The 87,913-nt window shown below is 68.2% G+C and carries 81 protein-coding genes, 1 other RNA gene, 2 pseudogenes and 1 riboswitch (1 of these 85 cut by a window edge); of the genes and pseudogenes, 41 read left to right on the top strand and 43 right to left on the bottom strand.

Annotated features, from left to right (window positions below):
• Positions 1-73 carry the start of a CysB family HTH-type transcriptional regulator gene (locus tag OEJ37_RS23715; protein WP_096471548.1) on the bottom strand. The gene continues 869 nt to the left of window position 1, outside the view, so 73 of the gene's 942 nt are visible here — the first part of the coding sequence; its start codon is at positions 71-73; its stop codon lies off the left edge, out of view.
• Positions 74-292: 219 nt separating this feature from the next.
• On the opposite strand from OEJ37_RS23715, the gene OEJ37_RS23720 reads away from it, so the two are divergent.
• The 6 genes from OEJ37_RS23720 (at position 293) to cobA (ending at position 6,489) form a co-directional block, all read left to right on the top strand.
• A complete protein-coding gene (locus OEJ37_RS23720) occupies positions 293-1,972 on the top strand; it encodes a nitrite/sulfite reductase (RefSeq protein WP_263346095.1) in 1,680 nt (559 codons plus the stop codon).
• A 25-nt stretch (positions 1,973-1,997) separates the two neighbouring features.
• Positions 1,998-2,540 carry a DUF934 domain-containing protein gene (locus OEJ37_RS23725; protein WP_175919228.1) on the top strand — a complete coding sequence of 181 codons (543 nt, stop codon included), beginning with the start codon at positions 1,998-2,000 and terminating at the stop codon, positions 2,538-2,540.
• Positions 2,537-3,286: a phosphoadenylyl-sulfate reductase gene (locus OEJ37_RS23730; RefSeq protein WP_174420015.1), complete on the top strand. Its 750-nt coding sequence runs from the start codon at positions 2,537-2,539 to the stop codon at positions 3,284-3,286. Before OEJ37_RS23725 ends, OEJ37_RS23730 begins: the two co-directional genes overlap by 4 nt.
• A gap of 76 nt (positions 3,287-3,362) precedes the next feature.
• Entirely contained in the window at positions 3,363-4,325 is a 963-nt protein-coding gene (gene cysD / locus OEJ37_RS23735; RefSeq protein WP_263346102.1) for a sulfate adenylyltransferase subunit CysD, read from the top strand.
• Between the two features lie 22 nt (positions 4,326-4,347).
• Positions 4,348-5,664, top strand: a complete 1,317-nt coding sequence (locus OEJ37_RS23740; protein WP_174420017.1) for a sulfate adenylyltransferase subunit 1 — start codon at positions 4,348-4,350, stop codon at positions 5,662-5,664.
• A 75-nt stretch (positions 5,665-5,739) separates the two neighbouring features.
• A complete protein-coding gene (gene cobA, locus OEJ37_RS23745; protein WP_174420018.1) occupies positions 5,740-6,489 on the top strand; it encodes a uroporphyrinogen-III C-methyltransferase in 750 nt (249 codons plus the stop codon).
• Positions 6,490-6,567: 78 nt separating this feature from the next.
• Here the strand turns inward: cobA and OEJ37_RS23750 are convergent, their stop codons facing one another.
• The 3 genes from OEJ37_RS23750 to lptF are packed head-to-tail and all read right to left on the bottom strand — an operon-like array spanning position 6,568 to position 9,225.
• A complete protein-coding gene (locus tag OEJ37_RS23750) occupies positions 6,568-6,951 on the bottom strand; it encodes a sirohydrochlorin chelatase (RefSeq protein WP_175944787.1) in 384 nt (127 codons plus the stop codon).
• 27 nt (positions 6,952-6,978) lie between these two features.
• Positions 6,979-8,127, bottom strand: coding sequence for an LPS export ABC transporter permease LptG (gene lptG, locus OEJ37_RS23755; protein WP_175919231.1), 1,149 nt, complete (start codon positions 8,125-8,127; stop codon positions 6,979-6,981).
• Between the two features lie 3 nt (positions 8,128-8,130).
• On the bottom strand, positions 8,131-9,225 hold the full coding sequence (gene lptF, locus OEJ37_RS23760; protein ID WP_072443565.1) for an LPS export ABC transporter permease LptF: 1,095 nt from the start codon (positions 9,223-9,225) through the stop codon (positions 8,131-8,133).
• A 122-nt stretch (positions 9,226-9,347) separates the two neighbouring features.
• Between lptF and OEJ37_RS23765 the strand changes: the two genes are divergently transcribed.
• From OEJ37_RS23765 to OEJ37_RS23775, 3 genes are read left to right on the top strand one after another with little or no spacing between them, the layout of a single operon-like run.
• Positions 9,348-10,859: a leucyl aminopeptidase gene (locus tag OEJ37_RS23765; protein WP_174420021.1), complete on the top strand. Its 1,512-nt coding sequence runs from the start codon at positions 9,348-9,350 to the stop codon at positions 10,857-10,859.
• 34 nt (positions 10,860-10,893) lie between these two features.
• The gene (locus OEJ37_RS23770) at positions 10,894-11,310 is read left to right on the top strand and encodes a DNA polymerase III subunit chi (RefSeq protein ID WP_034178777.1); all 417 of its coding nucleotides are present in this window, start codon (positions 10,894-10,896) and stop codon (positions 11,308-11,310) included.
• Between the two features lie 25 nt (positions 11,311-11,335).
• Positions 11,336-12,076 carry a DUF2486 family protein gene (locus OEJ37_RS23775; protein ID WP_174420022.1) on the top strand — a complete coding sequence of 247 codons (741 nt, stop codon included), beginning with the start codon at positions 11,336-11,338 and terminating at the stop codon, positions 12,074-12,076.
• Positions 12,077-12,206: 130 nt separating this feature from the next.
• Here the strand turns inward: OEJ37_RS23775 and OEJ37_RS23780 are convergent, their stop codons facing one another.
• Positions 12,207-12,533, bottom strand: a complete 327-nt coding sequence (locus OEJ37_RS23780) for a c-type cytochrome (RefSeq protein ID WP_175919233.1) — start codon at positions 12,531-12,533, stop codon at positions 12,207-12,209.
• Positions 12,534-12,659: 126 nt separating this feature from the next.
• Entirely contained in the window at positions 12,660-14,333 is a 1,674-nt protein-coding gene (ilvD, locus tag OEJ37_RS23785) for a dihydroxy-acid dehydratase (RefSeq protein ID WP_174420024.1), read from the bottom strand.
• Positions 14,334-14,468: 135 nt separating this feature from the next.
• Here ilvD and OEJ37_RS23790 point away from each other — a divergent pair, with 135 nt between their 5' ends.
• Positions 14,469-15,383, top strand: coding sequence for a LysR substrate-binding domain-containing protein (locus OEJ37_RS23790; RefSeq protein ID WP_263346115.1), 915 nt, complete (start codon positions 14,469-14,471; stop codon positions 15,381-15,383).
• Between the two features lie 89 nt (positions 15,384-15,472).
• Positions 15,473-16,369 carry a prolipoprotein diacylglyceryl transferase gene (gene lgt / locus OEJ37_RS23795; protein ID WP_263346118.1) on the top strand — a complete coding sequence of 299 codons (897 nt, stop codon included), beginning with the start codon at positions 15,473-15,475 and terminating at the stop codon, positions 16,367-16,369.
• Positions 16,370-16,489: 120 nt separating this feature from the next.
• Here lgt and OEJ37_RS23800 read toward each other — a convergent pair whose 3' ends face one another.
• From OEJ37_RS23800 to OEJ37_RS23820, 5 genes are all read right to left on the bottom strand, one after another.
• Positions 16,490-17,230 (bottom strand): SIMPL domain-containing protein, encoded by a 741-nt coding sequence (locus OEJ37_RS23800; RefSeq protein ID WP_072443552.1) that lies wholly within the window; start codon positions 17,228-17,230, stop codon positions 16,490-16,492.
• 194 nt (positions 17,231-17,424) lie between these two features.
• On the bottom strand, positions 17,425-17,886 hold the full coding sequence (locus tag OEJ37_RS23805) for an EVE domain-containing protein (RefSeq protein WP_174420027.1): 462 nt from the start codon (positions 17,884-17,886) through the stop codon (positions 17,425-17,427).
• A gap of 111 nt (positions 17,887-17,997) precedes the next feature.
• Positions 17,998-18,179, bottom strand: a non-coding RNA gene (gene ssrS, locus OEJ37_RS23810) — 6S RNA.
• An 81-nt stretch (positions 18,180-18,260) separates the two neighbouring features.
• On the bottom strand, positions 18,261-18,575 hold the full coding sequence (locus OEJ37_RS23815; protein WP_006478091.1) for a cell division protein ZapA: 315 nt from the start codon (positions 18,573-18,575) through the stop codon (positions 18,261-18,263).
• On the bottom strand, positions 18,572-18,922 hold the full coding sequence (locus OEJ37_RS23820; RefSeq protein WP_006478092.1) for an ATPase: 351 nt from the start codon (positions 18,920-18,922) through the stop codon (positions 18,572-18,574). Before OEJ37_RS23820 ends, OEJ37_RS23815 begins: the two co-directional genes overlap by 4 nt.
• Positions 18,923-19,076: 154 nt before the next feature.
• A riboswitch (cobalamin riboswitch) is annotated at positions 19,077-19,331 on the top strand.
• Between the two features lie 63 nt (positions 19,332-19,394).
• Here OEJ37_RS23820 and OEJ37_RS23825 point away from each other — a divergent pair.
• The 6 genes from OEJ37_RS23825 to cobC all read left to right on the top strand — a co-directional run bounded on the left by OEJ37_RS23825 (position 19,395) and on the right by cobC (position 25,645).
• Entirely contained in the window at positions 19,395-21,311 is a 1,917-nt protein-coding gene (locus OEJ37_RS23825; RefSeq protein WP_263346162.1) for a TonB-dependent receptor domain-containing protein, read from the top strand.
• 39 nt (positions 21,312-21,350) lie between these two features.
• Positions 21,351-22,349 carry a FecCD family ABC transporter permease gene (locus OEJ37_RS23830; RefSeq protein ID WP_175919237.1) on the top strand — a complete coding sequence of 333 codons (999 nt, stop codon included), beginning with the start codon at positions 21,351-21,353 and terminating at the stop codon, positions 22,347-22,349.
• The gene (locus tag OEJ37_RS23835; RefSeq protein ID WP_263346165.1) at positions 22,346-23,167 is read left to right on the top strand and encodes an ABC transporter ATP-binding protein; all 822 of its coding nucleotides are present in this window, start codon (positions 22,346-22,348) and stop codon (positions 23,165-23,167) included. Before OEJ37_RS23830 ends, OEJ37_RS23835 begins: the two co-directional genes overlap by 4 nt.
• An 87-nt stretch (positions 23,168-23,254) precedes the next feature.
• Positions 23,255-24,310, top strand: coding sequence for a nicotinate-nucleotide--dimethylbenzimidazole phosphoribosyltransferase (gene cobT, locus OEJ37_RS23840; protein WP_263346171.1), 1,056 nt, complete (start codon positions 23,255-23,257; stop codon positions 24,308-24,310).
• On the top strand, positions 24,300-25,076 hold the full coding sequence (locus tag OEJ37_RS23845; RefSeq protein WP_263346174.1) for an adenosylcobinamide-GDP ribazoletransferase: 777 nt from the start codon (positions 24,300-24,302) through the stop codon (positions 25,074-25,076). Before cobT ends, OEJ37_RS23845 begins: the two co-directional genes overlap by 11 nt.
• Positions 25,061-25,645, top strand: coding sequence for an alpha-ribazole phosphatase (cobC, locus tag OEJ37_RS23850; RefSeq protein WP_263346176.1), 585 nt, complete (start codon positions 25,061-25,063; stop codon positions 25,643-25,645). The genes OEJ37_RS23845 and cobC overlap by 16 nt, the downstream gene beginning before the upstream one ends.
• A 104-nt stretch (positions 25,646-25,749) precedes the next feature.
• Here cobC and OEJ37_RS23855 read toward each other — a convergent pair whose 3' ends face one another.
• From OEJ37_RS23855 to cobU, 4 genes are read right to left on the bottom strand one after another with little or no spacing between them, the layout of a single operon-like run.
• Positions 25,750-26,667 carry a cobalamin-binding protein gene (locus OEJ37_RS23855; protein ID WP_263346180.1) on the bottom strand — a complete coding sequence of 306 codons (918 nt, stop codon included), beginning with the start codon at positions 26,665-26,667 and terminating at the stop codon, positions 25,750-25,752.
• Complete coding sequence (cobD, locus tag OEJ37_RS23860; protein ID WP_263346183.1) at positions 26,664-27,683, bottom strand: threonine-phosphate decarboxylase CobD; 1,020 nt, start codon at positions 27,681-27,683, stop codon at positions 26,664-26,666. The genes OEJ37_RS23855 and cobD overlap by 4 nt, the downstream gene beginning before the upstream one ends.
• Entirely contained in the window at positions 27,676-28,620 is a 945-nt protein-coding gene (gene cbiB / locus OEJ37_RS23865; protein ID WP_263346185.1) for an adenosylcobinamide-phosphate synthase CbiB, read from the bottom strand. Before cbiB ends, cobD begins: the two co-directional genes overlap by 8 nt.
• Positions 28,614-29,168, bottom strand: coding sequence for a bifunctional adenosylcobinamide kinase/adenosylcobinamide-phosphate guanylyltransferase (gene cobU / locus OEJ37_RS23870; RefSeq protein WP_263346187.1), 555 nt, complete (start codon positions 29,166-29,168; stop codon positions 28,614-28,616). Before cobU ends, cbiB begins: the two co-directional genes overlap by 7 nt.
• Positions 29,169-29,242: 74 nt before the next feature.
• On the opposite strand from cobU, the gene OEJ37_RS23875 reads away from it, so the two are divergent.
• The 4 genes from OEJ37_RS23875 to OEJ37_RS23890 all read left to right on the top strand — a co-directional run bounded on the left by OEJ37_RS23875 (position 29,243) and on the right by OEJ37_RS23890 (position 32,325).
• Positions 29,243-30,745: a cobyric acid synthase gene (locus tag OEJ37_RS23875; RefSeq protein WP_263346189.1), complete on the top strand. Its 1,503-nt coding sequence runs from the start codon at positions 29,243-29,245 to the stop codon at positions 30,743-30,745.
• 80 nt (positions 30,746-30,825) lie between these two features.
• On the top strand, positions 30,826-30,966 hold the full coding sequence (locus OEJ37_RS23880) for a hypothetical protein (RefSeq protein ID WP_174419978.1): 141 nt from the start codon (positions 30,826-30,828) through the stop codon (positions 30,964-30,966).
• Between the two features lie 148 nt (positions 30,967-31,114).
• Positions 31,115-31,528, top strand: a complete 414-nt coding sequence (locus OEJ37_RS23885; RefSeq protein WP_175919245.1) for a DoxX family protein — start codon at positions 31,115-31,117, stop codon at positions 31,526-31,528.
• A 137-nt stretch (positions 31,529-31,665) separates the two neighbouring features.
• On the top strand, positions 31,666-32,325 hold the full coding sequence (locus tag OEJ37_RS23890; RefSeq protein WP_174420039.1) for a ParA family protein: 660 nt from the start codon (positions 31,666-31,668) through the stop codon (positions 32,323-32,325).
• 128 nt (positions 32,326-32,453) lie between these two features.
• Here the strand turns inward: OEJ37_RS23890 and panD are convergent, their stop codons facing one another.
• From panD to OEJ37_RS23910, 4 genes are all read right to left on the bottom strand, one after another.
• Positions 32,454-32,840 (bottom strand): aspartate 1-decarboxylase, encoded by a 387-nt coding sequence (gene panD, locus OEJ37_RS23895; RefSeq protein ID WP_031398432.1) that lies wholly within the window; start codon positions 32,838-32,840, stop codon positions 32,454-32,456.
• Between the two features lie 44 nt (positions 32,841-32,884).
• Positions 32,885-33,724, bottom strand: a complete 840-nt coding sequence (panC, locus tag OEJ37_RS23900) for a pantoate--beta-alanine ligase (protein WP_263346193.1) — start codon at positions 33,722-33,724, stop codon at positions 32,885-32,887.
• Between the two features lie 283 nt (positions 33,725-34,007).
• Positions 34,008-34,880: a segregation and condensation protein A gene (locus OEJ37_RS23905; RefSeq protein WP_034178758.1), complete on the bottom strand. Its 873-nt coding sequence runs from the start codon at positions 34,878-34,880 to the stop codon at positions 34,008-34,010.
• Positions 34,881-34,884: 4 nt separating this feature from the next.
• Positions 34,885-35,073, bottom strand: coding sequence for a DUF3460 family protein (locus OEJ37_RS23910; protein ID WP_174422064.1), 189 nt, complete (start codon positions 35,071-35,073; stop codon positions 34,885-34,887).
• Positions 35,074-35,315: 242 nt separating this feature from the next.
• On the opposite strand from OEJ37_RS23910, the gene OEJ37_RS23915 reads away from it, so the two are divergent.
• Both OEJ37_RS23915 and OEJ37_RS23920 read left to right on the top strand, forming a co-directional pair.
• Positions 35,316-37,130: an autotransporter assembly complex protein TamA gene (locus tag OEJ37_RS23915; RefSeq protein WP_174422065.1), complete on the top strand. Its 1,815-nt coding sequence runs from the start codon at positions 35,316-35,318 to the stop codon at positions 37,128-37,130.
• 28 nt (positions 37,131-37,158) lie between these two features.
• A complete protein-coding gene (locus OEJ37_RS23920) occupies positions 37,159-41,190 on the top strand; it encodes a translocation/assembly module TamB domain-containing protein (protein ID WP_263346198.1) in 4,032 nt (1,343 codons plus the stop codon).
• A gap of 97 nt (positions 41,191-41,287) precedes the next feature.
• Here the strand turns inward: OEJ37_RS23920 and metG are convergent, their stop codons facing one another.
• A complete protein-coding gene (gene metG, locus OEJ37_RS23925) occupies positions 41,288-43,441 on the bottom strand; it encodes a methionine--tRNA ligase (RefSeq protein WP_263346201.1) in 2,154 nt (717 codons plus the stop codon).
• Between the two features lie 376 nt (positions 43,442-43,817).
• A complete protein-coding gene (locus tag OEJ37_RS23930; protein WP_072440929.1) occupies positions 43,818-44,462 on the bottom strand; it encodes an OmpA family protein in 645 nt (214 codons plus the stop codon).
• 354 nt (positions 44,463-44,816) lie between these two features.
• Here OEJ37_RS23930 and apbC point away from each other — a divergent pair, with 354 nt between their 5' ends.
• The 5 genes from apbC (at position 44,817) to OEJ37_RS23955 (ending at position 50,537) form a co-directional block, all read left to right on the top strand.
• Entirely contained in the window at positions 44,817-45,908 is a 1,092-nt protein-coding gene (gene apbC / locus OEJ37_RS23935; RefSeq protein ID WP_152865678.1) for an iron-sulfur cluster carrier protein ApbC, read from the top strand.
• A gap of 133 nt (positions 45,909-46,041) precedes the next feature.
• On the top strand, positions 46,042-46,578 hold the full coding sequence (gene sodC / locus OEJ37_RS23940) for a superoxide dismutase [Cu-Zn] (RefSeq protein ID WP_152865680.1): 537 nt from the start codon (positions 46,042-46,044) through the stop codon (positions 46,576-46,578).
• A gap of 195 nt (positions 46,579-46,773) precedes the next feature.
• Positions 46,774-47,343 carry a dCTP deaminase gene (gene dcd, locus OEJ37_RS23945; RefSeq protein WP_096471512.1) on the top strand — a complete coding sequence of 190 codons (570 nt, stop codon included), beginning with the start codon at positions 46,774-46,776 and terminating at the stop codon, positions 47,341-47,343.
• 81 nt (positions 47,344-47,424) lie between these two features.
• Positions 47,425-49,704: an arginine/lysine/ornithine decarboxylase gene (locus OEJ37_RS23950; protein WP_152865682.1), complete on the top strand. Its 2,280-nt coding sequence runs from the start codon at positions 47,425-47,427 to the stop codon at positions 49,702-49,704.
• Positions 49,704-50,537, top strand: coding sequence for a lysozyme inhibitor LprI family protein (locus tag OEJ37_RS23955; protein WP_175919248.1), 834 nt, complete (start codon positions 49,704-49,706; stop codon positions 50,535-50,537). Before OEJ37_RS23950 ends, OEJ37_RS23955 begins: the two co-directional genes overlap by 1 nt.
• A gap of 105 nt (positions 50,538-50,642) precedes the next feature.
• Here the strand turns inward: OEJ37_RS23955 and OEJ37_RS23960 are convergent, their stop codons facing one another.
• From OEJ37_RS23960 to OEJ37_RS23980, 5 genes are all read right to left on the bottom strand, one after another.
• Complete coding sequence (locus OEJ37_RS23960) at positions 50,643-51,326, bottom strand: HAD family hydrolase (protein WP_175944823.1); 684 nt, start codon at positions 51,324-51,326, stop codon at positions 50,643-50,645.
• Positions 51,327-51,420: 94 nt separating this feature from the next.
• Positions 51,421-52,830 (bottom strand): argininosuccinate lyase, encoded by a 1,410-nt coding sequence (argH, locus tag OEJ37_RS23965; protein WP_263346209.1) that lies wholly within the window; start codon positions 52,828-52,830, stop codon positions 51,421-51,423.
• A gap of 88 nt (positions 52,831-52,918) precedes the next feature.
• The gene (locus OEJ37_RS23970) at positions 52,919-55,264 is read right to left on the bottom strand and encodes a fimbria/pilus outer membrane usher protein (protein WP_263346212.1); all 2,346 of its coding nucleotides are present in this window, start codon (positions 55,262-55,264) and stop codon (positions 52,919-52,921) included.
• Between the two features lie 33 nt (positions 55,265-55,297).
• Positions 55,298-56,008 carry a molecular chaperone gene (locus OEJ37_RS23975; protein WP_175919251.1) on the bottom strand — a complete coding sequence of 237 codons (711 nt, stop codon included), beginning with the start codon at positions 56,006-56,008 and terminating at the stop codon, positions 55,298-55,300.
• A gap of 6 nt (positions 56,009-56,014) precedes the next feature.
• The gene (locus OEJ37_RS23980; RefSeq protein WP_174421527.1) at positions 56,015-56,548 is read right to left on the bottom strand and encodes a spore coat U domain-containing protein; all 534 of its coding nucleotides are present in this window, start codon (positions 56,546-56,548) and stop codon (positions 56,015-56,017) included.
• A 248-nt stretch (positions 56,549-56,796) separates the two neighbouring features.
• On the opposite strand from OEJ37_RS23980, the gene OEJ37_RS23985 reads away from it, so the two are divergent.
• Positions 56,797-57,795, top strand: coding sequence for a spore coat protein U domain-containing protein (locus tag OEJ37_RS23985; RefSeq protein WP_411859284.1), 999 nt, complete (start codon positions 56,797-56,799; stop codon positions 57,793-57,795).
• A 6-nt stretch (positions 57,796-57,801) separates the two neighbouring features.
• On the opposite strand, the gene OEJ37_RS23990 is transcribed toward OEJ37_RS23985, so the two are convergent.
• On the bottom strand, positions 57,802-58,611 hold the full coding sequence (locus OEJ37_RS23990; RefSeq protein WP_263346216.1) for a helix-turn-helix transcriptional regulator: 810 nt from the start codon (positions 58,609-58,611) through the stop codon (positions 57,802-57,804).
• Positions 58,612-58,872: 261 nt separating this feature from the next.
• On the opposite strand from OEJ37_RS23990, the gene OEJ37_RS23995 reads away from it, so the two are divergent.
• On the top strand, positions 58,873-59,625 hold the full coding sequence (locus OEJ37_RS23995) for a class I SAM-dependent methyltransferase (protein WP_263346218.1): 753 nt from the start codon (positions 58,873-58,875) through the stop codon (positions 59,623-59,625).
• Positions 59,626-59,762: 137 nt separating this feature from the next.
• Here OEJ37_RS23995 and ppc read toward each other — a convergent pair whose 3' ends face one another.
• Complete coding sequence (gene ppc / locus OEJ37_RS24000; protein WP_263346220.1) at positions 59,763-62,777, bottom strand: phosphoenolpyruvate carboxylase; 3,015 nt, start codon at positions 62,775-62,777, stop codon at positions 59,763-59,765.
• Between the two features lie 207 nt (positions 62,778-62,984).
• On the opposite strand from ppc, the gene hemC reads away from it, so the two are divergent.
• Genes hemC through OEJ37_RS24015 form a run of 3 tightly spaced genes read left to right on the top strand, consistent with a single transcriptional unit; the run spans position 62,985 to position 67,146 of the window.
• On the top strand, positions 62,985-63,986 hold the full coding sequence (gene hemC, locus OEJ37_RS24005) for a hydroxymethylbilane synthase (protein ID WP_175919254.1): 1,002 nt from the start codon (positions 62,985-62,987) through the stop codon (positions 63,984-63,986).
• Positions 63,986-65,956, top strand: a complete 1,971-nt coding sequence (gene hemDX, locus OEJ37_RS24010; RefSeq protein ID WP_263346223.1) for a fused uroporphyrinogen-III synthase HemD/membrane protein HemX — start codon at positions 63,986-63,988, stop codon at positions 65,954-65,956. The genes hemC and hemDX overlap by 1 nt, the downstream gene beginning before the upstream one ends.
• A gap of 2 nt (positions 65,957-65,958) precedes the next feature.
• Entirely contained in the window at positions 65,959-67,146 is a 1,188-nt protein-coding gene (locus OEJ37_RS24015) for a heme biosynthesis protein HemY (RefSeq protein ID WP_175919256.1), read from the top strand.
• Positions 67,147-67,265: 119 nt separating this feature from the next.
• Here the strand turns inward: OEJ37_RS24015 and OEJ37_RS24020 are convergent, their stop codons facing one another.
• From OEJ37_RS24020 to OEJ37_RS24035, 4 genes are all read right to left on the bottom strand, one after another.
• Positions 67,266-67,631 carry a DUF4180 domain-containing protein gene (locus tag OEJ37_RS24020; RefSeq protein ID WP_263346225.1) on the bottom strand — a complete coding sequence of 122 codons (366 nt, stop codon included), beginning with the start codon at positions 67,629-67,631 and terminating at the stop codon, positions 67,266-67,268.
• A 40-nt stretch (positions 67,632-67,671) separates the two neighbouring features.
• Positions 67,672-68,976 carry an MFS transporter gene (locus tag OEJ37_RS24025; protein WP_263346227.1) on the bottom strand — a complete coding sequence of 435 codons (1,305 nt, stop codon included), beginning with the start codon at positions 68,974-68,976 and terminating at the stop codon, positions 67,672-67,674.
• Between the two features lie 226 nt (positions 68,977-69,202).
• A complete protein-coding gene (locus OEJ37_RS24030) occupies positions 69,203-69,961 on the bottom strand; it encodes an SDR family oxidoreductase (protein ID WP_174421536.1) in 759 nt (252 codons plus the stop codon).
• An 85-nt stretch (positions 69,962-70,046) separates the two neighbouring features.
• Positions 70,047-71,486 carry an aldehyde dehydrogenase family protein gene (locus OEJ37_RS24035; RefSeq protein ID WP_263346229.1) on the bottom strand — a complete coding sequence of 480 codons (1,440 nt, stop codon included), beginning with the start codon at positions 71,484-71,486 and terminating at the stop codon, positions 70,047-70,049.
• Between the two features lie 274 nt (positions 71,487-71,760).
• Between OEJ37_RS24035 and ppa the strand changes: the two genes are divergently transcribed.
• Positions 71,761-72,288 (top strand): inorganic diphosphatase, encoded by a 528-nt coding sequence (ppa, locus tag OEJ37_RS24040; RefSeq protein ID WP_034178734.1) that lies wholly within the window; start codon positions 71,761-71,763, stop codon positions 72,286-72,288.
• 54 nt (positions 72,289-72,342) lie between these two features.
• Here ppa and OEJ37_RS24045 read toward each other — a convergent pair whose 3' ends face one another.
• From OEJ37_RS24045 to OEJ37_RS24055, 3 genes and pseudogenes are all read right to left on the bottom strand, one after another.
• A complete protein-coding gene (locus OEJ37_RS24045; protein WP_263346233.1) occupies positions 72,343-73,212 on the bottom strand; it encodes a GIY-YIG nuclease family protein in 870 nt (289 codons plus the stop codon).
• A gap of 49 nt (positions 73,213-73,261) precedes the next feature.
• A pseudogene (locus tag OEJ37_RS24050) lies at positions 73,262-73,525 on the bottom strand (helix-turn-helix transcriptional regulator); the annotation flags it as partial.
• A gap of 97 nt (positions 73,526-73,622) precedes the next feature.
• The gene (locus OEJ37_RS24055) at positions 73,623-74,801 is read right to left on the bottom strand and encodes a GNAT family N-acetyltransferase (protein ID WP_263346236.1); all 1,179 of its coding nucleotides are present in this window, start codon (positions 74,799-74,801) and stop codon (positions 73,623-73,625) included.
• A 109-nt stretch (positions 74,802-74,910) separates the two neighbouring features.
• Here OEJ37_RS24055 and OEJ37_RS24060 point away from each other — a divergent pair, with 109 nt between their 5' ends.
• Entirely contained in the window at positions 74,911-76,632 is a 1,722-nt protein-coding gene (locus OEJ37_RS24060) for an NAD+ synthase (RefSeq protein ID WP_263346238.1), read from the top strand.
• A 77-nt stretch (positions 76,633-76,709) separates the two neighbouring features.
• On the top strand, positions 76,710-77,048 hold the full coding sequence (locus OEJ37_RS24065) for a P-II family nitrogen regulator (protein WP_006398637.1): 339 nt from the start codon (positions 76,710-76,712) through the stop codon (positions 77,046-77,048).
• Positions 77,049-77,188: 140 nt separating this feature from the next.
• On the opposite strand, the gene OEJ37_RS24070 is transcribed toward OEJ37_RS24065, so the two are convergent.
• Together OEJ37_RS24070 and OEJ37_RS24075 are read right to left on the bottom strand one after the other, a co-directional pair.
• Positions 77,189-78,274: a porin gene (locus OEJ37_RS24070; RefSeq protein WP_096473058.1), complete on the bottom strand. Its 1,086-nt coding sequence runs from the start codon at positions 78,272-78,274 to the stop codon at positions 77,189-77,191.
• 559 nt (positions 78,275-78,833) lie between these two features.
• A complete protein-coding gene (locus OEJ37_RS24075) occupies positions 78,834-79,760 on the bottom strand; it encodes a LysR family transcriptional regulator (RefSeq protein ID WP_263346244.1) in 927 nt (308 codons plus the stop codon).
• 133 nt (positions 79,761-79,893) lie between these two features.
• Here OEJ37_RS24075 and OEJ37_RS24080 point away from each other — a divergent pair, with 133 nt between their 5' ends.
• Positions 79,894-80,391 carry a GNAT family N-acetyltransferase gene (locus tag OEJ37_RS24080; protein ID WP_263346246.1) on the top strand — a complete coding sequence of 166 codons (498 nt, stop codon included), beginning with the start codon at positions 79,894-79,896 and terminating at the stop codon, positions 80,389-80,391.
• Between the two features lie 63 nt (positions 80,392-80,454).
• Here the strand turns inward: OEJ37_RS24080 and OEJ37_RS24085 are convergent, their stop codons facing one another.
• The 4 genes from OEJ37_RS24085 to OEJ37_RS24100 all read right to left on the bottom strand — a co-directional run bounded on the left by OEJ37_RS24085 (position 80,455) and on the right by OEJ37_RS24100 (position 83,652).
• On the bottom strand, positions 80,455-81,234 hold the full coding sequence (locus OEJ37_RS24085; protein ID WP_263346248.1) for an ABC transporter ATP-binding protein: 780 nt from the start codon (positions 81,232-81,234) through the stop codon (positions 80,455-80,457).
• A gap of 18 nt (positions 81,235-81,252) precedes the next feature.
• Positions 81,253-81,966: an ABC transporter permease gene (locus OEJ37_RS24090; protein WP_111016361.1), complete on the bottom strand. Its 714-nt coding sequence runs from the start codon at positions 81,964-81,966 to the stop codon at positions 81,253-81,255.
• Positions 81,963-82,652 (bottom strand): ABC transporter permease, encoded by a 690-nt coding sequence (locus OEJ37_RS24095; RefSeq protein ID WP_174421545.1) that lies wholly within the window; start codon positions 82,650-82,652, stop codon positions 81,963-81,965. Before OEJ37_RS24095 ends, OEJ37_RS24090 begins: the two co-directional genes overlap by 4 nt.
• A gap of 217 nt (positions 82,653-82,869) precedes the next feature.
• On the bottom strand, positions 82,870-83,652 hold the full coding sequence (locus OEJ37_RS24100; RefSeq protein ID WP_174421546.1) for an ABC transporter substrate-binding protein: 783 nt from the start codon (positions 83,650-83,652) through the stop codon (positions 82,870-82,872).
• 104 nt (positions 83,653-83,756) lie between these two features.
• Here OEJ37_RS24100 and OEJ37_RS24105 point away from each other — a divergent pair, with 104 nt between their 5' ends.
• Entirely contained in the window at positions 83,757-84,020 is a 264-nt protein-coding gene (locus OEJ37_RS24105) for a hypothetical protein (RefSeq protein WP_263346252.1), read from the top strand.
• Positions 84,021-84,089: 69 nt separating this feature from the next.
• Here the strand turns inward: OEJ37_RS24105 and OEJ37_RS24110 are convergent, their stop codons facing one another.
• Positions 84,090-84,638 (bottom strand): Spy/CpxP family protein refolding chaperone, encoded by a 549-nt coding sequence (locus OEJ37_RS24110; protein WP_152864336.1) that lies wholly within the window; start codon positions 84,636-84,638, stop codon positions 84,090-84,092.
• Between the two features lie 224 nt (positions 84,639-84,862).
• Between OEJ37_RS24110 and OEJ37_RS24115 the strand changes: the two genes are divergently transcribed.
• Both OEJ37_RS24115 and OEJ37_RS24120 read left to right on the top strand, forming a co-directional pair.
• Entirely contained in the window at positions 84,863-85,588 is a 726-nt protein-coding gene (locus tag OEJ37_RS24115; protein WP_009693256.1) for a response regulator, read from the top strand.
• The gene (locus tag OEJ37_RS24120; RefSeq protein WP_174421549.1) at positions 85,572-86,888 is read left to right on the top strand and encodes an ATP-binding protein; all 1,317 of its coding nucleotides are present in this window, start codon (positions 85,572-85,574) and stop codon (positions 86,886-86,888) included. Before OEJ37_RS24115 ends, OEJ37_RS24120 begins: the two co-directional genes overlap by 17 nt.
• A 42-nt stretch (positions 86,889-86,930) precedes the next feature.
• Here the strand turns inward: OEJ37_RS24120 and OEJ37_RS24125 are convergent, their stop codons facing one another.
• Positions 86,931-87,197, bottom strand: coding sequence for a hypothetical protein (locus tag OEJ37_RS24125; RefSeq protein ID WP_011545926.1), 267 nt, complete (start codon positions 87,195-87,197; stop codon positions 86,931-86,933).
• Positions 87,198-87,720: 523 nt separating this feature from the next.
• Between OEJ37_RS24125 and OEJ37_RS24130 the strand changes: the two are divergent.
• Positions 87,721-87,913 (top strand): annotated as a pseudogene (locus OEJ37_RS24130) (sulfonate ABC transporter permease); the annotation flags it as partial.

The following is an 87,913-nucleotide window of genomic DNA, read 5'->3' on the forward strand; positions in this document are numbered from 1 at the left end:
CCTTGGCGGCCTCGGTGAGGTTGAAATTCTGCCGGACGGCCTCGCGCACGAAGCGAAATTGGTGCAGGTTCATTTATAACCCTTCCGCATATCAACAGAATTTTTTAGTCGTTTGAAATATAAGGCGAGTTTATTACGATTCACCGGAGTTTTTCAAATATGGATATCTGTTTTCGTCATTAGCAATCCACCCGGCAGCGGATGGCCGGCGGCAGTGACGGTGGAACGGAGATTCGGGCGCGACGTGGCTAGGACGTCGCGCGGTCACCACGAAAACCCCTGGGGTCCCCGAATGTATCAGTACGACCAATACGACCAGACGATCGTCGACGAGCGTGTCGCGCAGTACCGCGATCAGGTGCGCCGCCGCCTGTCGGGCGAGTTGAGCGAAGAAGAATTTCGCCCGCTGCGTCTGCAGAACGGCCTGTACATGCAGCGCCACGCGTACATGCACCGCATCGCGATTCCGTACGGCAACCTGCGCAGCGACCAGCTCCGGATGCTGGCGCGCATCGCCCGCGAACACGACCGCGGCTACGGCCACTTCTCGACCCGCTCGAACATCCAGTTCAACTGGATCCAGCTCGAGGACACGCCCGAGATTCTCGCGAAGCTCGCGTCGGTGCAGATGCACGGCATCCAGACCTCGGGCAACTGCATCCGCAACATCACGGCAGACCAGTTCGCGGGCGTCGCCCAGGACGAGGAGATCGATCCGCGTCCGTGGTCGGAAATCCTGCGTCAGTGGTCGACGTTCCATCCCGAATTCGCGTGGCTGCCGCGCAAGTTCAAGATCGCGGTGTCGGGCTCGAAGCACGACCGCGCGGCCGTGCAGATCCACGACCTCGGCGTGTACCTGAAGAAGAACGCGCAGGGCGAGGTGGTCGCGAGCATCCTCGCGGGCGGCGGCCTCGGCCGTACGCCGATCATCGGCGCGGTGATCAAGGAAGACCTGCCGTGGCAGCACCTGCTCACCTACTGCGAGGCCGTGCTGCGTGTGTACAACCGCTTCGGCCGTCGCGACAACCTGTACAAGGCGCGCATCAAGATCCTCGTGAAGGCGCTGTCGCCCGCGAAGTTCGCGCAGCAGGTCGAGGAAGAGTGGCAGCACCTGAAGGACGGCCCGTCGACGCTCACGCAGGCGGAACTCGGCCGCGTGTCGCAGTACTTCAAGCCGCCCGTCTACGAAAAGCTGGCCGACACCGACGCATCGTTCGAACAGCACCTGCTCGAGAACAAGGCGTTCGCGCGCTGGGTCGAGCGCAACGTCGCGCCGCACAAGGTGTCCGGCTACGCGGCCGTCACGCTGTCGCTGAAGGATCATCGCGTGGCGCCGGGCGACGCGACCGACCGGCAGATGGAGTTGGTCGCCGACTGGGCCGACGCTTACTCGTTCGGCGAACTGCGCGTGTCGCACGAGCAGAACCTGATTCTCGCGAACGTGAAGAAGCGCGACCTGTTCGCGGTGTGGGAAAAGGCGAAGGCGGCCGGTTTCGCGACGCCGAACATCGGCCTGCTGACCGACATCATCGCGTGCCCCGGCGGCGATTTCTGCTCGCTCGCGAACGCGAAGTCGATCCCGATCGCGCTGGCGATCCAGCAGCGCTTCGACGATCTCGACTACGTGTACGACCTCGGCGACCTGTCGCTGAACATTTCCGGTTGCATGAACTCGTGCGGCCATCACCACGTCGGCAACATCGGCATCCTCGGTGTCGACAAGGACGGCGCCGAGTGGTACCAGGTGTCGCTCGGCGGCGAGCAGGGCACGGGCCAGAACGGCGCGCGCCTCGGCCGCGTGATCGGGCCGTCGTTCTCGGCGGAAGAAGTGCCGGGCGTGATCGCGAAGCTGATCGACACGTTCGTCGAAGCACGCATCGACGGCGAGCGCTTCGTCGACACGTACGACCGCATCGGCATCGCGCCGTTCAAGGAGCGCGTGTATGCGGCGCGCCAGGCAGTGAACGCGTAACCAACCGGGTAGAAGGAATTTGCAGATGGCTTCGATTATCAAGAACCGCGCAGTGATCGACGATGCATGGCAGGTCGTGCGCGCGGCGGAAGACGGTGCGCTGCCCGCGGTCGACGCGTTGCCGGCCGGCAAGGTGCTGGTGCCGTTCGCGTTGTGGCAGGCCGAGCGCGCGGCGCTCGTCGCCGCGAAGACGAAGGACGAGCTCGGCGTGTGGCTCGCGCCGGACAGCGAGCCGGCCGATCTCGTGGCCGATTTCGGCGCGATTTCGCTGATTGCTGTCGATTTCCCGCGCTTCGCGGACGGCCGCGGCTACAGCATCGCGCGCCTGCTGCGCGAGCGTTACGGCTGGACGGGCGAGTTGCGCGCGATCGGCGACGTGCTGCGCGACCAGTTGCTGTACATGTCGCGTTGCGGTTTCGACGCATTCGCGGTGCGCGCCGACAAGGACATCCGCGACGCGCTGAATGCGTTCACGGAATTCACGCAGCGTTACCAGGGCGCGTTCGACGAGCCGGCGCCGCTGTTCCGCCGCCGCGCCGCCGCGGCCGACGCCAAGGTGGGCGCATGAGCACCGCGACCGCTACCGCGCTGACGCCGGAACTCGCCGCGAAGGTCGAGCGCCTCGACGCGCTGCTCGCGCAGATCGGCGCACGTCACGAGAAGGTGAAGTTCGCGAGCAGCCTCGCCGCGGAAGACATGCTGCTCACGCACGCGATCCTGTCGAAGGGCGTGTCGATCGGCATCTTCTCGCTGAATACGGGCCGCCTGCATGCGGAAACGCTCGGCATGATCGATCGCGTGCGCGAGCGCTACGGCTACGAGATCGAGCAGTTCCATCCGCAGCAGGACGCGGTCGACCAGTACGTCGCCGAGCACGGCTTGAACGCGTTCTACGAGAGCGTCGAGCTGCGCAAGTCGTGCTGCCACATTCGCAAGGTCGAGCCGCTGAACCGTGCGCTGGCCGATGTCGGCGCGTGGGTCACGGGCCAGCGCCGCGAGCAGTCGGTCACGCGTGCGGAGCTGCACGAGGAAGAACAGGACGAAGCGCGCGGGATCGCGAAGTACAACCCGCTCGCCGACTGGACGGAAGCCGATGTGTGGGCGTACCTTGGCGCGTTCGACGTGCCGGTGAACCCGCTGCATGCGCGCGGCTACCCGAGCATCGGCTGCGAGCCCTGCACGCGCGCGATCCGCCCCGGCGAGGACAGCCGAGCGGGCCGCTGGTGGTGGGAATCGCGCGATACGAAGGAGTGCGGGCTGCACATCACGATCACGCCGATTCCCGCGAGTGCCGAAGCCGGCGCCGCGCACTGAAAGCGTCACAAGAAACTGAATATTGCGCCGCCTGCGACAGCGGGCGGCACGAACCCAGAAAAGAAGGACTGAAATCATGAGCACGACGCTCGAGCAATCCGCCTTTGCCCCGGCCACCGGCGCCGACAGCCGCATGGGCCACCTCGACTGGCTCGAAGCCGAGTCGATCCACATCCTGCGCGAACTGGTCGCCGAATGCAGCAAGCCGGCGCTGTTGTTCTCGGGCGGCAAGGATTCGGTCGTCGTGCTGCATCTGGCACTGAAGGCGTTCGGCCTCGGCGTGAACCGCAAGACGACGCTGCCGTTCCCGCTCGTGCACATCGACACGGGCCACAACTACGACGAAGTGATCGATTTCCGCGACCGCCGCGCGCAGGAGCTCGGCGCCGAGCTGGTGGTCGGCCACGTCGAGGATTCGATCAAGCGCGGCACGGTCGTGCTGCGCCGCGAAACCGATTCGCGCAACGCCGCGCAGGCCGTCACGCTGCTCGAGACGATCGAGCAGCACGGCTACACCGCGCTGATCGGCGGCGCGCGCCGCGACGAAGAGAAGGCGCGGGCGAAGGAGCGCATCTTCTCGTTCCGCGACGAATTCGGCCAGTGGGATCCGAAGGCGCAGCGCCCGGAGCTGTGGAGCCTCTTCAACGCACGGCTGCATAAAGGCGAGCACCTGCGCGTGTTCCCGATCTCGAACTGGACCGAACTCGACGTGTGGCAGTACATCGCGCGCGAGAACCTCGAGCTGCCGTCGATCTACTACGCGCACCAGCGCGAGATCGTGCGCCGCAACGGCCTGCTCGTGCCCGTCACGCCGCTCACGCCGATGCGCGACGGCGAGACGAGCGAAGTCGCCCAGGTGCGCTTCCGCACGGTCGGCGACATCAGCTGCACGTGCCCGGTCGAGAGCGACGCGGACGACGTCGAGAAGATCATCGCCGAGACGGCGGTGACCGAGATCACCGAGCGCGGCGCGACGCGGATGGACGACCAGACCTCCGAAGCCGCGATGGAACAGCGCAAGAAGCAAGGTTATTTCTGAAGCACACGAGGACATTCACATCATGAGCATCATCGAAAATCACGAAGACCTCGGCGTGCTGCGCTTCATCACCGCAGGCAGCGTCGACGACGGCAAGAGCACGCTGATCGGCCGCCTGCTGTACGACAGCAAGGCCGTGCTGTCCGACCAGCTGTCCGCGCTGTCGCGTGCGAAGAACAAGCGCACGGTGGGCGACGAGCTCGACCTCGCGCTGCTGACCGACGGTCTGGAAGCCGAGCGCGAGCAGGGCATCACGATCGACGTCGCATACCGCTACTTCGCGACCGCGAAGCGCAAGTTCATCATCGCCGATACGCCGGGTCACGAGCAGTACACGCGCAACATGGTGACGGGCGCGTCGACCGCGCACGCGGCGATCATCCTGATCGACGCGACGCGCGTGACGGTCGAGAACGGCGTTGCCGAACTGCTGCCGCAAACGAAACGCCACAGCGCGATCGTCAAGCTGCTCGCGCTGCAGCACGTGATCGTCGCGATCAACAAGATGGACCTCGTCGACTACAGCGAGGCGCGCTTCAACGAGATCCGCGACGCGTACGTCGCGCTCGCGAAGCAGCTCGGCCTCGACGGCGTGCGCTTCGTGCCGGTGTCGGCGCTGAAGGGCGACAACATCGTCGGCGCGAGCGAGCGCATGCCGTGGTATGCGGGCGAGCCGCTCCTCGATGTGCTCGAGGCGCTGCCGGTGGAGACGCAGGCGCATGACGCGCTGCGCTTCCCGGTGCAGTGGGTCGCGCGCCAGGACGGCAGCTCGGCCGACGATTTCCGCGGCTACATGGGCCGCATCGAGTCGGGCGAGGTGAAGGTCGGCGACGAGATCGTCGTGCTGCCGTCGAACCGCACCGCGACGGTCGCCGAGATCGTCGCGCCGGTGCCGGGCGGCACCGCGTCCGTCGCGCAAGCGTTCGCGGGCCAGACGGTGACGATTCGTCTTGAACAGGATGTCGACGTGTCGCGCGGTGACATGTTCGTCACGACCGTCGAGCCGGTCGAACCGGCCAAGAAGCTCGAGGCCGACCTGTGCTGGTTCGACGAAGCGCCGCTGTCGCAGCAGCGCAAGTACCTGCTGAAGCAGACCACGAGCACGGTGTTCGCGAAGATCGGCGCGGTCAAGCAGGTGCTCGACGTGCATACGCTGTCGCACGCGATCGACCGTCACGAACTGAAGATGAACGACATCGGCCGCGTCGCGCTGACGCTGCAGAAGCCGATCGTTTGCGACACGTACGACGCGCATCCGGGCACGGGCGCGTTCGTGCTGATCGACGAGGCGACGCACCACACGGTCGCCGCAGGCATGATCCGGGCGTTCTCGGCGTAACAACCGGCGAACCGCGCCGCCATGCGGCGGCGCGGGCCGGACGCCGCCGTCCGCAGGACAAGCGAAGCGACAAACATGGGCAAGGTATATCTGATCGGAGCAGGGCCGGGCGCGGCGGACCTCATCACGGTGCGCGGCGCGCGGCTGCTGGCGCGGGCCGACGTCGTGCTGCACGACGCGCTCGTCGAGCCCGCGATGCTCGACTACGCGCCGAACGCGCGCAGGATCGCGGTCGGCAAGCGCTGCGGTCAGCGCTCGACCGCGCAGCACTTCATCAACAAGCAGATCGTCGATGCGGCGCGCGAGCATGCGTGCGTTGTGCGTCTGAAGGGCGGCGACCCGATGCTGTTCGGTCGCGCCGAAGAGGAAATGCGCGCGCTCGACGAGGCCGGCATCGACTACGAGGTCGTGCCGGGCATCACCGCGGCGCTGGCCGGCGCGGCGACGCTGAAGCGTTCGCTGACGTTGCGCGGCGTGTCGCGCAGCGTCGCGTTCGCGACGCACAGCCGTGCGCCGGGCAGCGACGAGATCCGCGAAGCCGCGCGCGCCGATTCGATCGTCTACTACATGGGCCGCGACAGCGCACCCGGCATCGCACAGGAGCTGATCGATGCCGGCCGTGCGCCGGCGACGCCGGTGGCGATCGTCGAGGCGTGCAGCACCGCGCGCGAGCGCTCGCTGACGCTGACGCTCGCGCAGATGGCGGCGGGCGACGCGCAGGCGTGGCTCGATCCCGCGGAACCGAGCCTGCTGATGATCGGCGACGCGTTCGCCGAGCGCGCACGGCACGCGAAAGCGGGCGATCCGCTGCGGGATGCGGCCTGAGCGGAATCCGGCCGTAGTCCGAAACGAAAAAAGCGCTGGCGGAAGCCAGCGCTTTTTTATTTCGAGCCGCCGTTGCGCTTAAGCGTCGTCGCCGATCCGGTCGATGCAATAGCGTGCGATCGCGTCGAGCACGCCGTCGTCTTCGCCGACAGCCGTCGCGCAGCGAATCTCGACGCCCGGATGCGCGGCGCGGCATGCATCGACGAGCAGCGGCAGGTCGCGGCGGATATGGCCGCCCTGGCCGAAGAACACGGGTACCACGGTGATGCGCGTGCAGCCGGCGGCGACTTGCGCGGCCACGGCCTCACCGAGCGACGGCGTCATCAGTTCCAGGAACGCGAGCGATACGTGCGACGCCGGGGAGCCGGCGCCGCGCAGCCGCGCGGCGAGCCGCTCGAACGGCTCGGCCCAGCGCGGATCGCGGGCCCCGTGGCCGAACAGGACGATGCCGTGCGAGCTCATGTCGAAGTCTCCGTCGTGATGCGGCGCTCAGTGCCGGTCGACCCACTTTAGCGCGAACAGGCCGAGCGCGAGATAGATCAGGCCCGGCGTCGCGGCGGTGAGCGGTGCGGGCCACGTGTTCAGCGTGCCGATGTGCGAGAACAGCGTATTGAGCAGCTGGAAGCTCATGCCGAGCATGATGCCGCCGAACACCTTCACGCCGACCACGCCGGCGCGCGTGTGCAAATACGCGAACGGCAGCGACAGCACGAGCATCACGAACACCGCGCACGGATACAGCAGCTTGCGCCACAGCGCGATGTCGTAGCGCTGCGTGTCCTGCTGGTTTTCGCGCAAGTGCTGGATGTAGCGGAACAGGTTGATGATCGACATGCGCTCCGGCGACACGAGCAGCACCGACAGGATCTGCGGCGTCAGGTCCGAACGCAGCCGGTATTCGGGCAGCGACACCTGCTGCGACCGGTAGACGGGGTTCAGCGCGTCGGCCGGCTGGCCGCTGATCGGCTTGATCGGCGTGAGCTCGGTTTCGGTGACGCCCGTCAGCAGCCAGTGGCCGGGCGGCTCGTAGCGGCCGGTCTGCGCGATCCGCACGTTCTGCAACTGGAATTTCGAGTCGAACTCGTAGATGCGCACGTTGCTGATCGTCGAGTCGGGCGACAGGCTGCCGACGTTGACGAAGCGCGTGACCTGTTCGCCGTTTTCGCGGGCCGCGAGCGTGTCCTTCACCCACACGCCCGACTGGAAGTTCGACGACACCGACGCGCCGAGCGCCTGCAGCCGCACGCGTTCGGACAACTGGTCGGCGTACGGGCCGACGAATTCGCCGATCAGGTAGGTGATGATCACGAGCGGCACGCCGATCTTCAGCAGCGAGCGCAGCGCCTGGTTGGTCGCGAGGCCCGACACGCGGAAGATCGTGAATTCCGAATTCGCGGCCATTTGCGCGAACACGTAGATCGCGCTGATCAGCGCGGCGACCGGGATGATCTCGTAGAAGCGCGACGGCGTCTGCAGCGCGACGCGCATCACCGCGTAGCCGAACTTGTAGTTGCCGTGCCCGACCGAGTTCAGTTCGCTGATCAGGTCGAAGAAGAAGAACAGGCCCGAGAACGCGAACAGGATGAAGACGAACGTGACGTAGATCTGTCGCGCGAAGTACTTTTCATAGAGCCGCATCGATCATGCTCCCGAGCGGCCGAACAGCGCGCGTGTAAATAGCGGACGATTGCGCACGCGCAACCAGAAGATGACGGCGACGATCGCCGCGACGAGCGCGTGCAGGCCGACGAGGCCGACGCCGAACGACATCTTGCCCTGCTCGATCTGCGCCTGCACGACATTCAGCAGGTTCGAGTAGGTGAGGTAGATCAGCACGGCCATCACGAGGTTGATCGTGCGGCTGCGGCGCGGGTTCTGGTACGCGAGCGGGATGCCGAGCACCATCAGGTTGAGCGCGATCAGCGGCAGCCCCGCGCGCCACGCGAATTCCGCGAGATTGTCGCGCGTCGGGTTGCGCAGCAGCTCGGGCGTCGGCGTGCTGTTGGTGGTCTGCACGTTCACGACCGGCTTGCTCGTGATCTTCACGCCGTAGCGCTCGAACTCCATGATCTTGAAGTTCGGCTGGCCGGGCGTGCCGTCATAGCGGCGGCCGTCTTCCAGGACGACGAAACGGTCGCCGTCCTTCGAGGTTTCCGTATGGCCCGTCTGCGACACGACGACGTTGACCTTGCCGTTCTCGGTCGACGTCACGAACACGTTCTGCACCTTGCTCTGGTCGGGCGTCATCTTCTCGATGAAGAACACGCGATGGTTCGAGGCCGATTCGCGGAACTGGCCCGGCGCGAGCAGCGAGATCTCGTCGCGCTGCTGGAAGCGTGCCTTGATCATCTTGCTCTGCTGGTTCGACCATGGCCAGCCGACGAACGCGAAGAACGCGATCAGCAGGATGATCGGCGTGGCGAACACGCCGATCGGCTTGATGAGGCGCGTGAGGCTCACGCCGGACGCGAGCCACACCACCATTTCGGAGTCCCGGTACCACCGGGTCAGCACGAACAGGATCGACACGAACAGCGTGACGACGAGCATCACGGCGAGATAGCCGATCACGGTCAGGCCGATCAGCACGAGCACGTCCCGCGGGTCGATTTCACCGGACGCGGCGTAACCGACGATGCGGATCATCATCGTCGTGAGCATGATCGTGAGCAGCACCATGAACACGGCGCCAGCCGTATACGCAAGCTCGCGCTGGAGGGAGCGTTCGAAGATCATTCTTGATGAGAAGAGGGCGGGAGGCTGCGCACGCGTGGTGGAGCGCTCGCGCCGCCACGGGAAAAATAGCGGATAATTGCGGCTTTCATCCTTAGCCCAGATTTTATCCGAGGACAAGCGCGATGGACTTTAGCATAAAAGGCTGTGATTGGAGCAAAGGCGAGGCCAAGGGGTTCCTGACCGGGAAGTCCGACTGCATCGTGCTCGGCATCTTCGAGGCGCAGACGCTTTCGGGCGCGGCGCTCGACATCGACACGGCCACCAAGGGACTGATTTCGCGCGTGGTGAAGGCCGGCGACATGGACGGCAAGCGCGGCAAGACGCTGTTCCTGCACGAAGTGTCGGGCATCGGCGCGTCGCGCGTGCTGCTCGTCGGCCTCGGCAAGCAGGATGCTTTCAATCAGAAAGCCTATAACGACGCGGCCACGGCCGCCTGGCGCGCGCTGCTGGCGACCAAGGTCGTCCAGGTCACGTTCACGCTCGCGCAACTGCCGGTCGACGAGCGCAGCTCCGACTGGGGCGTGCGCGCGGCGATTCTCGCGCTGCGCAACGAGACCTACCGCTTCACGCAGATGAAGAGCAAGCCGGAACCGGCGTCGCACACGCTCAAGCGTGTCGTGTTCAGCGTCGATCCGTCGGATGAAAAGGCCGCGAAGGTCGCCGTCAAGCAGGCCGTCGCGCTCGCGAACGGGATGGATCTCACCCGCGACCTCGGCAACCTGCCCGGCAACGTCTGCACGCCGACCTATCTCGGCAACACCGCGAAGAAGCTCGCGAAGGATTGGGGCCTGAAGGCCGAAGTGCTCGGGCTCAAGCAGATCCAGGCGCTGAAGATGGGCTCGTTCCTGTCGGTCGCGCGCGCGTCGGTCGAGCCGCCGCAGTTCATCGTGCTGCACTACCAGGGCGCCGCCGCGAAGGCCGCGCCGGTCGTGCTGGTCGGCAAGGGCATCACGTTCGACACGGGCGGCATCTCGCTGAAGCCGGGCGAGGGCATGGACGAGATGAAGTACGACATGTGCGGCGCCGGTTCCGTGCTCGGCACGATCCGTGCGGTTGCCGAGATGGGCCTGAAGATCAACGTCGTCGCGATCGTGCCGACCTGCGAGAACATGCCGGGCGGCAACGCGACGAAGCCGGGCGACATCGTCACGAGCATGAAGGGCCTGACGATCGAGGTGCTGAACACCGACGCCGAAGGCCGCCTGATCCTGTGCGACGCGCTCACGTATGCGGAGCGCTTCAAGCCGGCTGCGGTGATCGACGTCGCGACGCTGACGGGCGCGTGCATCATTGCGCTCGGCCATCACAACAGCGGCCTGTTCTCGAAGGATGACGCGCTCGCGGGCGAACTGCTCGACGCGTCGCGCGAGGCGGGCGACCCGGCATGGCGCCTGCCGCTCGACGACGAGTACCAGGATCAGTTGAAGTCGAACTTCGCGGATCTCGCGAACATCGGCGGACGTCCGGCCGGCAGCGTGACGGCCGCGTGCTTCCTGTCGCGCTTCACCGAGAACTATCCGTGGGCCCACCTCGACATCGCGGGCACCGCGTGGAAGAGTGGCGCCGCGAAGGGCGCGACGGGCCGTCCGGTGCCGTTGCTCGCGCAGTTCCTGATCGACCGCGCCGGCCAGTGATGGCGGTGCTGACGACGATGCGGGTGCGCGGGCAATGACGCGGATCGATTTCCACTCGAACGTCGGCGATTCGCTCGCGTACGCGTGCCGGCTGCTGCGCAAGGCCTACCAGGCCGGGCAGCCGGTCGTCGTGCTCGCCGAGCCCGCGCGCCTGCGCGCGCTCGACGAGCGGCTCTGGACGTTCTCGCCGCTCGATTTCATTCCGCATTGCGGCGTCGACAGCGAGCACGCGGCCGGCACGCCGATCGTGCTGGCCGCCGATCTCGACAAGGCGCCGCATCATCACGTGCTGCTGAACCTTGGCGCGACCGTGCCCGCGCAGTTCGCCCGCTTCGAGCGCCTGCTCGAAGTGGTCGGCAATGCGCCGGACGAGCTGGCCGCGGGCCGCGACCGCTATCGCTTCTACCGCGATCGCGGATACGCGCTGAACAACTACAAGCAGGGCAGCTAGCCGCAACCGTCGACGGAGTGTTCCCGTGACACAAGCCGATTCATCCTCGATCCCGACGCTGACCGACGTGCTGGTGCCGGGCAAGCCGGCGCCGGCGCGTTCGCCTGCGCCCGACGCGCCGCAGCCGCACGCCGGCGCGGCGATTCCCGTGCTGACCGACGTGATTGCGCCGGCCGATTCCACGAAAACCGAGGGCGACCCCGAATTCGTCGTGATCGAACCCGTGCCGACGCCGCACGTGCCGGCGGTCGAGCTGCCGGGCGACGTGGCGACGGCTGCCGCGGCGGCGATGGGCGAGACCGATGCGCCGGCCGAACCGGGCGCCGCGGAGCATGTGGTCGCCGAGCACGCAGCGGCCATGAATGCGCCGCTCCAGTCGTCACTGGCCGACGACGATGCGTCGCAGCATGCGTTCGCCGCGGTGGCGCGTGATGCGGTTGGCCATGCATCTGAAGCGGTCATGCCGGAGGCGCTCGTACCGGCCGCGGCGCCGCAGCCGGATGTGCAGGCAGCCGTCGGGCTGACGCCGGAAGATGCGCAGCATATCGCCGAGCGCCTGCGCAATCGGCTGACGAGCTATCTGACCGGAGCAGGGCGCGAGGCCATCGAGGCCCGCTGTCGCGACGCGCTGCATGAACATTCGGCCTGGCTGGTCGGCCAGGTCACGCGCGAGGTGGCGCTGACGCTGGAAACCGAGGTCATGGACTGGGTCCGCGACGCGGTCGACGAAGAAATTGCACGTCGCCGCGCCGGTCATTCGGGCTGAACGCCCGGCCGTTCCGGCTACGGAAAAGAGGGTGCGGTTCTAGTAAACGCCGCCGAAGCTGCCGGCGAGGGGCAAACCCGCCTGTCGGCGGGTGCCCGGCACAACGGTCATGCCCTCAGGGGCAGCCGGTTCAATGCAGCGACAGCACCCATTGCGCGAGTGCGTGGGCTTCGCCGCTCGTCAGTTGCGTATTGGCGGGCATCGGCACGCCGCTCCACACGCCGACGCTGCCTTTCACGATCGATTGGGCAAGGTAATCGACGGCGTCGCCGCGCGCCGCATACTTGCCGGCGATGTCGCGGAACGACGGGCCCATCAGCGGCTTGCCGACCGCGTGGCAGGCCATGCAGTTCTTGCGCTGCGCAAGCGCGAGCCCGTCGGCCTGTTCGGCGTGCGCCACCGTTGCGCTGCCGGTCAGCAGCGTCACGAGCAGCGCGCGCAATATCGTCTGTTTCATGCGGTTCTCCACCGGCGGGACGGCCGGCTTCATGGTCCGCGCATTATAAAAGCAAAGGGAACGCACGTTTTGCGCGTTCCCCCGGCGGCCGTTTCCATTGGGGTCGCATGCTGCGGAGATATCGCGTCAACCCGTGACGGCGCCCTGGTTCGCCGGCCGGGCGAGGGCCGCGAATTTCGCGAGCACGCCGCGCGTGTAGCGCGGCGCCGGCTGTTTCCACGCGGCGCGACGGCGCGCGAGTTCGGTTTCGTCGACGTTCAGCTCCAGCAGCAGCCGGTGCGCGTCGATCGTGATCGAGTCGCCTTCCTGCACGAGCGCGATCGTGCCGCCGACGAACGCCTCGGGCGCGACGTGGCCGACCACCATGCCCCACGTGCCGCCCGAGAAGCGGCCGTCCGTGATGAAGCCGACCGATTCGCCGAGCCCCTTGCCGATGATCGCGGACGTCGGCGCGAGCATTTCCGGCATGCCGGGGCCGCCCTGCGGGCCAAGGTAGCGCAGCACGAGTATGTCGCCGGCGCGGATCCGGTCGCCGAGGATCGCATCCATCGCGCTCTGCTCGTCGTCGAACACGCGGGCGGGGCCCGTGATCACCGGGTTCTTCAGGCCGGTGATCTTCGCGACCGCGCCGTCTTCCGCGAGATTGCCCTTCAGGATCGCCAAGTGGCCTTCCTTGTACAGCGCGCGGTCGATCGGGAAGATCACGTCCTGGTCCGCGCGCGGCACGCTCGGCACGTCCTTCAGTTCGTCGGCGATCGTGCGACCGGTGATCGTCATGCAGTCGCCGTGCAGCAGCCCCGCATCGAGCAGGATCTTCAGCACCTGCGGAATCCCGCCGGCCTGGTGCAGGTCGGTCGCGACGTATCGGCCCGACGGCTTCAGGTCGCAGATCACGGGCACGCGCTTGCGGATGCGCTCGAAGTCGTCGATCGTCCAGTCGATCTCGGCCGCGTGCGCGATCGCGAGATAGTGCAGCACCGCGTTGGTCGAGCCGCCCGTCGCCATGATCACCGACACCGCGTTCTCGATCGACGCCTTCGTGATGATGTCGCGCGGCTTCAGGTCGCGCTTCACCGCTTCGACGAGCACGCGCGCCGATTCGGCGGCCGAATCGACCTTCTCCTGGTCGGGGTTCGCCATCGTCGACGAGTACAGCAGCGACATCCCGAGCGCCTCGAACGACGAGCTCATCGTGTTCGCGGTGTACATGCCGCCGCACGAACCCGACGTCGGGCACGCGTTCTGCTCGACGCCTTCGAAATCCTCCTGCGACATCCGGCCCGCGGTGAATTCGCCGACGGCCTCGAACGACGACACGATCGTCAGGTCGCGGCCCTTCCAGTGGCCGGGGCGGATCGTGCCGCCGTACACGTAGATGCCCGGCACGTTCAGGCGCGCGAGTGCGATCATGCCGCCCGGCATGTTCTTGTCGCAGCCGCCGACGACGACCACGCCGTCCATCCACTGCCCCTGCACGCAGGTCTCGATGCAGTCGGCGATCACCTCGCGCGACACGAGCGAGTACTTCATGCCCTCGGTGCCCATCGACATGCCGTCTGAAATCGTCGGCGTACCGAAGATCTGCGGGTTCGCGCCGGACGCCTTCACGGCCTCGACGGCCGCATCGGACAGGCGTTGCAGGCCGGAGTTGCACGGCGTGATCGTCGAATGGCCGTTCGCGATGCCGACCATCGGCTTGTCGAAATCGTCCTTCTGGTAGCCGAGTGCGTAATACATCGAACGATTCGGCGAACGGGCCACGCCTTGCGTGATGTGCTTCGAGCGACGGTTGTACGACATGGGGGACTCCATCGTTGTCTGGGCGGCGCCCGTGAGCGGCACGCCGGTTCGGATGAAACAAGAATGGAGTGTCCGGATTGGGATGTCCAATATATTATTTGTCGCTTATTAAGTCGTTTTGCGAATGAGTAACGCATGGCCGATCCGACACCCGACCTGCGCCAGTGGCGCTATTTCATCACCGTTGCCGACGAGCGCCATTTCGGCCGCGCGGCCGAACGCCTGTCGATGACGCAGCCGCCGCTGTCGCAGGCGATCCGGGCGCTCGAGGATGCGCTCGGCGTCGCGCTGTTCGTGCGGACCAAGCGTTCGGTGGCGCTGACCGCGGTCGGCGCGGCGCTGTTGCCCGACGTGCGCCGGCTGCTGGCGTCGGCCGATGCGCTGCCGCCGCTCGCGCGGCGGCTCGCGCGCGGCGAGGCCGGCTCGCTGTCGCTTGCGTTCGTGTCGACCGCCGACTACGGGCTGCTGCCGTCGCTGCTGCGCGCGTTCGGCGCGCGCTATCCGCAGGTGCGCCTGCAGCTCGCGGAGGCGACGAGCGACGTGCAGATCGATGAGCTCGTCGCCGGCCGCATCGATGCGGGGCTCGTCATTCCGCCGGTGCCGCCGCGTCACGCGGCCGGGCTGTCGTACCTGCCCGTCGTGCGCGAGCCGCTGGTGGTCGCGATGCCGACCGCAGCGTCCGACGCACCCGAGGACGAACCCGTGCATCTCGCCGATGTCGCCGCATTGCCGCTCGTGATCTTTCCGCGTCGTTTGGCGCCCGGCTTTTATGACATCATTACGGGCTGCTACGGCGCGGCGGGGGAAACTCCGCGCATCGGCCAGGAGGCGATCCAGATGCAGACGATCGTCAGCCTCGTGTCGGCCGGCATGGGCGTCGCACTGGTGCCGCAATCGATGCGTAACCTGCGGCGCACCGGCGTGGTCTACCGGCCGCTCGCAGGTCACGCGCCGGTCGTCGAGACAGGCCTCGTGTGGCGCACGGGCGACGTGAGTCCCGTGCTCGCCGGCTTCATCGACGTCGTGCGCGCGCAGGGCCTGGCCGCGTGACGTGAACGATGGAGCGCCGGGGCCGTCCAATGCGCGGTGCTGCGCGTTCGCGATGGCCGTACCGCATTCGAAAACTTCTTCGCTAACCCATGATCATTCACCCGAATTTCGACCCCGTTGCGATCCATCTCGGGCCGCTGGCCGTGCGCTGGTACGGCCTCATGTATCTCGTCGGCTTCATCGCGGCGATCGTCGTCGGCCGGATCCGCCTGAAGCTGCCGCACGTCGCGGCGCAGGGCTGGACCGCGAAGGACATCGACGACATGATGTTCTACGGCGTGCTCGGCACCGTGCTCGGCGGCCGGCTCGGCTACGTGCTGTTCTACAAGGCCGATTTCTACTTCTCGCATCCGCTCGACGTGTTCAAGGTGTGGGAAGGCGGCATGTCGTTTCACGGCGGCTTCCTCGGCGTGACGCTCACGATGATGCTGTTCGCGTGGCAGCGCAAGCGCCACTGGCTGCAGGTCACCGATTTCGTCGCGCCGATGGTGCCGACTGGGCTCGCGGCCGGGCGGCTCGGCAACTTCATCAACGGCGAGCTGTGGGGCCGCGTGACCGACCCGACGGCGCCGTGGGCGATGCTGTTCCCGGGCGCGATGCGCGACGATGCGGCATGGCTGCCGAAACATCCGGAGCTCGTCGAGAAGTGGCATCTCGCCGATGTGTTCATGCAGTATCAGATGCTGCCGCGCCATCCTTCGCAGCTCTATGAAATCGTGCTCGAAGGCATCGTGCTGTTCTTCGCGCTGTTCTTCTTCTCGCGCAAGTCGCGGCCGATGGGCGCCGCGTCCGCGCTGTTCCTGATCGGCTACGGCCTCGCGCGCTTCACGGTCGAGTTCGCACGCGAGCCCGACGATTTCCTCGGCCTGCTGGCGCTTGGCCTGTCGATGGGGCAGTGGCTGTCGCTGCCGATGATCCTCGGGGGCATCGCGCTGATGGTCTGGGCGTATCGCCGTCGCGCGACGAATGCGAATGCGGCTGCGTGATGCGACACCGATGCGCGCGTGATCGGCGCGTGCATAGGCGCATGCATCGGCAGCACGCATGAAAAAAACGCCGGCCCTCGGGCCGGCGTTTTTTCGTTTCTGACAGCTGCGCGTTGCGCGTTACTTCATTTGCACCGAGCCGTTGACGGTGACCGATACGGTGGCCTTGCCGCCTTCGACCGCGATCGGCGCGCTCATCTTCGCGCTGTCCATCGGCGCCGCGGCCATCGCCATCATGCGCGGGTACGGCTGCACGTTGCGGCCGCTGCCGACGTTGACATCGCGGATCGTGTAGCTGCTGTAGCCGAACGCCTTCGCGGCTTCGTCCGCGCGGGCGCGGAACGACTTGATCGCTTCGGTCGTGAGCTTCTGCTCGGCCGTGCGCTGCGCTTCAGGCGACAGCGAGAACTCGACGTTCGCGACCTGCATCAGGTTCGACAGCTGGCCTGCAAGCTTCGACGCCGCGGCGAAATCGCGCGATTCGAGCGCGACCTCGGTACGGCCGCGCCATGCGGAGATCTTGCCGTCGCGATCGGTGCTCGGATACACGGAGAATGCGCCCGTGTGCGCGGTGACGCCCGATACGCCCTTCGCTTGCGACAGCGCGGCATCGGCACGCTGGTTCAGTGCGGACGTGAGGCTGCCCGGATCCTTTGCCTGCTGCTCGTAGAACAGCGTGATGTGGATGATGTCCTGCGGCACGTCGGCGCTGGCCTGCGACGAAAGCGACAGCACGCCCGCCGGTTCCGGGAAGTGCGGGTTCGCGGTCTGCGCGTGCGCGGCGGGCGACGCGAGCGTCAGCGCGACGGGAACGGCGGCGGCGAGTGCGAGCGACAGCGCGAGTGCGGATTTCTTGGTCATTGTTGGATTCCTTGTGCGAGGGCGCGCACGCGGATCACGCGTGCGCGACGCGGGCGTGCCGCGCGACAAAAAATAACAGCCGGCCCGATTGGCCGACAGCGGTTGCTTAGGCTGCGCGAAAGACCCGCGAGTTCCGCGGCGGCAGCGCGTGCTGACCAGATTTGACGTTTGGCGCGTGCGTCTACTGCGTGCGCCTACTTCATCAGCCTTTCGGTGATGAACCGCCATTCGGCGCGCGTGACGGGCGTGATCGACAGCCGGTTGCCACGTGCGAGCACGCGCATGTCGGCGAGCTCGTCGTGTTCGCGCAGTGCCGCGAGCGGCACGAGCGGCGACTTTTTCACATAGCGCACGTCGACGAGCAGCCAGCGCGGCGCTTCCTGCGTCGACTTCGGATCGTAATAGGTGCTTTTCGGATCGAACTGAGTGGGATCGGGGTAGGGCGTCGACGACACTTCGGCGAGCCCCGCGATGCCCGGCTCGGGGCAACTCGAGTGATAGAACAGCACGCCGTCGCCGACCTTCATCGTGTCGCGCATGAAATTGCGCGCCTGATAGTTGCGCACGCCGGTCCACGGCAGCGAGCGCTGCGGTGCGTTGGCGAGATCGTCGATGCTTGCTTCGTCCGGTTCGGACTTCATCAGCCAGTATTGCATGGATCGTGATCGACGCAGTAGGAGGCATGATGGTCTGTTTGCATGCGTGTTCCGCGTGCAAGCAGACCCTGAAAAAGAAAACGGCACCGGGACTTGCCCGATGCCGTTGGATAGGCCCCCGCCTTGGCCGCTAGGCCGGCATCCTGAACCTGAGGTTCAGAATTGGTCGCAGTTAGCAGCACTTCGGGTACATCAGACAGAGTGACGCGCGCGCCCGTGCTACAAATTTCCGCAACCGTGCACATGGCATTGGTTCAAGGAATATATGACCTTGGCGAACCAGGCAGGGAAGCTGACTGAACTGTGTTTCGATGCGCCAATTTGACCACCGTTGATCGCCGAGATCAAGGAGAATCGACGCATCGATTGAAACGTTACTGCGTCTCGTGCTGTGCGAGCACCGCGCCGAGCTGTTCGTTCATCTGGTGCATTGTACGACGGATTTCCTCCGCCGGAAATGCTTCACCGTGTCGCACGCTCGTTTGCAGCCGCAGCAATTCCGATGCGAGCGACAGTGCCGCCATCACCGCGATGCGATCGGTGCCGCGTACCGAGCTGTTCGAGCGGATTTTCGACATTTCGGCGTCGACGCGCGCGACTGCCTCGAGCAGTGCCGCTTCGGTCTCGGCCGAACAGGCGAGCCGATAGGGCTGACCGAGAATCGAGACTTCGATCTGCTTGGTGCTCATGCATGTTCTCCGTGGCTGGCCGCGTCATCGCCATCCGTACGCGCCTGCGCATCCAGCAGGTCGAGCTGGTTGTCGGCTTGCTCCGCGCTTTTCGAGCGCGGCAGCTTTTCGAGAATCGCGTTCAGTTTCACCTGCGCGTCGTCGATTTTCGCCGACAGCGTGTCGCGCTCGGCTGCGAGCGCATTGCGTTCATCGCGCAGTTGCGCGAGTTCCGCGCGGACCGTGTCCGCTTCCGCGCGCAATTGCGCGACCTGCTCCTCGAGCGCGAGCCGTTCCGAGTGATAGCGCTTGTTCAGCGAAATCAGACGGCCAATATTTTGAGATAAGGTTTCGAGTTCGTTGAGCATTTGCTGCGTCCTCTAAAGACCCAGCATTTTAGCGCGGAATAACGCGCAATCCGACATCTGTATCGTTTCCAGTCGTAACACCCCCGCTTCTTGCCGTGAATAAGCGCGTCCCGCGCGTGTCCGAACGCTTCCTTGACGCTTGCGCGACCGGCTCCTAAACTGGCGCCGCCTCGGTGCTCGCGCGTGGAACGCGCGGTTAAACGGGAAGCAGGGCGCGGGCTCCGCCAGGAGGCCGCCAACCTGCGCTGCCCCCGCAACGGTAAGCGGCCGCGTCCAGTGACGCAGGCCGGCTCGGGCGCGTTCCGCGTGCAGGTTTCGCACGCGGGCGCGGGCCACTGCGCGTCATCGCGCGGGAAGGCGAGCCGGTACGCCGCCAGCCCGGATACCGGCCGAGACGGGGAGCCCGCATGGGCTTCGTGACGCGCGGCCTGCGGGGAAGCGGGGCGCGCAGTGCTTCACGGGATTTATCTTCATGCTGACCCCAATCGTCCGCACGGCGCTCGTCGCGCTCTGCGGACTGCCGCTGGCCGCCGCCGCGCAGACCGCGGCGAACGCCGATTCCGCGGCGGCCGCCGTCCCGGCGGCAACATCGGCCGCACCCGCGGCCCAGCCTGCCGCCGCGGCCATGCTCGAACCGGTCGTCGTCACCGCGCAGCGCGCGCCGCAGTCGCTGGCCGACACGATTCCGCAAACCACCGTATTCGACGCGCAGGATATTGCCGCGCACCCGGGCGCCGACCTGCCGACGCTGCTCGCGTTAGCACCCGGCGCGCAGATCGTGCGCAACGGCGGCCCCGGCGCGAGCGCGACGATGTTCCTGCGCGGCGCGGAGTCGACGCAGTCGCTCGTGCTGATCGACGGCGTGCGGGTCGATTCCGCGAGTCTCGGCGCCGCGCAATTGAGCCAGTTGCCGCTCGACCAGATCGAGCGCGTCGAGATCGTGAACGGCAACGTGTCGTCGCTGTATGGCTCGGGCGCGATCGGCGGCGTCGTGCAGGTGTTCACGAAGGACGGCGGCAATCATCCGCCGCGCTTCAACTTCGCGGTCGGCGTCGGCAGCTACGGCACGCAGACGCAGCAGGCCGGCGTAGCGGGCCGGCTCGACAGCGACGGGAAAACGACATTCAGCGTGTCGATCGCGCGCGACAAGGACAATGGTTTTTCCGCGCTCGACCCGGCGAAGAAGCCGAACGCGAACCCGAATGCGAACGGCTACCTGAACGAGAGCATCACCGCGGCGCTGCGCCATCGCTTCAACGACCGCTGGGATGCGGGCATCAGCTATTTCCAGTCGAACGGCAACAACAGCTACGACAACGCGTGGGGCGTGCCGACCGATCTGAACAACCTCTATTCGCGCGTGCAGCAGGTGCGTGCGTTCGCGAACGGCAAGCTGACCGACTGGTGGACTGCTCGCCTGAGCGTGTCGACCGGCAACGATCGCAGTCAGTCGACGCTGAACGGCGTCTATACCGATCACTTCAATACCGACAACCGCCAGTACACGTGGCAGAACGATTTCCGGATCGCGCCCGAGCACCTGATCCAGGCCGGCTACGAGCGGCTCGACCAGCAGTTCATGTCGAATGCGTATGCCGCGCCGCAGCGTCATGTGAATTCCGGCTGGATCGGTTATTCGGGGCGCTTCGGCCGCCAGCAGTTCCAGGCGAACCTGCGTCGCGATCAGTACTCGGACTTCGGCGGCGCCAATTCCTACTATCTCGGCTACGGCCTCGAACTGACCGATCGCTGGAAGGTGACCGCGAGTTATTCGGACGCGTTCCGCGCGCCGAGCTTCAACGACCTCTATTACCCGATGGCCGGCAACCCGTCGATCCAGCCGGAGCGCAGCCATTCGATCGAAGCTGCGCTGCAGTATGCGTCCGATGCAGTGGGCGTGATGCGGCTCACCGCGTTCCAGACGCGCTACGCGAACCTGATCAACTATCGGCCCGACGGGAGCGGTTTCTACTATATTGCGCAGAACGTCGGCCGCGCGAAGGTGCAGGGGCTCGAAGGGTCGTGGCAGGGGCATGTCGGCGCGACCGACGTACGGGTTGCCGCCACGTTGCAGAACCCGGTCGACGAAACGCAGAATCAGGATCTCGACCGCCGCGCGCGGCGTTTCGCGTCGATGGCCGTGAACCGCGCGTTCGGCGCGTGGCGCGTCGGCGGCGAATGGCTCGTGAGCGGCGCGCGCAACGATTCGGGCGGCGGGCGGCTCGGCGGCTACGGGATCGTCAACCTGTCCGCGCGCTACAACATCACGAAGTCGTGGTACGTCAGCGCGCGCATCGATAACCTGCTCGACAAGGACTACGAGCTTGCATATGCCTACAACACGCCGAAGCGCGGCGCCTATGTCACGCTCGGCTGGCAGCAGCAGTAAGCGGATGCGCTGCGCGCCGTGCGCGCAGCGGTGCGCGGCATGAGCGCCGCGCGCGCCGCCGCGATCTGGGCCGCGCTGGCCGCCGCAGTCGCGTTGCTGTTCGTCGCGTCGCTGTCGATCGGCAGCGTGCCGATGTCGCCGTGGCAGGCGCTCGCGTCGCTCGTGCCGCATGGCGGCGACGCGCTGTTCGCCGACATCGTCCGCACGCTGCGCCTGCCGCGCGCGCTTGCGGGCTTCGCGTGCGGTGCGCTGCTCGCGCTTGCCGGTGCACTGCTGCAGGTGCTGTTGCGCAACCCGCTCGCGGAACCGTACGTGCTCGGCGTGTCCGGTGGCGCGGCCGGGTTCGCGCTCGTCGCGATGATCGCGGGCGGTGCGTGGTGGCTCGTCGATGCGTCGGCGTTCGCCGGCGCGCTCGTGTCGGTTGCGCTCGTACTCGGTCTCGCGCGCCGCGAGCTGTGGCGCGGCGATTCGCGCGACGCGTCGCCGCGGCTGCTGCTCACCGGTGTCGTGATCGCGGCAGGGTGGGGCGCGCTCGTCACGCTGCTGCTGTCGCTCGCGCCCGATGCGCGTTTGCGCGGGATCATCTTCTGGCTGACGGGCGACCTGAACGGCGTGACCGCGCCGTGGTTCGCGTGGGGTGCGCTGCTATTGGCCGCCTGTGTCGCGCTGCCGGCCGCGCCGCAATTGAACGTGCTGCTGCGCGGCGACGCGACCGCGCTCGCGCTCGGTGTACCCGTCGCACGCCTGCGCGTGCGAATCTATCTCGTCGCGTCGCTGGCCGCGGCAGCCGCGGTAACGACGGCCGGCACGATCGGCTTCGTCGGCCTCGTCGTGCCGCATGCGCTACGGCTCGCGTTCGGCAACGACCAGCGCATGCTGCTGCCGGCCGCGATGCTCGCGGGCGGCGGCGGCGTGATGGCGGCCGACCTGCTCGCGCGCACCGCGATCGCGCCCGCGCAACTGCCGGTCGGTGTGATGACCGCGTTGATCGGCGTGCCGGTGTTCCTGTGGATGTTGCTGAGGAGACCGATGCGATGACAGGCACTGCACAGCACGCTGCCGCCTCCGGCAACGACATAGCCTGCGCGACCGTCGACCTGACGCTCAAGGCCGGCGCGCGCACGCTGCTCGACGGCTTCACGCAGGCCTTCCGCCCCGGCGAAATCTGGTGCGTCGCAGGGCCGAACGGCGCGGGCAAGACGACGCTGCTCGCGACGCTCGCGGGGCTGCACGCGCCGGCCGGCGGCCGGGTCGAGATCGACGGCCGGCCGCTCGCCGCGTGGCCGCCCGCGCGGCTTGCGCAGCGCCGCGCACTGATGCCGCAGCAACTGCACGATGCATTCAGCGCGACCGTGTTCGACACGGTGCTGCTCAACCGTTTTCCGTATCTCGGCGGCTGGGGCTGGGAGCGCGACGGCGACCGCGCGGCCGCGCGCGACGCGCTCGCGACGTTCGACCTGACCGCGCTCGCGTCGCGCGACGTGCTGTCGCTGTCGGGCGGCGAGCGGCAGCGCGTCGCGCTGGCCGCGACGCTGTGCCAGGATGCGCCGCTGATGCTGCTCGACGAGCCGCTCGCGCATCTCGACCTGCATCACCAGATCGACTGCCTGAGCGCGCTTGCCGCATGGCTCGACGCGGGCCCGCGCACGGTGCTGTTCTCGTGCCACGACCTGAATCTCGCGCGGCGTTTCGCGACGCATGCGCTGTTGCTCGACGGCCGCGGCCATGCGTGGGCCGGCCCCGTGCACGACGTGCTGACGCCCGAGCGCGCGAGCGACGCGTTCGGCTATCCGCTCGTGCTGATCCGCGAGAACGGCCGCGACGCACTGCTGCCTGCGTGGCCCGAGCGACAATGATCTTTTCTTTTCCTTTCCTTTCCTTTCCTTTCCTTTCCTCTCCTTTCCGATGCGCGGCGCAGGCCGCGCCAACGACACGGCTTCCCGATGACGACTCCGACCCACTTCCCGCCCGCGATCGCGCCGCTCGACGAGGTGCTGCGCAAGCGCCTGCAGCATGTGATCGACCACAAGACCAAGCCGCCCGGCAGCCTCGGCCAGCTCGAGGCGCTCGCGCTGCAGATCGGCCTGATCCAACACACCGAGCGGCCGATCGTGCAGCGCCCGGTGACGATCGTGTTCGCCGGCGACCACGGGATCGCGGCCGAGGGCGTGAGTCCTTATCCGCAAGCGGTGACCGCGCAGATGGTCGCGAACTTCCTGGCCGGCGGCGCGGCGATCAACGCGTTCTCGGGCGTCGCGCAGAGCACGCTCGAGATCGTCGATGCGGGCGTTGCGTCGCCGCTGCCGCTGTCCGACCGGCTGGTGTCGCTGCCGGTCGCGCGCGGCACGCGCAACTTCGCGGCGGAGCCGGCGATGACGCACGACGAGGCGATGACGGCGCTCGCGGCCGGTGCGGCGCGCGTGCGCCTGCACGCGTCGCTCGGCACGAACGTGATCGGCTTCGGCGAGATGGGGATCGCGAACACGTCGTCGGCCGCGTGCCTGATGAGCCGCCTGCTCGACGTGCCGATCGATGCGTGCGTCGGGCGCGGCACGGGCCTCGACGACCAGGGCCTCGCGCACAAGCGCGCGGTGCTCGGCCGCGCGCTCGTCAAGCACTCGCACGCGATCGCGCCGCTCGACGTGCTCGCGACGTTCGGCGGCTTCGAGATCGCGATGATGACGGGCGCGTATCTCGCGGCCGCGAGCGAGCGGATGACGATCCTCGTCGACGGCTTCATCGCGACGGCCGCGCTGCTCGTCGCCGAGCGCATCGCGCCCGGCGTGCGCGACTACTGCGTGTTCTCGCATACGTCGCACGAGGCCGGGCACCGGCGCATGCTCGAGCATTTCGGCGCGAAGCCGCTGCTCGCGCTAGACCTGCGGCTCGGCGAAGGCACGGGCGCGGCGCTCGCGCTGCCGCTCGTGCGCGCGGCGGCTGCGTTCCTGAGCGAGATGGCGAGCTTCGAGTCCGCCGGCGTCGACAATCGTGACGCCTGATCGCGCGAGCGGCGTGCGTGCCGAACTGCGCTACTTCTTCGTCGCGCTTGGTTATTTCACGCGCGTGCCCGTGCCGCGCGCGATCGGCTATGCGGCCGGCGATCTCGACCAGGCCGCGCGCTATTTCCCGCTCGTCGGCGCATGCGTCGGCGCGTGGGGTGCGCTTGTCTATCTCGCCGCGCTGCGCGTGCTGCCCGCGTCGATCGCGGTCGGGCTGTCGATGGCCGCGACGCTGCTCGCGACCGGCGCTTTCCACGAGGACGGCCTCGCCGACAGTTGCGATGCGTTCGGCGGCGGCTATACGCGCGACGACGTGCTGCGCATCATGCACGACTCGCGGATCGGCACGTTCGGCGCGGTCGCGCTCGTGATCGCGCTCGGCCTGAAATGGCAGGCGCTCGCGGCCATGCCGCCGCTGCGCGCCGCGTGGACGATGATCGCTGCGCATGCGGCGAGCCGCGCGGCGGCCGTCAGCCTGCTGATGTCGCTCGACTATGTGCGGCCCGAAGGCAAGGCGAAGCCGGTCGCGCAACGGATGGGCGCACGCGCGGCGTGCGTCGCGGCGGTATTCGGGTTGCCGTGGCTGTTCTGGCCGGACTGGCGCATGGGCGTCGCCGCGGGCGCCGCGCTCGTGCTCGTGCGCGCGTGGGCGGCCCGCTATTTCGTGAAACGGATCGGCGGTTATACGGGCGACTGCCTCGGCTTCATGCAGCAATTGAGCGAACTGGCGATCTATCTCGTGGTGCTCGGATGGACGTCGTCCTGATCCGTCATCCGGCCGTCGGCGTCGAGCCGGGCATGTGTTACGGACACAGCGACGTGCCGCTCGCCGCGCCGGCCGACGCCGGTGCACATGCCGTGCACGCGCATCTGTCGGCTCTCGGCGCGCCGCTGCCCGAACAGATCTGGACGAGCCCGCTGACGCGATGCGCGTCGATCGCCGAACGGCTCGCGCAGGCATTCGATGTGCCGCTGCTGCGCGATCCCGGCTGGCAGGAGATGGATTTCGGCGCGTGGGAAATGCAGCGCTGGGACGATATCGACCGTGCGGCGCTCGATGCGTGGGCGGCCGACCTGATGCATGCGTGCGCGCATGGAGGCGAAAGCGTCGCGCGGTTCGCCGCGCGGGTGGCACGGCGGGCCGATGCGGTGATGCAGGCCGATCGGCCGCAATGGGCGGTCACGCATGCGGGCGTGATCCGTGCGTTTGCATCGCATGTGTTGCGTGTGCCGCTCGATACGCTGCTGTCGCGGCCGGTGCCGACAGGTGGTGTCGTCTGGCTGCGTGCGGATGACGCGGCGCGAACATGGGAAGTCGCGCACTGGGATGAATAGGCTTGCTCGCGTCTGCATGTGAACGACACGACGCGCGGTCAAACCATCTCAAGCACCGGACGCATCAGAGGCAGGTGCGCGGCCAACGCGCAAGTCAGCGGAAATCAGCGCGCCGGCCGCCGCGCACGCGCGGCATCGAGATCCTCGCACAGCGCGGCCGCGCCTTGCGCGATCCGCGGCGACGGCCGCGTCAGCAGATCGCCGTCGATCGCGAACAGGTTGTTGCGCGCCACGGCCGTCAGCGCGGGCCACGCGCGCCAGCGTGCAAGGCTCGGCAGCGGAGCGTCCGAGCGCGTTGCGCCGGCGCTCGTCGTCACGATCGCCTCCGGATTCGCGGCGAGCACGGCCTCGTCGGTGACGCTTGGCGCGAGCGGCTTGAGCGACGCGAACACGTTGCGGCCGCCGCACAGCGCGATCACGTCGTTGATCAGGTGCGCGCCGTTGAGCGTCGTCAGCGGGCGGTCCCAGACCTGGAAGAACATCGTGACGGGTGCGCGCGCGGCGTAACGTGCACGCAGCGTCACGATATCGTGCGCAAAGGACGCCGCGGCCGCATCGGCTGCCGGCTGCGTGCCGAGCAGCGTGCCGAGCCGGCGCAGCGACGACGACACATCGTCGAGATGTTTCGGTTCACTGAAGAACAGCGGGATATGCAGCGCGCGCAGCGCGTCGGTCTGCCGTTCGGCGTTGCCGTGACGCCAGACGACGATCAGATCCGGCTTCAACGCGGCGATTCGCTCGAGGTCGAGCGCCTTGTTGTCGCCGATGCGCGGCACCGCTTGCGCGGCGGGTGGATAGTCGCTGTACGTGACGGTGCCGACGAGCTTCGCGCCGCCGCCAGCCGCGTAGACCAGCTCGGTCGCGTGCGGCGCGAGGCTGATCACGCGCTGCGCGGGCGCAGGCAGCGTAACCGTATTGCCGGCGTCGTCGCGCGCCGTGACATCGGCATGGACGAGCGGTGCATGAGCGAGCGCGGCCAGCGTCGCGGCCGGCGCCAGCCGGCGGAACATGCGCGGGTTCATGCGGATTCCTGTTGCAGCGTCGGAACGCAGTGAGCGAGCGCAACACCGAGGCGCTGCCACTCGGCTTCGTTGCCCGGCAGGCCGATGCGCACGCTCGACGGCTTCGCGAAGTACCGCGTCCAGATCCCGCGTGCCGAGAGCGCCGCATGCAGCGCAGCGGCGCGCGGGTCGTCGGTCCAGCTGAAAAGCGGTGTCGCGCGAACCGCGAAGCCGTGCGCGCGCAGCAGTGCGGCCAGCCGCTCGCCGTCGGCCGCGAGCCGTTCGCGGGCGGCGGCTTGCCATGCCCGATCCGCGAACGCCGCGGCGACTGCGTGACGCGCGGGGCCGCCGACCGTCCATGCGCCGAGCATGTCGCGCAGCGCGACGATCCGTTCGGGGCATGCGAGCACGAAGCCCGCGCGGATGCCGGCGAGGCCGAAGAACTTGCCGACCGAGCGCAGCACGACGAGCCCCGGGCGATCGACCTGCGGCGCGAGCGATTGCGTCGCGCCCGTATCGGCGAACGCCTCGTCGACGATCAGCGTGCCGCCGCGGGCCGACAACTGCGCATGCCAGCGGAGCAGGCGCTCGGCCGGCACGAATTCGGCGGTCGGGTTGTTCGGATTCCCGACGATGACGTGGCGCAGCGTCGCCGGCAGCGTATCCGTGCCGATGTCGAGCGGAATGATGCGATGGCCGTGACGCGCGAACGCGGGCGCGTATTCGCCGTACGCGAGCGACGCGACGCCGGCGTTGCCGGTTGGCAGTAACGCAGGCAATGCGCGGATCGCGGCCTGGCTGCCGGCGACTGGCAGCACGTGCGCGGGATCGGGCGCGTGGTAGTACTGTGCGGCGTGGGCCGCGAGGCCGTCGCCGTCGTCGGGCAGCCGGCGCCACGCGTCGGCCGGGACGGGCGGCACCGGATAGCCGACCGGATTGATGCCGGTCGACAGGTCGAGCCACGCGTCGTACGGAATGCCGTGGCGGCGTGCGGCTTCATGCAGGTTGCCGCCGTGCGCGATGCGTGTGTCAGACATGATGAGTGGCCATGACGAGTGCGCCGCTCGCGACCAATAGCGCGAGCCACAGTGCGAGCGTGCGGGTGACGAGCGACAGCGCGGCGACGACGTGGACGGCGGTCGCCGTTGCGCCGGTGCCGAGCGCCGGACGATCCTCGATCTCGCCGTGATAGACGGCCGGGCCGCCGAGCTGCACGTTCAGGCTGCCCGCGCCCGCGGCCATCACCGGGCCCGCGTTCGGGCTGTCCCAGTGGCGTGCCTGCGTGCGCCAGCAGCGCCATGCGGCCGCCGTGTCGCCGAGCAGCGCGTAGCTCGCGGCCGTGAGGCGAGCGGGAATCCAGTTCAGCGCGTCGTCGAGGCGCGCGGCGGCCCAGCCGAAGGTCAGGAAGCGCGGCGTGCGGTAGCCCCACATCGCGTCGAGCGTGTTCGCGAGCCGGAACAGCAGCGCGCCGGGGCCGCCCGCGACGACGAACCAGAACAGTGCGCCGAAGATCGCGTCGTTGCCGTTCTCGAGCGCCGATTCGACGGCCGCGCGCGACAACGCGCCTTCGTCGGCGTCGCTCGTGTCGCGCGACACGATGCGCGCGGTCAGCTTGCGCGCGGCGTCGAGGTCGCGCCGCAGCAGCGCCGCGGCGATCGGCGCGACATGGTCGGCGAGGCTCTTCGCGCCGAGTGCGAACCACAGCAGCGCGACGTGCAGCGCGGCCGCGAGCGGCCACGGCAGTACGGCCACGAGCCATGCGGCGACGGCCACCGGCGGCACGACGGCTGCGGCCCACGCGGCGACCCCAGCCGCACGGCCGCGCCGGCCCGTGTTCAATGCGCCTTCGATGCGCGCGGCGAGCCTGCCGAACGCGACGAGCGGATGCCAGCCGGCAGGCTCGCCGATCGCGCGGTCGACGATCGCGGCCGCGACCGCGAGCATCGCGACGACGGGCAGCGACAGCATCAGCATGACGGCGCTCCCGTCTTGAGGTCGAGCGGCAGGCCGGCGACGAGCAGCGTCACACGCGTCGCGAGCGCGGCGACGCGCTGGTTCAGGCGCCCGAGTTCATCGACGTAGCGGCGCGTGACCGACCCGAGCGGCACGACGCCGAGCCCGATCTCGTTGCTGACGACGATCACCTTCGCACGCGCGCCGCGCAATGCGTGCTCGAGCCGCTCGACCTGCGCCGCGTACTGTGCATCGTCGAGCGGTTCGCCGTCGGCCGGGCACAGCAGGTTCGTGAGCCACAGCGTCAGGCAGTCGACCAGCAGGCATGCGTGCGGATCGTCGAGCCGAGCGAGCGTGCCGGCGAGGTCGACGGGCGCATTGGCGAACCCCCATTCGGCCGGCCGGCGCGCGCGATGATGCGCGATGCGCTGCGCGAATTCGGCATCGGCGGCGGTCGCGGTCGCGATGTAGGTGACGGGGCGGCCGCTGTCGGCCGCGAGCCGCTCGGCATGCGCGCTCTTGCCCGAGCGTGCGCCACCGAGGACGAAGGTGAGGTCGTGCGGAATCATCGCGTGATTGTAACGGCGCGGGCGTACCGGCGCGGGCGATAATGCGGCCTTTGCTTCGCGACGACCTTTACACGATGAATGCACCCGAGCCGCGGCCGCACGGCACGCTGATGATCCAGGGTACGACCTCCGACGCGGGCAAGAGCACGCTCGTCGCGGGCCTGTGCCGCCTGGCGCGCCGTGCCGGCGCGCGCGTTGCGCCGTTCAAGCCGCAGAACATGGCGCTCAACAGCGCGGTGACGGCCGACGGCGGCGAGATCGGCCGCGCGCAGGCGCTGCAGGCGCTGGCCGCGGGCGTCGCGCCGCATACGGATTTCAACCCCGTGCTGCTGAAGCCGACGAGCGACCGCGGCGCGCAGGTGATCATTCATGGCAAGGCGCGGTTGAACCTCGACGCGCGCGCGTATCACGACTACAAGCCGGTCGCGTTCGACGCGGTGCTCGAGTCGTATGCGCGCCTGCGCGCCGGTTACGACACGGTGATCGTCGAGGGCGCCGGCAGCCCGGCCGAGATCAACCTGCGCGACGGCGACATCGCGAACATGGGCTTTGCCGAGCGCGTCGACTGCCCGGTCGTGCTCGTCGCCGACATCGACCGCGGCGGCGTGTTCGCGCACCTGGTCGGCACGCTCGCGTGCCTGTCGGACAGCGAGCGCGCGCGCGTGCGCGGCTTCGTGATAAACCGCTTCCGCGGCGACGTCAAACTGCTCGAACCGGGGCTCGACTGGCTGTGTGCGCAGACCGGCAAGCCGGTGTTCGGCGTGCTGCCGTACCTGCACGGGCTGCTGCTCGATGCGGAGGACATGCTGCCCCCGCAGGCGCGCAGCGCGGCCGCACGCGGCGACGCCGGCGTGCTGCGCGTCGTCGTGCCCGCGCTGCCGCGCATCAGCAACCATACCGATTTCGATCCGCTGCGCGCGCATCCGCAGGTCGAGTTCACATACTGGAAGAGCGGCCCGGTGCCGGATGCCGACCTGCTGATCCTGCCCGGTTCGAAAAGCGTGCAGCGCGATCTCGAATGGCTGCGCGACGCGGGCTGGGACGCGATGATCCGTCGTCACCTGCGCTATGGCGGCAAGGTGATCGGCATCTGCGGCGGGATGCAGATGCTCGGCCGCACGCTGGACGACCCGCTCGGTCTCGAAGGCGCGCCCGGCAGCGTGCCGGGGCTCGGGCTGCTCGATTTCGACACGACGTTGCAGCCCGACAAGACGCTGAAGAACGTGACCGGGAATCTGGCGCTGCCGTGCGCGGCCGCCGTGCGCGGCTACGAGATCCACATGGGCGACACGCGCGGGCCCGCGCTCGCCGCGCCCGCGCTGTCGCTGGCAGCCGACGCCGCGCAGGGCGGCACGCGCCCGGACGGCGCGGTTTCCGCCGACGGCCAGATCCTCGCAACCTACGTGCACGGGCTGTTCGACGCGCCCGACGCGTGCGCGGCGCTGCTCGCGTGGGCCGGGCTCGACGGCGCGGAACGCATCGACTATCCGGCGCTGCGCGAGGCATCGCTGGAGCGGCTGGCCGATACGTTCGCCGAACATCTCGACCTCGACGCGCTGTACGCCGAGTTTCGTTGAAGCGGAGCCGTGCCGCCCTCGCTTTTTCCGCCGGATCGCGTACAACACAAGGAGGGCGGAGGTCCGCCTGGAGGAGTCCGATGATGAAGGCTCGATGGTGGTGGAGCGTGCTGCTTGCGGCACTGCTGGGCGCATCGGCGGTTGCGCACGCGTGCGATTCATATGCACCGGGCGGCAGCCAGTCCGGTTCCGGCGCCACGCAAGGCAAAAGCGGTTACTGACGCAGGTATCGGGGCATGATCGGTCATGCCCCTTTTTTGGTCTCATTCGTTCCTTTTAGGAATCAGTTAAAGCGGATTGGCGTGTTTATCGGTCGAATCGGTTCGAATAGAGTGGGGCCATTCTCATCCACTCACGAAGGAATCCGCCATGAACCCCGATCGCCTGAACGATTTCGCCGCGACGCTGCTGCGCGTCGCGCTCGGCGTGCTGTACCTCGCGCACGTCGCGCAGAAGGTGTTCGTCTTCACGCTGCCCGGCACCGCGCAGTTCTTCGCGTCGATCGGCCTGCCGGGCTGGCTCGCGTACCTGACGACGTTCGTCGAACTGGCGGGCGGCCTGGCGCTGCTCGCGGGTTTCCGCGTGCGCGTCGCCGCGCTCGCGCTGCTGCCGTTCATGCTCGGCGCGACCGCCGCGCATCTGCCGAATGGCTGGAGCTTCTCGTCGCCGCACGGCGGCTGGGAATATCCGGCGTTCTGGGCCGTCACGCTCGCCGTGCAGGCGCTGCTGGGCGGCGGCGCGTTCGCGATCGGCGCACGGGAGGCCGCGGTTCAGCGCGCGTGACGGGCGCGTGAGCAACGCATGGTTCGGTGCAACCCGTTCCGGTGATCCCCCGTTTGCCGATATCATCGCTCCCTGTATCCGCAATCGAGCGGCGCCAGCCATGCGGCCGGCGCCGCGTGGCTTTTTCGGGGGAATTCATGACGGTGATCGTGGTGGCGAATCCGAAGGGCGGCGTGGGGAAGAGCACGTTGTCCACCAATCTTGCCGGCTATTTCGCGGCGCAGGGCGCGTGGGTCGCGCTCGCCGACCTGGACCGGCAGCAGTCCGCGCATGCGTGGCTCGACCTGCGGCCGGCCGGCTTGCCGGCGATCGAATCGTGGGATCTCGATCCGGACGCGCCGTCGAAGCCGCCGCGCGGCCTCGAATACGCGGTGATCGATACGCCGGCCGGCCTGCACGGCAACCGGCTCAGCGTCGCGCTGCAACTGGCCGACAAGGTGATCGTGCCGCTGCAACCGTCGATGTTCGATATTCTCGCGACCCAGCAGTTTCTGGAGCGCCTCGCCGGCGAGAAGGCCGTGCGCAAGGGCAGCGTCGAGGTCGGGATCGTCGGGATGCGGGTCGATGCGCGCACGCGCTCGTCCGACCAGCTGCACCGCTTCGTCGAAGGGCTCGGCCTGCCGGTGCTCGGCTACGTGCGCGACACGCAGAACTACGTGCAGATCGCCGCGCACGGCCTCACGCTGTGGGACGTCGCGAAGAGCCGCGTCGAGAAGGATCTCGAACAGTGGGGGCCGATCGTCGAATGGGCCGAACGTGGTGCGCCGAAGGCGGAGAAGGCCGCCAAGGCGTCCTGATCCGATCGCGCGGCGGGCGCGCGCCGAAATGAGAAAGGGCCGGATCCCGTGTCGCACGGGATCCGGCCCTTCGACCGCAGGCGGCGCAGCCGCGCCCGCGCGCCACGGCACGCGGGCGGCTGCTCAGGTTAGGTCCAGTTCTGCGTCGGCACGTGATCGCGGTGGCCCTTGATCTTGTTGCCGTCGTCGATGAACACGAGCTTCGGCTTCCAGCCGGCCTGCAGCTCGGCTTCGTCGACCATCGCGAATGCCGCGATGATCACGAGGTCGCCGAGCTGCGCACGGCGCGCGGCCGAGCCGTTCAGCGAGATCATCCCGCTGCCGCGCTCGCCCTTGATCGCGTACGTCGAGAAGCGCTCGCCGTTGTTGATGTTCCAGATGTCGATCCGTTCGTTTTCGACGATGTTCGACGCTTCGAGCAGGTCTTCGTCGATCGCGCACGAGCCTTCGTAGTGCAGCTCGCAGTGCGTGACTGCCGCGCGGTGGATCTTCGATTTGAGCATGTGGCGCTGCATGGTGTCTCCGTGATGCGTCGTGAGAGGCGCGGGCGGGCGGCCCGTCAGATTTCCAGGTTGTCGATGAGGCGCGTCGCGCCGAGCTTCGCGGCCGCGAGCACGACGAGCGGCTCGCCGGCTTCGAGTTCGGCGGCGCTCGGCGCGATCAGGTTCGCACGGCGGCGGATCGACAGGTAGTCGGGCGTCCAGCCGCGCTCGGCCAGGTGCGTGCGCGCCTGTTGCTCGAGCTTGCCGAGGTCGCGCTCACCGCCGAGCAGGCTTTCGCGCATGCGCTGCAGCGTCTTCGCGAGTTCGGGCGCTTCCCGGCGCTCGTCGGCCGACAGGTAGCGGTTGCGCGACGACAGCGCGAGGCCGTCCTCGTCGCGCACGGTTTCGGCCGCGATGATGTCGACCGGCAGCGCGAGCTGCTGGCACATGCGGCGCACGATCATCAACTGCTGATAGTCCTTCTTGCCGAACACGGCGACGCGCGGCTGCACGCAGGCCATCAGCTTCGACACGACCGTGCACACGCCGGTAAAGAAGCCGGGGCGGAATTCCCCTTCGAGGATCCCGCCGAGATCGTCCGGCGGCAGCACGCGGTATTCCTGCGGTTCCGGGTACATGTCGCGCTCGGTCGGCGCGAACAGCACGTAGACGTTTTCCTTCTGCAGCTTCTCGATATCGTCCTGCAGCGTGCGCGGATACTTGTCGAAATCCTCGTTCGGACCGAACTGCAGGCGGTTGACGAAGATGCTCGCCACGACCGGGTCGCCGTGCTGGCGCGCGAGGCGCATCAACGACAGGTGCCCTTCGTGCAGGTTGCCCATCGTCGGCACGAACGCCGTGCGGTTCTGTCCGCGCAACTGGTCGCGCAGTTCATGGATCGAGCTGATGACTTTCATGATCGGGTAGCGGGTTCCTCGCGCATGCGCGCGTTGGCGCCGCAGCGGCGGCGTCGGGGTCGAAGCGGAGAACGCCGGCGCGCGGGCGGCGCATCGGGCGTCGGCGGATTGTAGAGGATTTGGCCGCCAAACGCATCGAAAAGAGAACGATCGTTCACTTTTTAATCGGGCGTGCGGGAAACGAGCCACGACTTCGGGCCGCGGCCACCCGCCGCGGCGAAGCGGCGAGCGTCGGGGTGAATCGGGAGAACGGGGGAACGGGGGAACGGGACGGGCGCGGGCCTTACGCGGGCAGGTACGCGAGGCGCACGTAGATCGGCGCGAATGGCTCGGGCTGCGTGATCTCGACGAGCGATTCGCGCGCGAGTTCGAGCATCGCGATGAAGTTCACGACGACGACCGGCACGCCGCGCGACGTGTCGAACAGGTCGGCGAATTCCATGAATCGCGCGTTCTGCAGCCGGCGCAGGATCAGGCTCATGTGTTCGCGCACCGACAGCTCCTCGCGGGAGATCTTGTGGTGCTGGACGAGCTTCGCGCGCTTGAGCACGTCGGCCCACGCGGCGCGCAGGTCGTCGGAGTTCACGTCGGGGAAGCGCGGCGTGATGCTTTGCTCGATGTAGACCTCGGCGCGCAGGAAGTCGCGGCCGAGTTGCGGCAACTGGTCTAGCCGCTGCGCGGCGAGCTTCATCTGCTCGTATTCGAGCAGGCGGCGCACGAGTTCGGCACGCGGATCTTCCGCTTCGTCGCCGGTGTCGGCCTTCTTGACCGGCAGCAGCATCCGCGACTTGATCTCGATCAGCATCGCGGCCATCAGCAGGTATTCGGCGGCCAGCTCGAGGTTCGACGTGCGGATCTGGTCGACATAGCCCAGATATTGTGCGGTGACCTGCGCCATCGGGATGTCGAGCACGTTGAAGTTCTGCTTGCGGATCAGGTACAGCAGCAGGTCGAGCGGGCCTTCGAACGTCTCGAGGAAGATCTCGAGCGCATCGGGCGGGATGTAGAGATCCTGCGGCAGCTTGAAGAGCGGCTCGCCGTACAGGCGAGCGAACGCCGCGACACCGTCGACCGTGTCGGGCGTCGAATCGGCGCCCGCGGGCGCTGCGATCGCGTCGTCCTGCCGGGCGGCGCTGGCCTCGTCGGCGGCGCTCACGTCGTCAGAAGTTCTGGTAGTAGACGTACGACGTTTGGTTCACGCGCGATTCCTGCTGCTCGGCGCGCTCTTCGAGGTCGATCGGCTGCTTGTCCCACAGCAGCGAACGGCCCTTGCGCTGCTCTTCCTCGAGCGTCGGCTTCTGCTGCTTGAGCTGGTTCAGGAACTGCGTGACGTCGGACTGGTACGGCATGGCTGGATTTTCCGTTTCGGGCGGCGCACGATGCGCCGGATTCGCGATGGCGGGATTTTACCGCATTGGGGGAACGGCCGGCGCCAATCGCGCGTCGAACCCGCGGGCCGGCGCGGACAGGCGTCGCGTCGCGGTCACGCTGGTTCGCGACGCCTTTCAGAAACGTTTAGCTTTGACGCCAGCACCCTGTGGTCAAATACAGGGTTTCCACGAAACCGTGACAACCGAGGGCGAGGTCATATTTGGCGGGGCAGTCGAACCAGCAAGCACACACGGCGCATCACGCGGGCCCGCGCGCGGCACGCAATCTCGCCGGCACCGCAGCCCGCGCCGCACGGGCGGCCCTCGCGGGTTGCGTCGCCGCGTTGTTCGCGCTGCCGGCCCACGCGAAGTATGACGTCGACATCGACGCGCCGCGCTCGGTCCGCAAGCTGCTCAAGTCGCATCTCGATATTGCGCGCTTCGCGAAGCGCGACGACATCAGCGAAGACCAGTTCGACTTCCTCGTGACCGCCACCCCGCAGCAGGTGCGCGACCTGACCGCGACTGCCGGTTATTTCTCGCCGGTCGTGCGCACCGACGTGCGCACGCGCGACGGCAAGCGCGACGTGCGCATCGCGGTCGATCCGGGGCCGCAGACCGTCGTGTCGACGGTCGACCTGACGTTCAAGGGCCCCGTCGACACCGAAGATCCGAAGCAGGAGGCCGCGACCCGCTTCGCGTTCTCGCTGAAGCCGGGCGACCCGTTCACGCAGTCCGACTGGGACGGCGCGAAGGGCGCGGCGCTCAAGCAACTGCAGTCGCGCCGCTATCTCGGTGCGAAGATCGCGTCGTCCGAGGCGCGCATCGACCCGCGCACGCAGCGCGCGACGCTCGCGGTCACGTTCGACAGCGGCCCGACCTTCACGATCGGCAAGGTCGATGTCGACGGCGTGCGCCGCTATCCGGAGAAGATCGTCGCGAACGTCAATCCGCTGTCGGAAGGCGAGATCTACGACGTGCAGCGGATCACCGAATTGCAGCGGCAGTTGCAGAACACGCCGTACTACGCGAGCGTCGCGATCGACGTCGGCGACGATACGGCGAAGCCCGAACGCACGCCCGTGCACGTGAAGGTCAGCGAGTTCCCGTACAACAGCATCCGCGGCGGCGTCGGCTATGCAACCGACACGGGCCCGCATGTGCAGGGCTCCTATACGTATCTCGACACGTTCGGCGCCGCATGGCCGCTGACCGTGTCGGGCCGGCTCGACCAGATCCAGCAGTACGGGCAGGTCCAGCTGTCGATGCCGCCGGGCGAGAGGGGGTGGACCAACAGCGTGCTCGCGTCGTATACGAACACCAACGTGTCGGACACGCGCATCTACAGCGCGCGGGTCGGCGTGCAGCGCACGCGCACGGGCCAGTTCATCGACTATGCGTATTCGCTGATGTTCTACCAGGACCGGCTCGACCAGAACGGCGCGGGGCCGACCACGAGCCGCGCGCTCGTGCCGCAATGGGCCTGGACGCGCCGCAACGTCGACGATCCGCTGTTTCCGCGTTCGGGCAACCTGATCCACGCGGAGGCCGGCTTCGCGATCAAGGGCGTGGCGACCGACCAGACCTTCATCCGCGGCTACGCGCGCGGCCAGCAGTACCTGCCGGTCGGCAAGCGCGACCTGTTCGTGTTCCGCGCGGAGCTCGGCGGCGTGTTCACGAGCGGCAGCTCGACCGGCGTGCCGGCGTCGCTGCTGTTCCGCGCGGGCGGCTCGAACTCGGTGCGCGGTTATGGTTACCAGAGCATCGGCAACAGCGTCGACGGCTCCGTTTTGCCGACCAAGTACCTGATGACTGGCACCGCCGAATATCAGCACTGGTTCAACCGCGACTGGGGCGCCGCGACGTTCTTCGACATCGGCACCGCGACCGATGCGTGGGGCGAGAAGGTGTTCTACCCGGGCGTCGGCATCGGTGCGCGCTGGCGCAGCCCCGTCGGCCCGATCAACGTCGACGTCGCGTACGGGTTGCGCAACCACAGCGTGCGCCCGTACCTGACGCTCGGCATCGCTTTCTGAACGTACTGCTTCATCCACGACGAACCGCATGACGAAGGACCCGAACGACACGCCGCCGCCTCACGATCCGGACTCGCCCGACGGCGCGCCTGACGCGCCGCCGCGCCGCAGGCGTGCGGTGCGCGTCGTCGCGTGGACGCTTGCGACGGCCGTGCTGCTCGTCGTGCTGGCGGTGGGGCTGATACTGGCCTCGGCGACGACCGAGCGCGGCACGCGGCTCGCATGGCAGGCGGCCGTGCGCGTGCTCGGCGGGCAGCTCGCGGGCACGCTCGAGGGCGGAACGCTTGCGACCGGCGTGCGGCTGCACGACTTCGCGTGGACGAGCCCCGGCGGTGCGGGCACGGAGGTGCGCATCGACCGGATCGCGGGCCGCTGGGCGCTGACCCGTGCGCCGTGGCGGCTGTCCATCGCCTATCTTCGCGCGGGCACGATCGACGTGCGAATCGTGCCGGGGCCGTCGACGCCGAGCACGACGCCGCAGGACCTGAGCCTGCCGCTGCAACTGCGCATCGACGACCTGCGCGTCGATCACCTCGCGATTCACGAAGGCGGTTCGACGACGCAGCTCGACCATATCTCGCTGAATGGCCGCAGCGACGGCCGTCACCATGAACTCGCGCTCGACGGCATCGATACGCCGTACGGCGCGCTGACCGCGCGCGCGAAGCTTGACGGCGTGAAGCCGTTCGCGCTGACGGGCGAAGCCACCTACGCGGGCAAGCTGTCCGACGAGCCGGTCAACGCGCGGGCCCGCGTGTCCGGCTCGCTCGAGGCGCTCGTCGCCGACGTCGACGCGAGCGGGATGAAGCTGAGCGGGCGCGCGCACGTCGAGGCCGCGCCGTTCGGTGCGGTGCCGCTCACGCGCGCGTCGCTCGCGTTCGATCACGTGAACCCGCAGGCGCTCGCACCCGGCGCGCCGGCCGCCGATCTCGCGGTGCGCGCGGAACTCGCGCCCGTGACCGCGCCGGCCGGTGCCACACCGGCGAAGGGTTTCGCGGTGACGGGCCCCGTGTCGATCGTCAACGCGAAGCCCGGTACGCTCGGCGACCACCTGCTGCCGGTGATCGACGCGCACGCGAACGTGCATCTCGACGCGCACGCGCAGCGGCTCGACGGTCTCGCGCTGAAACTGATCCGCGACGGCAGCGTGACGGGCAACGGCACGCTGACGGGCGGCAAGGGCCGCTTCGACCTGAAGGTCGCGAACCTCGACCTGAACGCATTCGTCGCCGAGCTGCGGCCGATGCGCCTGGGCGGCCCGGTCGGCGTGACGCTCGCGGGCGACGTGACGACCGTCGACTTCAACCTGAACGACCCGAAGCTTGCGCTCGGCGCGCGCGCGAAGGTCGCGTTGACGTCGCAGCAGACGGTGCTGACCGACGCGCGCGTGACGGCGGCCAAGGGCCGTATCGACCTGACGGGCGTGTTCCGCCACGACGCGCATTCGAGCTACGACGCGAAGGCGACGCTGACGGCGTTCGATCCGCTGCTGCTCGCTGCGATGAGGGCGCCGAAGGCCGGCGGCGGCAAGGCGGCCGCCAACGCAAAGGCGCCGGCCAGGCGCGGCGAGACGCGCGTGTCGGGCACGCTGACCGCGTCGGGCGCGTTTGCGCCGCAGGTGTCGACGAAGGCGACCTTCAAGCTCGGCGACAGCCTGTACGACGGCGTGCCGCTGACCGGTGCCGGCGTCGTGCAGCTCGTCGGCTCGCGGATCCTGCCGAGCAACGCGAACCTGTCGATCGCGGGCAACCACGTCGATTTGCGCGGCAGCTTCGGCGCGCCCGGCGACCGGCTGCGCTTCGTCGTCGATGCGCCGCAGCTCGACCGGCTCGGCTTCGGCGTAGAGGGGCTCGTGCAGGCGCAGGGCGACCTGACCGGCAGCTTCGCGCATCCGAACGTGACGGCCACCTACAAGGCCGAGCGCGTCGTCGTCGGATCGAACCGGATCGGCGCCGCGCAGGGCCGCGCGGACATCCGCGACGGCGCGCACGGCGCACTCGTGTTCACGGCCGACGCGACCGACATCGCGCTCGGCTCGCTGAAGCTGAAATCGCTGCGCGCGAATCTGAACGGCACGCGCGCGAAGCACACGCTCGACGCATCGGCGGTCGGGACGGCCGGCGGCCGCGTGATCGACGTGACGCTCGCGGCGAACGGCGGCGTGGTCGAGAACCGCGACGGGATGCGCTGGGACGGCACCGTCACGCGCCTCGCGAACCGCGGCACGCCGGCCGTCGCGCTGCAGACGCCACTCACCGTGTCGGCCGGCGCCGGACGCGTGACGCTCGGCGCGACACGGCTCACGCTCGAAGGCGCGGCGATCGACCTGAAGTCGTTCGTGTTCGATCATGGCCAGATGCGCTCGGCGGGCTCGGTGAGCGGCGTATCGGTCGCACGCTTCCTCGAGGTCCGCCAGGAGCTGACGGGCCAGCGGCCGCCGCTGCGCACCGACGTCGTGCTCGATGCCGACTGGGATTTCTCGCTCGGCGCGAACGCGACGGGTTACGTGCAGGTGAAGCGCCGCGGCGGCGACGTGACGATCGAGAGCGGGCGCGGCATCGCGTCGCTGGGGCTGACCGACCTGTCCGCGCGCGCGAGCTTCGCGCCCGGCAACCGGCTCAACGTGACGGCGCTCGCGAAGGCGAACCGGATCGGCACGCTCGACGCGAATGTCACGGTGCCGTTCGCGCTGCGCGACGGCATGTTCGGGGTCGCCGACGACGGCCCGCTGTCGGGCCGCATCGACGCCGACATCCCGTCGCTGAAAGCGACCGGCAACCTGTTCGGGCCGAGCTACCTGCTCGGTGGGCGCGCGGCGCTGAAGCTGACGGTTGCCGGCACGCCGTTGAAGCCGAACCTGTCGGGGATGCTGACGGGCGACGACCTGTCCGCGACGCTCGTCGACCAGGGCGTGCAACTGAAGGACGGCATCGTGCGCGTGAAGCTCACGGAAAACCTCGTCGAATTCCAGCAGGTCGAGTTCCACGGCGGCGACGGCACGCTGCGCGCGCTCGGCCGCGTGCGCCTCGACGGCGAGGCGCCCGACCTGACCGCGAGCATCGTCGCGGACAAGCTCGAACTGTTCGCGGCGCCGGATCGCAAGCTGTCGCTGTCGGGCAAGGCGACGGTCGCGAACGACGGGCCGCGCGGCGCGCTGTCGGTCGACGGCAAGTTCGTCGTCGACCACGCGCTGTTCGACCTGCCCGAGGAATCGGCGCCGCACCTGTCCGACGATGTCGTGATCGTGCAGCCGGACGGCACGGTGCGCGGAGAGACACCGACGGGCACCGCGGTGGCGAAGCCGCAGCCGGCCACGGACAAGCCGGCGCCGTCGCTCGCGCCGCGCGCGAACATCGACATCGGCCTCGGCAACAACTTCCGCTTCAAGGGCCACGGCGCGGATCTCGGGCTGCGCGGCACGATCACCGTGATGAGCGCGCCGGGCGTGCCGCTGCGCGCGGTCGGCAACGTGCGCGTGACCGAAGGATCGACGTACACGTCGTTCGGCCGCAAGCTCGCGATCGAGAACGGCTTCTTCACGTTCAACGGCCCCGTGTCGAACCCGGGCGTCAACATCCTCGCGATGCGGCGCAATCAGGAGGTCGAGGCCGGCGTACAGGTGACGGGCACGATCCAGTCGCTGACGGTCAAGCTCGTGTCGGAGCCGAACGTCACCGACAACGAAAAGCTGTCGTGGCTGCTGTTCGGGCACGGCACCGACCAGGGCAACAACGTCGGCCAGCAGGGCACGATGACGGCGGCGCTCGGGCTGCTCGGCAGCGTGACCGGCAAGCGCGTCGCGCAGACCTTCGGCCTCGACGAGTTCTCGATCGGCCGCAGCGACGTCGGCCTGACCGACCCGCAGGTCGTGCAGGTGTCGAAGGCGATCAACGAGCGCTTCGTGCTCGGCTTCGAGCAGGGCCTGCAGTCGGCGAGCAACGCGTTCAAGGCGACGATCAACCTGACGCGCTTCTGGTCGGTGTCCGCGTACGGCGGCACGTTCCAGGGTGTCGACCTGAACTACACGCGGCGCTTCGACCGCTGGTTCGGGCAACGGTGACGGCGGGCGTCGCGCCGCGCCGCGCACGTGTAAAAAAAGGCCCCGCACGCATCGTGCGGGGCCTTTTTCGTGCAAGCGGCGGTGCGCTCGGCTCGGCTTACTTCACGCGCATGCCGGGCTTCGCGCCGCTGTGCGGCTCGAGGATGTAGAGGCCCGGTTCCGCTTTCTCGTCGGTCGCCGACGCCGCGAGCACCATCCCTTCGGACAGGCCGAACTTCATCTTGCGCGGCGCAAGGTTCGCGACCATCACCGTCAGCTTGCCGACGAGCTGCTCGGGCTGGTACGCGGACTTGATGCCCGAGAACACGTTGCGGGTCTTTTCCTCGCCGACGTCGAGCGTGAGCTGCAGCAGCTTGTCCGAGCCTTCGACGGCCTGGCACGCGACGATCTTCGCGATGCGCAGGTCGATCTTCGCGAAATCGTCGATCGAGATGGGGGCGTCGTCGGCGCCGTTCACGACGGCCGGCTTCGCATTCGTCTTGGCGTTCTTCGCATCCTTCGAGCCTTTCGCGGCGTTCGCGCTCGGAGCAGCCGCGTCGGCCTGCAGCGAATCGCGGTTCGCGGCGAGCAGCGCGTCGATCTGCTTCGCATCGACGCGCGTCATCAGGTGCTGGTAGGCCGTGATCGGCTGTTCCGACGACAGCGGCTTTGCGGCATCGGCCCACGTGAGCGGCGCGATCCCGAAGAACGCCTCGACGGATTCGGCGACGCGCGGCATCACCGGCTTCAGCGCGAGCGACAGCAGGCGGAAGGCCTCGAGGCTCACGCTGCAGGTTTCGTGCAGCGCGACCGCGTTGGCCGGATCCTTCGCGAGCTCCCACGGCTTCGCGCCGTCGACGTACGCGTTCACGTCATCGGCGAGCTCCATCGTGTGGCGCAGCGCGCGGCTGTATTCGCGTGCCTCGTAGTTCGCGGCGATCGCGGGAATCGCATCGCGCAGCTTCGCGACGAGCGGATGGTTCATCGCGCTGTCCTGCACGCGGCCGTCGAAGCGCTTGAGCAGGAAGCCGGCCGCGCGGCTCGCGATGTTCACGTACTTGCCGACGAGGTCGCTGTTCACGCGCGCCTGGAAATCGTCGAGGTTCAGGTCGATGTCTTCCATCGTCGCATTCAGCTTCGCGGCGAAGTAGTAGCGCAGCCACTCGGGGTTCAGGCCCGTGTCGATGTAGCTCTGCGCGGTGATGAACGTACCGCGCGACTTCGACATCTTCGCGCCGTCGACCGTCAGGAAGCCGTGCGCGAACACGTTGGTCGGCGTGCGGTGGCCCGAGAACTCGAGCATCGCGGGCCAGAACAGCGTGTGGAAGTACAGGATGTCCTTGCCGATGAAGTGGTACTGCTCGGCCTTCGAGCCCGCGCGGATCCACGCGTCGAAGTCGATGCCGTTGCGGTCGCACAGGTTCTTGAAGCTCGCGTAGTAGCCGACCGGCGCGTCGAGCCACACGTAGAAATACTTGCCGGGCGCGCCCGGGATCTCGAAGCCGAAGTACGGCGCGTCACGCGAGATGTCCCAGTCGGCGAGCTTGGCCTCGCCGGCGTCGCCGAGCCATTCGCGCATCTTGTTGGTCGCTTCGGGCTGCGCGAGGCCGCTCACCCATTCGCGCAGGAACGTCTCGCAGCGCGGGTCGGACAGGCGGAAGAAGTAGTGCTTCGACGTCTTGCGCACCGGCGTCGCGCCCGACACGACCGAATACGGGTTCAGCAGCTCGGTCGGCAGGTAGGTCGAGCCGCACACCTCGCAGTTGTCGCCGTACTGGTCCTTCGCGTGGCACTTCGGGCACTCGCCCTTGATGAAGCGGTCCGGCAGGAACATTTCCTTGACGGGGTCGTACGCCTGCTCGATCTCGCGCTCGGCGATCAGGCCGGCTTCCCGCAGCGCGAGGTAGATCTGCTCGCTCAGCACGCGGTTCTCGTCCGAATCGGTCGTGTAGAAGTTGTCGAACGACACGCCGAAGCTGTCGAAGTCGCGCTTGTGCTCGGTCCAGACGCGGTCGATCAGCTGCTTCGGGCTCAGGCCTTCTTTCTCCGCGCGCAGCATGATCGGCGTGCCGTGCGTGTCGTCGGCGCCGATGTAGTAGACCTCATGGCCGTGCATTCGCAGCGTCCGCACCCAGATGTCGGTCTGGATGTACTCGACCAGGTGGCCGATGTGGATCTGCCCGTTGGCATAGGGCAGTGCGGACGTAACGAGGATCTGGCGGGCGCCTTGCGGCACCGCAGCCTGCACGGAAGTGAGGTCGGTTGCGGACATAGGGTCTGTAGAGGAACGGCGGAAATACGACGGGAAACTGCGATTCTAGCAGGGGCGCGGGCCGGGGAGGCGGGCTGGCGCCGCGTAGCGGGCGCCGGAGCCGGCGGGGCCGCGCAAGCGGCGTGCCCGGCAGCGATATGTTGCGTCGCAACACGAATTCTGCGGGCAAAAAAAACCGGGGCGGATACGGCCCCGGAGCAACAACGACAAGAGGAGAATGGTGACGCGCCGGCAAGGCCAGCCGCGTACCGTAAATACTGACCACGGCCCGCGACGGAAGTTCGAAAATTTTTTCGATTTGTTACCGGCCCCGACGGAAGCGTTGTCCGACGGGGCTGCGCGGGCGGCGTGCCCGCGCCTTCTCCTCGTCGTGCGCTTACTGCGCCTGCGCTGCGCGCAGGTAGATTTCGACGCGGCGGTTCTGTGCGCGGCCGGCTTCGGTCGCGTTGTCCGCGATCGGGTTCGATGCGCCCATGCCTTGTGCCGACAGGCGGCCGCCGTTGACGCCGCGCTGCGCGAGCGCGTTCACGACGCTTTGCGCGCGGTTCTGCGACAACGTCTGGTTCAGCTGCGCCGAGCCCGTGCTGTCCGTGTAGCCGACGACCGATGCCGTCACTTGCGGGTTCTGGTTCAGCGTCGTCGCCAGGTCGTTCAGCAGCGGCGTGAATGCCGGCGTGATCGCGTACTGGTTCGTCGCGAACGTCACCGAGCTCGGCACGTTCAGCTTCAGCGAGCCGTCCGGCTGCTCGGTCACCTGCGTGCCCGTCTGCGCTGCCGACGGGGCGAGCTTGTTCCTGATCGCCTGCCAGTTGTAACCCGTCACGCCGCCGACCAGTGCGCCGACGCCCGCGCCGATCGCCGCGCCCTTGCCGCCGCCCGCCAGTGCGCCGATGCCCGCGCCCAGCGCCGCACCCGTGCCGGTACCGACGGCCGTGTTGGTGCCTTGCGGCGATGCGCAGCCGGCCAGCACTGCACCGGCCAGGGCGAAGACGGACAGGCGAGTCGCGATTTTCATGTTCATCTTGGATTCCTCTCTTGGTTGAACGAGTCGACAACGACGACAACAACAGTTTTACGGCTCCCAGCGCAGGCCGGCCGAAACAAGAAAGGCCGGCCGGTGCTCGCGGCAGCCGCCGAGGCGGCTGCATGCCCAGTCCGTCAGCGTGGCTGTTCGGACAGTGCGACGCGTCAGCCTCTACAATATAGGCGGTTAGTGGCCGATTTGGCCCCATAGCATGCCGCACGCGAAGAGTGCGCCGGGTCGCGCGTTCGCGCAATGGCATGCAACAGATTCTTTCACTTTTCCCGATTTTCGCAGCGTAATTTGATATTTTTTGACCTTTGCGCGCGAGAAAAACGTTTTCACGGAGTTTCGATGAGCATTGACCGGGCACAAGTCGACACCGCGCTGGCGGCTGTCGTCGACCCCAATACCGGCCGTCCGTATGCGGCGAACAAGGGCGTGCGCAACGTCGCGATCGACGGCGATGTCGTGACGCTCGACGTGGTGCTCGGTTATCCCGCGCGCAGCCAGCACGACGACGTGCGCGCACGCGTCGCGGCGGCGCTCCAGGCCGTGCCGGGCGTGCGCGACGCGCGCGTCGCCGTGTCGCAGGAGATCGTCGCGCACACGGTGCAGCGCGGCGTGAAGCTGCTGCCGAACGTGAAGAACATCGTCGCGGTCGCATCGGGCAAGGGCGGCGTCGGCAAGAGCACGACGGCCGTGAACCTCGCGCTCGCGCTCGCCGCGGAAGGCGCATCGGTCGGCATTCTCGACGCCGACATCTACGGCCCGTCGCTGCCGACGATGCTCGGCATCCACGGCCAGCGTCCCGAGTCGCCCGACAACCAGTCGATGAACCCGCTCGTCGGCCACGGGCTGCAGGCGAACTCGATCGGTTTCCTGATCGAGGAAGACAACCCGATGGTGTGGCGCGGCCCGATGGCGACCTCCGCGCTCGAGCAGTTGCTGCGCCAGACCAACTGGCGCGAGCTCGACTACCTGATCGTCGACATGCCGCCCGGCACCGGCGACATCCAGCTGACGCTTGCGCAGCGCGTGCCCGTCACGGGCGCGGTGATCGTCACGACGCCGCAGGACATCGCGCTGCTCGACGCGAAGAAGGGCTTGAAGATGTTCGAGAAGGTCGGGATTCCGATCCTCGGCATCGTCGAGAACATGAGCATCCACATCTGCTCGAACTGCGGCCACGAGGAGCATATCTTCGGCGCCGGCGGAGCCGAGCGGATGGCGAAGGACTACGATGTGAACGTGCTCGGCAGCCTGCCGCTCGACATCGCGATCCGCGAGCGGGCCGACAGCGGCACGCCGACGGTCGCGGCCGATCCGGACGGTGCGCTGGCGCGTCGCTACCGCGACATCGCGCGCGGGGTCGCGCTGGCGATTGCCGAGCGTGCGCGCGACATGACGTCGAAGTTCCCGACGATCGTTGTTCAAAATACGTAAAACCCTTGCGGGGCGGGGCCTCACGCTGTTTACGGCGCCGCGAGGCGCGGTATCATGGCGACTTTTCCCGGGTCCCTTTACCCACCCGGCACGGCCGTCGCGTCAAACGGCCGTCAGCCGGCATGAGGATCGAATGAAACAACGACATCACGGCGTGCGCGCCGGCCGCGCGCGGCGCGCGCTGCTGGCCGCCGCCGCGCTGGGCCTGCTGGCCGGCTGCAGTTCCTTTTCCTCGTCGCACGAAAAACGGGCCGACGCACAACTGCAGCCGACGGTCGGCTCGCAGGCGCGCGGCGCGGTGACGTTCGTCGAGCGTCCGGACGGCGTCCAGGTCACCTACAACCTGGTCGGCCTGCCGCCGAACAGCGATCACGCGCTGCAGGTGCACGAGCGCGGCGACTGCAACGCGGGCGACGGCTCGAGCGCCGGCCCGGTGTTCGCGCCGGCCGCCGACCGCCTGCGCGCGGGCGCCCGCGTCGCCGGCGATCTCGGCAACATCCATGCGGATGCGAACGGCGTCGCGGCCGGCTTCATCGTCGCTGCCGATCTGGCCCTCGATGGCGTGCGCTCGGCGATGAGCCGCGCGGCGCTGGTGCACCGCGACGCGAGCGATCCCGCGTTCCCGCAGCATGGCGCGGGGCCTGCGCTTGCCTGCGGCGTGATCCGTTGACGGTCGCCGCGTGCGCGGGCCGATGATCGCGTAAAATGTGCGCCTTTCCCGGCCGCCGCCTCGCGCGAGCGGCCGTTCCTGATTGTCACGCAGCGTTTCCTGGCGCCCCGATATGAATCGACCCCCACGCTCACTTTGTTCGCTGCCCCCCGGGGGGGCGGTCAGCCTCCTTGGGACGGCCCGGCGGAGGCTGACATGAGCATCAAGTCCGACAAATGGATTCGGCGCATGGCCGAAGAGCACAAGATGATCGAGCCGTTCGTGCCCGATCAGGTTCGCGCGTCCGCGGACGGCCGCCGGATCGTCAGCTACGGCACGTCGAGCTACGGCTACGACATCCGCTGCGCGGACGAATTCAAGATCTTCACGAACATCAACTCGACGATCGTCGATCCGAAGAACTTCGACGAGGGTTCGTTTGTCGATTTCAAGGGCGACGTGTGCATCATCCCGCCGAATTCGTTCGCGCTGGCCCGCACCGTCGAATATTTCCGCATCCCGCGCACCGTGCTGACGGTCTGCCTCGGCAAGTCGACCTATGCGCGCTGCGGGATCATCGTCAACGTGACGCCGTTCGAGCCCGAGTGGGAAGGCTACGTCACGCTGGAATTCTCGAACACCACGCCGCTGCCCGCGAAGATCTACGCGAACGAAGGCGTCGCGCAGGTGCTCTTCTTCGAGAGCGACGAAGTGTGCGACGTGTCGTACGCCGATCGCGGCGGCAAGTATCAGGGGCAGCGCGGTGTCACGCTGCCGAAAACCTGATCTGGTTGCATAACGTCTCACCAGTTTTCGGGTGACCGCTGCGCGTGACGCGCCGCGGTCGTTCTTTTTGGAGAATCGCCCATGAAGTTTCGTTTCCCCGTCGTCATCATCGACGAAGATTTCCGCTCCGAGAACATCTCGGGCTCCGGCATCCGGGCGCTGGCCGAAGCGATCGAGAAGGAGGGCGTCGAAGTCCTCGGTCTCACGAGCTACGGTGATCTGACGTCGTTCGCGCAGCAGTCGAGCCGCGCGTCGTGCTTCATCCTGTCGATCGACGACGACGAACTCATGCTCGGCGAAACGGGCCAGGACGGCGAACTGCCCGAGCTCGCGACCGCGATCATCGAGCTGCGCGCGTTCGTCACCGAAGTGCGCCGCCGCAACGCGGACATCCCGATTTTCCTGTACGGCGAGACGCGCACGTCGCGGCATCTGCCGAACGACATCCTGCGCGAGCTGCACGGCTTCATCCACATGTTCGAGGACACGCCGGAGTTCGTCGCGCGCCACATCATCCGCGAGGCGAAGGTCTATCTCGACTCGCTCGCGCCGCCGTTCTTCAAGGAACTCGTCAAGTACGCGGACGAAGGCTCGTACTCGTGGCACTGCCCGGGCCACTCGGGCGGCGTCGCGTTCCTGAAGAACCCGCTCGGCCAGATGTTCCACCAGTTCTTCGGCGAGAACATGCTGCGCGCGGACGTCTGCAACGCGGTGGACGAACTCGGCCAGCTGCTCGACCACACGGGCCCGGTCGCGGCGTCCGAGCGCAATGCGGCGCGCATCTTCAGCGCCGATCACCTGTTCTTCGTGACCAACGGCACGTCGACGTCGAACAAGATCGTCTGGCATGCGACGGTCGCGCCCGGCGACATCGTGCTGGTCGACCGCAACTGCCACAAGTCGATCCTGCATGCGATCACGATGACGGGCGCGATTCCGGTGTTCCTCACGCCGACGCGCAACCATTTCGGCATCATCGGGCCGATCCCGCGCGACGAATTCAAGCCGGAGAACATCCGCAAGAAGATCGAGGCGAACCCGTTCGCGCGCGAGGCGCTGCGCGAGAACCCGGACATGAAGCCGCGGATCCTGACGATCACGCAGAGCACGTACGACGGCGTCGTCTACAACGTCGAGATGATCAAGGATCTGCTCGGCGACCTGCTCGACACGCTGCACTTCGACGAAGCGTGGCTGCCGCACGCGACGTTCCACGATTTCTACCGCGACATGCACGCGATCGGCGACGGCCGCCCGCGCACGGGCGCGCTCGTGTTCGCGACGCACTCGACGCACAAGCTGCTCGCCGGCATCTCGCAGGCGTCGCAGATCGTCGTGCAGGATTCGGAGAACCGCACGTTCGACAAGCACCGCTTCAACGAGGCGTACCTGATGCACACGTCGACGAGCCCGCAGTACGCGATCATCGCGTCGTGCGACGTCGCGGCCGCGATGATGGAACCGCCGGGCGGCACCGCGCTCGTCGAGGAATCGATCGCCGAGGCGATCGACTTCCGCCGCGCGATGCGCAAGGTCGACGCCGAATACGGCGACGACTGGTTCTTCAGCGTGTGGGGCCCGGACAACCTGTCGGAAGAAGGCATCGGTTCGCGTGAAGACTGGATGCTGAAGCCGAACGACCACTGGCACGGCTTCGGCCCGCTCGCGGAAGGCTTCAACATGCTCGACCCGATCAAGGCGACGATCATCACGCCGGGGCTCGACGTCGACGGCGAGTTCGGCGAGACGGGCATTCCGGCCGCGATCGTCACGAAGTACCTGGCCGAGCACGGGATCATCGTCGAGAAGACCGGCCTGTACTCGTTCTTCATCATGTTCACGATCGGCATCACGAAGGGCCGCTGGAACTCGATGGTGACCGAGCTGCAGCAGTTCAAGGACGACTACGACAACAACCAGCCGCTGTGGCGCGTGCTGCCGGAATTCGTCGCGCAGCATCCGCGCTACGAGCGCGTCGGCCTGCGCGACCTGTGCACGCAGATCCACGACGTGTACCGCGCGAACGACATCGCACGCCTGACGACCGAGATGTACCTGTCGGACATGGAGCCGGCGATGAAGCCGTCGGACGCGTTCGCGAAGCTCGCGCACCGCAAGATCGACCGCGTGCCGCTCGACGAGCTCGAAGGCCGCGTGACGAGCATCCTGCTGACACCCTACCCGCCGGGCATTCCGCTGCTGATCCCGGGCGAGCGCTTCAACAAGACGATCGTGAACTACCTGCGGTTCGCGCGCGACTTCAACGAGCGTTTCCCGGGCTTCCACACCGACATCCACGGCCTCGTCGCGGAAGAGGTGAACGGCCGCGTCGAGTACTACGTCGACTGCGTGCGCGACTGATGGCGACGCACGGACGATTCCGGGCGATGCGCGCGGCGGTGGCCGCGCTCGTCGTCTGGGCGGCGGGGCTGGCGGGGGCGGGCGTCGCACACGCGGAGGTCGCGGCGGCCGACCCGATCGACGTCGCGATGCGGCAATGCCTCGCGCGGCGCGACCGGTCGTCGACGGCCGGCCAGATCCAGTGCATGGGCGAAGCGCAGCAGCAGTGGCAGGCGGTGATGGACGGCGCGTATCAGCGCCTGTTGAAGGATGCACCGGCCGACGCGAAGCGCGGCTGGCAGGACAGCCAGCGCCGCTGGGTCACGTGGCGCAAGGATGAAGTCCTTCTGCTGAAGGCCGTGTACGACACGACGCGCGGCACCGCGTACACGATGTCGAGCGCCGACATGCAGTTGCAGCCCGTGCGCGATCGCGCGCTGGCGCTGCGCGGCGCGGCGGATCGTTATGCGCCGCCGCCCGCCGCCGTACCGGTCGCGGCCACGAGCGCCACGCAGGGCGGCGCGAGCGCGGCCGAGGGCGCGGCCCAGGGCGGGGCCGCGTCGAACGGCAAGCCGATGGCGAACGCGCCGCGCGATCCGGCCGTGCGCCGCGTGCGACCGTGCGAACAGGATGCCGCGTGCGAGCACGCGCTGTTCGACCTGAACCGCTATTACCAGAAGCTGCGCCGCAAGATGCCGGCGCATTCGGCCGCGACGCTGGTGCGCGCGCAGCGCGCGTGGGTCGCGTTCCGCGATGCGACGGCGCCGCTTGTCGGCGAGGACGGTCGCGTCGACCTGATCGGCGCGCGGATCGCGACAATGAAGCGGCTGTCGGAGACGGCCGGCAACAAGTAGAAACCGTCGCGACGCCGGTCGTTCGGCGGCAAAACGAAACGGGCACCCGAGGGTGCCCGTTTGCATTTGGCGGCGTGCGACGCGCCGCGTTTCGCGCTCGCGCGCCTACGCGGGCCGTTGCGTGTCGTACCGGCCGAACCACGACGGCACGAGCGCGACCGCATCGTCGAGCGATGCGAGCACATGCAGGCTCAGCGCGACGATCTCGGGCGTCGGCGCTTTCAGGTCGGGCACAGTGACGACCGAGGCGCCTGCACCGGCGGCCGACTGCGCGCCGAAGTCGCTGTCCTCGAACGCGACGCACGTATGTGCCGGCACGCCGAGGCGTTCGGCCGCGAGCCGGTAGACGGCCGGGTCGGGCTTGCCGCGCGCGACTTCGTCGCCGCCCGCGATCGCGCGGAAGAACGGCAGCACGCCGACCGCGTCGAGCCGCGTGCGGATCACGTCGCACGCGGACGACGACGCGACCGCGCACGGAATGCCGGCCTGCGCGAGCGTGTCGAGCAGCGCGAACGCGCCGGGCTTCAACGGGAATTTCGGATGGGGCTCGGGCGACGCGAGCTGTTCGCGTACGCGGATGCGCACCGCGTCGAACGTATCGGGATTGCCGATCAGCCGCGCCAGGATGACCTGGCCTTCGGCGAACGAGCGGCCGACGATCTGCAGGTAGTCGGTGGCCGTCAGCGCGACACCGTGCGCATTCGACACGTCGATCCACGTGTTCATGATGGTCCGCTCGGAATCGACGAGCAGGCCGTCCATGTCGAAGAGTGCGGCGGAAAAGGTCATCGGCGACATCCGGGAAGCGGGGCAGGCAATGGGCGGCGCGACGGCCGCCCGAATGAACGACGGACGCCGAGGGCGTCCGTCCGGGACAGCGGGCTTACTGGCCGAGCGCGGCGCGGGCAGCCTTGACCGCCGCGCGCACCTGGTCGGGTGCGGTGCCGCCCGGATGGTTGCGGCTGGCGACCGAACCCTCGAGCGTCAGGTAGCCGAACACGTCGTCGCCGATCAGGTGCGCGACGTTCGGCAGTTCCTGCTTCATCTCGTCGAGCGTCAGGTCGGCGAGATCGATGCCGCGGTCGTCGCAGATCCGCACCGCGTGCGCGACGGCTTCGTGCGCATCGCGGAACGGCAGGCCGCGCTTCACGAGGTAGTCGGCGAGGTCGGTGGCGGTCGAGAAGCCCTGCAGCGCGGCTGCGCGCATCGCGTCCGGCTTCACGGTGATGCCCGCGACCATTTCGGCGAAGATCCGCAGCGTGTCGGCGACGGTGTCGACCGTGTCGAACAGAGGTTCCTTGTCTTCCTGATTGTCCTTGTTGTACGCGAGCGGCTGGCCCTTCATCAGCGTCAGGAGCGCCATCAGGTGGCCGTTCACGCGGCCCGTCTTGCCGCGCGCGAGCTCGGGCACGTCCGGGTTCTTCTTCTGCGGCATGATCGAGCTGCCGGTGCAGAAGCGGTCGGCGATGTCGATGAAGCCGACGCGCGGGCTCATCCACAGCACGAGTTCCTCGGAGAAACGCGACACGTGCGTCATCACGAGCGCGGAGGCCGCCGTGAATTCGATCGCGAAATCGCGATCCGACACGGCGTCGAGCGAGTTCGCGCAGATGCCGTCGAAGCCGAGCGTCTTCGCGACCGCGTGGCGATCGATCGGGTAGCTCGTGCCCGCGAGTGCGGCCGCGCCGAGCGGCAGGCGGTTCACGCGCGTGCGGCAGTCGCGCATGCGCTCCGCGTCGCGCGAGAACATCTCGACGTACGCGAGCAGGTGGTGGCCGAACGTGACGGGCTGCGCGACCTGCAGGTGCGTGAAGCCCGGCATGATCGTGGCGGCGTTCTGTTCCGCGAGGTCGAGCAGCGCGCCGCGCAGGTCGTTCAGCAGGCCGCCGATGCGGTCGATCTCGCCGCGCAGCCACAGGCGGATGTCGGTCGCGACCTGGTCGTTGCGCGAGCGGCCCGTGTGCAGGCGCTTGCCGGCATCGCCGATCAGCGCGGTCAGGCGCGCCTCGATGTTCAGGTGGACGTCCTCGAGGTCGAGCTGCCATTCGAATTCGCCGCGCTCGATCTCGCCCTTGATCTGCGCCATCCCGCGTTCGATCGCGGCCAAGTCGTCGGCGCTGATGATCTTCTGCGCGGCGAGCATGTTCGCGTGCGCGAGCGAGCCGGCGATGTCGACGAGCGCGAGGCGCTTGTCGAAAAACACCGACGACGTGTAGCGCTTGACCAGCTCCGACATCGGTTCCGAGAAGCGGGCCGACCAGGCCTCGCCCTTTTTGTGCAGTTGGGACGTCATGGCGATTCTTCGAAGGGGAGTTGGGCGGCGTGCGCCGCCGAGGGAATCCCGCAATTCTAACATTCGCGGGCCTGGCGGCCGGCGCGGGCTAGCGGGGTGTACAGGTCAGCGGGCCGATCCGCGGCAGCGTGCCGTCGTCCGGCCGCCGGTACGCAAACGCGACGACGCAGTCGTGGCCGCCGCCGGAGATTTCCAGGCGGTTGTTCGCGACGAGGCCGTCGACGAACGTGAGGCCGTCGTAGCCGACGATCGTGTGCTGGCCGCTTTCGACGTGCACGACGTCGAGGCCGGGCGGCAGCGGCGCGCCGTCCGGCGTGCGCAGCGCGATCGACGCCGCGCGGTAGCGCGTGACCGGGAAGCGCGCGAGCACGCCCGAGCGGGCCTGCGGCACGACGTCGAGCATCGTGTCCGCGAGGCGCGCATCGGCCGGCAGCGTCGTGCCGTCGATCGCGACGCGATTGTGCTGGTACGCGCTCAGATCGGGCACCAGCAGGTAGCCGGTGCGGTCGGTCTCGCCGATCGGCCGGTTCTGGTGCAGCACCGGCACGCGCCCGGCATCGGTCGACACGAGCGCGAAGCCGTCGTCGATGCGGCGCGACGTCAGCAACTGGCCGTTCATCAGCACGAGCGCGCCGGTCACGTCGACCGACGCGTCGCGCTGCCCGCCGAACGACTGTCCGAGCAGCGTGACCTGGCCCGCGCGGCCCAGGTACTGCAGCTGCCCCTGGCCGTAGCGCAGCGGGCCGTTCTCGCCGGCCTGCACGTTCCAGCCGAAGCCTCCGTCGTAGTCGGGCGCGCGCGACGCGCTGACCGCGCGGGTCGACTCGCCGTTCTGCCGGCCGACGCTCGCCGCGACCGACGTGTTGTCGCCGAGGCCGACGCTCAGGCTGACGAAGAAGCCGCGCGCGTTGTGCTGCCGGAAATCCTGGAATGCGCTGACGGTCATCGACGCGAGCATCCCGAAGTTGACCGACCACGCCGCCGAGCCGATCCGCGACGCAGGCGCGCCCGGGTATTTGAGGCCGAGATAGCTGAACGACAGCGTCTGCGCGCGGAGGAGCGGGAACGACACCGTCACGCGGTCGCTGATGGTCGCGACCGGCGTGCCTTCGCGCGCGCCGAGGTCGCCGTAGCCGCCGAACGCGCGCAGCGTCTGCGCGTCGACCGAGAAGCGCGGCGTCACGTACTGGTAGCCGAGGCCGGCCTGCGCGCCGAAGAAGCGCCCGGCGCTGACGGCCAGCGACGCGTTTGCGACGCCCCCGCCGCCGATGCGCGCGAGCACGCCCGCGCCGGCGTTGTAGACGCCGCTCGTCGCCTCGGCGTGCGCCTCGGCCGTCAGCCGCTCGGTGACGCCGTAGCGCACCGATCCGCTCGCGGCCGGCGTGCGCGCATAGTCGAACGCGTCCTGGCCGTATGCGCGGCGCAGGAAGCCCGCCTCCACCGAATAGCTGGCTAGGCCGGGCGCGAGCAGGCGCGTGTCGACGTAGAGCGGGATCGACGTGGCGATCGTGCGGCCGAGCGCGTCGCGCGTGATCACCGTCGCGTTGCCGGCGCCGGTGATGCCCGGCACGCTGTTGATCACGAACGGGCCGCCCGGCACGTTGCCGCTGAACTGACGCACGTTGTTCACGTACAGGTCGACCGCCGACGGTACGACCGCGCTGCCCGACAGCGCCGGCACCGGGAAGGTCACGAGATCGGGGCGCAGGCCGAAGTTGCTGCGCCACTGCACGCCGCCGATGCGCAACGAGCGGGTCCACGACAGCGACGACGAGATGGTGTCGCCGAATTGGGTCGTCGTGAGCGTGCGCGGGTCGGACACCGTCCACGACGTGTCATAGCGCATGTAGCGCTGCCCGTCGCGACGGAAGTAGCCGATGCCGGTGTTGCTGAATACGCCGGCCGGATCGAAGTAGCGCGCCTCGGTCCACACCGCGAGCGGCGAATGCGCGGCGGTCTGCGCGTATGCGTCGTAGTTCAGCACGATGCCCCGGCCGGCCGTCGCGGGCGGCGTGGCGGCGAGCCCGCGCGCGTCGAACGTGTGCGGAATGCGCAGCGCATCGGGCACGTGCAGGTCGATCGTCTGGCGGCCCGGATCGTAGTCGTAGCGCAGGCCCGCGAGCGCGTCGAGCGCGACCGGCGTGTTCGACAGCGGCTGCGCGCGGTCGCCGCTTGCGATGCCGAAGTCGTTCAGGTCGGCCGACGCCGCGAACAGGTGCCCGTCGGCCTGCCGGAAGCGCGCGATCCGGTGGGTCGGCTCGCCGTTGATCGACACGTCGAGGAACAGCACGCCGGACTCCGGGGCGGCGGAAGGGGGCAGCTCGGGGGCCGGCTGCGCGCCTGCGGTGCCCGCGCGCAGCGCCAGCGTGAGGGCGGCGAGCCACGCGTATCGCCTGGCAGGCGTCGTTCGATTGGTATGTCGCGTCGTCGGCACGCGCAACGGGGCGGGAGGGCGCCAGCGCCGGATTCAGCGCGGCGTCAGCCGGGCCTCGACGGGTTGCGTGTTTACTGTCGCGCGGACTTTCACGAACGGCGACGGGCGTGCGTCGAGCTTGAGCGGCCAGTGCCGCACGCTGCCGGCCAGTGCGTAGCCGAGCAGCCCGCGCGCGACTTCGTGCGCGTTGCCGTGCGCATCGACGAGTTGCACCGCGGAGAGCTGCGCGCGCTGGCCGCCGAGATTCGCGACCGACAGCCGCAGGCCCTGCGAATCGGCCTCGATGCGCCAGTCGAGCTGCGGCGGGGTGGGCGGTGCGGCGGGTTCGACGAACACCGGCACCGAGTAGCGCACGCGGATCGTGATGCCGTTCTGCGCCGGTGTGCCGGGCGCGGGCAGCTCGTCGATCAGCACGCGATAGCTTTCCTCCGTGACCGGGCTCGCGCGCGTGGTGCGCACGAGGCGGATCAGCTGCTCGGCGTTCGCGCTGATCTGCAGCAACGGCGGCGACGCGGCGAGCGAATCGGTCGGCGTCAGCACGTCCTCGCCGTTCTCCTGCGTCCAGCGGAACGTGCGCACTTGGCCGTAGATCGGCTGTACGCCCGAATTGCTGAGCGTGACGCCCGCTGCCGTGACCGACGGCGACAGCTCGAGCGTTACCGGCGAAATCTGCAGCGTCGCGGCCGGCGCGGTTGCAGCCGACGCGGCGCACAGCGCGGCGACAAAACAGGGGCCGATCGCCACGGCGGGTCAGAAGTAGACGGTCGCGGTGACGGTGGCCTGGTAGGTGTCCGGTTTCGGGGTGGCTTGCGTCTGCACCTGGCCGTATACGTTGATCGTCTGGGCGGAGCCGTTGCCGGTGCCGCCGACGGTGTCGGTGCCCTGCGTGTTCCCCCAGATCGTCGTGTGGCCGCTGTCCTGGAACAGCTGGAAACCGACCGTCGTGCCCGTGTTGCCGCTGGTCGTGCCGGCCATCAGCCGCGCGCTGACGGTCGAGCCGGAGACGCCGCCCGCGTCGAGCCCGACGTTGTAGGGCGTCGTGTTGCTGCAGGTGACGGAGAGCGTGGTCTGCTGGTTGATCGCGGACGCCAGTACACCCGAGGCGCCGAATGCGAGCGGGTTCACGCTGACCGAGCAGTTCGCCTGGATGGTCAGCGTGACGTTGAATTGCGCGGTGGCGGTGCCGTTGGAATAGACGGCGGCGGCGACAGGGCGCCAGGCCGGGGTGAGTGCGATGGTCGCCGCGATGGCGGTGGACAGCCCGTGACGCGTGATGGCGTTCATTGTGATGGTCTCCAGCCGTTCTGGGCGTGTCGCCCCGGCCTGCAGTGCCCGAACCGCGTGATTCGCCGTGTCGACCGAACCGCACATTCGTCTGACTAGATTACTCTATGCATTTGGTTGCATGCAATGGTAGAAATGCGGACTAGTTCGCATCGTCTGAATATTGCGCGGGCGGTTTGATCTGGATCAACGGTTGGGGCGGCAGCCGGGCAGCGACCGGAACGAATGCTTTTCTATTGGGGGAAACCGTGGCGGAGCGGCGGGTCGTGCGGGCGTACCGGTATCTGCATCGGGTGGCGTGCTGGCTGCTGGCCGCGCTGCTGTGCGGGCCGTGGCTGTCCGCGCAGGCGGACAGCTGCACGGTGAGCGCGCAGACGACGAGCTTCGGTTCGGTCAGCCCGATCACGCAGGCAGCGTACACGACGACCAGCACGGTGGGCGTGACGTGCACGTGGGATACGGTGAGTCTCAACACGACCGTGCTGGTCTGCCTGAATCTCGGCGCCACGAGCCCGCGCGCGATGACGAACGGGGCCAACCAGATGCAGTACGACCTGTACCAGGACAACGGCTATACGCAGGTCTGGGGCGCGGTCGCCAGCGGCACGACGCCGATGTCGGTCACGCTCGCGAAGCCGGGGATCGGCTCGAGCGCGAACGCGACCCTGACCGTTTACGGCCGCATCGCGCCGAACCAGCCGACCGTGCCGAGCGTAAACAGCAGCAGCACGCTCTACTCGCAGACGTTCGCCGGGAACCAGGCGTCGTACAGCTACAACTTCGCACTGCTCGGCATCCAGCTGGTGCCATGCACGTCGCAGGCGTCGGCGGGCACGTTCGCGTATTCGACGAACGCGACCGTCGTGAACAATTGCTTCATCAGTGCGACGAATGTTGCGTTTCCCGCAACGGGCGTGCTCGCGTCGGCGCTGACGGCGAGTGGCTCGATCAGCGCGCAATGCACGAACGGCGACGCGTTCCAGATCGCGCTGAACGGCGGCAGCAGCGGCAACGTGGCGGCCCGCACGATGCAGCGCTCGGGCGGCGGTGGCTCGGTAGGCTATCAGCTCTATCAGGACAGCGGTTTGACGACGCCATGGGGCGACGGCACCGGCGGCACGTCGATGGCGACCGGCACCGGCAGCGGGTTCGCGCAGGCGCTCACCGTCTACGGCCGCGTGCCCGCGCAGGCGACGCCCGCGCCGGGCAACTACAGCGACACGATCACCGCGACGATCAGTTTTTGAGCCGGCTCAGTCGCGCACCAGCACGACCAGCTTCAGGTCTTCGCGGTGGGCGGGCTTCAGCGTGATCTGCTGGTACACGAGGCGGCCGTCGGCCGGATGGTCGAATTCGCGCAGGCCGCCTTCGCGCTCGAACACGTCCTGCGACGCCCAGTACTGCGCGAACGCGTCGCTGCCGGCGGTCAGCGCGTCGATCAGCGCGCGGGTCGGCGTGTCGGCCAGATGGCGGATCGAATCGGCGCGGAATTCGGCTGCGAGCCGCCGCGCGCGGGTTTCCCAGTCGACGATCAGCGTGCGCGCGGCCGGCGACATGAACGTGAAGCGCAGCAGGTTGCGGTCGTGCTCGCCGTCGAGCCAGCCGGAAAAAAGCGTGGCGGCCGGCGCGTTCCACGCGAGCGCGTTCCATTGCCGGTCAAGCACGTACGCGGGCGTCGCGATCGCCGCGACGGTCGCGGCGAGCGTCGGCGGCAGGTCGCCGCCCGCGACGTCGGGCTCGGCCGGGTCGCGCTGCGCAGCCAGTTCGAACAGGTACGCGCGTTCGGCCTTCGACAACTGCAGCGCGACGGCGATCCGCGCGAGCGCGTCGGCCGACGCCGACACCGGGCGCCCCTGTTCGATCCACGTGTACCAGGTCGGGCTGACGCCGCACAGTTGCGCGACTTCCTCGCGCCGCAGCCCCGGCGTGCGGCGGCGCGGGCCGGGCGGCAGGCCGACGGCCTGCGGCGACAGCCGCTCGCGGTGGGCGCGGATGAATTCGCCGAGCGCGCGGGCGGGCGTGGCGTCGAGCGGCGGGATAGGGGCGGAGGACGGCTGGTTCATGCGGAAACGGCGAAGTGGAAGCGTGGATGCGGCAACGATCAGACAGGTGTATCGAATACCAGAATAACTGCTTAACTTGTACTGGTACAAGCGCGGGCCTATTGTAGCGGCTCGCGCGCTGGCAGGCAGCGGGCGTCCCACAAAACGCGTTGCAGGGAGCTGGATGCGAAGCATGGGGCAGGAATAAGTGCTGAAGCACTTGCTCCTGCCGACACAAGCGCTGAAGCGCCCACTCCGGCCGACCGTACAAAGGAGCGAACGATGAAACACCACGACCAGGTCGCCGACGCATTCGGCACGACGGCCAACGCCTATCTGATGAGCACGGTCCACGCGACGGGCGCCGATCTGCAGACGCTCGCCGACGCGGTGAGCGAGACGCCCGATGCCGCGGTGCTCGATCTCGGCTGCGGCGCCGGCCACGCGAGCTTCGCGGTCGCGCCGCACGTGCGCGACGTGGTCGCATACGATCTCGCCGCGCCGATGCTCGCGACCGTCGACGCGGCCGCACGCGAGCGCGGGCTCGCGAACATCCGCACGCAGCAGGGCCCGGCGGAACGGCTGCCGTTCGACACGGCGACGTTCGACTGGGTCGTGAGCCGGATGAGCGCGCACCACTGGCACGACATGCGCGCGGCGCTCGCCGAGGTGCGCCGCGTGCTGAAACCGGGCGGCCGCGTGCTGATGATCGACATCGCGGGCAACGATCATCCGCTGCTCGACACGTACCTGCAGGCCGCCGAAGTGCTGCGCGACGCGTCGCACGTGCGCGACTACCGCGCGGACGAATGGCTCGCGATGTTCCGCGATGCCGGTTTCGACGCGCACGTGCACAGCCGCTGGCGGCTGCCGATCGATTTCGATACGTGGGTCGCGCGCATCCGCACGCCGGCCGACAGCGTCACCGGGATCCGCGCGCTGTGGGCGCACGCGCCCGACGAGGTACACGGCTATTACGCGGTGCAGCCCGACGGGTCGTTCGAGCATGACGCGCTGCTGATCGACGCACATTGACCGGGCCGGCCGGCACGGCATGCCGATGCCCGCCGGCCTCCCGATGAAAAAAGCCGCGCTACGCACCGTGGGTACGGTGGCGTAGCGCGGCTTCTGCGATGCCGGCCGGCGCGGAACGGGCCCGCGCCGCATGCGGATCAGCCGGTGTTGCGCAGGCCGGCCGCGATCCCGTTGATCGTCAGGTGAATCCCGCGGCGCAGCCGCGCGTTCGTGTCGCCCGCGCGGTGGCGCTTGATCAGCTCGACCTGCAGGTGATTCAGCGGATCGAGATACGGGAAGCGGTTCTTGATCGAGCGCGCGAGCAGCGGGTTGGTCGCGAGGCGGCCTTCGTGCCCGGTGATTTCCGCCAGCGCGTTCGACGTGCGCTCCCATTCCGCGACGATCCGCTCGAACACGTGCTTGCGCAGCTTGCGGTCGGAGACGAGCTGCGCATAGCGCGACGCGACCGCGAGGTCGGTCTTCGCCAGCACCATGTCCATGTTCGACATCAGGTTCGAGAAGAACGGCCAAGTCTTGTTCATCTTCTTCAGCAGCGCGACGCGCTTCGTGCGTTCGGCTTCATCCTGCGCGCCGTCGAGATACGCGCTCACCGCGCTGCCGAAGCCGTACCAGCCCGTCAGCAGCAGTCGGCACTGGCCCCACGAGAAGCCCCACGGAATCGCGCGCAGATCCTCGATCTTGCGCTGCTTCGGATCCTGCAGCTTGCGCGAAGCCGGGCGGCTGCCGATGTTCAGTTCGGCGATCTCGGTGATCGGCGTCGACGAGAAGAAGTAGTCGGTGAAGCCCGGCGTTTCGTAGACGAGCGCGCGGTACGCGGCCATCGCCGAGTCGGACAGCGTCTGCATCGCGGCCTCGAACGCGGGCAGTTGCGCGGGCGCGTTCGACTGCGGCAGCAGCGATGCCTCGAGCGTCGCGGCGACGACCGTCTCGAGATTGCGCCGGCCGATCTCGGGGTTCGCGAACTTGCTCGCGATCACCTCGCCCTGTTCGGTCAGGCGGATCTGGCCGTTCACGGTGCCCGGCGGCTGCGACAGGATCGCCTGGTAGGTCGGGCCGCCGCCGCGGCCGACCGTGCCGCCGCGGCCGTGGAACAGCCGCAGCGTGATCTTGCGGTCGCGGAACAGGTCGACGAGCGCGAGTTCCGCGCGATACAGCTCCCAGTTCGACGTGAGGAAGCCGCCGTCCTTGTTGCTGTCCGAGTAGCCGAGCATCACTTCCTGCTCGGCGCCCTGGTGCGCGATCAGCGCATCGACGCCCGGCAGCGCGAAGTATTCGCGCATGATGCGCGATGCGTCGCGCAGGTCGGGGATCGTCTCGAACAGCGGAATCACCATCAGGCTGTTCCTCGCATGGCCGCCGGGCACGCCGAGCGCGCCTTCGAGCAGCCCCGTCTCCTTCTGCAGCAGCAGCACCTCGACGAGGTCGCTGACGGTTTCCGTATGCGAAATGATGTAGTTGCGCACCGCGCGCGCGCCGAATTGCGCGCGCACCTCGCGCGCCTTCTCGAACACGCCGAGCTCGCTCTGCGCGAGCGCCGAATATTCGAAGTACGGTGAGCGCAGCGGGCGCGGGTCGGCGAGTGCGGCGAGCAGCACGCGGAGTTTGTCTTCCTCGGCGAGCGCCGCATAGTCGGCCTCGACACCGGCGCGCGCGAACAGCTCGGCGACCACCGCTTCATGGATGTCGGAGCTCTGGCGCAGGTCGATGCTCGCGAGATGGAAGCCGAACACCTCGGCGGCACGCACGAGCGGCGCGAGGCGCGGCGCGGCGAGCGACGTGCCGTGGTGTTCGTCGAGCGATGCGGTCAGCACCTTCAGGTCGGCGACGAACGCTTCGGAATCCGTATACGGGATCGCGCGCACGGGCGGCGCGCCGCGGCCCGCGCTGCGCACGGGCACCGTGCCTTCGCCCAGGCGTACGCGCGCGCTCGCGGCGAGCCGCGTGTAGATGCCGATCAGCGCGCGGCGATACGGTTCGTCGACGCGGTGCGGCGACTGGTCGGGCGATGCGGCCGCGAGCGCCTTCACGCCATCGCTCGCGCCGACGAGCAGGTTCGACACCGACAGCTCGGCGCCGAGCTTGTGCACCTGTTCCAGATAGTGCTCGAGGATCACCGCGGCCTGGCGGTTGATCGCCTCGTCGAGCGTCGGCGCAGTCACGTTCGGGTTGCCGTCGCGATCGCCGCCGATCCAGCTGCCCATCTGGAAGAACGCTGGCACGCGCGCGGACAGGCCATGCTCGGCGAGCGCGGCCTCGATGTCGCCGTACAGCGCGGGCAACTCGTCGAGGAAGGTCGCGCGGTAGTACGACAGCGCGTTCTCGATCTCGTCGCCGACCGTCAGGCGCGCGTCGCGCAGCATGCGCGTCTGCCACAGCGCGGTCACGCGCGCGCGCAGCATCGATTCGTTGTGCTGGCGCTCGCGCGCGGTCAGCTCCTGGTCGCGCTCGGCGAGCAGGCGGGCGATGTCGTGCTGCGCGTCGAGGATGCTCTTGCGCTGCACTTCGGTCGGGTGCGCGGTCAGCACCGGCACGATCAGCGCATCGTCGAAGAAGCGCTGCAGCAGGCGCTTCGACGCGTTGCCGGTCGTTTTCAGCTGATCGAGCGCGTACGCAACCGTGCCGGGCTGCGGCGCGGAGCCGGCCAGCGCGTGGATGCGGCGGCGGCGGTTGTGGTGGCGGTCTTCCGCGATGTTCGCGAGATGCGAGAAATAGCTGAACGCGCGCACGACGCTCACCGTCTGCTCCGGCGTCAGCTTGCGCAGCTTCTTCTCGAGCGTCTGCGCGGCTTCGCTGTCGTCCTCGCGGCGGAACTTGACCGCGGTCTGGCGGATCGTCTCGACGACGTCGAACACGGTGTCGCCTTCCTGCTCGCGCACGACGTCGCCGAGCAGGCGGCCGAGGAAGCGGATGTCCTCGAACAGCGGGCCGTCCTTGTCCTCACGCGTGCGCGTGCCGGACTTCGATGCGCCGGACTTGCGGGCAGCGGGGCCGGCGGCTTTCGTCGTGCGTTTTGTCTGACGTATCGGGTCTTTCGGTTTCGTTGCCGTTTTCGCACGGCCGTTCGCGGCGATGGCGACGGTGTCCGTCGGGGCGTCGGAGGAGGACAGGGCAGCATTGCGGCGCGCCGTACGCGCCGATCCGGAAGACTTCACGATGGGTTTCCTTGGGAAAGCTCGAGTCAAAAGGAACTGCGGAAACTGCGGAACTGCGGTCAAGCAACCAGCTACGTGCGGCACATCCGCGCATCGGCGCCGCGACCCGCGCAGCGGCCGGCCGGGCGCAGGCTCCGGGCCCGGGCGGGCCGGGGCGTGCGTGCTACCATTGTTCGATCTTCAATCCCGTCCTTCGATGTTCCAGCAATGAATTCCGAGAACCTTGCGGCCGGGCCGCAACAGGCACAGCCGCCCGCGACGTTGACGATTGCTTCGCGCGAGAGCCGCCTGGCGATGTGGCAAGCCGAACATGTGCGTGATGCGCTGCGCAAATTATATCCAGCTTGTGACGTGAAAATCCTCGGGATGACGACCCGCGGCGACCAGATTCTCGATCGCACGCTGTCGAAGGTCGGCGGCAAGGGGCTGTTCGTGAAGGAACTGGAGAATGCGCTCGCCGACGGCCGCGCCGATCTCGCCGTGCATTCGCTGAAGGACGTGCCGATGGCGCTGCCCGACGGCTTCTCGCTCGCCGCGATCATGGAGCGCGAGGATCCGCGCGACGCGTTCGTGTCGAACGACTACGCGTCGCTCGACGCGCTGCCGGCCGGCGCGGTCGTCGGCACGTCGAGCCTGCGCCGCGAAGCGATGCTGCGCGCACGCTATCCGCATCTCGACGTGCTGCCGCTGCGCGGCAACCTCGATACGCGCCTCGCGAAGCTCGACCGCGGCGACTACGCGGCGATCATCCTCGCGGCCGCCGGCCTGAAGCGCCTCGGCCTCGACGCGCGGATCCGCGCGCTCATCGACGTCGAAGCCAGCCCGCCCGCGGCCGGTCAGGGTGCGCTCGGCATCGAGATCGCCGCGCACCGCGACGACGTCGCCGCATGGCTCGCGCCGCTGCACGATCCGCGGACCGCGCTCGCGGTCGAGGCCGAGCGGATGGTGTCGCGCGCGCTCGGTGGCAGCTGCGAGGTGCCGCTCGCCGCGCACGCGGTGTGGCGCGCGGGCGAACTGTACCTGACGGGCCGCGTGTCGACGACCGACGGCAAGCGCGTGCTGACGGCCGACGAGTGCGCAGCCGTCGTGACCGTCGCCGATGCGCTCGCGCTCGGCCGCGCGGTGTCCGACGAGCTCGAGGCGCAAGGCGCGCTCGACATCGTCAAGGCGCTGCTCGCCGGCTCGCAGGCCGGCAAGGGCGACGCCTGATGGCGGGCGGCGCGCGCGCATTCACCGCTGTCCTGACGCGCCCGGACGGCCAGTCGGACGCACTTGCGTCGCAACTGGCCGATGCCGGCTGCGACGTGCTCGAATTCCCGCTGATCGATATCGCGCCGGTCGACGATCCGGCGCCGCTCGACGCCGCGTTCGCGGCGCTTGCCGACTACGCGCTCGTGATCTTCGTGTCGCCGAACGCGATCGACCGCGCGCTCGCGCAGTACGGCGCGATCTGGCCGAACGCGCTGCCGGTCGGCGTGGTCGGGCCCGGCAGCGTCGCGGCGCTCGAGCGGCACGGCATCGCGGCGCCCGCGCATCGCGTGATCGCGCCGCAGGCGCCGGCCGACGGCGGCATGCCCCATTACGATTCGGAAAGCCTGTTCGCTTGCATCGAGGCCGCGTTCGGCGGCGCGCAGGCGCTTGCGGCCAAGCGCGTGCTGATCGTGCGCGGCGACGGCGGGCGCGAATGGCTCGCCGACCGGCTGCGCGAGGCCGGCGCGGACGTCACGCTCGTCGCCGCGTACCGGCGCGTCGTGCCCGAGCCGCGCGTCGGCGCATGGGAGCGCGTGCACGCGCTGCTCGACGGCGAACCGCATGCGTGGCTCGTCACGAGCTCGGAAGGCGTGCGCAACCTGCACGAACTCGCGCGGGCGCACCTGAACGATGCCGAAATCGACGCGCTGAAGCATGCGCCGCTCGTGACGCCGCACCCGCGGATCGAGCAGACCGCGCGCGCATTGGGTTTTGATAGGATTACGCTGACCGGCGCGGGCGATGAGCGCATCGTCCGCGCGTTTCGAACGATGGCCGACGAGGCCGTCCAACCGGCGACAGCCGCACCGGTGACTAAACGCATGACAGATACCAACGATTCCAAAAGCGTCGCTTCCCAGCCGGCCGCTGCATCCGCACCGCCGTCCAGTCCCCCTTATCTCGCGCCCGAGCCGCGCGCGCGCCGCGGCGGCAGCGCGCTGCTGTGGTTCGTCGTCGTCGTGCTCGGCTGCGCGGCGGGTGTCGGCGGCTACGCGCTGAACCGCAAGATCGACCGGCTCGACGGCACGTTCGTCGCGCGCCAGAAGGCGCTCGACGCGCAGACGGCCGAGACGCGCATGAAGACCGAGCAGGCGCTCGCGAGCACGCACCAGGTCGACACGCAGCTCGCGCAACTCGACGGCAAGCTCGCCGACGCGCAGAGCGCGCAGCAGGCGCTGCAGCAGCAATACCAGGACCTGTCGCGCAACCGCGATGCGTGGATGCTCGAGGAAGTCGACCAGATGCTGTCGAGCGCGAGCCAGCAGCTTCAGCTGACGGGCAACACGCAACTCGCGCTGATCGCGCTGCAGAACGCCGACGCGCGTCTCGCGGCGTCGCAGAGCGCGCAGGCCGTCACGGTGCGCAAGGCGCTCGCGCTGGACATCGAAAAACTGAAGGCCGCGCCGGCGGCCGATCTCACGGGCCTCGCGATCAAGCTCGACGACGCGATCGGCAAGATCGACGCACTGCCGCTGTCCGGCGAGGCGATCGTGCCGCACGCGGCGCCGAAGGCCGCGCCGGCCGACGTCGCATCGTCGGCCGTGGCCGGCGAGCCGCGCTGGAAGGTCTGGTGGCACGACTTCTCGGCCGGTCTCGGCCAGCAGTTGAAGGGCCTCGTGCAGGTGCGCCGGATCGACAACGCGGACGCGATGCTCGCGTCGCCCGACCAGGGCTACTTCGTGCGCGAGAACGTGAAGCTGCGCCTGCTCACCGCGCGGCTGTCGCTGCTCGCGCGCAACGACAGCGCGATGAAGGCCGACCTGCACGCCGCGCAGGCGTCGCTCGGGAAGTATTTCGATCAGGCGTCGAAGGACACGCAGACCGTCGAGGATCTGCTCAAGCAGGTTGACGGCGCATCGCTGACGGTCGCGGTGCCGAACCTGAACACGAGCCTGAACGCCGTTCAGCAGTTCAAGAGCCGGGGGTAACGATGACGCTTCGAGGAATCGTCTGGCTCGCGGTCCTGTTCGCGATCGCCGCGGCGCTCGCCACCGTCGGCCGTTTCGACGCGGGGCAGGTGCTGCTCGTTTATCCGCCGTACCGGATCGACGTGTCGCTGAACTTGTTCGTGATCGCCATCGTCGTGCTGTTCATCGTCGTGTATGCGCTGCTGCGCATCGTACGCAACATCTGGCGCATGCCGCAGCGGGTCGCCGCGTATCGTGCACGTTCGCGCAACGAGAAGGCGCAGGCGTCGCTGCGCGATGCGATCGCGAACCTGTACGCGGGCCGCTTCTCGCGTGCGGAGAAGGCCGCGCGTGACGCGCTGTCGGTCGACGCGAACCTGGGCGCCGCGAGTCTCGTCGCGGCCACCGCCGCGCACCGGATGCACGAGTACACGCGCCGCGACGACTGGCTGTCGAAGGTCGACGCGCCCGAATGGCAGGACGCACGGCTGCTCGCCGCGGCCGACATGCGCGCGGACGCGCGCGATGCCGACGGCGCGCTCGCCGCGCTGGCCGACCTGCAGGCGGGCGGCAAGCGCATCCATGCGCAGCAGGTCGCGCTGCGCGCGCAGCAGCAACTGAAGAACTGGGCCGAGGTGCTGAAGCTCGCGAAGGCGCTCGAGAAGCGCGAGGCGCTGCATCCGGCCGCGGCCGTGCGGCTGCGCCAGCAAGCTGCCGAGAACCTGCTGCGCGAACGCCGGCACGACCCGGACGCGTTGCTCGAGGTGTGGCAGTCGCTGTCGCCGGTCGAGCGCCAGTCGCCGCGTCTTGCCGATCTCGCGGCCGATCTGCTTGTTTCGCTCGAGCGTCGCAACGAAGCGCGCCGCATCGTCGAGGAGGCGCTTGCGCATAACTGGGATGCGCGCCTGCTGCGCCGTTACCCGGACACGGCCGGCGCCGACGCGCTGCCGCTGATCCAGAAGGCGGAAGGGTGGAAGAAGGATCACCCGGAGGATGCCGACCTGCTGTTCGCGCTCGGCCGTCTCTGCCAGCAGCAGCAACTGTGGGGCAAGGCGCAATCGTTCCTCGAAGCGGCGCTGAAGCTGGCCGACAACGACGCGCTGAAGGTGCGTGCGCATCGTGCACTTGCGCGCCTGTTCGAGCAGCTCGGCGAAACCGACAAGGCCGCGAAGCACTACCGCGAAAGCGCGCTCGCGATTACCGTGGTCTGACGCAAGCCGCGGCCGCCTGCTGCTGGCGGCCCGCAGCGCTGCGCAACATGCCCCGAACGCCGAATGGCCTTCGGGGCATTTTCTTGTCCACCGCGAACCGGCGCCGAGCGTGCCGCACGCTACGCGCCGAGCCTGCGCAGCAGGTCGTCCTCGTTCGCGACGAACCACACCGATTTCCCGCGGTTGGACTCGCGAACGAGCGCGTGAAGCGCTTCGCTGCGTGTGAGCCAGCGGCCGATGTCGCCAACCACGCCGAGCCGGACGCCGTAGTTGACGAGTTTTTGCAGCACCGCGCCGGCCAATCCGCTGTCGAGCCGGTAGAAATCGTCGTGCAGCGCGTCGGCGGGGACCGCGACCCAATCGGCTTCATGCTCGTGCGCGAGCGCGACGAGGTCGAGCGCATCGCTTTCCCGCTGCACGAGGCCGGCGGAAGGATCGCGGATCAGCACGCGGCTGCCGGCTGCCTGAACGATTCGGTGGGGCATGCGGGTTGGCTCCATCGTCATGATCGTCATGCGCCGCGCATCACTTGTCGACGAGCCGCTTCGGCACCGACAGCGCGAGCAGCCCGCCGAGCACGAGGAACCCCGCGAGCATGTACATGCCCGCGTCGTTGGCGCCCGTCGCCTGCTTGAGCCAGCCCATCAGGTAGGGGCTCAGGAAGCCCGCGAGGTTGCCGATCGAGTTGATCATCGCGATGCCGGCCGCGGCGGCCGCACCGCCGAGGAACGCGGTCGGCAGGCTCCAGAACAGCGGCAGCGTCGTCAGGATGCCGATCGTCGCGAGCGTGAGGCCGAGCATCGCGAGCGCGGTCTGGTGCGCCCAGATCACCGACAGCACGAGCCCCAGCGCGCCGATCGCGGCCGGAATCGCGAGGTGCCAGCGGCGCTCGCGGCGCTTGTCCGCGCTGCGCGCGATCAGGATCATCGCGACCACTGCAGCCGCATACGGAATCGCCGACAGCAGGCCGATCGCGAACGTGTCGGTCACGCCTGTCGCCTTGATGATGGTCGGCAGCCAGAAGCCGACGCCGTAGAGCCCCATCACGAACGAGAAGTAGATCAGCGCCATCAGCCACACGCGCGGGCTCGACATCACGGCACCGAGCGGCAGGTCTTCCTTGGTCGCTTCCTCCGCGTCGACGTTGCGCGCGAGCAGCGCCTTTTCGTCGTCGGTCAGCCAGTTCGCCTTCGCGATCCGGTCGTCGAGCTTGAGAAACACGACCACGCCGACCAGCACCGACGGGATGCCTTCCAGCAGGAACAGCCATTGCCATCCGTGCCAGCCGCTCACGCCGTTGAACGCCTTCAGGATGAAGCCCGACAGCGGCCCGCCGATCACGCCGGACAACGCGACTGCCGTCATGAAGAAGGTCGTCATCCGGCCGCGCCGGTGCGCCGGATACCAGTAGGTGAGGTACAGGATCACGCCGGGGAAGAAGCCGGCTTCGGCGAGCCCGAGCAGGAAGCGCATCACGTAGAACATCGTGGGCGTCGTGACGAACATCGTCAGGATCGAGATCACGCCCCAGGTCGCCATGATGCGTGCGATCCACACGCGCGCGCCGACCTTGTGCAGGATGATGTTGCTCGGCACCTCGAAGAGGAAATAGCCGAAGAAGAAGATCCCGGCGCCGAGCCCGTAGACGGTGTCGCTGAGGTTCAGGTCGCTTGCCATCTGCAGCTTCGCGAACCCGACGTTCACGCGGTCGAGATACGCGACCACGTAGCACAGCAGCAGGAGCGGCGTGAGCCGCCACGACACCTTGCGGTAGGTTGCTTCCTCGAATGCGCCGGACGAACCCGGCATCGACTGCGTAGATGTTGCCATGTTGTCTCCTGTCGACCCAAGTTCGCGCTTCAGCGCTTACTTGGGTCCCATGCTATGCGGTCGACCCGAGTTGGCGCTTCAGCACCTGCTTGGATCGCGTGCTTTGCGGTTTTTATGGTTGACCGGAGCCGATACATCGGCACCTGATCCGGTTTCGTGCGAAGCAATACATGAATGCCGTGCCGGCCGGTGAATCCCGACGCGGCACGCGAACAGCCCGGCGCGGCTAGATGCAGCGCCCGCCGTCGACTTCGAGGCAGACGCCCGTGATGAATTCGGCCTCGTCGGACGCGAGGTAAAGCGCCGCGTTCGCGATGTCCTGCGGCGTCGAGAAGCGGCCGAGCGGGATCGTCGCGAGGAAGCGGCTGCGATTGTCGGGCGTGTCCTCGCAGCCCATGAACTCGGTCATCAGGGCCGTTTCGCCGAGCACGGGATTGATGCAGTTCACGCGGATGCGGTCGGCGCCGAGCTCGGCCGCGAGCGATTTGCTCGCGGTGATCATCGCGCCCTTCGTGCTGTTGTACCAGACGAGGCCCGGGCGCGGCCGCACGCCGGCGGTCGACGCGACGTTCACGAACACGCCGCCGCCCTGTTCGCGGAAGTACGGAACGAAGGTCTGCACGCACCAGAACAGGCTCTTCATGTTGACCGCGTAGACGCGGTCGAACTCGGCTTCCGTCACGTCGAGCACCGGCTTGTTGCGGTGCGTGGTGCCCGCGTTGTTCACGACGATCTGCACCGAATGGAAATCGTCGAGCGCGGCCTGCAGCAGCGCGTGCCAATCGTCCTGCTTCGACACGTCGCCCGCCACCGCGATCGCCTTGCCGCCCGCGAGCGCGATCTCGCTCGCGACGCGCTCGGCCGCTGCGCCGTTCAGGTCGTTGACGACGACGTTCGCGCCTTCGCGCGCATACGTCTTCGCGATGCCTTCGCCGAAACCCGAGCCGCCGCCCGTGACGATTGCCGTCTTGCCGCTCAACCGCATGGTGTGTCTCCTGTGCTGGTTATGAGAGTCGTCGTGTCTTGCGATGCGGCCGGCTGCTGCCGGCCGCGTTTCGCGCGCCGCGCGTTCAGCCGTGCCGGATCGCGATCGTCTTCAGCGCGGTGAAGCCGTACAGCGCCTCGAACCCTTTCTCGCGGCCGTGGCCCGAGTGGCCGACGCCGCCGAACGGCAGTTCGACGCCGCCGCCCGCGCCATAGTTGTTGATGAATACCTGGCCTGCGCGCAGGCGCCGCGCGACACGCATCTGGCGCGCGCCGTCGCGCGTCCAGATGCCCGCGACGAGGCCGTACGGCGTGCCGTTCGCGAGCGCGACGGCTTCGTCTTCATCGACGAAGCGCATCGCGGCGAGCACGGGGCCGAACACTTCCTCCTGCGCGAGCCGGTGCGACGGCGGCACGTCGCGCAACAGCGCGGGCGCCTGGTAGAAGCCGCTTTCGGGCGCGTCGGCGACGACCTGCCCGTGCGCGGCCATCGGAATGCCGTCATGCTGCGCGTCGGACAGGAAATCCCACACGCGCTGCTGCTGTTTCGCGTTGATCAGCGGGCCGCAGTCGAGATCGGCGTGGCTCGGGCCGACGCGCAGCCCGTTGAACGCGGTGGCGAGGCGCTCGACGAGCGGCTCGTAGACCGCGCGCTCGATCAGCACGCGGCTGCCGGCCGAGCAGGTCTGGCCGCCGTTCTGCACGATCGCCGACACGAGCACGGGCAGCGCCGCTTCGAGGTCGGCATCGGCGAACACGATCTGCGGCGACTTGCCGCCGAGTTCCAGCGTGACGGGCACGTGGTTCTCGGCGGCCATCTGCGTGACCAGCTTGCCGGTGGCCGGCGAACCCGTAAACGAGATGTGGTCGATGCCCGGATGCCGTGCCAGCGCGGCGCCGGCTTCATGACCGTAGCCGGTGACGATGTTGAGCGCGCCGGCCGGCAGCCCGGCCTCGGCGGCCAGCTCGGCGACGCGCAGCACGGACAGGCACGCATCCTCGGCCGGCTTGACGACGCACGCGTTGCCGGCCGCGAGCGCCGCGCCGACGCTGCGCCCGAAGATCTGCATCGGGTAGTTCCACGGCACGATGTGGCCCGTGACGCCGTGCGGCTCGCGCACCGTCAGCACCGTATAGCCGGCCTGATAGGGAAGGGTTTCGCCGTGCAGCTTGTCGGCGGCGCCCGCGTAGAACTCGAAGTAGCGCGCGAGCGCGGCCGCATCCGCGCGCGCCTGCTTCAGCGGCTTGCCGGTGTCGCGCGCCTCGATCGCCGCGAGTTCCTCGATGGAATCGGCCACGCGCGCCGACAGCCGCATCAGCGCGCGGCCGCGCTCGGCGGCGCTCGCGGCGCCCCATGCGCCCGCGAATGCGTCGCGGGCCGCGGCGACCGCTCGCTCGATGTCGGGCGCGGTGCCGCGCGCGATCGTCGCGAACGGCTGGCCGTCGGACGGATCGACGACCGCGATCGTTTCCAGTTGCGCGGGCAACGTCCATTCGCCCGCGATGAAGTGCTTCGCGTCTTCCATGCCAGCTCCTGTCGACCCGAGTTAGCGCTTTAGCGCTTACTCGGGTGCCATGCTTCGCGGTCGACCGGCGCTGGCGCTTCAGCGCCGATGCCGATCCCATCCAACGCCGCCAGTCGTTCGACGGCCGGGCATCCGGAACGATTATCGCGCCGATCGTCATCCGGACGCCACCGATCGATTGGCTATAATGGCGCATTCCGTTGAGGGACGCCTGCGGCGGTGCATCGGCCGCGGCGCCCTGTCCCGAATTCCCATCGACCTACAGAGAGCGCTCATGAGCTTCAATCATGTTCCGGCCGGCAAGGACCTGCCGCAAGATTTCAACGTGATCATCGAGATTCCCGCGCAAAGCGATCCGGTGAAGTACGAGGCGGACAAGGAGCTGGGCCTCCTCGTCGTCGACCGCTTCATCGGCACGGGCATGCGCTATCCGGTGAACTACGGCTACATCCCGCAGACGCTGTCGGGTGACGGCGATCCGGTCGACGTGCTGGTGATCACGCCGTTCCCGCTGCTCGCCGGCTCGATCGTGCGTTCGCGCGTGCTCGGCATGCTGCAGATGACCGACGAGTCGGGCGTCGACGCGAAGCTGGTCGCGGTGCCGCACGACAAGATCTGCCCGATGACGGCGAACCTGAAGTCGATCGACGACGTGCCCGAGTACCTGAAGGACCAGATCAAGCACTTCTTCGAGCAATACAAGGCACTCGAGAAGGGCAAGTGGGTGAAGGTAGAAGGCTGGGCCGGCATCGAAGCTGCGCACAAGGAAATCACCGACGGCGCCGCGAACTACAAGAAGTAAGCGGCGCGCCGGCCAACGGCCGGTTCGTGCGAAACGCAAACCGCGCGTGTCTCCTCAGGAGGCCGCGCGGTTTTGTTTTGCGCGCTCGGTTTTCTTGCTTGCGGAAGGGGAGGCGGGCGGGGCGGTGGTGGTCGGCGCGTCCTTCGCGCCCGTCGTGCGTTTCGCGCGTCGAGGGGTAACGGAGGCCACGGTGGCTTCCGCGGCTTTCGTGGCCGCCGGACGGCGGCGGGCCGGTGCGGGAGCGAGGGCGTCGCGTCCGTTCGCGACGGGCTTGCCGTTGGCTGCCGGCGCTTTTCTTTTCGACGACGGGGACGCGGCCTGTTGGTCTTTTTTCGACGGTGCGCCGCGCGACGCGGTCTTTTTCACGACCGCATCGCCGTCGTTCTTCGCGCGCTTCGCGACCGGCGCGGCTTTTGCCGCCTTGGCGGCTTGTCGGGTCTTCGCGGTTTTTGCAGACTTGATGGCTTTCTCGGCTTTCTCGGCTTTCTCGGCTTTCTCGGCTTTCTCGGCTTTTGCGGTCTTCGCGGCAGGTTGCTTCATTTCAGCCGTCTTCGTCGCGCTATCGACGTTCTCCGCCTTCGCCTTCACCTTCTTCCGCCCGCGCGCACCCGCCTTCAACCCGGCAACCTCACCGTTCCCGTCGACCGTCAACCCCGCCGGCAGCACCGATTCCAGCGTCCGCAACCCGGCCGCCAGCTCGCGCTTCTGCGTGGGCGTGAGCCGTTTCACCCAGTATTCGGCGCGCGACGCGCTCGACCGGTCGGGCAGCGGAAACGACGCGAGCACCGCGCGCGGCTTGCGCGAGCGCGTGTAGCGCGCGCCCTTGCCGGCCGCGTGCTCGTCGAAGCGCGCGGCAACGTCGGTCGTGATGCCCGTGTAGACGCTGTCGTCGGCGCATTCGATCAGATACAGAAACCAGGACATGGCAGGGCGGCGGGATGCGAAGCCGCCAGTGTCTCAGAAAAGTTGCGCGTCATCGCAGTCCGTCGCCGTGCCCGTCGCGGAAGCGGCTCGGCGCCGCGCCGAGTTCGCGCGTGAAGAAGCGCGTGAACGCGCTCGTCGAACGGAAGCCGACGCGCACGCCGATCTCGCCGATCGGCAATTGCGTATTCAGCAGCAGGTCGCGCGCCTCGCCGAGCCGCGCCTGCGCGACGAGCGCGTGAAAGCCGACCGCTTCGCGATGCAGCCGCCGGCGTAGCGTCCAGCGCGACATCGCGAAGCGTGTGCACACGTGCCGCGTCGTCGCGATCCGCCGTCGCCGGCGCAGGCGGTATCGCTCGCGGGCGACCCGCGCATCATGCGCCAGGCAGACCCGGCGCACGTCCCGTCTCGCGCTACTCGGCGCTGCGCCGGAACGGATCGTGTTCGCGCAGTTCGTCGACGTACGCGTGGATATGCTCGGTTTCGCGTTCGAGAAAGCGAGCGACCGCATCCGAGAACGCCGGGTGCGCGAGCCAGTGCGCGGAGTGCGTGACGGTCGGCAGGAAACCGCGCGCGAGCTTGTGCTCGCCTTGCGCGCCGCCTTCGAACGTATCGAGCCCGGCCTCGATGCAGAATTCGAGCAACTGGTAGTAGGCCGTTTCGAAATGCAGGCAGGGCACGTGCTCGAGCGCGCCCCAGTAGCGGCCGTACAGCGTGCCGCCGCCGTGCTCGCCACGCCGGTAGACAGCGAGCGCGCTCGCGATCGGCTGGCCGTCGGCTTCCGCGATCACGAGCAGCAGGTTCTCGGGCATCGTCGCGCCGATCGTGCGGAAGAAGTCGAGGTTCAGGTACGGGCTCGAATAGTGCTCGCGGTAGGTCTGCCGGTAGCAGCGCGAGAAGAAGCGCCAGTCGGCGTCGCTGATCCGGTCGCCGGTGAGCCGCCGGAACGTCACGCCCGCATCGTGCACCTTGCGCCGTTCCGCGCGGATGTTCTTGCGCTTCTTCTGCTCGAGCGTGGCGAGGAAATCGTCGAAGTGGCGGTAGCCGTCGTTGATCCAGTGAAACTGCACGCCTTCGCGCAGCATCATTCCCATCGATTCGAGGAGCCGCGCTTCGTCGCCGGTCGGGAACAGCACGTGCAGCGACGACACGTCGCTCTGCTCGGCGAATGCGAGCAGCGTGGCCGCGAGCCGGCGGCGCGCATCGTCGTCGGCCGCGAGCAGGCGCGTGCCCTGCACGGGCGTGAACGGGACCGCGCACAGCAGCTTCGGATAGTAGGGCAGATTGTTGCGCTGGTACGCGTCGGCCCACGCCCAGTCGAACACGTATTCGCCGTACGAATGCTGCTTCGCATAGACGGGCGCGGCGGCAACAAGGCGGCCGGTGCCCGCATCGGTCAGCGTGACGAAGTGCGGCGACCAGCCGGTATCGTCGACCGCGCAGCGCGAGGCATGCAGCGCGTCGAGGAATTCGTGGCGCAGGAACGGCGTCGGCTGCGCGTCGCGCGCGAGCAGCGCGTTCCATTCGTCGGCCGGCACCTCCGCGGGGGACGACAGGATGCCCGTGCGATAATCGATGCGTTCGTGTTTCAAGCGTGAATCCGTACCGTTGGATGTTGCCGGATGCGTGCCGCCGTGGCACGCGCCCGGGTCGATTTCGTCAGCCCTTCAGGGCGCGCCGCCGGGCTGCGCCGATCCCGTCATGAAGACCCGACTCGCTCTCGCCCAGATCAACGTCACCGTCGGCGATTTCGCCGGCAACGTCGCGCGGATCGTCGCGGCCGCGCGCGCCGCGCACAACGATGGTGCGCAATTGATGGTCGCGCCCGAACTCGCGCTGTCCGGCTATCCGCCGGAAGACCTGCTGCTGCGGCCCGCGTTCTACGCCGCCGCCGCCGCTGCGCTCGACGCGCTCGCCGACGCGCTGAAGGCGTTCGACGGGCTTGCGGTGCTGGTCGGCCATCCGTTGCGCGGTGCGGGCGGCGATCCGTCGGGCGGCGCTCCGCTCGCGTCAGCCGTCGATGGTAATGCAAACCGCCCGATCGAGCGCGGCGTGCCGCCCACCGACACCTTCAACGCGGTGTCGCTGATCGTCGGCGGCGAGATCGTCGGCACCTACCGCAAGCAGGATCTGCCCAACGCCGAGGTGTTCGACGAGAAGCGCTATTTCGCGACGGACGCCGAGCCGCTCGTGTTCGAACTGAACGGCGTGAAATTCGGCGTGATCATCTGCGAGGACGCGTGGCACGCATCGGCCGCGCAGATCGCGAAGGCGGCCGGCGCGCAGGTGCTGCTGATCCCGAACGGCTCGCCGTACCACATGAACAAGGAAGCGGTGCGCATCGACATCCTGCGCGCGCGGATCCGCGAGACCGGGCTGCCGATGGTGTACGTGAACCTCGTCGGCGGACAGGACGAGCTCGTGTTCGACGGCGGCTCGTTCGTGCTCGACGCGCAGGGCGCGCTCGTCGCGAAGATGCCGCAGTTCGACGAAGGGCATGCGATCGTCGAATTCGACGGCGCGCGGCCGCTGCCCGGCGCGATCGCGCCGGCACTGTCGCCGGAGGCGCAGGTGTACCGCGCGCTCGTGCTGGGCGTGCGCGACTACATCGGCAAGAACGGGTTTCCCGGCGTGCTCATCGGGCTGTCGGGCGGCGTCGATTCGGCGCTGGTGCTGGCCGTCGCGTGCGATGCGCTCGGGCCCGAGCGTGTGCGTGCGGTGATGATGCCGTCACGCTTCACGGCCGACATCTCGACCACCGATGCGGCGGAGATGGCGCGGCGCGTCGGCGTGCGCTACGACGAGATTGCGATCGCGCCGATGTTCGACGCGTTCCGCGCGGCGCTCGCGGGCGAGTTCGCGGGCCGCGCGGAAGACGCGACGGAGGAGAACATCCAGGCGCGCATTCGCGGCACGCTGCTGATGGCGCTGTCGAACAAGTTCGGCTCGATCGTGCTGACGACCGGCAACAAGAGCGAGATGGCGGTCGGCTACTGCACGCTGTACGGCGACATGGCCGGCGGTTTCGCGGTGATCAAGGACATCGCGAAAACGCTCGTGTACCGGCTCTGCCGCTATCGCAACGAAACGGCCGACTACGTGCTGCGCAACGTGATCCCCGAGCGGATCCTGACGCGCGCGCCGTCGGCCGAGCTGCGCGAGAACCAGACCGACCAGGACAGCCTGCCGCCGTACGACGTGCTCGACGCGATCATGCGGATGTACATGGAAGAAGACCGGCCGCTCGCCGAGATCGTCGCGGCCGGTTATGCGCAGGCCGACGTCGAACGCGTGACGCGGCTCATCAAGATCAACGAATACAAGCGCCGCCAGGCGCCGATCGGCATCCGCGTCACGCATCGCGCATTCGGGCGCGACTGGCGCTATCCGATCACGTCACGCTTTACCGAGCGTCTCGACTGACCCGTGCACGGCATACCGCACGGCTTACAATCGGGATCGCGATTTTTCATCCAAACGAGCATTGAGGGACAACCATCATGAAACGCATCACAGCCATCATCAAGCCGTTCAAGCTGGACGAAGTCCGCGAAGCGCTCGCCGAAGTGGGTCTCACGGGCCTGACCGTGACGGAAGTGAAGGGTTTCGGCCGCCAGAAGGGGCATACCGAGCTGTATCGCGGCGCCGAATATGTGGTCGACTTCCTGCCGAAGATGAAGATCGAGGTGGTCGTCGCGGAAGCGCAGGTCGACCAGGTGATCGACGCGGTGATCGGCGCAGCGCGCACCGGCAAGATCGGCGACGGCAAGATCTTCGTGTCGGACGTCGAACGCGTGATCCGCATCCGTACCGGCGAAGAGAACGAAGCGGCCGTCTGAGCGCCGTATTCGTCAGTGGGCCGTGCGAAACCGGCCCGCCAATAAAAAACGGTGCGATACCCTGTTGGGTACCGCACCGATACGCGCCTCTCGCAGCAGCGTGGAAAGTGTTGCCGAATCGTTCTTTGGACGGCGCCTGATCAGAACAGGTGCTGGATGCCGGCGTAGACGCCGGTCTGGCTGCCGCCCGGATGCGGGTTGCCGGTCGACACGGCCGTGCCCGCGCCGTTCGCGTTCAGGCTGAAGTTGGCCGTCGAGCTGTTGCGCACCGTCGCGACCTGCACGTCGAACAGCGTGCGCTTCGAGATGTTGTACGAACCGCCGACCGTGTAGATGTTCGCGTTGCCGCCGCCGTGGTTCGCGTTCACGTGATACACGGCCGCGATCAGCGCCGCCGCCGGCGTGGCCTGCCACGTCACGCCGCCCCAGACCTGCTGGGTGCCGGTGATGCCGTTGTTGACGGCCGGGCCGCCGCTGCCGTCCGCGTGCGACGACTGGTAGGCGGCCTGCAGCTTGAACTGGCCGAGGAACACGTTCGCGCCCGCGAAGTATTCACGCGAGTAGTTGAACACGTCCGAGAAGCGGCCGTTGCTGTCGCGCGTTTCGTCGTAGATGCCGCGCAACTGGAACAGCGAGTTCGTGTAGGTGATCTGCGCGCCGGCTGCACGGCCCGGCTGGCCGGCCGTCGTGTTGCCGTTGAAGCTGGTGGAGTTCGAGAACGCGAACTGGCCGTAGAAGTCGAAGCCGTAGAACTGCGGCGACTGGTACGACACGTTGTTGCTGGTCTTGTTCCAGTTGCGGCCGCGCACCAGCGATGCCGACGACCAGCTCGACTGGCCCAGCGGATCGAAGTCCCACACGCCGTTCGCGATCGCGAGTTCACGACCGAACAGCAGCGTACCGTAGCGGTCGTTCGAGATGCCGACCGTCGCGAAACGATCCCAGATCGAGCCGGACGTGCCGAGACCGCCGGTCATCGTGTTGAACGCACCTTCGAGGTGGAACAGGACCTTGTTGCCGCCGCCGATGTCCTCGCTACCCTTCAAGCCCCACAGGCTCGTGCCCCAGTCGCCGCTTTCAGCGCGTACTCGGTGGCCGTCTTGCAGGCCGTTCATGTACTCGATGCCTGCATCCAGGCGGCCATACAGCGTGACGCTGCTCTGCGCGTGCGCCGTCACCACCCCAGCAGCCATCAGCGCGGCCGCGACCAAAGCTTTCTTCATCATCTCCTCCATACCCTGTCAAAAAGTCAACCCAGACTGCATGAGATGCCCGGAGCGCGAGCGCCGGGCAAAAGCGGGATAACCAGGGAGACCTCGTGCAGGGCCGGTAAGCGCGGCACGCGGGCAAGCAGACGGAAAACCGTTGAGCGGTCCCGCGCAGCCGGGTCGGCCTGCGGGGTCTCCTTGTTGTGTCGTGAAGCTAAACTACATTTCACGAACTTCGTTTTGCTACTTTGGTTACTAATTTAGCAAAAATACAATTTTGTGGCGATGGAAATCGTTGTTTGACTAACACCTGTCGCCAATTTGCCATGCAACACAGTGCGCAACAGGTGCGATAAGGGTTCACAATTACCGGAAAACCCTTGTCCCGCAAGGGAGACATGAATTCCGCGTACATGGGTCAAGGATTGCCACTATTGACGTTGCCGGGGCGTGGGCGTAGGCGCGAAAGACGCGAAATTGGTAAGTATCTCGTAATGAATTGGCGGCCGCCGGATGCCGCTGTCCAATGCCGGAAACGCCCGTCGCGCAAGGCGCGTGCGGCCGCGGCGCGTCGAGTTCAGTCGGGGCCCGGCCGTGCGTCGAGCAGTTGCGCGCGAATCCAGCGGTGCGCATCGGTGCGCGCGTGCTTTGCGTGCGAGTAGACCTTCACCGTGTAGCGCGGGATCTCGAACGGCGCGGGGAAGATGCGGATCGGCGCCGCGTGCCGCAGCGCCTGCGCGGCGCGGTTCGGCACGGTCATCAGGAGTGCGGATTCCGCGATCACGAACGGCGCGGCCAATACGGTCGGCAACTGCACGGCGACCTGCCGCGCGAGGCCGAGCCGATCGAGCACGAAGTCGACGACGCCGCGCGATTCGTTCCACGGCGTGACGACCACGTGGCGGGCCGCCAGGTACTGGTCGAGCGTCAGCCGCCGGCGGATGTCCGGATGCGCGGCGCTCGCGATCACGACGTAGTCGTCGGAGAACCAGTCGAAATCCTCGATGCCCGGCGCGTCGGCCGACGATTCCTCGTGGTAGCCGAGCGCGAAATCGATGCGGCCGGCCGCCAGCTCGTCGACGGAAATCTTCCGGTCGGAATGCACGACGCGGATCCGCAGCCGCGGCGCGACGTGCTGGATGCGCGCGAGGAACGCCGGCAGCACCGCGAACGCCGTGTAGTCGGTCGCGGCGAACACGAACGTGCGGTCGCTTTGCGCGGGATCGAAGCGGCGCGCGCGGGCGAGACCCTTCGACATCGCGTCGAGCGCGTCGCCAACCCACGTGGCGATGTCGTCGGCGCGCACGGTCGGCTGCATCTCGTTGCCGAGGCGCACGAACAGCGCGTCGCCGATCGCGTCGCGCAGCCGCGCGAGCGCGTGGCTCAGCGCGGACGGGCTCATCGCGAGTTCGTGCGCGGCCGCGGCGACCGACCGGTGGCGGTACAGCGCGTCGAACGCGAGCAGCAGGTTCAGGTCAAGGCGACGCAGCTCGGGATGCATCATGTTCAGGTCTGGATGAGGAAACTGCACTTCCTGCAGGCACGGCGTGAACGTAGCATGACGGTCTGATCGGCGCCAGCGCGGTTGTGCTGCGCCGCTTTCCGATTCAAGTCCGGGCCGAAGGAGGGCTCAACCCGTGCAAATCGACATCCGTACCGCCATCGCCGCGGACGTGCCGCTGATCCTGCGTTTCATTACCGAGCTGGCTGTCTACGAGAAGGCGGAGCACGAAGTGATCGCGACGCCCGCGTCGCTCGAGCGCAGCCTGTTCGGCGAAGGTTCACCGGCGCGCGCGCTGGTGTGCGAGGTCGACGGCGAGCCGGCCGGCTTCGCCGTGTATTTCTTCTCGTACTCGACCTGGCTTGCCCGGCAGGGGTTGTATCTCGAGGATCTGTACGTGTCGCCGCGCTTTCGCGGTGCGGGCGCCGGGTTGCGGCTGCTGAAGGCGCTCGCGCGGATCGCGGTCGAGTCGGGCTGCGGGCGTTTCGAATGGAGCGTGCTCGACTGGAACGAGCCGGCGATCCGTTTCTACGAGAGCGTCGGCGCCGCGCCGCAGAGCGAATGGGTGCGTTACCGGCTCGCGGGCGACGAACTGCGCGCGTTCGCCGACGGCGCGCCGGTGAGCGCCGCGTAAACGCAAAACGGGCGCCCCGCGGGGCGCCCGTTCGCACGTCGTGCGTTGCGTACGTTACGTGCGTTACTTGAGGCTGCCCGACAGGAACCCGCGCAGGCGTTCGCTTTTCGGGTTGGCAAATACCTCGGCCGGCACGCCTTCTTCCTCGACGCGGCCCTGGTGCAGGAACATCACGTGGTTCGACACGTTGCGTGCAAAGCCCATCTCGTGCGTGACGACGATCATCGTGCGGCCTTCCTCGGCGAGCTTCTGCATCACCTTCAGCACTTCGCCCACCAGCTCCGGGTCGAGCGCCGACGTCGGCTCGTCGAACAGCATCACGTCCGGATGCATCGCGAGCGCGCGCGCGATCGCGACGCGCTGCTGCTGCCCGCCCGACAGGTGCGACGGATACTGCTTCTCGACGCGCGGCGCGAGGCCGACCTTTTCCAGGTATTCGCGCGCTCGCTCCTCGGCTTCCTTCTTCGGGATGCCGAGCACGTTCACGGGCGCCTCCATCACGTTCTCGAGCACGTTCATGTGCGACCAGAGATTGAAGTGCTGGAACACCATCGACAGCTTGGTACGCACGCGCTGCAACTGCTTCGGATCGGCCGCGCGCAGCGCGCCGGCCTTGTCGAGGGCGGTGCGCACTTCCTCGCCGTCGACGAAGATGCGGCCGGCGTTCGGCTGTTCGAGGAAGTTGATGCAGCGGAGCATCGTGCTCTTGCCGGAGCCGGACGAGCCGATCACGCTGATCACGTCACCGGCGTTCGCCTTCAACGACACGCCCTTGAGCACCTCGTTGTTGCCGTAGCGTTTGTGGAGATCGTCGACGAAAAGCTTCTGGGTCTGGGAATTCATCAATAGTCCTGCGAAAACTTACTTGCCTTGCGGGCGCAGATACGCGAGCCAGCGGCGCTCGGCCTGGCGGAACAGCCACACGAGCGCGAACGAGATCACGAGGTAGAGCAGGGCGGCGATGCCGAACGCGTGGAACGACATGTAGGTGGCCGAGTTCACGTCGCGGGCGATCTTCAGGATGTCCGGCACGGTCGCGGTGAACGCCACCGTCGTCGCGTGCAGCATCAGGATCACTTCGTTGCTGTACAGCGGCAGCGCGCGGCGCAGCGCCGACGGCAGGATCACGCGGCGATACATCGTGAACGGCGTCATCCCGTACGCGCGCGCGGCTTCGATCTCGCCGTACGACGTCGCCTTGATCGCGCCCGCGAAGATCTCGGTGGTGTACGCGCAGGTGTTCAGCGTGAACGCGAGCAGCGTGCAGTGCATCCCGTCGCGGAAGAACGCATCGAGCATCGGCGTGCCGCGCACGGCCTGCAGGCTGTAAAGGCCCGTGTAGCAGAGCAGCAGCTGCACGTAGAGCGGCGTGCCGCGGAACACGTACGTATAGAGCCACACGGCGCCCGCCAGCCACTTCCTCTTCGACACGCGCGCGACCGCGAGCGGCACCGACAGGCAGAAGCCGAGGCCGATCGACACGACGAGCAGCCACAGCGTGATCGCGACACCGGTGATGCGATAGCCGTCGGTGTAGAGATAGTTGCGCCAGTATTCTTGGATGAGTTCGATCATAGGTCAGCCTTGCGGACACCGGTCGAGTAGCGCTTTTCGAGCCACATCAGCACGAAGTTCGAGATCGTCGTGATGGCGAGGTAGACCGCTCCCGCGATCAGCGTGAAGAAGAAGAACCGCAGCGTGCCCTTGCCGGCGTCCTGCGACGCCTTCACGACGTCGGCCAGGCCGATGATCGACACGAGCGCGGTCGATTTCACGAGCACCTGCCAGTTGTTGCCGATGCCCGGCAGCGCGAAGCGCATCATCTGCGGGAACATGATCCGCGTGAACACCTGCCAGTTCGTCATCCCGTACGCGCTGCCTGCCTCGAGCTGGCCGCGCGGCACCGACAGGAACGCGCCGCGGAACGTCTCGGTGAAGTACGCGCCGTAGATGAAGCCGAGCACGATCACGCCAGCGAGGAACGGGTCGATGTCGATCTGGTCCCAGCCGAGCGCGTCGGTCGCCATGTTCAGCCAGATCTGCAGGCTGTAGAACAGCAGCAGCATCAGCACGAGGTCGGGCACGCCGCGGATCAGCGTCGTGTAGACGGTGCCGACGCCGTGCGTCACGCGGTTGCGCGACAGCTTCGCACCCGCGCCGAGCAGACCCAGCAGGAACGACAGCGCGAGCGAAAGCACCGCCAGTTTGACGGTTTGCCAGGTGCCTGCGAGGATCAGCGGGCCGTAACCTTGTAGAAACATATGTGGTCCTTGACGGCGCACGCGGTGCGCCGCGAAAGACGCGCCCGCCAAGCTGCGCGGAACGCCCCGTGCGTATCATGACCGTCCGCCCCGGCAACGGTGCCGGGCCAGCCCGTCGCGCGAGCGGCGGGCAAGGGGGCGGGCGGCGCGTGGTTGACTGCCTGTACTGCCCGGACGCGGGGCCGCCCCCGCATCCGTTGCTTCTTCTTGTCGGCGCTCAGCGGGCCGAAGCCGAATAGACGCTGAACGAGAAGTACTTGTGCGACAGCCGGTCGTACGTGCCGTCCTTGTGCATGTCGGCCAATGCCTGGTTGATCTTGAGCTTCAGGTCCGTATCTTCCTTGCGCAGGCCGATCGCGGTGCCGTCGCCGATCGTCTTCGGATCCTTCACTTCCGGCCCGGCGAACGCGAAGCCCTTGCCGCGCGGCGTGCGCAGGAAGCCGTAGTCGGCCTGCAGTTCGTCCTGCAGCGTCGCGTCGAGGCGGCCCGAGCCGAGATCGGTATAGACCTGGTCCTGATTCTGGTAAGGAATGACCGTCACGCCCTGCGGTTCCCAGTACGCCTTAGCGTAGGTTTCCTGCGTCGAGCCCTGCTCGACGCCGACGCGCTTGCCCTTCAGCGACGCGACCGTCGGCAGCAGCGGCGAGCCGGTCTTTGCGATCATCCGCGCCGGTGCGTCGTACACCTTGTCGGAGAAGTCGATCTGCTCGCGGCGCTTGTCCGTGACGGTCAGCGACGACACGATGACGTCGTACTTCTTCGCCTTCAGCGCCGGGATGATCCCGTCGAGGTCTTGCGCCACCCACACGCATTTCACGTTGATCCGCTTGCAGATCTCCTTGGTGAGATCGACGTCGAAACCGACGATCTCGCCGCTCGGAGCGGTCGACTCGAACGGCGGGTAGCTGGCATCGACGCCGATCCGCACGGTCTTCCACTCCTTCGCGAAGGCGCTGCCCGCCACGAGGGCGAGGGCGGCGCACAGGGCGGCCTTCTTCATTTCCATCCTTCTGTTGCTGACTTTCCGGGGGCGCTCGCGGCCGGTCGGACCGGGCGCCGCGGCGTATTCTAGACGGCCAAAATTCGCCGATCGGCGTTCTGGCGATGGCGGCCGCCGGACGGGCGAACGCCAAAAGGGCGGTATTTTACCCGAACGCGATACCCGGAAAACGGCAATCCGGCGCGATCGATCGATTCTTCGATTCTTCGATTCGGCTGTTGCGGCAATCGCGGTATTCTCAACGGGTATTGCGTCAATTGCGGTCGCGGATGCAACGATCCGGCGCGCGGTCGATGGATTGCGGCGTGGGCGCGGTCACGTTCGCACCCGGCCGGGCGGCCGAGGTGCTGCTGTTCGACGCAGCCTGAACGAAAAAAGGGGACGCGGGCCGGTGCCCGCGTCCCCTTCGGCGCCGCTCCGGGGAGCGGCTTGCCGGCTTACTGCGCGGGCGCCGACGCGCCCTTGGCCGCGCGATGTTGCTCCCAGCGCTCCTTCATCTTCTCGTGGCGCTGCTGCATCTGCGCGAACTGCTGCTTGAGCGCCGTGCTGACCGTGGTCTTCTGCTGGTCGTTCAGCCCGTTGTAGAACGCGAGCCACGCGGCGGAGGTCTGCTCGCGCAGTTGCGCGTTCTGCTGCTCGGCCTGCTGGCGCGCGGCGTGCAGCGCGCTCAGGTCGAGGATCGGCTGGTTCTGCTGCGCCTTGAACTGCTCGCGCATCTGCTCGTGGCTCTTGCGCATCGCATCACGGTTCTGCTTCATCGTGTTGACGGCCGTCTGCCATTGCTGTTCCTGCGACGCGTTGAGCTTCAACTGGTCATGCAGTTTCATGATTGCGCCGAACGGGCCGCCGTCGTGCCCGTGCATCTGGTGCATGCCGGGGCCGCCCGGCGGCGGCATGTCGGTGGGCGGCGCGGCATGCGCGGTGCCGAATGCGAGAGCGAGCACGGTGGCGGCCGCGATGGCCACGCGGGAAGTCTTCTTATACATTTCAGAAACTCCTTGTATCCAAAGGGTCCGGCGATGCGGTACGGGGAAAGCCGTGTACCGCATCCGGTAAGAAGCAGGTTAGCGATGCCGGCCCCGGCCGGTGTTACGTGGGGCGGCGGCCCGGTTACCGCGCATTACAGTTCCCTTGCGCCGTAACCCGCAGTAACCCTTTCATCCCTTTGTTTCGTTCTTCGACTCCGCCCTCGCGCGGTAAACTTCGAGCCATGACTACCCAGATCCTCATCGTCGACGACGACCAAGAACTCCGAGACCTGCTGCGCGACTATCTCGTGCGCCAGGGGATGGAAGTGTCCGTGCTGCACGACGCGGCGACGCTCGAGAAGCGTCTCGAGCGCGAGCGGCCCGACCTGATCGTGCTGGACCTGATGATGCCGGGCGTGGACGGCCTGACCGCGCTGCGCCAGTTGCGCGCGGCCGGCGACGACATCCCCGTGATCATGCTGACCGCGCGCGCGGACGACGTCGACCGCATCGTCGGGCTCGAACTCGGCGCGGACGACTACCTCGGCAAGCCGTTCAACCCGCGCGAGCTGCTCGCGCGCGTGCAGGCCGTGCTGCGCCGCCGCCGCGCGACGCCGTCGGCGGCCGCGCCCGAACAGCGCGAGCCGTTCGCGTTCGGCCGCTTCGTGCTCGACTTCCAGGCGCGCACGCTGTCGGTCGACGGCAAGCCGGCCACGCTGTCGAGCAGCGAATTCGCGCTGCTGAAGATCTTCGTGAACCATGCGCTGCGCACGCTCACGCGCGAGCGGCTGCTCGAGCTGCTGCACGGGCCCGAGTACGACGGCACCGACCGCGGCATCGACGTCCAGGTGTGGCGCCTGCGCCGCATCCTCGAAACGGATCCGTCGACGCCGCGCTTCATCCAGACGGTCCGCGGGCGCGGCTACGTGTTCGTGCCCGACGGCGAGGCTCATGCGCAAACCCATTGATTCGCTGTTCGGGCGGCTCGCGCTGCTCGTCGTTGGCGTCCTGCTCCTGTCGCACTTCGCGTGGTTTTTCGCGATGCGGCTCGAGCGCAACCAGATGCAGACGCGTTACGCGGTCGAGGAGGCCGCGTTCCTGGTCGACGCGGTGCGCCAGCACGTCGAGCGCACGCCCGACCAGCCGTTGCCGTCGCGCGTGCGGCTCGTGACGCCGGACAGCGCCGACGTGCCGAACGGCGACCTGTCGAATCTGCCGGCGGCGCTCAAGCGGTTCCGCGACGACGTGAGCGAGCGGATGCCGCCCGGCACGCGCGTCGAGATCGGCGCGCCGGGCCATCCGCCGGTGCTGTGGGTGAAGCAGCCGAACGATCGCAACTGGATCGTGGTGCCCGTGCAGCCGCTGCGTCCGCCGCGCTCGCTGGACCGGATGCTGCTGTGGCTCGGCACGATCTTCTCGGCCGGCGTGATCGCCGCGCTGTTCGCGGCCTGGCAGCTGCAGCAGCCGCTGCGCTCGCTCGCGCGTGCGGTCGCGCGCTTCGGCCGCGGGCAGCCGGTGCCGCCACTGCGCGAGCGCGGCCCGCGCGAGCTGCGTCAGCTCACGCATGGCTTCAACCAGATGGTGGAGCAGGTGTCACAGGCCGAGAGCGACCGCGCGGTGATGCTGGCGGGCGTTGCGCACGACCTGCGCACGCCGCTTGCGCGGATGCGCCTGCGCGCGGAAATGATGGACGACGTGCGCTTGCGCGACGGCGTCGTGCGCGACGTCGATTCGATGTCGCACATCGTCGATCAGTTTCTGGTGTTTGCGCACGGCGGGTCCGACCGCAGCGAGCCGGTGCCGGTCGATCAGGCGTGCGAGCGGATCGCACGCAACTATCGCGCGGTCGCGCCGAATGCGCAGACGGTCCACACGCGGCTCGACGCCGATCCGGGCTTCAGGCTGCCGACGGCGACGCTCGACCGGATCCTGTCGAACCTGCTGGACAACGCGCATGCGTATGGTGCGCCGCCCGTGCTCGTCGAGACGGCGCGCACGCCGACCGGCTACGTGCTGTCGGTCAGCGACAGCGGCGGCGGGATCGCGCCGCGCGACCTCGCGGCCGCGACGCGGCCGTTCGTGCGGCTCGACCCGGCGCGCGGCGGCAACGGCCACAGCGGGCTCGGGCTCGCGATCGTCGAGCGGCTCGTGCTCAGGCTGGGCGGGGCGTGCGACATCGGCAACCGCCCTGAAGGCGGCCTGCGCGTCGCGATGACGTTCCCGTTCGAGGTCGTGCCGAAGGACGAACCCCACGCACAGGCTGCGTAAGCGACTGCGGCGCCTGCCCGGGCCGGCAGGCGTCGCGCGGCATCATTCGCCGAACAGCGTGCCGAGCGTCTCGGCTGCGTTGCTGTCGATCGTGTTGTAGGTCACGGTGGTGGCCTCGAAGATGTAGACGGTCGTATAGCGGCCGAGGCGCTCCAGGATTTCCTCCTGCAGCGATTCCGGCACGACGTTCATGTTCAGGTACCATGCCGTCGACGACAGCCGCGTCTGGAACGACCCGTACTCCTGCATCAGTTCGTAGAACGCGTCGGCATCCTGATCGCGGCAGACGATCACCAAGTTTCCTGCCATTCCCTTCCTCCCGCTCGTCGGTCGATCCCCAGGGTCTGTATACATATGGAACGTGCATGCGTCGCCACGATACCGGCCGCAACAGACCTGGGGGCTAGCCCCGATCATACCCGCTTCGCCGTGTCCGGCTGCTGACGCCCGGCACGGTTTGCACCCGCGTGCGGCTGGCGGGTTCACGGCCGGCCCGGATCACGGCATAATTCGGGCCTGCATGCCGGCCGAAGGACTGCGGCCGGGCTGCTCCGTACCGTGTACTCGCCGTCCGCCCGTTCCCCGGGCACGATCCGTGCGCTGCGCGGTGCGCGCCGTCGCTCCGTCCCCGGACGGTTGTACCTGAAATACAGGTTGGTGTAGTGTCGTGCCGTCGCGGGCCGACTCGACCGCGACCGCGCGGGGCGCAGCTTGCACGCACGGCGCATCGCGCCCGCGCGAGATCGTCAGTCAATCGAATTACCGCGCCCGTGCGCTTTGCCATGAATCAACATCGACTGCCGGCTTCGTTCGGCCTTACCGGGGAGGGCGCCTGATGGACGTCGGATTCTTCAATCCGAACCGGACCGCCAACGCGTCCGCTTGGCGCGTTCTGCCGAACCGGTGGGACTTCATCGCGTTTCCGCTGATCATCTGCCTGCTGGCGATGGCGATCGTCGGTTTCCACGAAACGATGGCGCCGATCGGCGTGCTGCAGACGCAGAAGATCTCGCTCGATCCGTCGA

Origin of the sequence: Burkholderia sp. BKH01 (assembly GCF_025685725.1) — a bacterium.
Classification (GTDB): domain Bacteria; phylum Pseudomonadota; class Gammaproteobacteria; order Burkholderiales; family Burkholderiaceae; genus Burkholderia; species Burkholderia pyrrocinia_C.

Excerpts from the sequence above, each read along its gene's own strand:
- OEJ37_RS23720 (WP_263346095.1), top strand. The coding sequence starts at position 293 with ATGTATCAGTACGACCAATACGACCAGACGATCGTCGACGAGCGTGTC.
- OEJ37_RS23725 (WP_175919228.1), top strand. The coding sequence starts at position 1,998 with ATGGCTTCGATTATCAAGAACCGCGCAGTGATCGACGATGCATGGCAG.
- OEJ37_RS23730 (WP_174420015.1), top strand. The coding sequence starts at position 2,537 with ATGAGCACCGCGACCGCTACCGCGCTGACGCCGGAACTCGCCGCGAAG.
- cysD (WP_263346102.1), top strand. The coding sequence starts at position 3,363 with ATGAGCACGACGCTCGAGCAATCCGCCTTTGCCCCGGCCACCGGCGCC.
- OEJ37_RS23740 (WP_174420017.1), top strand. The coding sequence starts at position 4,348 with ATGAGCATCATCGAAAATCACGAAGACCTCGGCGTGCTGCGCTTCATC.
- cobA (WP_174420018.1), top strand. The coding sequence starts at position 5,740 with ATGGGCAAGGTATATCTGATCGGAGCAGGGCCGGGCGCGGCGGACCTC.
- OEJ37_RS23750 (WP_175944787.1), bottom strand. The coding sequence starts at position 6,951 with ATGAGCTCGCACGGCATCGTCCTGTTCGGCCACGGGGCCCGCGATCCG.
- lptG (WP_175919231.1), bottom strand. The coding sequence starts at position 8,127 with ATGCGGCTCTATGAAAAGTACTTCGCGCGACAGATCTACGTCACGTTC.
- lptF (WP_072443565.1), bottom strand. The coding sequence starts at position 9,225 with ATGATCTTCGAACGCTCCCTCCAGCGCGAGCTTGCGTATACGGCTGGC.
- OEJ37_RS23765 (WP_174420021.1), top strand. The coding sequence starts at position 9,348 with ATGGACTTTAGCATAAAAGGCTGTGATTGGAGCAAAGGCGAGGCCAAG.
- OEJ37_RS23770 (WP_034178777.1), top strand. The coding sequence starts at position 10,894 with ATGACGCGGATCGATTTCCACTCGAACGTCGGCGATTCGCTCGCGTAC.
- OEJ37_RS23780 (WP_175919233.1), bottom strand. The coding sequence starts at position 12,533 with ATGAAACAGACGATATTGCGCGCGCTGCTCGTGACGCTGCTGACCGGC.
- ilvD (WP_174420024.1), bottom strand. The coding sequence starts at position 14,333 with ATGTCGTACAACCGTCGCTCGAAGCACATCACGCAAGGCGTGGCCCGT.
- OEJ37_RS23790 (WP_263346115.1), top strand. The coding sequence starts at position 14,469 with ATGGCCGATCCGACACCCGACCTGCGCCAGTGGCGCTATTTCATCACC.
- lgt (WP_263346118.1), top strand. The coding sequence starts at position 15,473 with ATGATCATTCACCCGAATTTCGACCCCGTTGCGATCCATCTCGGGCCG.
- OEJ37_RS23800 (WP_072443552.1), bottom strand. The coding sequence starts at position 17,230 with ATGACCAAGAAATCCGCACTCGCGCTGTCGCTCGCACTCGCCGCCGCC.
- OEJ37_RS23805 (WP_174420027.1), bottom strand. The coding sequence starts at position 17,886 with ATGCAATACTGGCTGATGAAGTCCGAACCGGACGAAGCAAGCATCGAC.
- OEJ37_RS23815 (WP_006478091.1), bottom strand. The coding sequence starts at position 18,575 with ATGAGCACCAAGCAGATCGAAGTCTCGATTCTCGGTCAGCCCTATCGG.
- OEJ37_RS23820 (WP_006478092.1), bottom strand. The coding sequence starts at position 18,922 with ATGCTCAACGAACTCGAAACCTTATCTCAAAATATTGGCCGTCTGATT.
- OEJ37_RS23825 (WP_263346162.1), top strand. The coding sequence starts at position 19,395 with ATGCTGACCCCAATCGTCCGCACGGCGCTCGTCGCGCTCTGCGGACTG.
- OEJ37_RS23830 (WP_175919237.1), top strand. The coding sequence starts at position 21,351 with ATGAGCGCCGCGCGCGCCGCCGCGATCTGGGCCGCGCTGGCCGCCGCA.
- OEJ37_RS23835 (WP_263346165.1), top strand. The coding sequence starts at position 22,346 with ATGACAGGCACTGCACAGCACGCTGCCGCCTCCGGCAACGACATAGCC.
- cobT (WP_263346171.1), top strand. The coding sequence starts at position 23,255 with ATGACGACTCCGACCCACTTCCCGCCCGCGATCGCGCCGCTCGACGAG.
- cobC (WP_263346176.1), top strand. The coding sequence starts at position 25,061 with ATGGACGTCGTCCTGATCCGTCATCCGGCCGTCGGCGTCGAGCCGGGC.
- OEJ37_RS23855 (WP_263346180.1), bottom strand. The coding sequence starts at position 26,667 with ATGAACCCGCGCATGTTCCGCCGGCTGGCGCCGGCCGCGACGCTGGCC.
- cobD (WP_263346183.1), bottom strand. The coding sequence starts at position 27,683 with ATGTCTGACACACGCATCGCGCACGGCGGCAACCTGCATGAAGCCGCA.
- cbiB (WP_263346185.1), bottom strand. The coding sequence starts at position 28,620 with ATGCTGATGCTGTCGCTGCCCGTCGTCGCGATGCTCGCGGTCGCGGCC.
- cobU (WP_263346187.1), bottom strand. The coding sequence starts at position 29,168 with ATGATTCCGCACGACCTCACCTTCGTCCTCGGTGGCGCACGCTCGGGC.
- OEJ37_RS23875 (WP_263346189.1), top strand. The coding sequence starts at position 29,243 with ATGAATGCACCCGAGCCGCGGCCGCACGGCACGCTGATGATCCAGGGT.
- OEJ37_RS23880 (WP_174419978.1), top strand. The coding sequence starts at position 30,826 with ATGATGAAGGCTCGATGGTGGTGGAGCGTGCTGCTTGCGGCACTGCTG.
- OEJ37_RS23885 (WP_175919245.1), top strand. The coding sequence starts at position 31,115 with ATGAACCCCGATCGCCTGAACGATTTCGCCGCGACGCTGCTGCGCGTC.
- OEJ37_RS23890 (WP_174420039.1), top strand. The coding sequence starts at position 31,666 with ATGACGGTGATCGTGGTGGCGAATCCGAAGGGCGGCGTGGGGAAGAGC.
- panD (WP_031398432.1), bottom strand. The coding sequence starts at position 32,840 with ATGCAGCGCCACATGCTCAAATCGAAGATCCACCGCGCGGCAGTCACG.
- panC (WP_263346193.1), bottom strand. The coding sequence starts at position 33,724 with ATGAAAGTCATCAGCTCGATCCATGAACTGCGCGACCAGTTGCGCGGA.
- OEJ37_RS23910 (WP_174422064.1), bottom strand. The coding sequence starts at position 35,073 with ATGCCGTACCAGTCCGACGTCACGCAGTTCCTGAACCAGCTCAAGCAG.
- OEJ37_RS23920 (WP_263346198.1), top strand. The coding sequence starts at position 37,159 with ATGACGAAGGACCCGAACGACACGCCGCCGCCTCACGATCCGGACTCG.
- metG (WP_263346201.1), bottom strand. The coding sequence starts at position 43,441 with ATGTCCGCAACCGACCTCACTTCCGTGCAGGCTGCGGTGCCGCAAGGC.
- OEJ37_RS23930 (WP_072440929.1), bottom strand. The coding sequence starts at position 44,462 with ATGAACATGAAAATCGCGACTCGCCTGTCCGTCTTCGCCCTGGCCGGT.
- apbC (WP_152865678.1), top strand. The coding sequence starts at position 44,817 with ATGAGCATTGACCGGGCACAAGTCGACACCGCGCTGGCGGCTGTCGTC.
- sodC (WP_152865680.1), top strand. The coding sequence starts at position 46,042 with ATGAAACAACGACATCACGGCGTGCGCGCCGGCCGCGCGCGGCGCGCG.
- dcd (WP_096471512.1), top strand. The coding sequence starts at position 46,774 with ATGAGCATCAAGTCCGACAAATGGATTCGGCGCATGGCCGAAGAGCAC.
- OEJ37_RS23950 (WP_152865682.1), top strand. The coding sequence starts at position 47,425 with ATGAAGTTTCGTTTCCCCGTCGTCATCATCGACGAAGATTTCCGCTCC.
- OEJ37_RS23955 (WP_175919248.1), top strand. The coding sequence starts at position 49,704 with ATGGCGACGCACGGACGATTCCGGGCGATGCGCGCGGCGGTGGCCGCG.
- OEJ37_RS23960 (WP_175944823.1), bottom strand. The coding sequence starts at position 51,326 with ATGACCTTTTCCGCCGCACTCTTCGACATGGACGGCCTGCTCGTCGAT.
- argH (WP_263346209.1), bottom strand. The coding sequence starts at position 52,830 with ATGACGTCCCAACTGCACAAAAAGGGCGAGGCCTGGTCGGCCCGCTTC.
- OEJ37_RS23980 (WP_174421527.1), bottom strand. The coding sequence starts at position 56,548 with ATGAACGCCATCACGCGTCACGGGCTGTCCACCGCCATCGCGGCGACC.
- OEJ37_RS23990 (WP_263346216.1), bottom strand. The coding sequence starts at position 58,611 with ATGAACCAGCCGTCCTCCGCCCCTATCCCGCCGCTCGACGCCACGCCC.
- OEJ37_RS23995 (WP_263346218.1), top strand. The coding sequence starts at position 58,873 with ATGAAACACCACGACCAGGTCGCCGACGCATTCGGCACGACGGCCAAC.
- hemC (WP_175919254.1), top strand. The coding sequence starts at position 62,985 with ATGAATTCCGAGAACCTTGCGGCCGGGCCGCAACAGGCACAGCCGCCC.
- hemDX (WP_263346223.1), top strand. The coding sequence starts at position 63,986 with ATGGCGGGCGGCGCGCGCGCATTCACCGCTGTCCTGACGCGCCCGGAC.
- OEJ37_RS24015 (WP_175919256.1), top strand. The coding sequence starts at position 65,959 with ATGACGCTTCGAGGAATCGTCTGGCTCGCGGTCCTGTTCGCGATCGCC.
- OEJ37_RS24020 (WP_263346225.1), bottom strand. The coding sequence starts at position 67,631 with ATGCCCCACCGAATCGTTCAGGCAGCCGGCAGCCGCGTGCTGATCCGC.
- OEJ37_RS24025 (WP_263346227.1), bottom strand. The coding sequence starts at position 68,976 with ATGGCAACATCTACGCAGTCGATGCCGGGTTCGTCCGGCGCATTCGAG.
- OEJ37_RS24030 (WP_174421536.1), bottom strand. The coding sequence starts at position 69,961 with ATGCGGTTGAGCGGCAAGACGGCAATCGTCACGGGCGGCGGCTCGGGT.
- OEJ37_RS24035 (WP_263346229.1), bottom strand. The coding sequence starts at position 71,486 with ATGGAAGACGCGAAGCACTTCATCGCGGGCGAATGGACGTTGCCCGCG.
- ppa (WP_034178734.1), top strand. The coding sequence starts at position 71,761 with ATGAGCTTCAATCATGTTCCGGCCGGCAAGGACCTGCCGCAAGATTTC.
- OEJ37_RS24045 (WP_263346233.1), bottom strand. The coding sequence starts at position 73,212 with ATGTCCTGGTTTCTGTATCTGATCGAATGCGCCGACGACAGCGTCTAC.
- OEJ37_RS24060 (WP_263346238.1), top strand. The coding sequence starts at position 74,911 with ATGAAGACCCGACTCGCTCTCGCCCAGATCAACGTCACCGTCGGCGAT.
- OEJ37_RS24065 (WP_006398637.1), top strand. The coding sequence starts at position 76,710 with ATGAAACGCATCACAGCCATCATCAAGCCGTTCAAGCTGGACGAAGTC.
- OEJ37_RS24070 (WP_096473058.1), bottom strand. The coding sequence starts at position 78,274 with ATGATGAAGAAAGCTTTGGTCGCGGCCGCGCTGATGGCTGCTGGGGTG.
- OEJ37_RS24075 (WP_263346244.1), bottom strand. The coding sequence starts at position 79,760 with ATGATGCATCCCGAGCTGCGTCGCCTTGACCTGAACCTGCTGCTCGCG.
- OEJ37_RS24085 (WP_263346248.1), bottom strand. The coding sequence starts at position 81,234 with ATGAATTCCCAGACCCAGAAGCTTTTCGTCGACGATCTCCACAAACGC.
- OEJ37_RS24090 (WP_111016361.1), bottom strand. The coding sequence starts at position 81,966 with ATGATCGAACTCATCCAAGAATACTGGCGCAACTATCTCTACACCGAC.
- OEJ37_RS24095 (WP_174421545.1), bottom strand. The coding sequence starts at position 82,652 with ATGTTTCTACAAGGTTACGGCCCGCTGATCCTCGCAGGCACCTGGCAA.
- OEJ37_RS24100 (WP_174421546.1), bottom strand. The coding sequence starts at position 83,652 with ATGAAGAAGGCCGCCCTGTGCGCCGCCCTCGCCCTCGTGGCGGGCAGC.
- OEJ37_RS24105 (WP_263346252.1), top strand. The coding sequence starts at position 83,757 with ATGGCGGCCGCCGGACGGGCGAACGCCAAAAGGGCGGTATTTTACCCG.
- OEJ37_RS24110 (WP_152864336.1), bottom strand. The coding sequence starts at position 84,638 with ATGTATAAGAAGACTTCCCGCGTGGCCATCGCGGCCGCCACCGTGCTC.
- OEJ37_RS24115 (WP_009693256.1), top strand. The coding sequence starts at position 84,863 with ATGACTACCCAGATCCTCATCGTCGACGACGACCAAGAACTCCGAGAC.
- OEJ37_RS24120 (WP_174421549.1), top strand. The coding sequence starts at position 85,572 with ATGCGCAAACCCATTGATTCGCTGTTCGGGCGGCTCGCGCTGCTCGTC.
- OEJ37_RS24125 (WP_011545926.1), bottom strand. The coding sequence starts at position 87,197 with ATGGCAGGAAACTTGGTGATCGTCTGCCGCGATCAGGATGCCGACGCG.